Genomic DNA, 115,343 nt, shown 5'->3' on the forward strand with positions numbered 1-115,343 from the left:
GCCATGCCCATCGGGGCACCCGGGTGACCGGATTTGGCTTTTTGCACAGCGTCCATACTGAGGGCACGGATCGCATTGGCGAGTTCTTTATGTGAGGGCATAGGTAGCTCCGGCTGATTTAAAAATAAGTAACAGAGTTAAAGTCGGGCGGCCAGCATATCTTCCAGTCTTTGCTGGTCAATGGCGAACTGACGGATACCTTCAGACAGTTTATCTACCGCCATTGCATCCTGATTATGTTGCCAGCGGAATTCATCTTCAGAGAGCGGGGCCGGCTGGTGAAATGCTTCCACCGGCGGCCGCAGTTTTTGTACCACCGGTACCTGACTGTTTTTCAGCGCCTGTAATAATGCCGGAGCAATAGTCAGGCGGTCACAGCCTGCCAGTGCAAGAATTTGTTCCGTATTACGGAAGCTGGCACCCATAATGATGGTGGTGTAACGGTGCTTTTTATAATAGTCGTAAATACTGCGTACGGATTTTACTCCCGGGTCCTGGTCTGCCTGATAAGGTGACAGAGGAGTACGGCTGTGGTGCCAGTCATAAATGCGGCCGGCAAAAGGAGAGATCAGATAAACGCCGGCTTCTGCACAGGCTCTTGCCTGAGCAAATGAGAACAATAGGGTCAGATTACAATTGATACCGTTCTGTTCCAGTTCCTCTGCGGCTTTAATTCCTTCCCAGGTGGATGCCAGTTTTATCAGTATCCGCGAACGGTCAATCCCCTGATCTTCATACATCCGCAGCAGTTTTTCGGCTTTTGCTACACACATACCACGGTTAAAAGACAAACGGGCATCTACTTCAGTCGAAACTCTGCCGGGAATGTTTTTCAGAATTTCCACACCGAGATTGACGGCAACGCGATCACTGGCATTAATGATCCGTGTTTCGGTATTCCCCCCTTGCCGACGGGCGTAATCGATAGCTTCGTCGATCAGATGGCGGCAGGCAGGTAATGTGGCTGCTTTTAGTACCAGAGAGGGATTGGTGGTAGCGTCCTGCGGCTGGTAGTCACAAATTGACTGAAAATCGCCGCTGTCAGCGACTACTGTTGTAAATTGTTTTAATGCATCAAGCGGGTTCATGCAGCGTTCTCATTCTTTCTAAAGCAGTTATTCCATCGGTGACGGAACAATTGGTAACAGGAATTTAACACTGTGCCGGAATTTATCGGGGAAGAAAATACGTTTTCTCCGATAATAGCGACAGGTAACACCATGACACAGGCCAAAAAAAGGCAGGGGCGGGAGAATCATTGCTAAATATTCTCCCGTGTACAGGGATGGCAGGCTATACCCAGTCTTTTACAGGCAGGAATTTTTCATACAGCTCTGCTTCGGCAGAACCTGCAGACGGCTGGTAGTTATATTCCCAGCGTACCTGGGGGGGCATCGACATCAGAATAGACTCAGTTCTGCCCCCGGTTTGTAAACCAAACAGGGTGCCACGGTCCCAGACCAGATTAAATTCAACATAACGGCCGCGACGATAAAGCTGAAACTGCCGTTCACGTTCACCCCAGGTCAGGGCGTTACGCCGTTCGACAATCGGCAAATAGGCGTCGGTAAAACCGGTGCCTACGGCGCGGGTAAAAGCAAAACACTGGTCAAAGTCAGGGGTGTTCAGATCATCAAAGAACAGACCGCCGATACCCCGCTGTTCGTTGCGGTGACGCAGATGAAAATAGTCATCACACCATTTTTTATAACGCGGGAAGAGGTCATCTCCGAAGGGCTGACAAATATTTCTGGCCGTCTGGTGCCAGTGAACCGCATCTTCGGTGAAACCGTAGAATGGTGTCAGGTCAAAGCCACCGCCAAACCACCAGATGGGGTCAGCGTCGGGTTTCTCGGCAATAAAAAAGCGCACATTGGCATGACTGGTGGGGATATAAGGGCTATGGGGATGAATAACCAGCGATACGCCCATGGCTTCAAAACTGCGACCAGCCAGTTCCGGCCGGTGAGCCGTGGCTGAGGCTGGCATATTCTCACCGTAAACATGAGAGAAATTAACGCCAGCCTGTTCGAATATCGCGCCATCTCGCAGTACACGGGAACGTCCGCCACCGCCGGCTTCCCGTTGCCAGGCATCTTCCGCGAATCCTCCGGAGCCGTCGGCAGCTGCCAGTTTTTGACAGATTTGGTCCTGTAATGAGAGCAGGAACTCCTTGACCTTATGTTTGTCGGGAACGTTCATATCACATCATTTATTGTGGGGTTTTGCTGATTATACCTAACTTATCCGGCGATTGTGGATAGCGGATTCATTATAATAATTTACAATCCCTGCGGTAATGGCGGTGGCAATTTTATGGCGGAAAACCGCAGAACCCAGCAGTTTTTCTTCTGCCGGATTGGTAATAAACGACGTTTCGACCAGAACCGAGGGGATAGACGGCGATTTTAATACGGCAAATGCCGCCTGTTCCGTGTGCTGACTGTGTAAATGGTGTACCGGCCTGATTTTATCCAGCACATGTTTACCGAGTGTCAGACTGTTTTTGATGGTATTGGTCTGGACTAAATCGAACAGAATCTGTTGCAGGTAGTGATCTTTCTCCTGCACTTTGAGTCCGGCGACATCATCGGCAGCGTTTTCCCGTTCAGAAAGATAACGGGCCATGGCGCTGGTCGCGCCGCGATTGGATAGCGCAAATACCGAAGCCCCGTGTGCCTCCGGGCTGGTGTAACCGTCAGCATGAATTGACATAAACAGGTTGGCGCCGTGCTGGCTGGCAATTTCCACCCGCTGATACAGAGGAATAAAATGGTCACTGTCGCGGGTGAGCCGGACTTCAATATGAGGATGGTCGTTGAGTAGCTGACGAATGGTGCCGGCAATTTCCAGTACCACATGTTTTTCCATGGAGCCTTCTTCACCGACCGCCCCCGAATCAATGCCACCATGTCCGGGGTCAATCATAACGATAAATTTACCATTACTCACGGGTTTTGCCGGCTGGGCGACGGGCTTGATGGTATGTTCCCGGGCTAACACACCACGCGGGGAAAGTACCGCTAATGCCAGACCGGATAAGAGTAACTGGCGGCGATTTACCAGTCGTTTCAGCGGGGATAATTTTTTCATCAGCACTTCCATCGTCATCCGGAGAGTTAGTTTAGATCAACATTCCATTGTTATATCGTAACATTCGGAGGATTGCGACAAGGCAAATATTTCAGCCTTTTACCGGGTGTTTCAGTTCTGTTCTTTACAAAAGGCAGATTTTTCTGCTTTTGTTCACCTCTCAGGGTTGCAGATAAAGGGGAAAACGCCATAATCTGCCCATATCTCAACGACAGAGGCCTCGCGATGGAAATTCGTGGATTTCGCCAGGAAGACTTTGATGAAGTCATCACCCTCTGGGAGCGCTGTGATTTACTGCGTCCCTGGAATGATCCTGAAATGGATATAGAAAGAAAAATGCACCATGATCCGGACCTGTTTCTGGTGGCAATCGCCGGCGGACAGGTGGTGGCAACCCTGATGGGGGGGTACGACGGCCACCGTGGGTCTGTATATTATCTGGGGGTTGACCCTGATTTTCGTGGCCGCGGGTTTGCTAATGCACTGATGAACCGGCTGGAAAAGAAACTGATTGCCCGCGGCTGCCCGAAGATCAATCTGATGGTGCGTGAAGAGAACGATATCGTACTGGGTTTTTATGAAAAACTTGAATACGAAATTGTGGATTCGCTGATTTTAGGCAAACGACTGATTGAAGATCGTGAGTACTGAGCATCAGCGTAGTGATACGGTTTAGTCCGTTCTGACAGGGTGTCTGGTGTATTTTGATCGATTATTCTCCCGAAAATTATGACAATAAAGGGCAACTGCGGTTGCCATTTTTATTCTGGCTGATCCTGATATTTCAGGCACGTACCTGGATAGTGTTAGTGGTTGCCGGTGCATCCCGGCAACAGGGGGAAACCCTGCTGAATTTATTTTATCCGGATACGCAGGGGTTTTACCCTGGTCTGGCGCTGGGACTGAGTGCGGTTGCGGCATTTTTCCTGAGCGGTTACCGGCGGCGTTTTCCTGTGTTATGGAGAGGCTGGCGCTGGTTATTAGTTGCCTGCTCGCTGGTGACTTTTGGCTGGCAGTGCTCACAACTGAGTTATGTATTGTTACAACAGTCTCCGTTACCATTAATTTTACTCATATTTGATCTGCTGTCGGCCTGCTGGTTGCTGACCAGCCGCCGGCTGAAAGACTGTTTTGTTCCGGAATTCCCGGCAGAAGAATAAACTTTTTGCGGTTTTATCACTCCAATCCGGCATTAGCTTATTGCGAAAGGGACAGAAATAGCGATGAAATTACTGAAAACCACACTGCTTAGCGGAGTGATCTTACTGTCAGGCTGTGCCGGCAGCGGAAATCATGATGTCTCCGGCAATGATCCTGTCAGATGGTGGAACCCACTGAGCTACTCCTGGTCATCGGCATTACCCTGGCACTGGTTTGGTGCTTCAGCCACTGTCAGCGAACAAGGTGTTGGCGGATTAACCGGGCTGACGCCGATGACCGAAGCCGGAATCAGTGGGGCGCTGGGCAGCGACTATCAATTGCGGCAGGGGATGCGTACAGAAAACGGCGATATTGTCACTTTCTGGCAGGCGTTACGTGACGGGCAGGTGATGCTGGTTATTCAGGGGCAAAGCACAGTGTCACGTATCGATGTATCTGATCCGGCGATTACTTCGGCCAGCGGCGTGAAAACAGGCAGTAAATTTTCTGAGGTCTACACCCAGGCCTTTGGTCACTGCCAGCCGCTGGAAAACGGAGAGCAGGTCAGTTGTCAGGCACCGGACAGCCAGCATATACGGTATATTTATCAGGGTGAGTGGCACGGACCGCAGGGGATTATGCCGGCAGATGAAACACTGAAAAACTGGATCCTGACCCGCATTGTCTGGCAGCAATCGCTGTCTGGCGGAGTATAATCCCTTGCTTTGATAAAGGTTATGTTAATGAATTTCCGGTATCATAGGGATATGAACAGAGACATTGATTTTACTGACTATCGGAGATACAGACAGTGACGGACTATCAGAGTGGTATTTTGCCGGAGCATTGCCGTGCCGGCCTGTGGCTGGAGGGCGCGTTTAACGGTGATTTAGCGCAGGCAGGGATGCAAATCCGCGAGTATCTCTCGCGGCAGAAAGCCCTGCAGCAAAAATACCCCGATGCGCGGCTGGGCAGTGTTATTGCCTTTGGTGCTGCACTGTGGCGTGATTTGAACGGTGTTTCAGCCTCTGCGCCTGAGCTTAAAGATTTCCGGCCGCTGGGTAAAGGTATGGCTCCGGCAACGCAGCGCGACGTACTGATTCATATCCAGTCCCAGCGACAGGATGTGAACTTCTCTCTTGGACAGATTGCGATGGAACTGCTGGGTCCGCTGATGGATGTCAGTGAAGAAACTCAGGGGTTTCGCTGGGTTGAAGACCGTGATCTGAGTGGTTTTGTTGATGGCACCGAAAACCCGAAAGGTGAGAAGCGTCAGCAGGTTGCCATTATTGCCGACGGAGAAGATGCCGGTGGCAGTTATGTGTTTACTCAGCGCTGGGAACATAACCTCACCTCATGGCATAAACTGCCGGTCGCGAAGCAAGAAGCAATCATCGGACGTACCAAAGACAGCAACGAAGAATTACCCGCGGATACTCGTCCGGTCACTTCTCACCTTAGCCGTGTCGACCTCAAAGAGAATGGTGCCGGGCTGAAAATTCTGCGCCAGAGTCTGCCTTATGGCACCGTCAGCGGCACGCATGGGCTCTATTTTATTGCTTACTGTGCACGGTTGCACAATATTGAGCAGCAATTACTGAGCATGTTCGGCGAAAGCGATGGTAAATATGACGGGCTATTGCGTTTTTCAAAGCCGGTTAGCGGCAGTTATTTTTATGCCCCGTCATTGTCACAATTATCTGCACTATAAACCGTTCCCCCGGGGTACAGGTCGGCGGAGTCGGTCCGCTGACCTGACTATTCCCGCGATCATTGCCTGATAGTATTTATCTGACAGCCCTTATGCGTTTTTATGCTTTTAAAGCAATAATCGGTATATAAAACCGCTACAGCTTTGCCCTGAGAAATAAATACACTAATTATGCGGCTAACAGCGGCCGCGTTTGTGTTCAGGGGTAAGTTAATGAAGGTAAAGGGTAAAAAACGGGTCAGTGGGGTACTGCTGATACTGTTTACTGCCGGTGCAGCACATGCCACCACTCTGCTTAACAGTTCTTACGATGTTTCCCGTGAGTTATTCGCGGCGCTGAATCCGCTTTTTATCGCCCAATGGGATCAGGCGCATCCGGCTGACAAACTCACCATTCGTCAGTCTCACGGCGGTTCGTCGAAACAGGCACTGGCTATTCTGCAGGGGCTGAAGGCGGATGTCGTTACCTATAATCAGGTCTCTGACGTACAAATACTGCATGACCGGGGCCAGCTGATCCCGGCCAACTGGCAACGTCGTTTACCTGATAATAGTTCTCCTTTTTACTCCACCATGGCTTTTCTTGTCCGCAAAGGGAACCCGAAAAATATCCATGACTGGTCAGATCTGACCCGCAGTGGTCTTCAGTTGGTATTTCCTAATCCGAAAACCTCCGGCAATGGCCGTTATACCTGGCTTGCGGCATGGGGAGCAGCAGCAAAAGCCGATGGAAATACGCCGACGAAAACGGAGGCCTTTATGCGCCGTTTTGTGAATAATGTCGCGGTATTCGATACAGGAGGCCGTGGCTCGACCACTACCTTTGCCGAACGTGGTATCGGTGATGTCCTGATAAGTTTTGAATCGGAAGTAAATAATATTCGTCAGCAGTATCCGGCCTCGCAGTTTGAGGTTGTGGTACCGCAGACCAATATTCTGGCAGAGTTTCCGGTGGCCCGGATAGACCGAAATGTCGCCGCAGATGGTAATGCTGAGGCGGCCAGCCAGTATCTCCGGTTCCTGTACAGTCCGCAGGCACAGAAAGTCATCACCAGTTTCTACTACCGCGTCAACAACCCTCAGTTAATGGCCGAAAATAAATCCCGCTTCCCGCAGGTGTCATTGTTTCGTGTTGAAGACCTGTTTGGCAGCTGGGAGAGGGCGATGCAGACCCAGTTCGCCAGTGGCGGGGAATTCGATAAATTGCAGTCAGCAGGACATAAGTAATGAAACAAATGCGTCATAAACGGGTATTACCCGGATTTGGTTTAAGTCTGGGCACCAGCCTGTTTTTTACCTGTCTGATTCTGTTACTCCCGATGAGTGCGTTAGTGATCCAGTTGTCAAAAATGACCTGGGCTGACTACTGGCATGTAGTGACCGAACCAGAATTAGTCGCAGCCTATAAAGTGACCCTATTATCGGCCGCACTGGCATCGGCTTTTAATGCCGTATTTGGCATGCTGATGGCCTGGATTCTGACCCGTTATACTTTTCCGGGAAAAACCCTGCTGAACGGGCTGATGGATTTACCTTTTGCTCTGCCCACCGCAGTCGCCGGTCTGACCCTGGCCGGTTTATTTTCCACCACTGGCTGGTACGGGCAATGGCTGGCACAGTTCGGGATTAAAGTTTCCTATACCTGGCTGGGCATCGCGGTAGCAATGGCATTTACCAGTATACCTTTTGTGATCCGTACCGTTCAGCCGGTGCTCGAAGAGCTGGGGCCGGAATATGAAGAAGCGGCAGAAACCCTCGGTGCACGGCCCTGGCAGGCTTTTTACCGCGTTATTCTTCCCGAACTTGCGCCGTCACTGCTGGCCGGGACCGCTCTGTCGTTTACCCGCAGCCTGGGCGAATTTGGTGCAGTGATCTTTATCGCCGGCAATATTGCCTGGAAAACTGAGGTTATCTCGCTGATGATTTTTATCCGCCAGCAGGAATTCGACTTCCCGGCATCCAGCGCGATTGCTTCAGTTATTATGGCGGCATCACTGGTGCTGCTGTTTGGGATTAATGTGCTGCAAAGCCGCTATGGCCGTCGTTTAGGGGGGCACTGATGACTGAAGCTACTACGCAGCCGCTGCGGGCCAGAAAATCGTTTCACCCGGGCCGTTTACTGCTGATGACTGCCGGGATATTGCTGTCTGTGCTGGTGCTGGTGGTACCGCTGATTTCGATTTTCTGGGAAGCGCTGGGTAAAGGCATCGTTGCTTCCCTGGATAACCTGGCAGACCCGGATATGCTGCATGCAATCTGGATGACAGTGATGATCGCCTTAATCACAGTACCGGTGAATCTGGTGTTCGGTACTCTGCTGGCCTGGCTGGTCAGCCGGTTTAATTTCCCTGGCCGGCAATTATTACTGACATTATTTGATATTCCATTCGCAATTTCGCCGGTGGTGGTGGGGCTACTGTATTTGCTGTTCTGGGGAATTAATGGCCCTGCGGGATACTGGCTGGATGCGCATAATATTCAGGTCATGTTTGCCTGGCCGGGGATGGTGCTGGTGACTATTTTTATCAGCTGCCCGTTTGTGATCCGTGAACTGGTGCCGGTGATGTTAAGCCAGGGGAGCCAGGAAGATGAAGCAGCTATCCTGCTTGGTGCCAGCGGCTGGCAAATGTTCCGGCGTGTTACGTTACCTAATATCCGCTGGGCATTATTGTACGGGCTGGTACTGACTAATGCCCGTGCACTGGGTGAGTTCGGTGCGGTATCGGTAGTCTCCGGTTCGATCCGCGGCGAAACTTATACCCTGCCATTACAGGTCGAATTATTACACCAGGATTATAATACAGTCGGTGCATTTACAGCGGCAGCTCTGCTGGCCCTGATGGCGATTGTCACTTTATTTTTGAAAAGCGCACTGCAATGGCGTCTGGAGCGTCAGCATCAGCGTCAGCAACAGGACGGCAACTATGAGCATTAATATTCATCAGATTAATAAGTCTTTCGGTAAAACCCCGGTACTTAATGATATCTCTCTGGATATCGCTTCCGGAGAAATGGTGGCATTACTCGGGCCTTCCGGTTCGGGGAAAACAACCTTATTACGTATTATTGCCGGGCTTGAACACCAGAACAGCGGACAGATTTCGTTTCATAACCGTGATGTCAGCCAGTTACATGCCAGAGATCGCCATGTCGGCTTTGTTTTTCAGCACTACGCCTTATTCCGGCATATGACCGTGTTTGATAATGTGGCATTTGGTCTGACAGTACTGCCGCGGCGGGAACGTCCGTCCTCCGCGGAAATTAAAAAGAAAGTCACTCGTCTGCTGGAAATGGTGCAGTTATCGCACCTTGCAGGACGTTTTCCCGCACAGTTATCCGGCGGACAAAAACAACGGGTTGCGCTGGCCAGGGCACTGGCGGTTGATCCTCATATCCTGCTGCTGGATGAACCTTTTGGTGCGCTGGACGCTCAGGTACGTAAAGAATTACGCCGCTGGTTACGCCAGTTACACGAAGAACTGCAATTCACCAGCGTGTTCGTGACTCATGACCAGGAAGAAGCGATGGAGGTTGCAGACCGGATTGTGGTGATGAGTCAGGGAAATATAGAGCAGACCGGGACCCCGGAACAGGTCTGGCAGCAGCCTGTATCCCGTTTTGTACTTGAATTCCTCGGCGAAATTAACCGGCTGGAAGGCACCATGGCCGGTAATCAGTTACAGGTCGCAGGCCATCACTGGTCGCTGGCTGAGTTACCGGAAGTACAGGGCCAGGTTGAACTGTTTCTGCGCCCCTGGGAGACGGAGATCAGCCGTGAGTACTCAGCCAATACACCACTGGCGGTGAAGGTGGTTGAAGCCAGTCCGCGTGGTCATTTCTGGCAATTGCTGGTGCAGCCGTCGGGCTGGGAAGCCGCCGATCTGACCCTGGTCTGTGACGACGGACATACGCCGCCATCGCGCGGTGAGCGCTTATATATTGGTGTGGATCAGGCGAGAATTTATCAGGGGCACCGGTTAATACAACCTGTTGCCTTTGCAGAAACTGCCTGATACTTTCGTTACCTGGTCTGTAAAACAGCCTGGCGCTTTCACCGCGGACAGGCTGTTTTCGTTTTTATAGGCAGGGATCCCCGTGATAACTCTGGAAAGTACCATAGGTAATACCCCTTTAATCAGTTTGCAGCGGCTGGTCGCGGATAACGGCAGTCAGGTGCTGGTTAAACTGGAAGGTAATAATCCGGCCGGTTCGGTAAAAGACCGGGCGGCGTATTCGATGATACAGCAGGCGGAATGTCGTGGTGATATTGCGCCGGGCGATACTCTGATAGAGGCGACCAGTGGCAATACGGGTATCGCCTTAGCAATGATTGCGGCCATGAAAGGGTACCGGATGAAGTTACTGATGCCGGATAATATGAGCCCTGAACGCCAGGCGGCGATGAAAGCTTATGGCGCAGAACTGATACTGGTCAGCCAGCAACAGGGAGGAATAGAGGGTGCCCGTGATTTAGCCGCGGCAATGGCAGCCAGAGGTGAAGGCAAGGTACTGGATCAGTTTAATAATCCTGATAATCCTCTGGGGCATTTTATGACCACCGGGCCGGAGATTTGGCAGCAGACAGGGGGCCGGCTGACGCATTTTGTTTCCAGCATGGGGACAACGGGGACTATCAGCGGAGTGGGACGTTATCTTAAACAGCAGGATCCTGCGGTACAGGTGATAGGTCTGCAGCCTGAAGAGGGGTCGCAGATCCCGGGGATCCGCCGCTGGTCTGCAGCCTACCGGCCGGGTATTTTTCAGCCGCAATGGGTCGACAGAACCATCGATATGTCAGAAGCCCTGGCGACAGAAACCATGCGTAATCTGGCAAGGCTGGAAGGTATTTTTTGCGGTATGAGTTCCGGCGGGGCAGTGGCCGGTGCACTACAGATTGCCGCGGCCACGCCCGGTGCGAAAGTTGTCGCTATTATTTGTGATCGCGGCGATCGTTACCTCTCCACCGGGGTCTATGAATAGCAAATTATACAGCCGCAGACAGGGCATCATGTAAGGATAGTGAAAATACTGCGGTAACCCGCGCGGGATCGGGTCAGAATGGCGTTATTTTACAGAAAGAGAACGTTTATGAAGATTTTGCTGGTTGATGATGATCATGAACTGGGCAGTATGCTTAGTCAGTATCTTGAAGGTGAAGGTTTTAGCAACGCACTGGTGATGACCGGAAAAGAGGCTATCACCAGTGCGCTCTCAGGCCAGTACAGTGCGATGATCCTCGATATTATGCTGCCAGATATGAGTGGTATTGATGTATTGCGGCAGGTGCGCCATAGCAGCCGCTTACCGGTGATTATGCTGACCGCCAAAGGGGACAATATTGACCGGGTGATCGGGCTGGAGATGGGGGCAGATGATTATGTCCCTAAACCCTGCTATCCCAGAGAACTGGTTGCCCGTCTGCGTTCTGTGATGCGACGTTTTGATGAACAGCCCGCCAGGGAAGAGAAAAAAGAACAGCTTATTCACGGTGATTTGTCCCTGGACCCGGCGACCCGCGTATCCTCATGGAAAGGTCAGGCATTTGATCTTACCGCGTCGGAATTTAATCTGCTGGAACTGTTGCTGGCTGCCAGTGACCGGGTGGTATCAAAAGATGAACTTTCTGAAAAAGCCCTTGGTCGCCAGCGCGAAGCCTATGACCGCAGTGTTGATGTCCATGTCAGTAATATCCGGCAAAAGCTGAGTAAACTGACTAACGACCAACTGAATATCGAGACCGTGCGCAGCATTGGTTATCGTATCCGATGAACTATGATTATCCGGGACGCCTGTTCTGGAAAATGTTACTGGGGTTTATGCTGGTCTTTCTGGTGATCAGCCAGTTTTTATGGCTGGGATTCAGCCTGCTGGGATCAGAACCCCCGGAGCAACAGTTATTGAGACAGACATTAAGTCTGCAGCTGGATCAGGCGGCTAAACAGGTTGAACTACATGGGCCGGCGGGACTTGAGCAGGCAGAAGCCGAATGGCCGGCAGTGCTGCGCTCGGTGACACAGTTACAGCTGGCGAGTGAACGTCCTGAATCTCCCGGCGGCCCGCCTCCGGATCGCCTGACCCGGCAGGTAACGGCACCGGATAATACAGACTATGTGATTTCTATGGATATGCATGCAGACCATCCGCGAAGACGGGGCGGTACTTTGCCTGTTATCCAGCGTTTTCTGCATATACCGATGCCGGTGGTTGTGTTTGCTATCCCGATGGGATTACTGTTCAGTCTGTTACTGGCCTGGAATCTGACCCGGCCAATGCGGCAGTTACGGGAAGGGTTTCGTCATATTTCCAGCGGTGATCTGTCGGTTCGTTTATTCGGCAAAATGCAGCGCCGGCACGATGAATTTTCGGTGGTGGCACGCGATTTTGATGCCATGGTGGAACGGTTAGATGTGCTGGTAAAAGCCCGTGAAGAGTTATTACATGATATCTCCCATGAGTTGCGTACTCCGCTGGCGCGTTTACAGCTGGCAACCGCACTGGCCCGCCAGTCACCCGATAATGTATATGACTCGCTGGAACGCATTGATAACGAAGCCCGCAAGCTGGACAAAATGATCGGTGAACTGCTGACGTTTTCCCGCGCAGAACATGCCCATATGGTGCGCGAACAATATTTTGAACTGACCAGTTTACTGGATGCGGTGGTGGCTGATGCACGTTTCGAAGCTCAGGTTCCGCAGGTAGATATTCATGTCAGTTATGATGAGAATGCCGATTTTATGGTACAGGGTAACGCTGAAATGGTCCGGCGTTGTATCGAAAATGTACTGAGAAATGCCTTGCGGTTCTCTTCGGCCGGACAGTCCATTGATATTATTCTGCAGGCAGAACAGGAGTGGCTGACAATAGTTATCCGCGATCAGGGGCCAGGGGTAGAGCCGGATAAACTATCGAGTATTTTCGACCCCTTTGTGCGGGTTGCATCCGCGCAGTCAGGTAAGGGGTACGGGCTGGGGCTGGCGATTGTACGTAAAGTGATACTGGCACATCATGGGGAGGTCAGGGCCGGTAACCGGCCAGGAGGCGGTCTGGAGATCTCACTGCGGTTACCCCACTGGCATCCGCAATAAGTCAGGTCGTCGGCAGCATTTCGCTCCCGGTCTCTATTTTTTTGCGGTTGCCGGCAGACAGACTAATGTGACGCCGGCGATCACCAATAATATGCCCGTCAGGGTTTTTAACGAAAACTCATCTCCCTGCAGACCCAGCGCTAATGCCAGTGCCCAGACAACAATATAACTCAGGCTGAGCAGTGCATAAGCTTTACTGAGTGGCAGGTATTTTAAGGTCAGGTACCAGCAGCCCATTGATAAAGCATACCCGGCCAGCCCTGCGAACAGAAAACCGGTGGCGGAAAGATGTTGCAGGAAAAACAGACCGGTTTCGCTTATGCCAAGGCCGGACGGTAAACTGCTCATGGCGTATTTCATCGCCAGCTGGGCGAAACTGACCAGTAAGACACTGCACAGTGCCGGAAGATAGCCCATCAGATAGCCCCGCTAAGCAGAATTATTCCGGCTACAATCAGACCGGTGCCGCACCAGTGGCGCGGGCTGACGGGTTCATGCCATATCCAGCGGGCGGCGAGGGTGATCCAGATAAAGTTCATACTCAGCATCGGGTAGGCGATCCCTACGGGTAAGGCACGTAATACCAGCAGCCATAACAACATGGCCACGCCAAGACAGAGTATAGCCAGCCCCAGCCAAAGCAACAGATGCTGGTGGCGGGGACGGCCAGGCCGCGCAGAGGCGGCCTGTTTCTGACATAGCTGTCCCAGGCAGCTTAACAGACTGGACAGCAGCAGTAAGGCATAGGTCATTTCTTCGGACCATATTCAACATACAGCAGACGACCTTGCTGATAGCTGAAATCAGGTGCCGGTAGCTGCATTTGATCAAGGTCCTTGTTTTTCGGTAACAGGAATACCATCGATACCCCTTGCTGACGACGGGTAGCCAGCCAGTCAGGGAATTGCTGACGGGTGATCAATCGTCCTTTTCCGTCCGGATACGCCAGTCCGTAACGCATTTCTCCCGACTCATCAAACAGGTTAATATCCTGACGTTTTAACTGCCAGGCGATGCCGGAAGCGATACCGACATTTTCCGCCAGAATATAGTGACTGCGAGCCATCCGGTGACTGATTTGGTTAAGGAAGTCTTGTGGCTGTTTAGCATCACGGATACGTTCAGGAATGGTATAACCTACGGTCAGCACCAGCACTAACGGGCAGAGCACTGCCGCACACCAGCGTTTTTCGGGGCGCAGTAAGGTTATCAGCCCGATCACAGCCCAGAACAGAAACGCCAGTAATGCCAGTAGCAAACCGGTAATTTCATGGGGAGCAAATAACGGGTGTGACGGCATCAGATAGCTGACCAGTAGCGCAGTGACACCCAGCAGGCCAAATAACAGATTGATCCAGCCATTCGCCGTGGCACTGTGTTTTATCTGCTGGTAAGTGCGACAGGCAACATTTGCCAGCAGAATGGCCAGCGGGGCAAAGCAGGGCAGGATATAAGTCGGTAATTTGCCTTTTGCGATACTGAAAAACAGAAACGGCATCACTGCCCAGCCCAGCAGGTAGACTGCCCCGTGGTTTTGATGGCGTTGCTGCCAGCCGCTTTTCAGGGCTGCTGGCAGGTAACCCAGCCACGGCAGTGTGCCGGCCAGTAATACCGGAACGTAATACCAGAACGGTGCCTTATGCTGTGCATCAGATTCGGCAAAACGCTGAATATGTTCCACCCAGAAGAAATAGTGCCAGAAGTCAGGTTCACGGGCATTAATCGCCAGGGCCCAGGGCAAGGTAATCAGTGTTGCGCTGATGACTGCCAGCGGGCCGTAGATCAGAACTTCCCGCCAGCGGCGGGTGACAATAACCCACGGAATAATACTGATAACAGGAATGGCCAGCGCCAGGAAACCTTTGGTCATCACTCCCATACCGCAGGTCAGTCCTAACAGCAGATAAGCGATAGCCCTTTTTCCCGGGGTTTCGGCACTGGCTGCCAGCCAGAACGCGGCCATAGCAGCTGTCATCCACAGGGTAATCATCGGGTCCAGAACTGCATAAGTACCAATGGCGTATACCAGCATGCAACTCAGATAGATGACGGCAGAAAAGACAGTAATCCGGCGATCCTGCCAGATACGTGAGGCTATCCAACTGACCAGCAACGCGCTGACAGTAATTGAGAATACCGAACCAAATCGTACCGCAAAGTTATTGTGGCCGAACAACAACTGGCTGATATTGTTAATCCAGTAGCCGGCGATCGGTTTTTCAAAATAGCGCAGGCCAAAGAAATGCGGCACCACCCAGTTATGGTTTGCCAGCATTTCTCTGCTGATTTCCGCGTAACGGAACTCGTCCGGTTGCCAGAGAGACCGGAACTCCAGCGGCAGCAGATAGCTGAGTGCGTAAAGCACCAGCAGGGTAAATCCGTATTTTGTTGCTTTCATTGGTTTAACGCCGGGGTAGAAGAGTTTGACATCCCAGCCAGCCCTCACGGCCAGGCAGGGTACCACGGATAATTTTGCCGACAGGCAGTGAAAGTTCAGATTCAGGTAATAACTGGCTGAGCGGAACGAATTCAATCCCTTCCTCGCGGGCCATACCCAGCAACCGGATAAAATCCTCCAGCCCGATAATCCCTTCCACTTCCGCATGGATGGTATAGACCGGTGTTCCTGTGTCGTTGTGCATGGCATCAAGGATAAAACGGTTGAAGTTTTCAGCGGTGACCTGACTACCGACGACTTCATCCCAGGTGGGTAGTGTCACCGGGATCTGTACTGTACCGGGGGTGGATTCAGTGAGTTGCGGGCGGAACGGGGTGGTTCCCCTGCAGTCACTGTTATAACGAAAGCCAAACGGCTGCTTGGCTTTAACGACCCGCTGGTCAGCACGCCATCCTGCCACGGCGGAACAGGTCACAGGGATACCGGTTATCGCTTCCAGCGCTTGTTTGCCGCGCTGGATTTGTGCAGATAACCGGGGGATTTTCCAGACACCTGCCCACATCTGCCAGGCATGATGATCCCAGGCGTGTAAGCCGGTTTCATGCTGTTGTGCTGCCCTGCGGATGATATCTGCATTTCCCTGACCAATCAGCCGGCCTGGCCAGGCGGTGCCGGCCAGCAGGATATCCCAGCCATACAATGACGGGGCGCCGGAGCGCAGCATTTTCCAGAGAAATTGCGGTTTAATCAGGCGCCATAAATGGCGCCCCATATTGTCCGGGCCGACACTAAAGAAAATGCTGGATCTGACCCCGGCATTTTCCATGGCATCCAGCAGCGCGGGGACACCGTGGCGGGTTCCCCGCCAGGTATCAACATCGATGCGCAGGCCCACTTTTTTCATTGGATCTGATCCGGGGCAGTGACTGTTTTCAGGAAGAAATCCAGTGTCTGTTCGACAGTTTTTTCCATTTCGATTTCCGGGGTCCAGTCCAGTAAACGACGGGCATTACGGATATCGGGTTTACGATGTTCCACATCCTGATACCCTTTACCGTAATAGCTGCTGCTTTCAATTTCACGGAATCCGGCAAACGGCGGGAAGTTATCACGCAGTGGATGCCGTTCGAAACAGCGGTACAGCATTTCTGCCAGTTCACGGATACTTGCTTCATTTTCCGGGTTACCGATGTTGATAATCTGGCCGTCACATTTACCGTTTTTATTTTCGATAATCCGGAACAGCGCTTCAATACCATCGCTGATATCAGTAAAGCAGCGTTTCTGGGCACCGCCATCAACCAGTTTGATTGGTGACCCTTCAACCAGATTAAGAATTAACTGGGTAATCGCACGGGAGCTGCCGATACGGGCTGAGTTCAGGCTGTCCAGGCGTGGCCCCATCCAGTTAAACGGACGGAACAGGGTGAAACGCAGATCTTCTTTTTCACCATAAGCCCAGATAACCCGATCCAGTAACTGTTTAGAAACCGAATAGATCCAGCGTTGTTTATTAATTGGCCCGACCACCAGATTGGAATTATCTTCATCAAAGGTCTTATCGGTACACATACCGTAGACTTCTGAGGTGGAAGGGAAAATGATACGTTTTTTGTATTTGACGCAACCACGGATTATTTTCAGGTTTTCTTCAAAGTCCAGTTCAAATACCCGCAACGGATTACGTGTGTATTCTACCGGTGTGGCAATGGCGACCAGCGGTAAAATGACATCACATTTTTTAATGTGGTAGTCAATCCATTCCGTGTGAATAGTAATGTCGCCTTCGACAAAATGGAAACGTTCATTCGACAGGAAGCGGCCAATAGCATCAGAACCGATATCCATACCAAAGACTTCGTAGTTATCGTCCTGTAACAGGCGTTCGGTCAGATGGTTACCGATAAAGCCATTCACACCGAGGATCAAGACGCGGGTGCGCTTTTTCACCGAGGTTACCGGCTGGCTGCTGAGCAGGGCACCTTCAACCAGACCCAGGGTATTGGCCAGCTCTGAACCCTGCATATAAACGCTGTTGTCTGTCTGACCGGTGACGACCTCCAGAGCCCCCTCAGCGGTCGCAATAATCAGAGGGGACGTTGAGAGAATTTTCCCCGGAACCGCCACCGGCAGGTCCTGGTGTACTCTGGATTTCCAGACGATAAAACGTGTAGTACCCACATAACCGAACGCACCAGGCCAGGGCTCACTGACAGCCCTTACCAGGTTATGCAGTTCTGTGGCGGTTTTAGTCCAGTCGAGTTTTCCATCCGCAGGCGTTCTGCGACCTACATAGGTGGCATTTTTTTCATCCTGCGGTGTCAGGGTGTGCTGACCGGCTTCAATCAGTGGTAACTGTTCTGCCAGCAATTGTTTGGCTGTATGGGTCAGTTTTTTATGCAGACGCAGGACATCATCGTTGGGATCGATAGAGACTTTGTGCTGACCTGCAATATCACCGGCATCCGCGCGCGTCACCATCTGATGCAGGGTAACACCGGTTTCGGTTTCGCCGTTCACCAGTACCCAGTTCAGCGGAGCGCGGCCACGATAGCGTGGCAGCAATGAACCGTGCAGATTAAACGCACCCTGCTGAGGAATGGCCAGGATTTCATCGCAAATCAGGTCACGGTAATAAAAAGAAAAAATAATGTCCGGTGCGCTTTGTTTAATCCGTTCAATCCACAATGGATGGTTAATATTTTCCGGGGAGAATACCGGGATATTATGTTCAGCAGCCAGATGAGCGACGGAACCGAAAAAGTGATTTTCTCCGGGGTTATCAAGGTGAGTATAGATAGCCGCAATCTGATAACCGGCGTCAATCAGTGCCTTAACACCAACACATCCCATGTCATGGTAAGCAAAGACAATAGCTTTCATTATAATTCTTCCTCAGTATCTGTAGTTGAAGCTGTGGCGTGATTGACGACACGCTGCACGAAATAGCGCGGACGGGCACGGACATCACTGTAAATCCGGCCGATATACTCGCCGAGTAATCCCATGCCGATAAACTGTGCGCCAATAAAAATAAATAAAATCGCGAATAAGCTGAAGACCCCTTCGGCACCCCAGCGGGCGCCGAAGATTAAGCGCAGTACCACCAACAGGAAGGCGAACAGGAATCCGGAGCAGGCAATCAGTGCACCAACCACACTGAGCATACGCAGCGGGGTGGTGGTCAGGCAGGTCACCAGGTCATACATCAGGTTAATCAGCCGCATAAAGCTGTATTTTGACGTACCATGCTCCCGCTCTGCATGCAGTACCGGAATTTCAGTCGTATGACGGGCAAAGGTATTCGCCAGAATCGGAATAAAAGTACTTCTTTCCTGGCAGTGCAGCATCGCCTCGATAATCGGGCGGCGATAGGCGCGTAACATACAGCCGTAGTCACCCATAGCCTTACCGGTGGTACTCTGGATAAGACGGTTAATCATTTTTGAAGCAATTTTACGGAACGGGCTGTCCTGACGATTCTGACGAACGGTACCTACCACGTCATAGCCTTGTTCTGCAGTAGTCACCAGCCGCGGAATTTCCTCTGGCGGGTTTTGCAGGTCGGCATCCAGAGTGATAATCAGATCTCCGGTAACATAGCTGAAGCCAGCCATAATTGCCGAGTGTTGTCCGTAGTTACGGTTCAGTAATACCGCCACGATATGGCTGTCAGGCTGCTCTGCTGCATCAATAATCAGCTGTGCGGATTCATCACTGCTGCCATCATCAACCAGCAGAATTTCATAGGGTTTAGCCAATTGTTCACAGGCGGCTGAGGTCCGGGAGATCAGTACTGGCAGACTTTCCTGTTCGTTATACACAGGGATAACGACCGATACTTTTTTTACAACATAAGAATTTAGCATTTCAGCTCTCTGCAATTTCATGAATAGCGGCAATAACTCTGCTGCAATCCTCGTCTGTCATATCCGGGAACAAGGGGATAGAACAGATACGATCACTGTTCCATTCAGTGGCGGGGAGGGATAATGACGGAAAGCGTTCGCGGTAGTACTTCTGGGTATGTACTGCCCGGAAGTGTAATCCGGTACCGATATTTCTCTCTTTCAGCTGCTGCATAAACTGATCGCGGTTCAGACCGCAGCGTTGTGGATCAATACGCAGTACAAACAGATGCCAGGCGTGCTGATGTGGCCATTCAGGCAGAGCCAGTGGCTGGAAAGGCGTATCAGCCAGTTCGCGTAAATAGCGTTGTGCGATAGCTTCACGACGGGCATTGATCTGCGGTAGTTTAGTTAACTGGTTCAGGGCAATCGCCGCCTGAATATCCGTCAGGTTATATTTGAAGCCCGGGGTAATCACTTCGGCCTGAGGCTTGCGGCCGAGGGTTTCCCGGTCGAAGGCGTCGACGCCCAGTCCGTGGAACTTCAGTGTTCTTATCCGGTTAGCCAGTTCATCATCTTCTGTAACGATCAGGCCACCTTCAGCACAGGTGACGTTCTTAATCGCGTGGAAAGAAAAAATAGCGGTCTGGCGGTAGCCGACATGTCTGCCCTTGTAATAACAGCCTGCGGCATGGGCGGCATCTTCGATCACCGGGATATTATGCTGTCTGGCAATGGCATGGATTGCGTCCAGATCGACCGGAGCACCGGCAAAATGGACAGGGATAATAGCTTTGGTACGCGGGGTAATGGCAGCTTCAATGGCCTGCGGAGTTACCATCAGGGTCTGCGGGTCAACATCGACCATCACTGGCTCTGCACCCAGCAGAGAAATCATATTGGCGGTAGATACCCAGGTCAGGGACGGGGTAATCACCTCATCTCCCGGACCTATTCCTAATGCCATTAGAGTGACATGCATACCCCCGGTAGCTGAGCTTACGGCAATGGCATGACGGGCACCGGTTAACTGACAGAATTCAGCTTCCAGTGCCTGATTTTTCGGTCCGGTGGTTATCCAGCCTGATTGCAGCACTTCACGAATTGCCGTGACATCATCTTCATTCAGTGCTGGTCTGGAAAAGGGGAGAAAGTCTGTCATAAGTTTTCCTGGCATTAACTTTAGTACTCACAAAGAGGTAGTACGTATTCCATAACAAATGAATACATGTCTGATGACTGCGATTTTATCTTTGCAGGGATATATCGACCTTCAACAGACAAGCAATGGTTTAATTCAGGCTGATGAATTTACTCCTGTATGATAACGTACTTAAAAAAAAGTTCATGTAGTTGAATAGAATAATTTTATTTATTTTTCCTGCCATAAAAAATTAATCTTTTCTTAATCCTTTATCAGTAATAATAGTTAAATAAAGAGTAAATGAAACTAATATTTCCTGGTTTTTTTTAAATCAACCCTCATTTTTCTGCGGTATGTCATTGACAAAATCCGGCAGTAGTCTACGCCTGTATGCCCTTATCGCCCGCGGGGTGGTGGTAGTCAGGCAACACTCCGATAAGTAAAAATTATTATTTAAGTTCAGCTCCCCCTGTTACGGGAGGCAATATGTTTTTTACAGGTTGTTAATCGTTATCTGAGTGTTATTGTGCGGTCGCAATGCTTATCCGGAGAGGGGTTACGGACTATATTGACAGTACGGGAGTGGCGGAAAAAATCATGCCAGATTTAAATGAAAATCACGTTCTGAAATCATATGACATTATTTTATGTATAATTGTATCAATTAATTATTTATGAAGGTGAGCTGTAACTGAAAAATGAATTTCTCCTGAAGCTGACCGCCGGGAGGACAACCAGACAAAATAACCGGAGCTTTTATGTCTGTGAATAACGACTGGAAAGGGAGTGTTATTAAAAGAAAACCAGCCAGAATGAATGCATTCTGGCTGGCGGTGTACGGATGGCGTCAGCCACCAGCTATTTTTTTATACGGATTACCGGAGTCTCTCCGGCAATGACCTGACCCGTCAGTTTCTGCAGTTCTTTAATTTCGTCCATATTAGAGATAACCACCGGAGTCAGTGTCGATTTGGCTTTCTCTTCCAGTAACGGAAGATCAAACTCGATAACCACATCGCCTTTACTGACTTTTTGCCCTTCAGCAGCAATGCGTTTAAAACCTTCACCTTTCAGCTCAACCGTATCGATACCAAAGTGAACGAACAACTCGATACCGCTATCAGATTCGATGGAGAAAGCATGGTTTGTTTCAAAAATTTTACCAATGGTTCCGTCGACCGGCGCAACCATTTTGTTTCCGTCAGGCCGGATAGCAACACCATCACCGACAATCTTCTCTGCAAAAACCACGTCAGGTACATCTTCAATATTAACAATCTCGCCAGACAGAGGAGCGACGATATCGATAGTACCAGAGGTACTTTCTGCTTTGTCGCCAAATAATTTAGAAAACAATCCCATGATCTTCTCCTGAGCAGTATTTTCGGGCTTGCGTATTGCAGACTAACAGAGAGTTTTTTCTTTAATGAATTGGTCCACCAGCTTCATTAAGTCTTCTGCGGTAGGCTGTTCCAGAGCCTGTTCTGCTAACGCTTTAACGTCCCCAAAATTCGTATTGCGAATAATTTTTTTGATACGTGGAATTGAAATGGCACTCATACTGAACTCGTCCAGCCCCATTCCCAGTAATAATAGTGTAGCACGTTCATCACCTGCTAACTCGCCGCACATCCCGGTCCATTTGCCTTCAGCATGTGAAGAGTCAATAACCTGTTTGATCAGCCCCAGTACAGAAGGACTCATCGGATTATAGAGATGTGAAATTCTATCATTACCACGATCGACGGCCAGAGTATACTGGGTAAGGTCGTTAGTCCCGATACTAAAGAAATCGACTTCTTTGGCAAGATGGCGTGAAATCACGGCTGATGCAGGAGTTTCTACCATGATTCCGATTTCGATGCTTTCATCAAAACTTTTACCTTCGTCACGTAATTGACTTTTAAGTAGCTCAATTTCGTTTTTCAGGAAGCGGACTTCTTCAACAGAGATGATCATCGGGAACATGATACGCAGCTTACCGAAACTGGAGGCACGTAAAATTGCCCGCAGCTGGGCATGAAGGATCTCTTTGCGGTCCATAGCAATACGTATGGCGCGCCAGCCGAGAAACGGGTTATCTTCTTTCGGCAGATTCATATATGGCAGATCTTTATCGCCACCAATATCCATGGTCCGGACGATAACCGCCTGAGAACCCATGGCTTCAGCAACCGCTTTATAGGCTGCGAACTGTTCTTCTTCAGAAGGCAGGGAGTCGCGGTCCATAAACAAAAACTCGGTACGGTACAGACCAACGCCCTCGGCACCATTACGCTCGGCACCTGCCACATCTCTTACGGTACCGATATTTGCACAAACTTCTACCTGATGACCGTCCAGGGTTATCGCCGGCAGATCTTTCAGCTTAGCCATGTCGGCTTTTTCGCTAAGATATTGTTCCTGGATATCTTTCAGGCCGGCCAGTACTTCTGCGGTCGGGTTGATATAGACCTGGTTATTCACACCGTCCAGCACCAGAAAATCACCATTGCTGACCTGGCTGGTGACGTCACCGGTTCCGACAATTGCCGGTAATTCAAGGGAGCGGGCCATAATAGAAGTATGGGACGTTCTGCCACCGAGGTCGGTAATAAAACCAAGCACTTTTTGCAGATTTAACTGGGCAGTTTCTGAAGGGGTCAGATCTCTGGCGACCAGAATAACTTCTTCGGTAATTGCGCTTAAATCGACAATATTCAGGCCCAGAATATTCTGCAGTAACCGCTTACCAATATCACGGACATCAGCAGCACGCTCTTTCAGGTATTCATCATCAAGGTCTTCCAGAGCGATAGCCTGACTTTCGATTACCTTCTGCGCAGCCGCATCGGCTGAGTAGTGATCCTTCCTGATAAGATCAATAATTTCCTGTTCCAGCTCTTCATCTTCCAGCAGCATGATATGTCCTTCGAAGATGGCAGCCTTCTCTGCACCGAAAGTTTCACCGGCTTTGATTCTTATGGCTTCCAGCTGGGTGGCAGCCTTGCTGCGGCCCTCGAGAAAACGGGCCACTTCCGGCTCTGCCTGAGCATCAGTGATTTTGTGCTGGTTGATGACGATCTCATCTTCTTTCAGCAGCAGAGCTTTGCCAAAAGCGATACCGGGTGACGCGAGAATACCTGAAATCATAATCTTACCTTTAAGTACGATGGCCAAAAAGAATGACGGGGTGCCATTTTCCGTAACAACAACAATCTACGGAAAAATAGCGCAGACAGTTTGTCCGCGATCAATACCTATACATTGTTTGTGTTAAATCTGCACCCTTTGCGCAGAAAAGCAACGATTATTCCAGCTCAGCCATTAGTTTTACTAAATGTTCGACCGCCTGCTGTTCATCTTCACCTTCCGCCGCCAGGGTGATGACCGTTCCCTGAGTTAACCCCAGGGTTTGCAGCTTAAACAGGCTTTTGGCACTGGCAGATTTGCCATTGGAAGTGACGGTAATTTCTGACTGGAAAGCTTTAGCTTCTTTTACGAATTGTGCAGCAGGGCGGGTATGTAAACCATTAGGTGCTGTGATAGTGACTTCTTGCTGGAACATTTTATTTCCCCAACGTTATCAGAGTTTATTATAGGTATCAGCACCGGGGACGGTTCCCCCGCAGAACTGTTACCCTATACACGTATAAAAAAAATGTTACATGCGGATGGCAGGCCGGGTTTATCAGGATAACCGGACTGATGCCGTCAGCCTGCGGGCCATTATGCCGCCGTTTTTAATTATGCCCTATCAGTAATTGTGCTGGTTTTGATCCGCTTCTAACAATGACTAATTATTTTAGGCTTCTAAATAAATAGTAGCGTGATAGCAGAACCGCCGGCAGTAAATCAATCTGATGTAGGGTAAAAGTGAGATCCAGAGCACAAAAAAAGCACCGCAAGGGTGCTTTAGTCGTTATCTGAACTGAGGGTTCGCTCGGAACTCAATGTTACTGATTCAGTTCTTTTTCCGTAAACAGGTCAGCAAAAAGTGCGGTACTCAGATAGCGTTCGCCGGAAGAAGGCAGAATAACAACGATAGTTTTATCCGCAAATTCAGGTTCTTGCTGTAGCTGAACCGCCGCAGCGACAGCCGCACCGGAAGAAATCCCCGCAAGAATACCTTCCGATTCCATTAACTGGCGGGCAGTTAAGATAGCATCTTCGTTAGTAATCGTTGCCACACGGTCAACCAGCGACAGGTCGAGATTTTCCGGAATAAAGCCGGCACCGATACCCTGAATTTTATGCGGACCTGGTTTGATTTCTTCACCGGCCAGCGCCTGGGTAATGACCGGAGAGTCAGTCGGCTCGACAGCCACACTGACCAGCGATTTTTTGCCTTTGGTATTTTTCAGGTAACGGCTGACGCCTGTCAGGGTGCCGCCGGTGCCAACACCAGCAATAAAGACATCCACCTCACCATCCGTATCCTCCCAGATTTCCGGGCCGGTAGTCTGCTCATGGATTTCCGGGTTTGCCGGGTTACTGAACTGTTGCAGCAGGACATATTTTGCCGGATTGGTCGCGACAATTTCTTCTGCTTTGGCGATTGCACCTTTCATTCCCTGGGCGCCATTGGTCAGCACCAGGTTGGCACCCAGTGCTTTAAGAAGTTTGCGTCTCTCCACTGACATTGTTTCCGGCATCGTCAGTGTCAGCTTATAGCCACGGGCTGCTGCAACATAGGCCAGCGCAATACCGGTATTACCACTGGTCGGCTCAACCAGTTCGACGCCGGGTTTCAGGATACCGCGTTTCTCCGCATCCCAAATCATGTTGGCACCGATACGACATTTTACGCTAAAGCTTGGATTACGCGATTCAACCTTCGCCAGAATACGCCCGTTACCAATACGGTTAAGTCTGACCAGTGGGGTATGGCCAATGGTTAACGAATTATCTTCGTAAATCTTACTCATAGCTTGTCCTTAACTATTTGAAATGTGGAGAACACAATGAGAATACGCTTTCTGTCGGGACAGTGAAGTAAAGAAATAGTATATCGTTATGTCAGGGGGCAATAACGCCCGGCGGGTTGTGTGCTTTTCGGGAAGCGTGACTGCCACGATACTGGTCAACCCACATTGCGGTTGCACCGCAGACTGCCACCGGCATGATCACCAGGTTAACCAGTGGTATCAGGGTGAACAGGCTGACGAGGGCCCCGAATTGCAGGTGAGCCGTTCTGTCGGCGGCCAGTGTCCGGCGCATATCACTAAAAGGGACCCGGTGGTTATCAAACGGATAGTCACAGTACTGTATGGCCATCATCCAGGCACCAAACATGAACCATAACACAGGGGCCAGGGTCTGGCCGATCAGCGGAATAAAATGCACCAATAGCAGAATAAGTGCCCGTGGCAGATAATATCTGAGTTTTTGCCATTCACGCAGCATCACCCGTGGCAAATCTTTAATCAGTCCTGCCCAGCCGCTGTCAGGTATATTCTGGCCCGTAAGCCGGTTTTCCAGCTGTTCGGCGAGTAAGCCGCAAAAAGGTGCCGCAATCCAGTTTGCCAGGGTCGAAAAAAAGTATCCGAAAATCAGCAATAACGACAGGATAGCCAATGGCCAGAGTAAATAATTGAGCCACTGCAGCCAGCCGGGAACATGCCCGAGTAAACGCGGGATCCACTGTTCAAGGCGAAAAAATAACCAGCTAAAGGCTGAGCCGACGAACAGAATATTGACCAGCAGGGGAACTATCACATAGCGACGGATGCCGGGTAAGGTTGCCAGTTGCCAGCCCTGACGAAAATAGCCGATACCATTTATCGTCGTACCGGAATTCCTGTTCTGCATTACATTATTCTCCTTATTACACTCAATGCGCATCATAACCTTGTTCTGTCACCGGACAAGTAAATTTTTGTTTGAAAAAGCAGCAGTTACACGATAGATATCAGATAATTTGTCAGAAAGTACTAAGCAGACTTGCACTTGTCGGGCCTGGCAAATACATTTAAGGGTAAAGGTGCCTTTAGCAAGGCAAGGTATTGGAACAACAGAGAATACAATGATGCAGGATTTGCGTCTGATATTAATCGTTGTTGGTGCGGTTGCCATCGTTGCACTTCTCCTTCATGGTCTTTGGACCAATCGTAAGGAGCGGTCTTCCGTGTTTCGCGACCGCCCACACAAACGTTTAAAACAACGTGACAATGATGAGCTCAGTGTCGAAGAAGAACAAGGTGTTGCTGATTTTCGTGCCAGCCGCGAACATCATGAAGAAGAGCCTGTTTATCCTTCTCAGGATAAACGTTCTGAAAATACGCCTGCACCGGCCCCGGCCGCAAAAACGTCGTTACGCCATCGTCAGGAACCGGTCGCTGATCCGTTAATGGATAGCGCTCCCGGTCACGAGTCTGCGCCTGTCCGGCAGCCGTCTGAAGTATCCCATGACAATGAGATTGCTGATCAACCACTACATCAGCCGCAAGCACCTGTCTCTCAGCCGGTAACGCACAACGTTAGTCCTGAACCGGTGGCAGAGCCGTCACAGCAACCTGTGGCTGCTGAACCGGCAGCGCCTGCAGAGATAACTCCGGCTGAGGAACCCGACGCGGTCCCGGCGGCACCTGAACCCGCCCCTGAAGCAGCGAAACCTGCTGCCAAAGAGGCTGTGCTGGTATTACACGTTGCAGCGCATACCGGGGGCGAGCTAAACGGTGAAACCCTGCTGCAGGCAATTTTACAGGCCGGTTTCCAGTTTGGTGAAATGAACATTTTCCACCGCCATCTGAATCCGTCGGGCAGTGGTCCGGTATTATTCAGCCTGGCCAATATGCTGAAACCCGGTTCTTTTGATCCGGATCTGATGGGCGACTTCACCACTCCCGGTGTCTCTGTATTTATGATGGTGCCTTCGTATGGTGATGCCCATCAGAACTTTAAGCTGATGCTGCAGTCTGCACAGCGGATTGCCGATGATGTCGGTGCGGTTGTACTGGATGACGAACGCCGGATGATGACACCACAAAAACTGGAACTGTATAAATCACGGATCCGGGAAGTTACCGGGCTCAGTTAACCTTATTTACCGGTCATTATAACCCCCGCTTGTCGGGGGTTTTTTATCTTATGGGGTAGTATGAACGACATCCTGCAACAGCTAAATAAGCTACGTACACAGTTACGTCATCACGAGTATCTTTATCATGTGCTGGATGCACCTGAAATCCCTGATGCTGAATACGATAAACTGATGCAGGCGCTGAAAGCGCTCGAAGAACAACATCCGGAATTAGTCACCCGCGATTCACCGACCCAGAGGGTAGGGGCGACACCGGTGTCAGCGTTTGAACAGGTACGTCATGAAGTACCGATGCTGTCACTGGATAATGTGTTTGATGAACAGGGGTTTCTGGCGTTTAACAAACGAATTACTGACCGTTTAAAAGATCAGTCAGGGACAGATTATTGCTGTGAGCTGAAACTTGATGGGCTGGCTGTCAGCCTGTTATACGTCGGGGGGGAACTGGTGCAGGCCGCGACCCGCGGGGACGGGACTACCGGTGAGAATATTACGGAAAACGTCCGTACCATCCGGGCAATTCCACTGCGTTTACGGGGGGAGAATATACCCGCCCGGCTGGAAGTGCGTGGTGAAGTTTTTATCCGTCAGCAGGGGTTTGAACAACTGAATGAGGCAGCCCGCAAAAGCGGCGGTAAAATTTTTGCGAATCCGCGTAATGCGGCGGCAGGTTCATTGCGCCAGCTGGATCCTAAAATTACCGGCAAACGCCCCCTGACTTTTTACTGTTATGGTATCGGTATTGCTGAAGGCGGCAGCCTTGCGGACGGACACTACCAACGCTTGCAGCAGCTAAAACACTGGGGGCTGCCGGTTAATGAACTGGTCCGTGTTTGCCACAACCCGCAGGAGGTACTGGCATTTTATCAGCGTATCGCTGAACTGCGTCCGTCGCTGGGATTTGATATCGACGGCGTAGTGATCAAAGTTAATTCACTGGCATTACAGGAACAACTCGGCTTCGTGGCCAGGGCTCCGCGCTGGGCGACCGCCTTCAAATTTCCTGCTCAGGAGCAAATCACTACCGTGCGTGATGTGGAGTTTCAGGTAGGGCGCACCGGCGCAATTACCCCGGTGGCTCGTCTTGAACCAGTACAGGTTGCCGGGGTTATGGTCAGTAATGCCACCCTGCATAATGCAGATGAGATTGCCCGTCTCGGCATTCGTATTGGTGATACGGTGGTTATCCGCCGTGCCGGGGATGTTATTCCGCAGATCGTTAATGTTGTTTTGGATGAGCGTCCGTCCGACACCCGCGAAATCGTTTTCCCGCAACACTGTCCCGTCTGTGGTTCCGATGTTGAACGTACAGAAGGCGAAGCCGTCACCCGCTGCAGCGGCGGGCTGATCTGCGGAGCACAGCGCAAAGAAGCGCTCAAACATTTCGTATCGCGCAGGGCGCTGGATGTTGACGGAATGGGCGATAAGATTATCGATCAACTGGTAGAAAAGGAATATGTGCATACCCCCGCGGACCTGTTTCGTCTGAGTGCCGGTAAACTGACCGGGCTTGACCGGCTGGGACCAAAATCGGCACAGAATATTATCGATGCGTTGCAGAAAGCGAAACAGACAACCTTACCCCGTTTTCTTTATGCGTTAGGGATCCGCGAAGTCGGAGAAGCTACGGCACGCAGCCTGGCGTCGCACTTTACCGGTTTACCGGCGTTAATGGATGCCCCTTTAGAGGCGCTGACCGAGGTGGCCGATGTGGGCCCGATTGTGGCCAGTCATGTCCGTCATTTTATGGATGAAGAAAGCAACCGCGAAGTGATCCGTCAGCTGGTAGACGATATTGGTATTGAATGGCCGCAGCTGCCGTCACAGCCGCTACCGGCAGCAGATAACCCGTTCGCCGGTAAAACCGTGGTACTGACAGGGTCACTGAGTCAGATGACACGTGATGAAGCAAAAGACCGGCTGACAGCACTGGGCGCCAGGGTCAGCGGCAGTGTATCTAAAAAAACCGATTTTCTGATTGCCGGGGAAGCGGCAGGCTCCAAACTGGAAAAAGCCAATTCGCTGGGAATTACGGTATTAGATGAGCAGCAAATGATTGATTTACTGGGAGGCTGATTCTGGAAAAGCAGGATTTAATCGCACTGGCGAATACCCGAATGCCCTTCGGTAAATACCAGGGCAGGGTGCTGATTGATTTACCTGAGGAATATTTACTGTGGTTTGCCCGCAAAGAAATTTTCCCGCAGGGATATCCCGGTGAGCTCCTGCAACTGGCGCTGACGATAAAAATCGAAGGGTTGCAGGGATTAGTCGACCCGTTGCGTCAGCAGCCCTGACGCACTCTGTTTTACAGCGTGCGCCAGGGGAGAGACTAACCGGCGGTTACGCCTGTGGCCGGCGTATCGCCAAATACGGAATAGCGGGGCAGAGATATTTGCTGCTGGTTCTGCCATCCGCCGCCCAGTGCTTTATATAATGCCACCAGATCTGTCGCAGTCTCTGCCTGAACCTGCACCAGCTGTTGCTGAGTGGCGGATAGCTGGCGCTGGGCATCCAGCACATCAATATAGCTATTTATTCCTTTCGCATAACCTTCTTCAGAGAGTGAAAACGCGTGCTGCAGGGCGTCAGCGGACGCCTGCAGTGATATCAGTTGCTGTTGATCGGCACGGTAACTGACCAGCGCATTCTCTGCATCCTGTAAGGCGGTTAATACTGTCTGACGGTAGCTGAGAGCTGCTTCAGCCTGTTGCGCCCTGGTCAGTCTGACTTCTGATACCAGTTGTCCGCCCCTGAATATCGGCAGTGAGATCCCCGGACCAATACTGTAAAAATGGCTGCTCCAGTTATCGAGGTAGCCGGCATCGGTATTTCTGACACCAAGCTGGCCTGTCAGTGAGACGTCGGGGAACAGTTGCGCGATAGAAACACCAATAGCGGCTGTTCGGGCATGCAGTATTGCTTCTGCCTGACGGATATCAGGACGGCGACGGGCCAGTTCCGCAGGTACCCCGACACCGACGACCGCCGGCAGTGCCGGTAACGGATGCACAGTTTGCAGCTCGTTATCCAGTGCTCCCGGGGCTTGCCCTGATAATACCGCCAGGCCGTTCATTGCCTGGCTGATAAGTGACCGGTAACCGGGTAACTGTGCCTGCAGCGCGGTAACGCGGGCGGTCGCATTCTCAAGATTTGCGGCCGGAGCCAGTCCGTGCTCCAGCTGACTGGCTGTCAGTTGTTGTGTCTGCTGTGCAATATCAATTTGCTGCTCAATCACTTTTACCGTTGCCTGGGCTGCACGTAACTGCAGATAGGTGCGGGCGACTTCGGCTTCCAGAGACACCAGAGCATCGTTATGCTGTTCGGTTGCCGCCTGCTGCTCTGCCTGTGCCATCTCGGTCTGGCGCCGCGCTTTTCCCCACAGGTCAAGTTCCCAGCTGGCATCGAACCCTCCCTGATAAAAACTAACGCTGCCACTGGTTTTATCTAACAGGCTGGTTTGCTGGTCCGTCAGGTTGTCATAGGCATGATGTGATTTCAGTATTCCCTTTAGCCCGGCTTGCTGTCGTGCATAGCTCGCCTGAGCATCCAGGGTCGGGAGCAACGTTCCGCTGGCCTGAGTGACCTGTTCACGGGCTCCTGCAATACGCAGAACCGTTTGTTGCAGGGTCAGGTTTCCGCCGATCGCCCGGCGAATCAGGCTGTTGAGCAGCGGATCGTTAAAGTTTTTCCACCAGTCTGTCGCAGGATCAGCTGATGATGGTCTTGATTGTTGCGAGGAAGACAGCTGCTGCCATTGATCCGGCAGGTGATTGACCGGAGGACTGAAGTCAGGTCCGACACTACAGCCAGCCAGTGACAGGCTGATAAACAGCGTGCTTAGCCGGTAACGGACAGGTTGCATAGTTATTTCCTTCATGAGTGGCCTTCTGCACTGCCTTCACTTTTTACCGGAGCCAGTAACAGACAGAATGGGATCATTACCAGTCCTGCCAGACAGAACCCGGAGAATACATCGACGTAAGCCAGGAAACGTGCCTGGCTGATCATTTGTTGATATAACTGCCCTGCGGCCAGCAAACTGCTATCCCCGGCGATACTGGTAAAGTTTTTTATGGCAAAGGCCATCCGGGTAACGGCCTGATTAAACGGCTGATCGAGGAGGCTCATATGGCCGGAAAGATAGGCTGAGTGCACCTGTTGTCGTTCGGTGATCGCGGCTGTTGAAACGGAGATACCGATTGATCCGGCGATGTTACGGAACATCGTAAACAGTGCTGAGGCATCCCCATTCAGCCGCTGAGGCAGACTGATAAAAGCGATAGTCGTTAAAGGGACAAATAAGAAGCCTAAGCCGACAGACTGGATACTGCGCATAATGACCAGCGAGGTAAAATCGAGACCCGGAGTCAGGGTCAGGGCTGAATAGTAAAACGAGGCGGCCAGACAGATAAATCCGGCTATAATGATATAGCGTGTCTGAACGACAGGCATCAGCCGCAGCACCACAGGGATTGTCAGGATAATACAGATAGCCCCCGGCGTCAGCACCAGCCCCGCCAGGGTGGCGGTATAGCCGAGATCCTGCTGTGCCAGCTGCGGAATCACCACCGAACTGCCATATAAAATAAATGCCATGACTGCCATCAGCAAACCGGCTACCCGGAAGTTACGGTCACGCATCACCAGGATATCAACCACCGGTTTTCGGGCGTATATCAGCCAGTATATTGCCCCGATAATCCCTGTCGCAGCCAGTACCGCGAAGACAATAATAAACGGTGAACTGAACCAGTCTGCATCTTCCCCGCGGTCGAGGAATACCTGTAAACAGCCAAGACCTAACGTAATCAGGCTGATACCAATATAGTCAATACTGAGGGTCCCTTTGGCGGCTTTTCTTTCCCATGGCGGATCTTCCAGTAACTGGTATATGGCGAGGGTTGCGATAATGCCGATAGGAATATTAATAAAGAAAATCCAGCGCCAGCTGTAGTTATCGGTGATCCATCCCCCCAGTGTCGGGCCGATGACTGGCGCGACAATAATGGCAATCGAGGACAAGCCAAAGGCTTTTCCGCGGTCTTTCTTACTGAAATAATCCAGCAAAACCGATTGCTGGACGGGCTGCAGCCCGCCACCGAAAAATCCCTGCAAAATACGGAACAGAATCAGTTGCCAGAGTTCGGTAGCAATACCGCACAGGAATGAACACAGGGTGAACATCACAATACACAGCAGGAAATAATTTTTTCTGCCGAAATACCGGCTGAGGAAGGCGGATATAGGCAGTACAATCCCGTTTGCCACCAGATAAGACGTCAGCACCCAGGTTGATTCGTCGTAGCTGGAAGACAGTGAGCCAGCCACATGGGGCAGAGCCACGTTGACAATGGTGGTATCCAGTACTTCCATAAATACCGCCAGGGTAACGGTCAGGGCAACCATCCACGGGTTAGCGGAGGGTCGCCAGCTGGCGGGGGCACTGATGGCACTCATTGCACTCTCACCTCAGGCTCGGCTGACAATCCCAGAGGTAACGGCCGGTCGGGATCAAGGCCTTTATCAATCACAATTTTCACCGGAACCCGCTGTACTATTTTGACAAAATTACCGGTGGCATTTTCTGCCGGAAACGCAGAGAAGCGCGAACCTGTCCCCATCTGAATACTGTCCACATGGCCTTGTAACTTCAGGTCCGGCCAGGCATCGATACTGATATTGACAGCATCTCCCGGTTTCATATATTGCAGCTGTGATTCTTTAAAGTTAGCAGTGATCCAGATATCCGGAGAGACGAGGGAAAACAAGGCGGTTCCGGCCTGCACCAGACTTCCCTGTTGTATATTTCTGCGGGTCACATAACCGCTGAAGGGGGCCAACAGCCGGGTGTAAGAAAGGTTCAGGGTGGCGGTTTCCAGCCCGGCCTGTGCTTCACTGACCTGCTGCTGGCGTGCCTCGACATTGGTTTCCTGCTGGCGGATCTGTAAGGCGACCTGTGACGCAATCGCGACCTGTGCAGAAGCGTTCTGATATTCCGCCTGTGCTGAACGCCAGCGGGCTGTGGCACTATCAATATTGGTCTGGGTGGTTGCCTTAGGATCGACGCCGTGCTGACGACGATAAGCAGCTTCTGCATTCTGCAATTCAGCGCCGGCACGAGCCCGGGCGGCGAGAGCCTGCTCCCGCTGAGCCGGATACCGGACTCTGGAAAGTGTCAGTTGTGCCTCTGCCTGCTGTAACTGTGCCATAGCCAGCCCTAGCTGCGCACGGGCCTGATCGAGCTGTGCTGTTGCGTCCCGTGGGTCAATTTCGGCCAGCAGCTGACCTTTGCTGACTTTCTGATTATCCCTGACCAGTAAGCGGACAATATAGCCGGAGGTTTTAGGTGCGATGATGACCGCATTACCGTCAGTAAAGGCATCATCAGTGGTTTCTGTACCACGGTTGATCAGCCAGAACACCAGCGCAGTGGCCAGCAGAAGGATGACAATCATTGCCAGAATAATCAGTGGTTTTTTACCGGGACGTTTCCGCTGCTCGGCGGAATCTGTCTGCGTGCTTTCTGCCTGATCAGCCGCAGACCAGGGAGTATCCGCGGACGGACCGGCATTGTCGCCATGAGTTTGTTTCATTTTTTTCCTGCCATTAAAAAGGGGAACAACAATCCTGAACGCCCGGAGTAATTTTTTTATAGGGTGGTGAATAAGGGCTGGCCCAGTGAGGTAATACTCAGAGGATTACGGATATAACTATCAGAAAAATCAGCGGGAATAAATACTTTCCGCGTAACACTCTGCTACGCGGAAAGCCGGATAATGCGTAAATACGCCCCCTCAAAAGGGGCGGTGGATTATTTTCTGGCGGGTGCTGGCTGTAATGGCTGGTCAGTTTCTGCCCGTTGCTGATGGCTTTTCTTATAGCGCTGGGCAATAAATGAGCATGCCATTAATTGCACCTGATGGAACACCATTAATGGCAGTACGATAATCCCTACGGTACTGGCCGGAAATAAAATATTTGCCATCGGAACGCCATTTGCCAGGCTTTTCTTTGAACCACAGAACAGAATTGTGATTTCGTCCGGCCGACTGAAACCAAAGGCACGAGCCGCCACCACGTTGATCACCAATACCACTGACAGCAGCAGTACACTGCCTGCCACAATCCATGCCAGGGTGCTGATGCCAACCTGATGCCAGATGCCGTTAACCACGGCTTCGCTGAAGGCAGAATAGACAACCAGTAAAATGGACGTCTGGTCCGTTTTACCAATCAGACTGCGGTGCTTCTCAACCCAGCCGGCAATCCAGCGGCGTGAGAAGTGGCCCAGCAGGAAAGGCACCAGTAACTGCAGCATGATTTTACCAATTTGCTCCACACCATTGCCTGGCATACCGCTATGGACATTCATCACCAGGTTGACCAGCAGCGGAGAAATAAACACCCCCAGCAGGCTGGATGCGGAAGCACTGCATACGGCTGCCGCTACATTCCCGCCGGCCATTGACGTAAACGCGATGGAAGACTGGACGGTGGCAGGCAGTATGCACAGATAGATAAAGCCGGTATAAATTTCCGGAGCAACATCGACCGGATGCCACCAGACCAGCAGCAGCCCGAGAATCGGAAATATGACGAAGGTACTGAATAAGATCCATAAATGCAGCCGCCAGTGGCTGCTGCCGGCAATAATTTTATCCCGTGACAGCTTGGCGCCATGCATAAAAAACAGTAAGGCGATAGCTGCGGTGGTAAGCCATTCGAAAAAAGGGACGAACCCGCCTTTGGCAGGTAAAAAAGTCGCAAGCAGTACAGTGATAATCAGTTTGATCATCATCGGGTCAAGACGAAAGAAGCCCATCGGTAATTTCCGGTCTGAAATAAAAAACATTGTGCTGTATCAGAGCTTAGAAATAAAATTGATTTATTAAATCAATCTATGAATTAAATAAATGAATTATACCCTCAGACAGTTAAAAGTGTTTGCTACCGTCGCCAGTCAGGGAAGTTTCAGCCTGGCAGGACAGATTATTGGCCTTAGTCAGTCGGCGGTCAGCCACAGCATTAAACAGCTGGAGTCTGAAATAGGCGTGAAACTGCTGGACAGGACAACCCGCGAGGTACTGCTGACCCATGCCGGGCAACGGCTGGCATCACGGTTAACTGTTCAGCTGGAAGAGCTGAACAGTACCTTACTGGAACTACGCCGTTATGGCGGGCAGCGCAGTGGCACCGTGCGGCTGGCAGCGAGTCAGACGATTTCGGCACGGCTGATGCCTTTATGTCTGGCGGAAGCCCGGGAATGTTATCCGGAAATTCGTTTATTGTTGCAGGACAGTGTTCAGCAGTCGGTATTGCAGAGTGTACGTAATGCGACAGTTGATTTTGGCATTGTGATTGATCCCCGTGGCGAAGAGTTTGACTCCCAGCCAGTATTGTCTGATCCCTTTTTACTGCTCTGCCGGGACGACGATCCCCTGAATCAGATCCCTGTTGTCGGATGGCACCACCTGCAGGGACGACGGATGGTATTGCAGGATTATGCGTCAGGCAGCAGAATTTTAGTGGATCGTATTTTTCAGCAACAGCAGATCAGCCCGGAAATTGTGCAGCAGGTCGGACATCCTGTCACGCTGTATCCGATGGTTGAAGCAGGTATTGGCATCAGTATTCTGCCTGGGCTGGCTTTGCCATTACCGGCCGGCAGCCGTTTACGGGTGCGCCGGATTATGCCGGAAGTCTGCCGCACGCTGATGCTGATCCGGCGAAAAAACCGTTCTCTGAGTCCGGCCGCGGAGGCTATCTGGGCACTGGTCTGTGAGCAGGCAGAAAAGTTAAACGGAGAACGGCCGTTATTACCGGACAGCTAATCGCCGGTACAGTGAGGGATAGCGGTTTTTTCTGAAGACGGAAACAAAAAAAGCACCCGAAGGTGCTTTTTTGTCAATCTGGTGGGTGATGACGGGTTCGAACCGCCGACCCCCTCCTTGTAAGGGAGGTGCTCTACCAACTGAGCTAATCACCCAAATTTTTCCGGACACTTTCCCGGCAGGTCAGTGACTGTACGTTAAGCCAGTAATTGTCCTGTAAACGAAAAAAGCAACCGCAGGGGGCTCTTTTCTGAATTGGTGGGTCGTGCAGGATTCGAACCTGCGACCAATTGATTAAAAGTCAACTGCTCTACCAACTGAGCTAACGACCCGAGTGGTGGGTGATGACGGGTTCGAACCGCCGACCCCCTCCTTGTAAGGGAGGTGCTCTACCAACTGAGCTAATCACCCCCGCTGTGTGGAGTCGCATTATAGGGATAGTTGAATATGAGTCAACGATTTTTCTGAGTAAAATGTTTGTTCGTCTTAAAAGTAGCCATCCTGCGGTGCTTTCACACAAAATGTTTATTTTTTTGCCATAAAGTACCGATAAAGGCAGATCACCGGGCTGGCAATGATTGAGGATTCACTGCCAGGTGTTAAAATGAAATCACGGAATCCTGCATTTTTTCTGGTTTCTATCATTTGTGATCGAAAACCCGCGTCCTAAGGCAATGTTTAATGAAGATTAAAACCCGTTTTGCGCCAAGTCCTACCGGCTATCTGCATGTTGGCGGTGCCCGCACTGCTCTGTATTCATGGTTATATGCCCGCCATAATAAAGGCGAATTTGTTCTGCGTATCGAAGATACGGATCTGGAACGTTCCACTCCCGAAGCAATAGAAGCAATTATGGACGGGATGAACTGGCTGGGTCTGGACTGGGATGAAGGTCCTTATTACCAGACCAAACGTTTTGATCGTTACAACCAGGTGATTGACGAAATGCTGGTCGCCGGGACAGCTTATAAATGCTATTGCCCGAAGGAACGACTGGAAGCGTTACGTGAAGAGCAGATGGCTAACGGTGAAAAGCCCCGCTACGATGGCCGCTGCCGCGACAGTCATCAACATCACAGTGATGATGAGCCCTGTGTGGTGCGCTTCCGTAACCCACAGGAAGGCTCGGTGATCTTTGATGATCAAATCCGTGGTCCTATTGAATTCAGCAATCAGGAGCTGGATGATTTGATTATCCGTCGTACCGATGGTTCGCCGACGTATAATTTCTGTGTGGTGATTGATGACTGGGATATGGAAATTACCCATGTGATCCGTGGTGAAGACCATATTAACAACACCCCCCGTCAGATTAATATTCTGAAAGCTATCGGGGCACAGGTGCCTGTTTACGCACACGTTTCAATGATCCTCGGCGATGACGGTAAAAAACTGTCCAAGCGCCACGGTGCTGTCGGGGTAATGCAATACCGTGATGACGGCTATTTACCAGAGGCGTTACTTAACTATCTGGTGCGTATGGGCTGGGCACATGGTGATCAGGAAATTTTCTCTGTTGCAGAAATGACCGAATTTTTCCGCCTGGAAGCGGTCAGCAAGTCTGCCAGTGCATTTAATACTGAGAAGCTGCAGTGGCTGAACCATCATTATATTAATACGCTGCCGCCTGAATATGTTGCCACTCATCTGCAATGGCACATTGAGCAGCAAAATATTAACACCTCAACCGGTCCTCAACTGACTGAACTGGTTAAATTGCTGGGCGAACGCTGTAAGACTCTGAAAGAGATTGCCGAAAGCTGCCGCTATTTCTATGAAGACTTCACTGCGTTTGATGCCGATGCGGCTAAAAAACATCTGCGTCCGGTAGCACGCCAGCCACTGGCCCTGGCCGCGGAAAAACTGGCTGCTATTACTGAGTGGACAGCAGAAAATGTTCATCAGGCTATTCAGGACACGGCTGCTGAACTGGAAGTGGGTATGGGTAAGGTCGGGATGCCGCTACGGGTCGCCGTTACCGGTGCCGGGCAATCCCCGGCGCTGGATGTCACCATTACCGCGATTGGCCAGCAGCGTAGTATTGCGCGTATTCAGCAGGCGCTGGCCTTTATAAGCGAACGCGAAGCGCAGGCGTAACGTCAAAAACCTCCGGAAACCTTCGGGCTTCCGGGGGTTTTTACTCAGCAGACTCAATGCCCAGCTTCTTCAGCATTCCTTTTATCCCTTCCCGTAACAGTAAACGGCTCAGCTGATCTTTTTCGTGATGACTCATCTGATTAATGCTGCCGATTAATAATCCGGCGAGCGGATCTTTATCAGCAAAATAATGGCCGGCCGGTTCTGAAATATGACGGATAGAGCGCAGAAATGCCTCCACGCCATCATCGATATGGATTAGTCTCGCTTTCCCGCCCTGAACACCGGGTTTGGGGAGAGTGGCCCAGCCTTCACGCTTTATCCATTTATTAATTGTCTGGCGGCTGTAACCCGTTTCCAGTGCGAGCTCTTCAGGTGTCATCCATTCCTTTTTCACGGTATATCCCTTTCCTGGTTAATGTGACAATGGCAATTAACTGAGAAAGGTAACGTGAACATGTAAAAAAGAAAAGCGCTTCACTGCGGAGCTATGGGCTGTTTCACTTTTTTGCAGCTGCCTGCTGTTGCTGACTTCTTGTTCCGTCCGGATAAATTAACCACAGACTCTGGCGGCTTTTTCATCAATCAGTCACAAACAGGTAATTTGCCGTTGACAGCTATTGGCCGGTTTCATATTATGCCGTCCGTCAGGCCAGCCCTGACAACTTTTCGGCGCGGGGGTATAGCTCAGCTGGGAGAGCGCTTGCATGGCATGCAAGAGGTCAGCGGTTCGATCCCGCTTATCTCCACCACTCCGGAATTATTTTTTTCTCTTCTGCTTTTTTAGCTAAAACTCCCGTGATATCCCCTGATTGTTTAACTCTTCCTCAGTGTTGTTTGTTCTGTGTTTTCCGTTACCTCGTCCGGTACGACTGGCCCGCGCAAAGTCACTGTATTGTATTATTTTTATTATTTACTACAGTTAACAGCAGGTTATTAACAAATACTGAGATGAATCCATGAAAGTGAAGGGAATTAACACCGGTTTCTTTGTACTGCTGTTGGTACTGAGTACCCTGGCGTTCTTTATGGTCATCAGGCCATATTACTCGGCAATTTTTTGGGCCGTTCTGCTTGCCTTGCTGTTTTATCCGCTGAAAACGCGGATCAGAAAATGGCTCGGTGATAAAAACGGCTTATCAGCACTACTGACCTTACTGATTATCTGCCTGATTGTGTTTATCCCTTGTGTGATAGTGATGACGTCACTGGCGTATGAGGGTAACCAGCTGTATACCAGCCTTCAGCAGAATAATCAGGCATTTTCTTCGTCCGTAACAACCGCAATAAATCATTTGCCGGGATCGGTGCAGACATTCCTGAACCGTTATGACCTGACGAATGTTGATAAACTGCAGCAGAAAATTTCAGCGCTGGCGATGGAGGGCAGTCATACCCTGGCCAACAGTGCCCTGGTGATTGGCCAGGGGACCTTCAGTTTTACAGTAGGCTTTGTCATTATGCTGTACCTGCTGTTTTTCTTCCTCAAAGACGGTGCTTACCTGATTGGCCTGCTGTTAGATGCTCTGCCATTAAGCCGCTATATGAAACATCATCTGCTAAAAAAACTATCAGCCGTTTCAAAAGCAACAGTAAAAGGTACGGTGGTGGTTGCCCTGGTGCAGGGGGCGCTTGGTGGTCTGGCATTCTGGTTTCTCGGGGTGCAGGGCAGTGTACTCTGGGGGGCGCTGATGGCTTTCCTGTCGTTAGTCCCGGCCATCGGCTCGGCGATTATCTGGGCCCCGGTGGCTATTTACTTCCTGGCGGCCGGTCCCCTGTGGAAAGGGATATTTCTGGTGGTATTTTTCGTGGTGGTTATCGGTCTGGTGGATAATATCCTGCGGCCGTTACTGGTGGGTAAAGAGACCCGGATGCCTGATTATCTGGTACTGATTGCCACGCTGGGAGGCATGGAGCTGTTCGGGATTAATGGTTTTGTTATTGGCCCGTTAATTACCGCATTATTTATCGCCTGCTGGAATTTGTTCTCAGGACGCGATAATGCCGCAAATTCAGACCAACTGGATGCCGGATTCATTGCTGAAGGTCAGCAAGAGCAGTCACATTCCGGCCAGAAAGAAGACTGATTCTCCGGTATAACAGCGGATAAAGCCTGTGCCAGTGCACGGGCTTTTTCAATTTACCGGCAAGAATCTGTCTTTCGCCTGCAGCGTGCAACCTCTGGCGGTAATCAATGTCTTATCTGCGTAGTGAGTGAAACCGGTAATACCGGCAGATATTTTTCGGGCAGCGTAAAGCTGTATATAACAATAATAGTCATGGATGTTCACCCTGTGGCGGGCACTTTGCCGGGTAACAGGCTGATTACCCTTGTGACAGAACTCTTGCCTGGCGGTCGTCAGGCTGAATGATGATGGTGTATTAAATATAAAATGAAAATATTAGTTATTCGCAGAGACAATATCGGTGACTTAATCCTCACGACACCGCTGATCTCAGCGTTATCGCGCCATTTTGGCGGAAAAGTGGATGTGCTGGTAAATACGTACAATCAGTCGGTACTGGAGAACAACCCGCATATCGGTACGGTTCACTTGTACAGTAAATTGCATCACCGTCAGCATGGGCAGTCTGCCCTGGGGGTGATTTTACACCGGATAAAGACCTCCCTCAGTATCCGTCGTACCCGTTATGATGTGGCGATTGTCGCCAAAGAGCACTGGGATAAGCGTCCGCTGCAATGGGCAAAGTTATCCGGGGCTAAACGTATTATTGCTATCGGTGATAATACTCCGGCGATGGTGACAGACCCGGTAACGGTACCTGCGGGCCAGCAGCATATTGTCGAGTTACTCTCGGCGCTGGCTGCTCCTCTGGGGGTCTCTCAGCCTCCGCGCGGTCTGGAGCTTTATCCGCGTGATAGTGAGATTGCAGCCCTGCGCCAGCGTTTGCATCCCGGTGATGAACTGCCGGTGTACGGTATTCAGATCAGCGCGCGTAAACTCAGCCAGCGCTGGCCGGCAGAAAAATTTATCGACTTTATGCATAATATTGCCACCCGCCACCCTTGTCGTTTCCTGCTGTTCTGGTCGCCCGGTTCTGCGGATAATAAAGCCCACCCGGGAGATGATGAAAAAGCTCAGCAAATACAGCAAGCCTGCGGTGATATTGCCCTGACTGCAGTACATACTTCCGGATTACGTGAACTGATTGCCGGTATGTCATTATGTCAGCAAATTCTGACCAGTGATGGCGGGGCACTGCATGTGGCCGCCGGGGTTAATGTCCCGACGGTTGCCATGTTCGGTGACAGTGATGCCTGGTTCTGGGGCCCCTGGGGAGTGCCGGCTGAGGTCATCGAAGCACCGAATCGCGATGTTTCACAGTTGTCAGCAGAGCTGGTCGCTCAACGGTTTATGGCCTTACGCCAGCAGGTATTGTCGTCTCAGGAAGCCGCACCGGACAGTGCAGTTGCCTGACGGGGCAAAAAAACGGGACCCTCAGGGTCCCGTTAGGTGACTGCGTTATATGGCAGATTTACCAGGCCAGAATCAGGCCGGCAATTGAGGCAGACAGAATACTGACCAGGGTTGAACCATACAGTAACTTCAGACCGAAACGGGAAACTACATTTCCCTGATGCTCATTCAGGCCTTTAATAGCACCGGCAACGATGCCAATCGAAGAGAAATTAGCAAAAGAGACCAGGAATACGGACAGGATCCCTTCGGAACGCGGCGTCAGTTGCCCGACCATTTGTTTCAATTCCATCATGGCAACAAATTCGTTAGACACCAGTTTAGTGGCCATCACACTACCGACTTTCAATGCTTCATCGGCAGGTACGCCCATCAGCCAGGCAAAAGGGTAGAACAGATAGCCCAGTACCCCCTGGAAACTGATACCGAAAATAGTATTAAACAGTGCATTAACCGCCGAAATCAGGGCGATAAAACCGATCAGCATGGCTGCGACGATAATAGCCACCCGGAATCCGGCCAGAATATATTCCCCCAGCATTTCGAAGAAACTTTGCCCTTCATGAGTGTTTTGTAACTGCAAGTCCTCTTCATTTTCCACGTCATAAGGGTTAATCAGCGATAGCACGACGAAGGTACTGAACATATTCAGTATCAGTGCCGCGACCACATATTGCGGCTTCAGCATTGTCATATAAGCGCCGACAATTGACATGGAAACCGTTGACATCGCAGTGGCGGCCATTGTGTACATACGGTTACGTGACATCTTGCCGAGAATGTCTTTATAGGCAATAAAGTTTTCAGACTGCCCAAGGATCAGCGAGCTGACGGCATTAAACGATTCCAGTTTGCCCATCCCGTTGATTTTTGACAGTACAGTACCAATCACCCGAATCACCAGTGGCAGGATGCGGAAGTGTTGCAAAATACCAATCAACGCTGAGATAAACACAATCGGGCACAGCACATTAAGAAAGAAGAAAGCCAGCCCTTTATCGTTCATTCCGCCGAAGACAAAATTGGTCCCTTCCGCAGCGTATTTCAACAGGGTATCGAAGAAAGCAGCGAAGCCTCTGACCACCCCGAGGCCTGACTCAGAATGGAGGAAGAACCAGGCCAGCAGCACTTCGATCACCAGTAACTGAACAATGAAGCGTACACGAATTTTTTTCCTGTCTTTACTCACCAACAGGGCAAGTAAGGCGACCACCACCAGTGCCAGAATAAAATGGAAAATTTGGGACATACGGACTCCAATTTTGAGGAGAGTTATATTTTGCAATGTATTCTATGAAACGTGACATATAAAAACGAGAGCAAAAACCCATTATAAGTAAGAGATATCACTAATTTTCTGAAAACTGTTGCAAAGACCTCGTTTCCGGAACGTGGCGGATATTTTTTGTCCTGACAGATGTTAACCATATTTTTTAAGCAGATTACCTGCCGGTTAATAGTATGGTTGCCGGTAAAAGAGATTGCTCAAATTTTGTTAATCAGGTAACGTTATTTTCTTTTTATAGCCTTTGCTATACTTTTTAGCATAGTCTATTGAATCGATAATTATTACCGATTTAACGGCCATCCGGCTGGCGGGTAAAGTAAACCAACAGATCCTATTACGGGGAAGGCAGATGTCAGAAGGTCAGACCGCCGAAAGCAATAAAAAGCAGAGAAAAGTGAAGCTCGCGCTGATGGGCCCTGCATTCATTGCGGCGATCGGCTATATCGACCCGGGCAACTTTGCGACCAATATTCAGGCCGGTGCCAGCTATGGTTATCAGTTGCTGTGGGTTGTGGTCTGGGCAAATGTAATGGCAATGCTGATCCAGCTCCTCTCTGCAAAACTGGGGATTGCGACCGGCAAAAATCTCGCCGAGCATATCCGCGATCGTTTTCCGCGTCCAGCCGTGTGGTTTTACTGGGTGCAGGCAGAACTGATTGCGATGGCAACGGATCTGGCCGAGTTCATTGGCGCGGCTCTCGGGTTCAAATTACTGTTCGGCATCACTTTACTGCAGGGCGCGCTGATCACCGGGGTAGCGACATTCCTGATCCTGATGCTGCAAAGCCGCGGGCAGAAGCCGCTGGAATGGGTCATTGGTGGTATGTTGCTGTTCGTCGCCGTGGCCTATGTGGCAGAAATGTTTTTTTCTCAGCCGGATCCCGCCGGACTGCTCAGGGGAATGGTAGTACCGGCATTACCGGACGGGAATGCGCTCTATCTGGCAGCAGGAGTCTTGGGGGCCACAATTATGCCCCATGTTATTTATCTGCACTCGGCCCTGACGCAGCGTGATGAAGGCGGGACCATGCACCAGCGTTATTCATCAACCAAGCTGGATGTAGCTGTGGCGATGACTATTGCCGGGTTTGTCAATCTGGCAATGATGGCGACCGCCGCGGCGGTGTTCCATTTCAACGGCCACACAGGCATTACCGAACTGGATGAGGCTTATCTGACCCTGAAACCGTTACTGGGTAATGCCGCGGCCCTGGTGTTTGGTCTGAGTCTGGTGACGGCAGGATTATCGTCTACCGTGGTCGGAACACTGGCCGGGCAGGTCGTCATGCAGGGCTTTATCCATTTTACCATCCCGTTATGGGTCCGCCGCGTAGTCACTATGTTGCCATCATTTATTGTGATCATTGCCGGTATGGATCCGACCCGGGTGCTGGTTCTGAGCCAGGTATTTCTCAGTTTCGGTATTGCCCTGGCACTGATCCCGTTACTGGCATTTACCGGTAACCGTCAGCTGATGGGCCCCCTGACAAACAGTAAGAAAATCCATCTCTGCGGTATTGTGATTGTGGTACTGGTAATAGTACTTAATCTGGTCGTACTGAGCGGAGAACTACCGGGGTTGTTATAGCTTGCTGTTATTACTGAATTTTTATTCCATGATATCATGCCTGCCGCCAGGCAGGCAAAACCGTGGTATAGTATTTTTTTTGCCGGTATTGCCCTTATTTTCCGGAATCAAGGTTTGTCCGCTCCGGCGACGTATATTCAGCCTGTTACCTATGTGCATTGGCGATGCAGCAAGGTATGGTAGATTACTGTGAAAATAATCAAGTGATTGCATCGGGTTATCTGATGTATATAAGATTTGAAGAAGGCGATACAGTCTTCATCATTAATTACCCCCAAGCGGAGTAGCATAAGAATGACAAACTATGCCCTGGTCGGCGATGTTGGCGGAACAAATGCCCGTCTGGCGTTGTGTGACGTGACTAACGGCAGCATCTCGCAGGCCAAAACATTCTCTACCGATGAATACCAGAGCCTGGAAGATGTTATCCGTCACTATCTGGCAGAACAGGAAGCAGTAACCTGTGCCTGTATTGCTATCGCCTGTCCGGTTAAAGATGACTGGATTGAAATGACCAACCACAGCTGGGCATTTTCGATCAGCGAAATGAAGCAGAACCTTGGTCTGGAACATTTGGAAGTGATTAACGACTTCACCGCCGTATCGATGGCGATCCCGATGCTGGGTGAGGACGATGTTATTCAGTTCGGTGGCGATAAACCAGTGAAAGACAAGCCTATTGCTATCTATGGTGCCGGTACCGGGCTGGGTGTCAGCCATCTGGTGCATGTTAATAAACGCTGGGTCAGTTTACCGGGTGAAGGCGGACACGTTGACTTCTCCTGCGGGACCGAAGAAGAAGATATGATCATGGGTGTACTGCGTGCCGAACGCGGACGTGTTTCGGCAGAGCGTGTGCTCTCGGGCAAAGGGCTGGTCAATATCTACCGGGCAATTGTCATTTCGGATAACCGGGAACCGGAAAAACTACAGCCCCAGGATGTCACTGAACGTGCTCTTTCCGGCAGCTGTACCGACTGTCGCCGTGCATTATCACTGTTTTGTGTGATTATGGGGCGTTTTGGCGGTAACCTGGCCCTGACACTGGGCACTTTCGGCGGGGTTTATATTGCCGGCGGGATCGTTCCGCGTTTCCTGGAATTTTTTAAAGCATCCGGTTTCCGTGCTGCGTTTGAAGATAAGGGCCGTTTCCGCTCTTACGTACAGGATATTCCGGTGTACCTGATCACTCATGATCAGCCGGGTCTGCTGGGTGCGGGTGCGCATATGCGCCAGACTCTGGGCGTGGTGCTCTGATACTGCCTGATACTCCTGACCGGTACTGTCGGCAGGAGTATCATCTGCTACAAATTCATTAGCTGGCGGAATTCTTTTACTTTACTGCGGCTGACCGGTACCTGAAATTCAAGTTCGCGCAGTTTAATAATATAGGTATTATTAAACCACGGTTCGATCTCACTGATTTGGCTGAGGTTGACGCAAAATGACCGGTGGCAGCGGAAAAACTGATTTTCAGGCAATTTCTGATAAAACTCACTGATACTCATCGACATAATAAACTGCTCGCGCCGCGTGCAGACAATCGTCAGTTTCTCATGGGCTTCTGCGTAGCAGATATCATTAACATCCGTTACGATGATCCGGTCATCTTTGATCAGATTAATGGTCTGTTGCAGTCCATGATGATTCGGTGTGCTGGCGGACGGCCGCGGCAGCTGTTGCCACGATGTCAGCCTGCGTAACATACTGATAATACGTGATTCCTGATAAGGCTTGAGGATATAGTCAAACGCCTCCAGTTCAAAGGCTTCCACGGCATGATCTTTCCACGCAGTAATAAATACGATCAGCGGTTTTACCGCAAACAGGCTGATATTTTTGGCCAGCAGCATGCCGTCCAGTGACGGAATATTAATATCCAGAAAGATCACATCTGTCTGATGCTGCTGAAGATATTTCAGTACTTCCAGCCCATCGCTGAAACAGGCATCAATGGTAATGTTACTGTGCTGTTGTATCATCCAGCGGAGTTCCTGCTGTGCCAGAAACTCGTCTTCGACAATAATGGCCTTCACGTCATATCCTCCGGACTGAATTGTCGTGTATCTGCTTTACTGGCAGAGGACGGTGAGTGTTTACGGACCGTAAAACTGATCTCGGTGCCGGGAGAAAGGCGGCGGATGTGCAGGCCCTCGCCGTACAGTAGCCGGACCCGGTGGTGGACATTCAGCAGACCAATTTTGTTGCCGGGCATCTCATTTTCATCCACCCGGCGAATAACATCTTCGCTGATGCCTTCGCCCGTATCGCGTACCGTAATAATTACCGTATCATCATCGTTACCTGCCCTGACACTGATGGTGACGACACCTTTCCCCTGTGAGCGCTGGATCCCATGCACAATGGCATTCTCGACTAATGGCTGTATCAGCAGGCTGGGGATCTTACAGGCGATATCCTCATCGATATCATAAATAACACTAAGCCGGTCGCCAAAACGTGCCTGTTCGATAGCAATATAATCCATGACCTGGTACAGCTCTTTACGGATATCAATCACTTCATCATCCTTAAGTTCGAGGTTATAACGCAGATAGCGGGACAGATTGATCACCAGCTGGCGGGCAGTATCAGGATTCATGCGGATAGATGACGAAATAGCATTCAATGCATTAAACAGAAAATGGGGATTAATTTTACTCTGCAGGGCACGAAGTTCGGCCTTATTTGCCATTTCACGTAATTGTTCGGCCCGCGACACCTCCAGCTGAGTAGAGATAATTTGTGACAGACCAACGGCCATCTCTTTCAGCGAACCGGTAATACGGTGTGCCCGCCGGTAATAGATTTTTAAGGTGCCTGCAACCTGACCTTTTTCCCGCAGCGGAATGACCAGAATCGAATGAATATCGCCGGTCCGGTAAGCTTCATCGTTATTACGGATAATAATATTGCCGCTGTTAATCGCCAGCAGGGTGGTCGGACTGAGGCTGACATTACCGGTCTGAAAATATTCTTCGCCGTAGCCAACATAGGCCAGAATTTCCTGGCGGTTGGTCAGCGCCACGGCATCCGCGTTAATATCATGGCGAATAATTTCACATACCTGACGCAGTGACTGGCTGTTGATATGACGGAACAGGGGCAGGGTCTTGTTAGCAATATCCAGCGCCAGTTTTGCCTGACGTGCCGCACGGGCTTCCCGTTCACCCTCCACACTTTGTACCAGCAGTACAATCAGGCCAATACTGGAAGAGCCGAGGATCATGGGCAGAGCAATTTCACTGACGATCTCTGTGCCGAGGCTGGCAGGACGTGCCAGCAGAACAATAAGTAGCATCGTCAGAATTTCACACAACATACCGCCGAGGATCCCGGCCCACCAGCGTCCGGACTTATCGATGTACCGGTAAATCAGCCCTGACACAATACCGGACAATACTGTGGTTATCAGGCATGGCACCGCAGTGACACCCTGCATATCTGTCAGAAAACGGTGTAATCCGGCAATGATTCCGGTGGCAATACCGACCCAGGGGCCAAACAGAATCCCTCCTGACATGACCGCGATAATACGCACATTGAGCAGGGAACCGTCGACATTGAGGCCAGACCAGGTGCTGAATACGGCAAACAGGGAAAATATCAGAGTGACCGCCAGTTTTTCGGTCAGCGTATAATCATCTTTTTGGAGCAGTTCACGGAAAGGGGCGGCACGGGTCAGGAAAAACAGACAAATCAGCATTAATGCTGCACGGTCAAAAACCGCCAGTAGCTTATCAAGGTGTAAGAACATTGCGGCGGCCTCGGGGGAGCAGAGCAACAAGATATGGACCTATAATAAGAAAAATCCCTGCCCGGCACCAGCGCTTCACCGGCAACCCGCAGTCTGTTCCTGCCGTCACCTCGCGCACAATCGGTGACGATTTTCCGTGGCCGGTTACTGACGCGGTGACTGGCCAGAAAGTGCTAACGCAGCCCGCAACAGTTCCGCGGGCTGCCACGAGCCTTGCGGGAGAAATTCTGGAAAATATATAATATACAGTGACTTATAGATTAACCCTGCTGTGGTATGAAACAGCTGGTAACCGGATTACATCAAAGGTTATATTTTTGAAAATAACTTAAAATCTGGTTTTCCGGCGATGGTTATCAAACTAAAATTAGCCGTTTTCTGTCGCTGTAACTCTGATAAAGGTTCCCGCAGGGCGGAAAACTCGCCGGGAAATCCTCTGACACATAAAACAAAACAGGATACATTACGCGTGCCGGAGGATCTGACAGGTCAGTGGTCATCATGACAGGCCTGAACAAAGTCTGCCGGTATCTCCTGAATGTCCGGAATGGAGCTGCAGAATGAAAACATTATTAATGGCGGTTGATCGTCAGGCCTCAATGGCAGAAAAAATCATTAAAACGACCCTGCAAGAGGCGAGCGCCCATCAGGCGGAAGTAGTGATCATTTGTTGTGTGGCCGCCGATGATCTTTACGGCAATCAGCCGATAGAAATTGATACGGCCGAAAGCGGATCTTTATCGCTGAATGCGCTGGACAATCAAAACTCGGCAGAACAGATACTTCGTTATGCTCTGAATCCGTTTGCCGAAGCGGGTATTCCGGCCCGTGGATTAATTTGCAGTGGCGACCCTGCTGCCACGATCGTTGAACAGGCTGATCGTCTGAGTGCGTCAATGATCATTATGGGGCGTCGTCATCTCTCTTCGTTCAACCGAATACTGAAAGGGTCTGTCAGTGCAGCTGTCATTGAAAAAGCACATTGCCCGGTACTGGTTGACGTTACCAATGAGTCTTTATCCCCCCTATGACTGAAACGCTACTTCCCTCGCTGATTGCCCTGGTTATTACAGGGTTATTGCTGAGCTTGCTGGTACGCAAAAAATACCTGTCCCTGCGGGCAGGCCTGTTGCTGGTGATCTTACCGGTGCTGCTGGGAAATCTGGTCTGGTTTTATGTCTGTAAACCACAGCGTGATGCTGCACTGGCAGCACAACATTCTCTGGCGCAACTGGCAGCATTGCCCGGCTATCGGATCCTTAAACAGCAGGAACCCGCATTATGGCCGGTATTAGAACAGGCCTTCTTACATTCAGTCACCCGGGGAGAGAGTGTTCCTGAGGCTGCAGGGCAATTACGGGGGATGCTGGCAGATGTGGTTAACCAGCGTATTGGCCGCGCCAGTGATCAGGCAGTCATTGATTATATTACAGTTTCTGTTGATGAGATGCAGGCGCTGGATAAAATCTCGGCCGAAGACTGTTTTCGTTTTCTGTATCCCCAGGTGAATGGCGGGGTGAATCTGGTTCAGTTACTGTCCCCGGCACTGAATGCCCGTGATGCACAGGCGATGGAACAATTATTGCTCACCAGTGAGGGGCCGGATAAACCGCTGGACAGAAAAATGGCCAGCGATACCTTGAAACAGGTTGTCACTGCCCTGTATACCCGCTGGGGTAATCAGTTGAAACAACTTAATGAACCCGGAGACACTTCATCGGATCATCAGACTCTGTGTGCGATGACAATTGATTTGTACCAGACCATTTTAAAACTGCCGGTGGCACAGTCGGCCAACCTGTTGCGTATGATGGTTGTCAGCGCCGATTAATCGCCGATTTTGTGAACACCTCGCTTCCGCCGCAAGAATATTCCTATTTATCCGCAGGGCATCGCTATCACAGGAAAATCTGATTGGCAGGCGCTGCGGATAGTTTAGATTAATAATACTTAATTATTTACTCTGATAAGAATAGGCATGATCAAAAAGACACTGATGGCCGTGTGGTGTGGAGGCCTGATCACAGCATTACTCAGCGGATGTGCCCGCCAGTACCCGGGGGGGTATGCGCAGGTTGCGACAGATAAACCGTCACACAGTCTGCAGTTTCGTTACACACCCGGAGCCGTTGACTTGCCGGCACTGAACACTACCGTCAGAGACTATTGCCATCAGCATGGTTTTGACAAGGTTGACCCCCTCCCGGAACAAGACAGTGGCTGGCCGGGTGAAAAAACCCGCTGGTTCCAGTGCAATTATGGGATCAAAAATTAAGTCTGAACTGCTCCCCCCTGTACTGGGTGGGGGGATTATCCCGGACTCAGTGCTGTAATGCGGGGGCTGTAGCGGCGGGTGACAGTGCCGGCTGGCGGACAGTGACTGACAATATCAGGGAAGCCACCAGTAACACCATAATCAGTATAAAGGTCACCATAAAACCGCCAAACAGTGATGCCACCAGCGAGCCAAGAATACTGCCGATCCCAAACCCGAGGTAAATAACACCGTAGTTTTTTGCCAGATTATTCAGGCCGAAGAAATCGCTGACCAGTGACGGGAAGACGGTGATCGTTCCGCCGAAACTAAAGGCAATACAGGCAACAGACAGTAAAAAGGTATTTTCGTTGAGTCTGGTAAACAGCAGTAATGCCATGCCCGCCAGAGAAATCACCTGCGCCAGGGAAATAACACGGATACGCGGCAGTTTATCGGAGAGCACCCCGAGCACCAGACGCCCGGCCAGGTTAGCCACGGCAATCACAGTAACAGCATTCGCTGCGGTCAGTGCCGACAAATGGACCAGGTTCTGCCCGATATCTTTTGCAATCCCTATGACATACAGACCACTCATACAGGCGGTAAGGAACATCAGGGCCAGCATCCAGTATTGTGGCTGGCGTATTGCTTCAGCCAGGCTGAAATCGTTGGTGGTCAGCGTACCTGCTGGCTGCTCACTGCGCGGCGCATCATTCATCAGCAGTGCACCGGCAGTAATCATTAGCATGGTAATCACTCCCCAAATCATAAAGGTGTGTCCGAGGGTCTGGTGGGCCAGCAGATAACTGCAGATAAATTTAAACACCAGACTGCCCAGCCCGTAAGCACCAATCGCGCAGGCAGAGATCACCCCCCGGTGTTCAGGAAACCATTTAACACAGTTAGACAAGGTCAGCAGATAGCCTGCGCCTACGGCAACACCCACCAGAATACCGGCACTCAGATAGAGCATCCATACGGATGATACGACGGCGGTCAGGAAAAAACCGATCGCCAGTAAAATACCGGCACCCAGAGTCACCCTGCGAACGCCGAAACGTTCCTGCAGCTTCCCGGCCATCGACGAGGCCAGAGCCAGGGTCAGACTGAGTACCCCGAAAGCGAGGGCCACCTGACTGACAGAGGCTGAAAGCTTTTCTGATAATGGCTGATTGAACAGGCTCCAGGTATATACAGAACCTAAAGCAAACTGGGTAATGATCGTCCCTGCTAAAGTCAGCCAGCGGCTGGCTGCGGGGGGATGGCTATTCATTTTCATTATTATGCTCGCGGAGATTTATGGTCTGCTTACAGAATAATTAATTACCACAATTTATGTGGGATTACACCATGAAGTGCCATTTTCGGGGAATGAAATGCCTGCGGCAGGGTATGAATGGCCTGCTCAGCCATTGATACCCTTACTATATCAGGCGATGCTGGTCCGTGGTCTGGCCGGCCGGCGGACAAACATAATCAGATTAGCCAGCGTGATAAATAACAACCCGGCGACTGAATGGGGCTGCCAGACAAAACCTTCATAGCGTGCCGAAATGGCGAGGGCGACCAGCGGGAATAACAGGGTGCACCAACTGGCCTTTGCCGCCCCAATCCGCGCCAGCAGGGTGAAATACGCCCCGAAGCCAAATACCGAACCGATAATTGCCAGGTAACTGACGGCGGCCAGCCAGCGATAGTCGAATGCAGGAGCCAGCGAATACCCCGCCACGATACTGACCATCGCCATCAGCAGTGCACCATACAGCATCGCATATCCGGTTGTTGTCAGCATATCCTGCTGCTGTCGCTGGTGACGGACACTCATCATATTACCCAGAGAAAACCCGAAAGTGCCCAGAGCACAGAGACCGATGCCGGCCAGTAAATGGGGCGAGTTATGATTTTCCATTAACCGGGGCCAGAACATCACCACCATTCCGCCGAGCCCGAGGAGCAGGGCCGGAAGAAATTGCCGCGGCGGTTTTTGCCGGAAAAAAAGCCAGCTGTTGAGCGTATTATAAATAACAGCCATAGAGAAAATAACCGACTCAAGGCCACTATTAATCCACCCGGCCGCATAATAGAAGCAGATAAAGTTAATACCAAAGGTACAGCATCCCTGTACTGCACAGCAGAAATGAGTGTTAGCTGATAATTTTTTCAGGCGGCCGGTCAGCGTTAAGGCCATCAGCAGTACAGTGGCAGCCAGCAGAAACCGCCAGAAAACCGCGACCGGAACCGGAACCGCTGCGCTGTGTTGCTGGACAAAGATTCCTATCCAGGTGGTCCCCCAAATTATAACGACCGTAAAATAAAGTAATATGTTCATCTGTGTTTCTCCTTATTCCGGTCAGTATGCAGGGCAGGGGAGAGTGACAGCTTTTATTTTTCTGCGGTCAGCTTGCAGATCCCTGCGCTTTTTTTCGCGGATGCAGTAGCAGGACTGGCAGCGTATCCGGCCGCAGATTACACTGGCGGCATTAGCGGGGAGCAAGGAGATAAAATGTCGTATCAGACCTTTGATATTCTGCATCGGCATAAAGCGATGCTGCGTGAATCAGTGACACTGGACAGCGGCATTCAGCTGGCTTCGTGGTTTAATCGTAATGACCGGGTGACTAACCACAGTAACCATCATACTCTCAGCCTGTATATTGCAGATGGCTATGATACCTGGCACAAAACCCCTCATGGCTGGCGTAACGGGGGCGGGCCCGATCGTTTCTGTCTGATGCCGGCCAACAGTGAATCATCATGGGATGTCAGGGCGAGATTATCATTTGTCCATCTCTACTGTACCGAACAACATTTACTGCAACTGGCCGAAAAAATATGGGACCGTGCGCCATTACAGCTGGCACTGGACGAAAAAGTTTTTGCGGAAGATCCGCGAATTACCCATCTCTATCGGCACTTTCTGCTGAGCTGTGACTGGCAGCAACCCGCTAATCATCTGATGTTAAGCACCGCCAGCACTCTGCTGATGACAGGGCTGGTGCAGCAGTACAGCAGGGTTAACTGGCCATTACCGGTAGTCCGCGGAGGGCTTGCACCACAGGTGCTGAAAAGGGTACAGGCATTTATCGCGGATAACCTCAGTCAGCCACTGACACTGGCTGATTTGGCGGCAGAAGCCGCGCTCAGTGATTACCACTTTGCGCGCATGTTCCGTCAGACCACCGGCCAGTCTCCCCACCAGTATGTGATGCAGCAACGTATGGATAAGGCCCGGCAGTTACTCAGAAAAACACAACTCAGCTTAACTGATATTGCGTACGACTGTGGTTTCTCGTCCCTGAGTCACTTCAGTAACCGTTTTCGCGTCTGTTGTGGCGTCAGTCCCTCGGTTTACCGGCAGTCACGGTACTGACGGCTATTATCACTGTTGCTGATCATTTTCGCCGAGGAAAAAATACCACAGGGGAATCGACAGTAATCCGGTAAACACGGTGGTGTAAATCAGGATCATAAAGAACTGTGTTACACAGAGACTTGCCGGCCATTGACTGAAGGGGAGGTGATATTCTTCGATGGCACCGCCAATGATCGCTCTGATCATAATGGCTGATACGATACAGGCAACCACCACGACGCCACAGATAAAATGGCGGTTTTTTTTATTTTTAAGCATGATCACTGTACCTTATCCGGATATTATTGACGGCTGTGTATATTATTACTCACCGTTATTAATAATATATTGCTGGTCTGTTATCACAACGGGGGCATAGTGTAACCCGGTAAGCAGGGAAAACCGACACTGCGGATATATTTCCAGGCTATTAATGCTTTAATGTTATATATAACCCATCGTTAATACTTAATATATATAAAAGCAGCAGGTAATATATTAATAATATTTCACCTGCTCAGTTAACGGCAGACCGGGGGATTATTTTTTCAGCTGTTTGTGTAGCCGGGTCAGTAGCCGTTGTTTTTTCAATGGTGACAGATAGCTGGCGGGCGAACGTCCCTGAAGATGGTCAAGGGTATGTTGCAGAAATACTGCCAGATATCCCTGTGCATCCAGCTGTTTCGGGTGCCCTTCAGGGTCGCGGTAGTTGACACTGATGGCAACCGGGCGCCGTGTTTCTATGGTCTCTCCGGGCAGTGAAGGACATTGCTCTTTAAAAGCTGCTGTTTCTGCCGACAGGGCAGTAATGACCGGGTTAATTAAGACATAGTTCTGGCGGCGCGCCTGTTCATCGGTGATATCAATAACGACTATTTGTCTGGCTATCCCCAGCTGGATTGCCGCCAGAGCGGATTGCTGGTGGGTGTGCATGGCCTCGCGGATACTGGCAATATCCTGTGCCAGCTGAGCATCAAAGTGACTGACCGGCTGACAGACTTGCTGCATTTCCGGCTGGATAATCGAATAAATCAGGTTGTTCATCTGCTGTCCGTTCCTCTTCACTGGAGGCGGATAGCATAGCCCGGAGCCTGTAGCGGGAAAAGCCAGTATCGCCGGCTGATTATCACATCCGCCTTATCCCGGTGAGGCTAAACGGCTGCATAAACTGAAACCGTTGTATATCCTGATGACAGGGGCGGGGGATCAGTCGTGCCTCGCTGCGGCAGCATGAGACGGGCTACAGTGGCAACCTTTACGGGTGTTCAAAAACTGCCACAGTGCGCAACAGGCATTAAAAGAGAGGGCTGATCAGCATACTCTCTGTTATAGCCTGTCAGTCGATTAGCTAAATAGCCGTGGCTGCGCCTGTTCTGCTCAGGTGCCGGGAGATAGTGCGGGGCGGCTGTGGTGCGATACGCGACAACAGCATGCTGAGTAGTGATGGTCGGCGGTACATCTTTTATGCAATTATCCGCTACTTTTCTCAGGCTCACGGAGAATAAATTCTTATTCTCAATAGCTAAATGTTACGGAAAAGTTATATTAGTTATTAAATGTAGTGATAATTATTTTTTGTGTTTATCTTATGGTGTTAATAATGATGTTTTTTTCCCGAGGGTTATCTGTTTTTATATTACCTGTAAGTTATTATACATCGCTGGTATTAATGCTGTTGTGCGACTTCTGAATATTAGCCACAGAAAAACGGCATTAATTGCCGGGATGGACATTAAGATAAACTTATGATTTAAAACATTAAAATATCATCAGTGTTATCGATGTAAGATGCGGGAAGATAATTTTTAATCCGCGGGCAATTAAGGAATAATTTTCTTTTGGTTACAATTGATTCACTCAGCCATGAATATTATCTTTGTTGTGAATGAATATAATACACCCCGCAACAAAATATCAGTTTCCCTACATTTTTCTTGACAGGATCCGGGGCTAGAGGAATATACTGGGCTTCATTCGGACTACACAGAACCAGTTATTGTGCTCTTTTGACAATATATGCGTCTCTAAAATCTGGGTACATCTCTATATAAGCAAATTCAGATTCAACAGTAATTTGCTTGTCGCCGGGTACTGCATAGCGCTTATCCAATAAGTTTCGTCGGCAAAGGCTTCTTTGTGAGCGTTGTTGTACCCTCATGTTGGCAATGGTATGGGGGTAGTGACGAATTTTATCCTGTGTATGATTTCTGTACAGGGATATGCGCTATAGGAGTACCACGGCGTTAAGAGAAAAAGGATGGTGCGACACCTTGTTTCTACTCTTCCTGTTCTGCTCTTATCATTTTACCTGCCTGATAAGGGAAAGGGCATATAGGTGTCGCGGGCTAATACGGTCACTTAATACAAAAGAAGATAGCAATGTTAAGTAATGATCTCACATCGCTGATTACGCGTATTGACTTCGCGTTTATCTCATCAGTTCATATAATTTATCCGCCACTGACCATCGGTCTGGCCCTGCTTCTGTTCATCGCTGAAGTTATGTGGGTCAGAAAAAATGATGAGAAGTGGTATCGCATATGTCGTTTTTTTGAAAAGCTGTTCATCATCAACTTCGGTGCCGGTGTGGCTACCGGGGTTACCATGGAAATGGCTTTTGGTATCCTTTATGGCCGATTCTCCCAGGCCGCCGGACCGTTCTTTGGTCAGGTGCTGGGGTATGAAACCATCACCGCCTTTATGTATGAGGCCGGTTTTATCGGTCTGATGATTTTTGGCTGGGGCAAAATCAGTCGCAGGATGCACCTGTTTGCCACCTTCAACGTGGCCCTGTCTTCCACCTTATCGGCCATGTGGATTCTGGTCGCGAACTCGTGGATGCAAACCCCGACCGGTATCGAACTGAAGAATGGTATCTTCGTTGTCACCGACTGGGTTGCTGCACTGCTCAACCCGAATGTCAGCTCGGCTTTCCCGCACATGCTGCTGGCAAGTTTTGAGTTATCTCTGACCTTCGTTGTCGCGGTCTGTGCGTTTTACGTACTTAAACGCCGCCATATCGACATTTTCCTGAAGCCTCTGAAATATTCCCTGGTCGCGCTGGCGGTTGTCTCTGCTGCGCAGATCTATATGGGTGATGTGCTGGGTGAAAATGTGCTCGAGCATAAACCAGCCGCGCTGGCTGCGATGGAAGGGCAGTATGATGCCTACAATGCCGAAGGCCAGGTCAACAATGCCTGGAACATTATCGGCTGGCCGAACAAAGAAGGTACCGGTCTGGCGTGGTCTGTTTCTATTCCGCACGGTCTGAGCCTGATCGAAACCAAAACCTGGAATGGCCCGGTACGCGGACTGAACAGCTTCCCTAAAGATGAACAGCCACCGGTCGCATTACCGTTTTATACCTTCCGTGTCATGGCTGCAGCGGGTGGTGCTATTCTGCTGGTCAGCTTGTGGGGCCTGTGGCTGATGTCCCGTCGTCGTATGACTGCGGAAAAAGCGTCAGGCAACAAATGGTTCCTGATGATTGCCGTTGCGATGGTGGTACTGCCTTATCTGGCGATTATCGCCGGCTGGTGGACACGTGAAATTGGTCGTCAGCCGTGGATTGTTTACGGACTGATGCGTACTGAAGATGGTATGAGTGCAATGACGACTGGCCTGGCAATTTTCTGGCTGGTCGGTTTTGCAATCTTCGAATCAGCGGTTGTTGCCGGTACGATTTGGTTCCTCGCGAAAGTTGTTCGCCAGGGCCCTGATTTAACCAGCAAAATCCCGGGTGAAGGTCATGAGCACCTTGGTCACATTGATCTGCCGGAAGGCGAGCATGCTGATCATCCCGAATACATAAGACCGGTCTGATACGGAGAACACACTCATGGATATGCTTACACATACTCAGCAATTTCTGACAGTTGCCTGGTGGCTGGCGTTCGGTGTCAGCGTGCTGTTATACATTGCGCTTGACGGCGCAGATCTCGGGGCGGGTATCTTCTCGCTGTTTGTAAAAGATCATGACGAACGCGGCGCGATTATGGCGGCGATGGCCGGTACCTGGGATGCTAATGAAACCTGGCTGATCGTAGCCGGTGGTATTATGTTCGGTACCTTCCCGTTTGTTTACGGTTCAGCATTCAGCTACCTGATGGTGCCAATGGCACTGGTATTATGGGGCATTATGTCCCGTGCTGTGGCACTGGAATTCCGTCATCTGGCGTCGCCGTTCTGGCAGCGTTTCTCTGATGGCGTATTCGGTATTGCCAGTCTGACCGTGACTTTCTTTGGTGGTATGAGTGTCGGTGCCATCCTGAAAGGCTTTGCGCTGGATAATCCGGCAGTGGGTGTTCCGCATTATGCGGGCGGTGCCTTTAACTTCATCTCGGCGTTCTCTATCTGGACAGGTGTGGCTTCCTGTATTGCCATGACCTTATCCGGGGTGTTGTTTGTACGGGCCCGTTTTGAAAAAACCGAACCGCTGCGTCAGATTGCTGCCCGCTGGACTGCCGGTATCTTCTGGCTAGCGATTATCGCCGTTGTTGTCACCTGGATCTGGAGTGCAGTGGACTTCGACTGGGCACGTGCGAAATGGTTTGGTCCGCATTTCTGGATCTGGGGACTGTTCGGTCTGATTGCACTGTTCTGTATTGAGAAAGTGCGCCGTGACACCCTGAAAGATAAAGATCTGGCGGCTATCCTGTGGTTTAACGGTGCTGCGCTGATCCTTGGTTTTGGTATGCTGCTGACCATGTTCCCGTGGATTGTGCCGAATACCTGGACTGTCTGGGCAGGTGCCAGCCCGCAGGTGTCCCTGATTACCTTCACCCTGACCATGGGTGGGTTTGTACCGGTAATGCTGATGTATAACTGGTATCAGATTTGGGTATTCCGCGGCCGTATCTCTAAACTGGTTGGCTACGGACACTAAACCCATTATGTCGTCTCGCCCACCTATTAGTGGAGCGGCCGCTCGCCTGGCGGAACGCTGGCTTTCAAGCCAGCGTCGCCAGGCTGGTGCGCTCTTTTCCCTGTCGGTCACCATGGCAACACTCAGTGCTGTGATGATGATTGTCCAGTGCTGGTTGCTGGCATGGCTGATCAGCGGGGTTGTTATTGGCGGCAAAGGATTGTCCGGCCTGTTTCCGGCGATCTGGCTGCTGCCGGTCGTCATGATCCTGCGTGCAGGTCTGGATATGCTGCGTCAGGGCTTTGCTTTCGAAAGCGCTGCCCGTATCCGTCAGACATTGCGTGCAACCTTACTTGAACGTATCTCAGCACTCGGTCCCTCCTGGAGTCAGCAGCAACGTACCGGCAGCCTCGCCAGTACGCTGGGGGAAGGTGTTGAAGCTATCGAAACCTATTTTTCCGCTTTCCTGCCGCAAAAAATCATTATCGGTATCGTTCCGCTGGCAATCCTGGTGGCATTATTCCCTGCCGACTGGATTTCCGGACTGATTATGCTGGTGACCGCGCCCTTAGTGCCGCTGTTTATGATTATTGTCGGGAAAGGCGCGGAAAAAGTCAGCCTCAGACAATGGCGTAAGCTCAGCCTGATGAGTGCCCACTTTTTTGATGTAATTGCCGGCCTGACTACCCTTCGGCAGACCAACGCAGCCCGTCGTCAGGCGGCAATTATTGAAGCAATCTCGGAAAATTATCGTCAGACGACGATGAAAGTACTGCGTATTGCCTTTCTTTCTTCTCTGGTTCTGGAATTTTTTGCCACCATCAGTACCGCTATGGTGGCTGTCTATGTCGGTTTCCGTCTCTATTATGGTGAGCTGGCATTCCTGCCAGGGCTGTTTGCCTTATTACTGGCACCTGAATTCTTCCGGCCGCTGCGTGACCTGGGGGCCCATTATCATGCCCGTATGGATGCGATTGGTGCCACCGAGGGTCTGCTGGATATTCTGAATACGCAGCCTGCGGAACAGCCTGCCGCGAAAGCATTGCCAGCCAATGCGCCGCAGGAAATTCGTGTTGAAGGTCTGGGTTATCAGCACCAGCAAGGTGCCGGTATTGAAGATATCTCTTTCACCCTGCGTCGCGGAGAGACACTGGCGATTGTCGGGGCGAGTGGTGCCGGTAAAACCACCCTTGCCAGGTTACTGTTACGCTTTATCAGTCCGGCGACCGGCCAGATCCTGATTGACGGGCATAATCTGTCGGATCTGAGTCTGCAGGACTGGCAAAAACAGATCGGCTGGCTCCCCCAGCGGCCGACATTATTTGCCGGTTCTGTTGCTGACAATATTTGTCTGGCACACCCGCAGGCCAGTGAAAGTCAGTTGTTCGCTGCCGCGCAGCTGGCACAGGCAGACACCTTTATCAACGGCTTGGCCGAAGGTTATGCCACTCAGGTGGCTGACGGCGGACAAGGGCTATCCGGAGGCCAGATCCAGCGGGTCGCGATGGCGCGTGCGGTACTGACGAAACCACCGTTACTGATCCTTGATGAACCGACAGCGTCGCTGGACAGCCACACGGCGCAACAGATGATGGCGTCACTGGTTGACAGCTTACCGGACTCAGCACGGCTGGTGATCACCCATGATACTTCCGTTGCGACGCTGGCAGACTATGTGCTGGTCATGGAACAGGGCAGGGTGATTGAATCAGGTAAACCTGCAGAGCTGTTACAGGCTGGCGGTGTTCTTGCCGGGCTGGAACGTTTGCAGAAAGGAGCGACAGAATGAATGACTTACGTCATCTGTTAAAACTGGCGCGGCCGTGGCGGTGGCGGATGGCAGGCGGAATACTACTGTCGGTAGTGGTTATCCTGTCTAATGTGACGCTGTTGTCACTGTCCGGCTGGTTTATTGCCTCAATGGCGCTGGCCGGGGTCGGAAAAATGACCCTTGAGTTCTTCACGCCTGCGGCTGCCATCCGTGGTTTAGCCGTACTGAGAACCTTTGCCCGTTATCTGGAACGTCTTGTCACCCATGATGCGACCCTGCGGCTGTTATCTGTGTTGCGGGTCTGGTTCTATAAACGTCTTGAACCTCTGGCCCCGGCCCGGTTACAGGAATTCCGTGACGGTGACCTGCTGACGCGGCTGAGAGCTGACATTGATAGCCTGGATAACTTTTACTTGCGTATTCTGGCGCCGGCAATTGCTGCCCTGATCTCATCGCTGGCTATCCTGTGCGTGCTGTTCTGGTTTTCGCCGGCAATTGCAGGCATTGATGCCATGATGCTGTTAGTCGCCGGGGTGGTTGTGCCGGTAATCGTGGCCTGCTGCACCCGCAACAGCGGTCACAGGGTGGCGACATTACGCGCTTCCTTGCAGGTGGCATCAACGGATCTGATCCGCGGTTTGGGAGAGTTACAGGTCGCGGGGGCAGTCAGCCGTCAGACCCGTCATCTGTCACAGTTATCACAGCAGCTTATTTCTGCGCAACGTCACCAGGCGTGGATCAGTGCGGCGGGCAGTGCCCTGTCGGCACTGGCCGGCCAGGCGGGGATGTTCTGCGCCTTTGTGCTGCTGATCACTGCCGGGCAAGGGAGTATGCTGGCCGGAAATGACATTGTGATGCTGGTATTCGCCGTGCTGGCCAGTACCGAAGCAGTCGCAGCGTTACCGGCGGCGTTTGCGGCATTGGGGGTTACCCTTGAAGCGGCGCGGCGTATTTTCTCTCTGGCAGATCTGAGCCCGGCGATCACCTTACCGGCAGTCAGTCAGACACCGCAGCGTTTCGATCTGGACTTCTCTGCTGTGACGATGCGTTACGCCGCCGGTAAACCAGCGGTGCTGGACTCTCTGAGTTTTCAGGTACCGGAAGGACATTGTCTGGCGTTACTGGGGCCCAGCGGGGCAGGTAAGACCACCATACTGAACCTGATTCAGGGGTTCTGGGATTGTGAAGCCGGTACGGTTTCCATCGGCGGTTATCCGGTCAGGGAGCTTTCTGACCCTGTGCTGCGTCAGGTGATTTCGGTGGTAGGGCAAAAAACCTATCTGTTTAATGCATCTGTGCGTGACAATCTGCGGATGGTGGCACCCGATGCAGATGATGAGAGGTTATGGCAGGTTCTGGCCAGAGTGTCACTGGATGATGAAGTCCGTGCATTCCCGCACGGTCTGGATACCCTGGTGGGTGAACTCGGAGCACGTTTATCCGGTGGTCAGGCCCGCAGGATCGCTATCGCCCGCGCATTCCTCTCTGAAGCTCCGGTCATCTTATTAGATGAACCGACTGAAGGTCTGGATGCCACCAACACAGATCTGGTGCTGCGCTCTCTGAAAGCGCTGGTGAAAGGTAAAACAACCTTACTGGTCACCCACCAGATCCAGCCGCTTATCCTGGCGGATAGCCGTCTGGTACTGGAAGGTCACTAACCCTGAACATCAGCCCGGCGGTTAGTACCGCGGGCTGACTTTTTATCCAATGGCCCGCTTCGATCCCTGTATCTGACTCACTGCCCTGACTTATTTCAGCTCCCTGCTCAGGGTGGCCGAATCATAATAATCCCCCTGCCAGATTATTTTTCCCTGTTTTAGCCGGATAAAAGAGACTCCGGTAAAACGTACTTCCTTACCCGTTGCCGGGCTTCCTGACCAGTTCCCCGTATTATGTCCGGAAAAGACCCATTCAAAGGCAATCGCAGAGTTATTCTCTACAGGCTGGCCGGTCATTTGCCATTTCAGATCCGGGACTCCCTGCATAAAGGGAGCAATCACCTGTTGCTCTGCGGCAGAACGGCCGGTGACTGGTTTGCCCACTGACGCATCGAAATACACTCCCTGCGGAGCAAAATAACTGGCTGCCTGATGTGCATGGTGCTGATTCCAGGCCGCCATATACGCTTTGACGATCTGCTGCGGGCTCCCGGCGGCCGAACAGGTCTGCAGGGTGGTCAGGGTAAAAATAATGCAGATCACTTTTTTCATTACCGGTATTATCCTCAGGAAATATCACTCATCACATGTTTGATACGGGTATATTCTTCAAGAGAGTAGGCGGACAGATCTTTGCCGTAACCTGATTTCTTAAACCCGCCGTGGGGCATTTCGGCACAAAGAGGAATATGGTTGTTAATCCATACGGTACCGAAATCAAGATCATTACTGATCTGGTGGGCGCGGCGATGATCCTTTGTCCAGACACTGGCTGCCAGACCAAAGTCCACATCATTCGCCATCGATAATGCCTCATCCGCAGTGCCGAAAGACTGAATAGTCATCACTGGCCCGAACACTTCATGCTGAATAGCCTCATCCTGCTGATGCAGCCCGGAAATCAGGGTGGGTTCGAAATAAAAGCCGTCACTGTCGGCCGCTTTGCCACCGGCCTCAATTGTTGCATGGGCGGGCAGGCGTTCAATAAAGCCTTTCACCTGTTCCAGCTGCTGCTTACTGTTGAGTGCGCCATAAAATGCGCCGGTGTCATCGGGTAAACCGTAACGCAGCTGACTGATTTCGCTCAGTACTGCCTCAAGAAACTGCGGATAAATACTGTGCTGGACGATAAGACGGGTGGCAGCGGTACAGTCCTGGCCGGCATTAAAAAAACCAGCGGCACACAGGGTACTGGCGGCTTTGGGAATATCAGCATCGGCAAAGACAATCGCCGGTGCTTTTCCCCCCAGTTCGAGGTGGGCACGGGTCAGGTTTGCGGCCGCAGAGGCAGCAACCTGTAATCCGGCACGCACTGAACCGGTGATCGACACCAGCGAGGCCTGTGGCGAAGATACCACCAGCGCCCCGGTGGCGGCTTTGCCCAGTACGACATTGATACAGCCTTCAGGAAAGAAAGGCGCCGCAATTTCGGCCAGTAACAGCGTGCTGAGCGGGGTGGTGTCGCCGGGCTTCAGTACCAGAGTATTACCGGCGGCTAAGGCCGGGGCAATCTTCCAGATCGCCATCATAAACGGGTAATTCCAGGGAGTGACCTGTCCGACCACTCCCAGAGGTTCACGGCGGATCACTGAATTAAAACCACTGATATATTCTGCGGAGGCTTTACCTTCCTGGCAGCGGGCAGCCCCGGCAAAAAAACGGACCGTATCACAGGAGGCCACAATCTCTTCCTGGCGGATAAAGTGTTTAAGTTGTCCGGTTTCCTGGCTCTGCAGTTCAATTATCTGATCTGCATGCTGCGCTATAGCATCAGCCAGCAGCAGTAATGCTTTTTGTCGTGCGGCCGGTGTGGTCTTCTTCCAGAGACGGAACGCCTGTTGCGCGGCATGGTAAGCGGCATCGACCTCCTGAGGACCGGCTTCCGGACACAGGGCATATGCCTGTCCGTTGACCGGACTGATTAATTCGAAATAGTGGTCACTGTTTTCCGGCAGAAAAACATTATTAATAAAGTGAGATAATTTACGCACGGAGAATATCCTTTAACATAATATTTATTATGTTTTATCACCGGTCTGTGGAAAATTACAGGGTCAGTGCCATATGATTTTTATATGGCTGCCGGGTATCAGCAGCATCAGAATATGGCAGAATGACACAGGGCTGCCATATTCTGTATTGTTCAGCATCTGGCCAGAAAACCCCGTTTTCTCTGGCTCCGGCGCGGGAGTTACGTATATTTGTGGCGGGTTTTGTGGTATCAATATTCCCCCTTTTCTTTTAAGCAATAACACAAGAAATCACGAGGTCTATGATTACTCATGCTGTGATTTTCTCGCCTATTGGTCAATCCAGCCGTTCTGATCAGATTATTCAGCGACTGGCGAATGCCATTATTTCCGGCTTACTGGCAGCCAATGAGCAACTGCCTAATGAGGCAGATTTAGCACGGATGATGGGGGTCTCCCATATCACCATTCGTGAGGCGCTGAATACATTGCGGGCTAAAGGACTGATTTATACCGCCCGCGGACGTAACGGTGGCAGTTTTGTTGCTGAATCGATTGCCAAAGATCGGTCTGCGTTCGATGCGCTGCAAAATATCAGCACTGAGTATCTGTCAGATCTCGGTGAATGGCATTGTGCGATCTTTGTCCACGCCACACGGCTGGCAACGTCGCGGATGACAGACCGTGACGTCCATGGATTATCGCAGTTCATTGATACTCTTGAGCAATCAGCGACACCGGAACTTCGTTGTCAGTCAGATATGCGTTGTCTGCTGACCATTGCCGCTAACTCTCAGTCGGCGCGGATTGCCAACCAGGAACTGATGATCCAGGCGGAATGGGCGGCACTGGTGACCCCGTTATATCAGTCCGATGACTTTCACCGTACCGTCGTCCTGAGTTACCGGCAGTTGCTGGCCGCATTCCGTAATAACGAAGCATTACAGGCAATGGAGGTTGCCGGACAACTGATTAATCAGTTTATTTCCAGACTGATCGAGTTGAAATTCAGTATTCATACAACATAGTGAACAATATGCTCAGTGATGATGAATGTAAAAAACAACTGGCAGAGAAAACCGGCCATCTGCTGCAGGCGGTCACCGCATCTGCACAACAGCTTTCACGATTACTGGCCGAACGGCTGACCCGTATGACAGCCGGTGAATCTTTGCCGCAGACATTACCGGACAATCGGTTACGAAAAACCCTGTTCCCGGCGATAGAACAGGTTCTGACTGAGAGCGATTATTGCTTTGGTGCCGGTTTCGCCAGCCATCAGTATTCGGCTGAGAATCATCAGCCTTACTGGTTCCTTGAATGGTGGTTTAAAAGCCCGGGCAGTCACCGGACGTCTTGCCTGGAACTGGATCAGGCCACCCAGCAACGGCTGGATTTCAGTACGTTTGACTGGTTTAAGCAGCCGCAACAGCAAACCGTCAATCTTCACGGCCCGTATGTGGATTATATCTGCACCTCGGCGTATACCATGACCGCTTCTTCACCGGTAATCACTGGCGGCAGGCTGGCAGGTGTGGCGGTGGTGGACATGCTGGTGAGCGTTATTGAAGCCGAGTTACTGACACTGATCCGTCAGTGCCGGAAAAAACCGGTCATTATTAATCGCCACGGGCGGGTGATGGTGTCCAGTCATCCGGGTTACCGGACCGGTTCGCTGGTGGAGTATCAGCATCACAGAGATATTATTCACGGTGACTTTTTCCGGATTTTCTTCCCGGAAGCGTAGTGCCTGTCTGCCTGTCACCGGAATGACAGGCGGGGCAGGATCAGAATGAAATCATTTTACCCGGTGTTAATTTCGCCGAGATCCCCAGCAGTGTCTTGGCCAGCGGAATGGCGACCGGTGCCAGCTGACGACCAAGCAGTAACGAGGTGTGCTTAATCGAGGTCAGCATCCGGAAGTCATCATTCCTGCCGGTAATATCATCGGTAATCGCTTTGCCGATTCTCACCGTCTGGGCCACCCCATGACCGCTCCAGCCATGGACTGAATATATCTGGCTGTTTAGCCCGGATTTCCGGCAATCTGTTGCACCGTTGAGGGTTAAATCGGTGGTGCCGCTCCAGGCAAAATCCAGTTCAATATCTTCGCGCTGAGGAAACACGGTACGCAGGCGTGAAGTCAGATAATCAACTGTGCGGTTATTATCCCAGCGCATACCGGTGCCTTGCCCGCCGAACAATAAACGCTGGTTCCGTACCGGGCGATAATAATCGATCTGTAACTGAGTATCATAGACCGGCTTACCGGTTGGCAGCAGTGTCTGGTGACCACCGTCAATTGGTGAAGTGACCCCCACATAGGTATAAAAGGGTAATGTGGTTGCGTTATTTTGGTTAAGCAGTGCGTGGGTGGCGTCATGGACGGCGATCACCACCCCCCGGGTAGCGGTAATCACGCCGGATGCGGTATGTACCCGCGTACCGGCCGGTGTTTCTTCAATCTTTATTACTTCACTGTGTTCATGCACACAGCCACCGTTATGCATAAACCCGTAAATCAGGCCACGGTTCAGTGCCAGAGAATGAATCTGTCCGCCGCATTCATCCAGCACCCCGCCGTAGTAAATATCTGAGTGGATATGTTCCTGAAGCTGATAATTACCTAACACCGTCACCTGACTGTCGCCAAGAAATTTCCTGGCATCCGCAGCCTGTACCAGGGCATTCATATGGCCGGGATGCACGGCTGCCGTCAGATGCCCGTATTGACGGTCGAGCTGTAACTGATAACGGCTGGCGATATCATCGATCAGTGACATTGCTTCGGCAGAGGTAAAACGCCACAGACGGCGGGCTTCATCTTCAGGCAAATGCTCCAGCATTGACTCAGCCTCCCAGCGTGCCAGCCCCGGGGTCAGTTGCCCGCCGTTACGGCCGGAAGCGCCGGAACCGACAGTGTTTTTCTCCAGCAGTACCGTATCGATACCTGCCTCTGCCAGATGAAGAGCGGTCGACGCGCCCAGCAGGCCTCCGCCAATCACTACGAGTTCACACTGCTTGTCGGTTTCCAGTGGCGGAAATGACATCCAGGGGGCGAGCGTAGACTCGTAGTAATTCGCGGCAATCCCGGGGTCAAATTTGAGGGTATCTTCCTGTTGTCTTACCCAGTTCCAGTCCCCGTTAATACTGATATCACTGGCAGGGAGCGTTTTGGCATCATTAATTAACTGTGGCTTGCTAAACTGATTTTTTATATCCATTTTTTATTTCCGGCAGATTAATAAAATCACAGGTAAACACACTGTGCATAACTGGCCCCGTTTATTCGGAGGCCATCACTGATGATTTACTGACACTGTTATAAATAACCCAGACTAAGCCTGCTGCGGCCCATACGGATCCCAGTACAAAGGCATCATGATCCAGGCTGACCCACATAAAGGCGACGCTGGCTAACCCGCAACAGGGTGAAATAAGGTGATTAAAAATATCCCTGAATGAAGCGACTCTTTTTTCCTGACAGGCAAATTTTGCGATAACGCAAATATTTACTGAACTGAAGGCGACTAATGCGCCGAAGCTGATTAACGACACCGCAGTATCCAGACCAAAAAATATCGAACTTAAGGAAATGATCCCTGTCAGCAGGACACAATACAGAGGTGTGTTAGTCTTCGGGTGAATATATCCAAATACCGGAGACGTCAGGCGGTTTTCCTTACCCATAATATTCAGCAACCTTGCTGAACTGGCATGGGAGGCGAGTGCTGAGGCAAAGGTATTACACAGGATAGCCACCAGAAATATGGACTGGAATAACCGGCCACCGACATACAGTACAATTTCCGGTAATGCCTCGGTCGGATTTTTAAATGCGGAGTTGTCCGGGTAGTAAAGCTGAATAAACCAGGCAGCGACGAAGAAAATAACCCCGCCACTTAAGGCCGTATAAAAAATGGCTTTCGGGATAATCCCAGAGGGATTCTCTGTTTCTCCGGACAGGGTGGTGACAGCGTCAAAACCAAGGTAAGAAAAACAAAGAATAGCGGCTCCGCTAATCAGAGGCATAATACTGTGATGCTGGTTAAGCAAGGGGGCGAGGGTCATTACCCGCTGAATACCGTGACTGCTACTCAGGTCATGGACCACCATATAAATAAATACCACCATCAGTAAGACAGGCAGCCCGACGAATAAAAAGTTTGCATTGGCGAGGATTTTAATATTACAGCAATTAAAAAAGGTCACCAGGCTGGTGAATATCAGAATAGAAACCCATACCGGTACAGCCGGTAGCAGGGACTGCAGATAGATACCGGCTAATAATGAGTTAATCATTGGTAACAGGATATAATCCAGCAGTGACGACCAGCCAACCATAAACCCCGTATGAGCGCCGAATATACTGCGGGTATAAGTGTAGGCAGAACCGGATGACGGGTATTCTTTGACCAGTCGTCCGTAACTCTGGGCTGTAAATAATACCGCAACCAGTGCAAGCAGATAAGTCAGCGGTACTCTGCCGTAGGTCACTCCGGAGACAATCCCGAAGGTATCAAATACCGTCATCGGTGTCATATAGGCGATACCGATAATAACGACCTGCCACAGGGACAGGTTTCTTTTTGAAGTTGTATTGGATTGCATAATTATACCTTTCAGGGTTGGCGGGGACAGGTATCCTGCTGCGGCATACGCGGACAGCGATAAAAAATAAAATAACGACAATCTGCAGCGGGCCAATTTTTCGCCCGCAGCAGGTTAATCAGTCAGTGGTAATATCCGGCTGATAATGGGTACCCTGTTCTGTGTTGTGGTCTGGTCGTGCGAGCAACAAATATAAAGCACCGGACAGAAAGACCACCGCCAGTCCGGTGACCACAATCCACTGATCAGCAAGATTGCTGCCGGGACCGGGCTGACAGAGCAGGTAAATACCGGCCAGGCCATAGGCAAGGGCCAGAATATTCACCGGCAACCCGTAACGGCCTAAAGTCCAGCTGCCGGCCGGTTTCCGGCCCTGCAGCCGTTTGCGCAGGGCTGCAAGCACCACCATCTGGAAAGAGATATAAATCCCTGCCACGGCAAACGCGGTGATCCTGGCAAGATTATCGGGCTGGTAATATACCCAGACACACATCAGCAGGGGTAACACGCAGCTGACGATCATAGCGTTGTCAGGAACATTATTTGCTGAGATTTTCGCCATCCAGCGGCTGGCGGGTAGCATATTGTCGCGTGAAAAGGAGAACAACAGTCTGCTCAGAGCTGCCTGCAGTGACAGAATGCATGACAACATAGCAATAACGGCGACCCCGACAAAAATCTTCTCTCCCTGCGGACCGAGGGCATTATTCAGTATTTCAGCGATCGGGTTGGCAATTTTTCCCGACACAATCCCTTGCAGGTCCGGATAAGAGAGCAGATACCCGGCCACGGAAATAATCGCTGAAATAGCACCAAACAAAATACTGAGCATCATCGCAACCGGAATTTTCCTGCCGGGATTCTGCACTTCTTCAGCGACATTACCGCAGGCTTCAAAACCAAAAAACATAAATAGCCCCAGCAGTGATGCTGACATAAATGCATGGCTGTAACCGGCAGGCCCGGTAACAACGCCCATAGCATCGAAAATCACCGACAAAGGCTGGGTTCTGTGGAAAATTAACAGGTAGATGCCGAGTGCAATCACGCTGACAATTTCGCACCAGAAGCCGATACGTGCCACCCGGGCCAGATTTCTGGTACCGGAAAGGTTCACTGCCATCATCATTAATAGCAGCACTACCGAGGTTAATAACAGGTGAAATGCTGACGGAGTATAACTGAACAACGTTGCAACAAAGGTTGCACTGTATTCGGCAATCGAGGTGATAGTCACCACCAGAGCCCACAGATAGATCCACGCAGCGATCCACGCATACTTTTTCCCCCACAGGATACGTGACCAGGGATACAGCCCGCCGGTAATCGGGTACTGTGAAGCAACTTCGCCGAAGACCATAGCAACCAGCATTTGCCCTGCGGCGGCGATCAGTATCCACCAGATTGCCGGTGGTCCGGCAAGGGTCATGGCCAGAGCAAATAATGAATAAACGGCGGTGAGTGGCGATAAATAGGTAAATCCTAAAGAGAAGTTAGACATCAGGCCGATTGACCTGGTAAACCTTTGTTCGTCCGGTGGAGATGACAGGCTGAGGTCTTCAGTGGGGGAATTGCGCATTTACGCCTCCGGTATCTGGCTCTTGATTAAGAATTTTAAATTTATAAAACATAATATTTTTTATGTATATATAACCGGGAGGCTTATTATTTTAATTTATTGATTTTTATTGATAAATCATACATACCTCTTTCTTATGACCCCGGTGAATGCGGCGTTCAGCGGCGATTTATCCGGCAAAAAAGACCAGACACTCCGGGCAAAGGGACAGATAAAGAGGCGTTAACCGGCAGGCGGAACATGGAAGGGAAGATGATTGTCTGAGGCAGTGGCCAGGTCACAGCAGTGCCCGGCCTGATAAGCAATATCGTATAAATACAACGGCAACCCGGCCGCAAAGAGCGGGGGGTTACCCCGGGTTGATCAGCGGCTGATCACCGGTGTCAGTAACGGCTGTCCGCTAAAATATGCGCTGATATTATCGGCGACCAGTGTTGCCATCGCTGCCCTGGTTTCATGGGTCCCGCTGGCAATATGGGGTGTGACCACCACATCAGGCCGGTTAAGCAGTGCCGCAGGAACCTGAGGTTCATGGGCAAACACATCCAGCCCCGCACCGCTGATCTCCCCGCGGGTAATGGCTTCCACCACCGCATCTTCATCTGTCACACTGCCACGGGAGATATTGATCAGAATCCCTGTCGGGCCAAGCGCTGTCAGCACCTGCCGGTTAATCAGGCCACGGGTCTCTGGATTCGCACTGACACAGACCACCAGAATATCGCTGTTCTCAGCCAGAGTGATCAGACTGTCGTAGCGGGTCACCTCCGGATCGGTGACCGGACTGTTATTGAAACAGGCAATCGGCATCGCAAACCCTTTAGCACGCCGGGCAACGGCTTTACCGATCCGCCCGTAGCCGACAATACCCAGCCGTTTACCGGTCACCTTACTGGCCAGCGGAAAAGAGCCTGAGGCCCAGCGTCCCTGTTCGACAAATTTTTCCGCGGCGGTGATCTGTCGCGATACACTGAGTATTAAAGCCATACCCAGATCAGCCACATCATCGGTTAAAATATCCGGCGTATTCGTGACAGTGATACCTTTCTCCGTTGCCGTATGGATATCAATACCATCGTAGCCGACCCCGAAAACGGCAATCAGCTTTGCCTGCGGGAACTGGCTGATAAACTCAGCATTTACCACTGATTCCCCGCTGGCAACAATTACCCGGACTTCTGCAGCGAGCCTGCGGATCTCGTCAGCGGATAAACGGGAATATTCATATAACTGATAATCAGATTTCAGTTTTTCTTTCAGGGTCTGTGGCACTTTGTCGGCTAATACCAGGGATGAAGACATCGTTTTTATCCTGTATTAATGGAGTGAGAACCGCCAGCAGACAGGCGTGACTGTTGGCTGGTGGTCCAGTAAAACTAATACATAATCGGTGTGCTGTATAGTCTGCCGGCACCACAGACAACGCTCCTGTAAAGTGAGCACCACCCTGCGGCTTGTCGCCGGATATTACCGTGCCCGGCTTTTTAACCCGGCATCGGTCAGGACGGTTGTTTTCAACGTGACCCGAAAATATTGTTATCCGCTGAAAAGTTATATTTAAATTTAATATAACTAAGGGATTTTTTGATGTTTCCATTATTCACCTTCAGGCGCTAATAATTATTCCATAGTGTCATTATCAGTAAACGGAATAATAAATGCCTTATCAATTGAGTGTACTGGATAAATGCCTGGTGCCGGATAATGAAACCGCTACCGGCGCACTGAATAATGTGGCGGAACTTGCCCGCTTAGCCGAAAACTGGGGCTACCATCGTTTCTGGCTGGCGGAACACCATAATACATCGTCACTGGCCAGCCCTTCGCCGGAGATCGTGATTGCCTGGATACTGTCCCGTACCCGGAAAATAAGGGTCGGCTCCGGCGGGGTGATGCTGCAGCATTACAGTCCTTATAAAGTGGCAGAAAATTTTAATCTGTTGTCGGCGCTGGCCCCCGGACGGGTTGACCTGGGGGTGGGTAAAGCGCCCGGCGGGCTTCCCCTTGCCACCGGTGCGTTGCAGGAAGGCCGTGACAGTGCAAACGCCGCGGACTTCAGTACCCGCCTGAAACAACTGGACGACTATTTACAGACCCGCGAGGCGGCAGACCCGGAGAATGCCTTACTGGCCACCCCAATCCCTGCGGTCAGTGCCCGGCGATTTTTACTGGGTGCCAGTACCGCCAGCGCCAGCCTGGCAGCAGAGCTGGGCTGGGATTTCGTCTTTGCCGCCCATCTTAACGGTGACCGGCAACTGTTAAATACCTTTACCCGCTACTGGCAGAAGCACAGTCAGCGCCCGGTGAGGGTCGCCATTCAGGCGATTGTCAGTGAAGATCCTGACGTCGCCATGCGTCAGGCGGCAGAGCAGCAGTTATGGCAGGCTGAACTGGTCAATGGCCAGCGTGTCACGCTGGCCAGCCAGGCACAGGCCGAGCGGTTTATTCGCCAGAGCGGGAGTGAAGCTAAGTCGGTTACCCGCCGGCAGGCGGCAATTTTTGCCGGTTCAGCACAGTCGGTGATTGGGCAGCTTGACGCGCTACACCGTGACACCGGGATCAGTGAGTTTATTATTGATATTCCGGTCAGTGACCCGGCGGTGCGCAGAGAGACCTTATATTTACTGGCGCAGGCAAAAGGCAATATTCAGCCTCAGAAAGTGCCGGCAGAAAATATCATCCGGACGGCCTGATAACGGTCAGATTATATAATTATCCGCCGGGTATACAGGGGGGAATTCATCTGTCCTGTATTTAAATAGCAGTATCACTCAGAAAATAAAATATTACTTTTATAAGGGATCGCTATGTCTGTAAAACGTCAGTTAAGACTGGGAACTATTCTGCACGGAGCATCAGGTAATATGTCGGCGTGGCGGCATCCGTCGGCCACCGCTGATGCCAGCATTAATATTGATTTCGCCACAGAAACTGCCAGAAAAGCAGAGCAAGGGAAACTGGATTTTCTGTTTGTGGCTGACGGCTTATATATCAACGAAAAATCAATTCCGCATTTTCTTAATCGTTTTGAACCCCTGACATTATTATCCGCACTGGCCGGGGCAACCCGTCATCTGGGGCTGGTCGGGACGGTATCGACCTCCTACAGCGACCCTTTCACCGTCGCCAGACAGTTCGCCAGTCTGGATCATCTGAGCGGTGGCAGAGCCGGCTGGAATGTGGTGACTTCTCCGCTGGAGGGGTCGGCAAAAAATTTCTCCCGTCAGCAGCACCCTGAGCATGGTTTACGTTACCGGATTGCCAGTGAATATCTGGACGTGGTGAAAGGGCTGTGGGACTCATGGGAAGAAGGGGCGTTTATTCGTGATAAACAGAGCGGAGTGTTCTTCGATAAAGAAAAACTGCATACCTTAAACCACCACGGCGAGTTTTTTGACGTTGCCGGGCCGCTCAATATTGGCCGTACCCCGCAGGGCAGGCCGGTGGTCTTCCAGGCCGGTGCCTCCCGTGACGGTAAAGCGCTGGCGGCCAGACACGCGGATGCTATTTTTACCCATCAGAAAACCCCCGATGAAGCCAGAGCATTTTATCGTGATGTCAAATCACAGCTGGCGGAATATCAGCGCAGCCCTGACCAGCTGCATATTTTCCAGGGAGTCTCTGTCATTATCGGTGATGATGCTGACGATGCTGAACGTCAGTACCAGCAAACGGCGGCACTGGTTTCCATTGAGGACGCGCTGAATTATCTGGGCCGTTATTTCGAACATCATGATTTTAGTCAGTATCCGCTGGATGCTCCTTTCCCTGAACTCGGCGAACTGGGCGGTAACAGTTTCCGCAGTACCACCGACGAAATTAAACAGAATGCCCGTGAACGGGGTTTAACCTTACGCCAGGCGGCGCTGGAAGCAGCAACACCCCGGCCAGTATTCTCCGGGACGGCAGAGCAGGTGGCCGACGGACTGCAGTTCTGGTTCGAAAGTGGTGCGGCTGACGGCTTTATTATTAATGGCGGAACCCCGGAAGTGTTCGCGCGGTTTGTGGATGAAGTCATCCCGCTATTACAGCAGCGCGGCCTGTTCCGCAGGGATTATCCGGGATCCACCCTGCGTGATTCATTCGCGCTTCACCCGCCGGTAAACCAGTTTCAGTCAGCCCCGCAGGTACAGGAAGCCCTATGACAATGTTCAATAACAGATTACGCCGGTTTATCGTGCTGGCCGGACTGGCAGCTGCTTACAGCAGTGCCGCCGATGTCAGGATCAACAATACCAATGTCAGCCTGGCAGCCAATGCCCGCCCGGTGGATACGGTGAAAAATCCGACAGCTATCAGCCAGATACCGAAAAACTTTCACTTTGTTCACCCCGGGGAATTTACCGTCGCCGTCAGCGGGATGACCGAACCGCCGTTAGCAGTGATGGCTGATGACAATAAAACCCTGATTGGCAGCGAACCGGACATTGCCAGGCTGATTGCCGACAGCCTGGGGCTGAAACTGAATATTGTCCAGACGTCCTGGGATGACTGGCCTCTCGGTGTCAGCAGTGGCCGGTATGATGCAGCAATTTCCAATATCACGGTGACCAGAGATCGTAAACAAAAATTCGACTTTGCCACTTACCGTAAGGATCTGCTGGCCTTTTATGTCAAAGATAACTCTCCGCTGAAATCAATCACCAAAGCTGCGGATATTGCCGGGCTGAAAATTATTGTCGGCTCAGGCACTAACCAGGAAGCTATTTTACTGGCGTGGGATAAAGAAAACCGCAGCCACGGGCTGGCCCCTTTTACTCCGGTATATATGCCTTCCGGTTCTGCAGAGAGCCTGGCGTTACTCTCCGGACGGGCTGATGCCTATTTCGGGCCCCATGTACTGGGTGCATGGAAATCGCAGGTTACCGGGCAGACACGGTTTGCCGGTGCCGTTGATGGCGGCTGGCCTAAAGCGGCGCATATCGCGGTCACCATGAAAAAAGGTAACGGACTGGACCGGGCGGTACAGACTGCCCTGAATGGCGTGATTAACAATGGCGATTATCAGAAAGTATTAAATCGCTGGGGAGAAGGGCTGGAGGCTTTGCCATCGTCTGAAATTAATCCCCCCGGGCTGGGTGACTAGGAGGCAATGATGACAGCGACCGGCTTTCGGATTGTTTCTCCTGATGCACAAGAGTTACAGCCGATTCTTAAAGGGTTATTTGCTGAATACGGACAGCGTTATGGTGACTATTTCCGCGGGCATCATCAAGAAGAACCGACGGATTATTATCTGGCCCCGCGCGGACTGTTTCTGGTACTGGAGCAGGACGGTGAAATTATCGGGACCGGGGCATATAAATATTTAGACGATCATACGGCCGAAATAAAACGTATCTGGACGCGGGCATCATTACGCGGACAGGGGATTGCACAGCGTATGGTCACCCGACTGGAACAGCATGCGAGACAGGCCGGTTACCGTGCTTTGTATCTGACCACCGGGTTTCGTCAGCCGGAAGCGGTCGCGCTTTATCTGTCGCTGAATTACCAGCCGGGCTTTGATGTCCGGCGGGATTTTGAAGAATACAGCCGGCCGCCGTATGACGGACGGCTGAGGTTTACAAAATCGCTGGTTACCCCGCTGGCCGCGGTGGTACCCCATTACGGAGCTAACAGCCATGTCTGAGTCACCTGTGTCGAAAAAAGTCGTACCGGTCCGTTATCCATGGCGTATTGCCGGCACCCTGGTGTCGGTACTGATTTTTGCCGGAATTATTCAGTCGGTCGCGTTTAATCCCCGTTGGGAATGGGGGGTATTTGCGAAATGGTTTTTTAATCCGGTGATCCTGCAAGGCCTGGGACGTACCTTACTGATGACCCTGGTCAGTGCATTACTGAGTGTGGTGATCGGCGGTGCTCTGGCACTGGCCCGGCTGTCGTCATCCCCGTTACTGAAAGCGCTGGCCTGGGGCTATATCTGGCTGTTTCGTTCTCTGCCGCTGATTGTGGTGCTGATTATTTTGTATAACTTTTCTTATCTGTACGACACCCTGTCGCTGGGTATTCCCTTCACTCCCTTTAACTGGGGACATTTTCAGACGGTGAATGTGCTCGGGCAGTTTCAGACGGCAGTGATCGGGCTGACACTGGTACAGAGTGCGTATACGGCTGAGATTATCCGCGGCGGGTTCCAGTCGGTTGACTTTGGTCAGTATGAGGCGTCGGCAGCTCTCGGGTTACCCGCATGGCGCAGAACCTGGCGGATTATTCTGCCACAGGCATTGCGGGCCATCTTACCGACAGGCTTTAACGAGATTATTGGTCTGGTGAAAGGCACCTCAGTGGTTTATGTACTGGCAATGCCGGAACTTTTTTACACGATTCAGATGATTTATAACCGTAACCAGGAAGTGATTCCGTTACTGATGGTCGGAGCCAGCTGGTATCTGGTGATCACCAGTGTACTGGCCGTGCTCCAGTTGCTGGCAGAGAAAATGCTGGCCCGCAGTGAGCGTAAAGCTGTCTCTGCTGCCGTCCCCCGTCGTTCGCGTATCTGGTCGCGGGTCGCTACCCAGCGCCGTGGTCTGTCAGAGGAGGTCTCCTGATGTCAGTGAATACCGATAAAAAAGGAAAGATTTCTGTCAGCGGCGTCAGTAAATCGTATGGTCAGTTCCGGGCGCTGGATCACATTGATCTGGAAATTCCGCCGGGATCCGTCACGGTGATCATCGGACCTTCCGGTTCAGGTAAGTCAACCTTGCTGCGTACCCTCAATCGGCTGGAAAAACCGGACGAGGGCTTTGTCCGGCTGGATGATGACTATATTGGCTATCGTGAGAAAAGCGGTAAATTGTATGAATTACCGGAAAAAGCATTGCTTAAACAGCGTCTTAATGTCGGCTATGTGTTTCAGAATTTTAATCTGTTCCCCCATATGACCGTGCTGGACAATATTATTGAAGCGCCGGTAGTACATAAAAAGCTGTCACGCAGTCAGGCCAGACAAAGGGCGGAAGCGTTGCTGACGATGGTCGGCCTGCAACAGAAAGCGGATGCCTGGTCACGTCATCTGTCCGGGGGACAGCAGCAGCGGGTGGCGATAGCCAGGGCACTGGCACTGCAGCCAAGGGTATTATTATTTGATGAACCGACCTCAGCCCTCGACCCCGAGCTGGTGGGGGAAGTGCTGGACGTTATTGCCAGGCTGGCAAACTCCGGGACGACGCTGGTGATTGTCACCCATGAGATCGGTTTTGCCCGCCAGATAGCTGACCAGGTGGTGTTTATGGTTGATGGAAAAATCGTCGAGCAGGGCAGCAGTGAACAGGTGCTGAACAATCCCCGTCATACGCGGACGCGTAATTTTTTAGCCAGTGTTCTGTAAGGAGAAATCCATGGGGTATCAGCCGGTTATTTGCTCACTGATCATCGGGATGGCTGTCAGCAGCGGGGCCCGCGGGGCAGCATTACCCGATCTGCAACAGAATCAGACCCCGATACACACCCCGCTTAACCGGGCGGCGGTCGCACTGATACCGCCCGGCTATCATTTTGCCAGACCGGGGGAACTGACGGTGGCGATTTCTGCACAGAATTCCCCGCCACTGGCCCTGCTGGCGGATGATAATCAGACACGGATCGGCAGTGATCCTGATATCGCCAGGCTGCTGGCTGATAGTCTGGGGCTGAAACTGAATCTGGTCCCCGTCAGCTGGGAAAACTGGCCGCTGGGTATCAGCAGTGGCCGCTATGATGTGGCGCTGGTCAATATTGCGGTCACTGAACAGCGTAAACAAAAATATGATTTTGCCAGTTACCGGACTGATTCTCTGGCGTTCAGTGTCCGGAAAAACAGCCCGATCACCCGTATCAGTAAGGCAAAAGATATTGCCGGATTAAAGGTAGTTGTCGGTTCAGGCACTAACCAGGAACGGATTTTACTGGACTGGAATCAGCAGAATATTAACCGGCACTTACCTTCGGCAACCCCTGTCTATCTGACAGATGATGCGGCGGATAATCTGGCATTACTTTCCGGGCGGGTGGATGTTATTTTCGGGCCACAGGCAGCCGCAACCTATAAAGCCGCGCTGACCGGTCAGACGCGGGTTGCAGGCACGGGGCCGGTACAGGCCGTGGTGGCAGCCACCACCCAAAAAGGGAATAAACTGGTGTTTGCGGTGCAGGAAGCCCTGAATGGTGCTCTGCGTAACGGCACCTATCAGCAGGTAATGAACCGCTGGGGGTTACAGGATGAAGAGATTACTCATTCGCAGGTGAACCCGCCGGGCATCACTTATTAAGCAGGCAGGGGAAAGATATGCGGGGCTCTGCTGATACAGAGCCCCGCAAAATACGGCTGATATAACAGCGGTCTGTATTACTTATTATGGTTTTTTCTGTGAAAAGCCAGACGTTCTTCAAAGAACTCTTTCAGCTCACCTTCCAGCCCGTGTATTTTTTTCTTCAGCTGATTCAGAAGAAATTCATCACTGTTCATATTTTCAATCTGCATCATCGCCAGTTCATCGACATAGCGTTTTTGCTCCGAAGTCAGTTTGGTCATCAGTCTGCGTCTCTGTTACTCGTATTGTGGACGGAAATTTCCGTAAATGATGCTGCTCCAGTGGTCTTCTGCAGCAGCACAGGTCTGTAAATCACAGTGCGTTACCGCCGGGATTATTTTTCCTGCGGCGCATGTTCCAGTTCCTTTGCCAGGAAAAAGTTCAGGAAGGTACGTATGACGGCAATGATCCCCAGTTTAATCAGACTGTCCAGATCAGGGTCGACCGTTGTGGCGAGGATATCTGCAGCTAACTGGAACTCCAGCGCCATCGCCAGCCAGTTACCAAAGCAGTAACGGGCAGCAGCCCCCCCTCTGCCGCGGCACAGTACCCGCAGTGTGCGCAGTAATCCGATAACCACACAAATGACCGAAATCGTTTCCAGTGCTAACTGGAAAAAATGCACACAACTGACCAGTCCTTCACGCCAGTAAGTTAAATCCCACATCCCGGACCCCGAATTGATTGTTATACCCTGCGTTTAATACTTCCCTGTCAGCGCGCTGCTGACGACACGCGTTATTTTTCTGTGCGGAATAGTGCCGCAATCTGAAACAGGGCAAAAGAGCTGAACAGCATTTCCAGGCCGACAACGACGGTGACCAGCATAAAGGACATTTGCGGGCCGGCGGTCAGCAGGATCACGGCAATAATAATATCGAGAATACCGACAATAATTTGCAGCCAGCCAGCGTTATGACCCCGCAGACGGAACCCGGCAGACAGACGAATAATCCCGCCAACCGCGAACAGTACTGCCAGGATAACAGACATGGCCATAATGCCTGCCACCGGACTGCGGATAAAAACATATCCCATAATCAGATAGGCAATCCCCAGCAGGATCCCGCCGAGCATTGGCCCGAAATTATGGCTGCGGTTGGCGATCATCCCGATAATCAGGCCGACGCCACTGAGCAGAAACATCACGCCGGCAAGGGTGCTTAAGGCGACCCCGGAAGCAAAAGGATTGACCAGACAGAAAATCCCCCCGGCCAGTAACAGGCAGCCGGTGATCAGCAATAATACCCGCTGTTTTTTAACAACATCCTCATTCAGACTCAGCAACTGTTTACGGTCGATATTTAACATGCATCACTCCTTTCAGACATAATCAGACTTCTCCGGTTTACGCTTAACTATAGACTAATCAGCCAGAGACGATGGTCTGAGTGATTTTTTTACGCCCGCGGCGGGCTGCGTCATAATCAATAACATTATCTGTCGCCAGTCACCTTTCAAATCAGCCAGATATACACCTATACTCAGTAACGTCGGCCTGTCTGTATACAGGGTGCCGGGCCGTACTGACCAGTTTATGTCCTGGCCGTTATATTGTCTGAATAGCTGATAAGTGCCCTCAGGTTAACGGCCTCAGAGCGGAGGAAGTGTGTATGGAGATTAAAATCAGTATTGCCGGGACGGATATTGCAACGCTGTCCGGACAACAATATGAAGCCTTTACTTCAGAACTGCGTGTCCGGGTACATGAAGTTTATCCCCAGAGTCAGTTACTGATCCTCAGAGAGGGTGATGAAACCCGGTGTATCGCTGATGGTTTTCATCAAAATGAACATGTCAGTGTGGTGGTTAATGAGCTATTGCAGGATGTCCTGCTGCACGGTTACTGGCGTAAACCCGGCTAGTCTGTCTCTGGTCTGTCTGCCGGGTCACCGGCAGTCGGGTTAAAGGCCGGGATCTGCCTGCGATACACCCGTCATTTCACCGCGACTGTGCTTCGCATGTCGCCGGTAAATCTGCAGTCAGAGGATTTTCCTCTGACGAATTATCTGTAAATACTCTTATATTTTAATAATCCGGGGCAGTGTGATATTCATAACCTCATAATTATTAATAAATAAGTAAGGGTATATTTATGCAAGGACAATATTCATATCTTAATAAAATCCGGCTGTCGATGGTACTTGCCGGACTCTGCGTTTCACCATTGGTGATGGCGGCGACTGTGCCCGCCGGGACATCGCTGGCGACCACCCAGAACCTGGTGCGCGGTAATGGTGCCGAGCCTGCAACCCTCGACCCGGACAAAGTGGAAGATAACAGTTCGATGGCTATCATCAATGACTTGTTTGAAGGGCTGGTCAGAGTGGATGATAAGGGGATCGTCACTCCGGCACTGGCCGACTCATGGCATACCAGTGATCATAAAACCTGGATTTTTCATATCCGGCCCGGCGCCCGCTGGTCTGATGGTTCGCCGATTAGTGCACAGGATTTTGTCTACAGCTGGCGCCGGTTGTCGGCACCTCAGACCGCATCTCCCTATGCCTCGTTCACTGCGAATGCCCATATCCTTAATGCGCAGGCCGTCATTGACGGAAAAATGCCGCCTGACCAACTGGGAGTGTCTGCCCCCGACAGTTCAACCCTGAAAGTGGTCCTCGATCAGCCGGTATCTTATTTCCTGCAATTTGTTGCTCATCCGTCACTCTTCCCTGTCAGTGAAAAAGACGTGGAAAAATACGGTGATACCTGGACGCAGCCCGGCCATATGGTCAGCAGCAGTGCCTATCAGCTCACGGACTGGGTGGTTAATGAAAAGGTGACCCTGAAGCGTAACCCGCGTTACTGGGATAATGCACATACTGTCATTAATCAGGTGACGTTTTTGCCGGTCAGTGACAGCAGCGCAGAACTGAACCGTTATCTGGCCGGTGAGATCAATATTACCTCGACAATCCCGGCGATTGATTTCAGCCGGATGAAAAAAGAAAAACCGCAAGAGGTGTTTGCTGCACCGGAACTGAGCGTGTTCTATTTTGATATTAACAGTGGCCGGGCACCGTTTAATGATGCCAGGGTCAGACAGGCCCTTAACCTGGCCCTGAATAAAGATATTATCAGTGAAAAAGTGCTGGGAATGGGGCAGAAAGCGGCCTGGACGGTGGCACCGTTGTCTATGGGCGGGGTCAGTATCACCCCCCCGGCATGGGCAGGCTGGACCCCGGGCCAGAGAATTGCCAAAGCCCGTGAGTTACTGAAAGAAGCCGGATATAGTGCCTCCCGTCCGCTCCGTTTCTCTGTGCTGTATAATAACAATGCAGATAATCAGCGTATTGCCATTGCCGCTGCCTCTATGTGGAAAAGCGCCCTCGGGGTCAGTGTGACGCTACAAAACCAGGAATGGAAATCGATGCTGGATACCATGCATCAGGGACAGTTCCAGCTAGTACGCTATACCTGGGGGGCGGATTACAATGAGTACTCCACGTTTCTGAATACCTTCCGTAGCGGTGACAGCAATAACACCGGTAATTACAGTAACAAAGCTTTTGATCATGAAATTGCTGCCGCACAGCTGGCGCAAACCCCGGCAGAGACCGCTACCGATTACCAGAAAGCGATGGAGATTGCCGCCAATGACGCGCCGGCGATCCCCGTTTTTTATGGTGCTCAGGATTATATGGTTAACCGCCGGGTCGGGGGATTTGCGCCTTCATTACTCGGTTTTTATTACACCAAAGATTTATATCTTAAGCAGTAAGTGTGCTGACCGGTGCCGGTCCTTGCGCTCAGAGGGCAGACCTGGTGCCGGTTATACGGAGACGCGGATGTTTCAGTATATCCGTATGTTGTGACATGATTTTTCCTCAGAAGGACTTCGAATGACAACGCCGGCGTTAGAAACATCGCGTCTGTATCTGCGTCCGCTGCAGGCCGCTGATGCCGTACAGATCCAGTCGGTTTTCCCCCAATGGGAGATTGTCCGCTATCTGGCGGCACGATTTCCCTGGCCATACCCGCAGAACGGGGCGGCAGATTTTGTGAATACTGTCGCGTTGCCTGAAATGGCACGTGGCCATGGCTGGTTCTGGTCGATCCGGCGCAAAGAGGATCCGCAGGTGCTGATTGGGGTGATCAGCCTTTCGCTGACCCCGGATAATAACCGTGGCTTCTGGCTGGATCCCGGCTGGCAACGGCAGGGATATATGACAGAGGCTTGTCAGGCAGTGACGGATTTCTGGTTCTTTACCCTTGGACAGGAGGTGCTCAGGGCCCCGAAAGCCAGTCTGAACAGGGCATCAAGGCAGCTCTCCCTGAACAGCGGTATGCGGCTGATCGCTACCGGCACGGAACATTATCTGGCCGGAGAACTGGCGTCTGAACTGTGGGAAATTACCCGTGAAGAATGGATTGCCTTCACGGCACAGTCGTCGCCGGAACAGGGCGGGCCGGCCGGATAACCGTTTGCTGAGGGTGGAGGGATGGTAAGCAAACGCCGGGGAACCCGGCGTTTGGCTGGCCTGATATCAGAGAATTTCGGCCTTCAGGCAGGCTACCGTATGTGTTTCTGGTCCGCGGATATCCGGACGGTTTGCCCGGCAATGATCATCAGCCAGCGGGCAGCGGGTCGAGAAGACACAGCCGGCGGGCGGATGAATCGGTGAGGGCAGTTCACCCTCCAGTAACTGAATGGTTTTATTACGCTCCAGTGCCGGGTCCGGCAACGGGACTGCGGTCATCAGTGCGCGGGTATAAGGGTGCGCCGGGACGCGGTACAGCTGCTGATATTCGCCGGTTTCTACCGCATGGCCCAGATACATTACCATCACCTTATCGGAAATATGTTTTACCACCGCCAGGTCATGGGCAATAAAGATCAGAGCCAGACCCATTTCACGCTGTAACTTACGTAACAGGTTCACCACCTGCGCCTGGACAGAAACATCCAGCGCCGACACTGGTTCATCACAAATCACCAGTTTCGGTTCCAGGATCAGTGCCCTGGCGATGCCGATCCTCTGGCACTGTCCGCCGGAAAATTCGTGGGGATAACGGTTGATCATATTCGGCAGCAGACCGACTTTTTCCATCATGGCCTGAACACGCTGTCTGATTTCGGCACGGGAGGGACGCGGTCGCTGACTGCGCAGGGGCTCAGCAATAATATCGCCAACGGTCATCCGCGGATCAAGGGAGGCGAGGGGATCCTGAAAGATCATCTGAATATCATTACGGGCAGCCTGCCAGTCAGCAGCCCCTTTTCCGGCAAGCTCTTTACCCATCCAGCAGATACTGCCTTCGGTGGCTTTAACCAGCCCGATAATAGCCCGCGCCAGGGTAGACTTACCGCAACCGGACTCTCCGACGACTCCGAGGGTTTCCCCCTGATGCAGACGGAAACTGACCCCGTCGACGGCTTTCAGGTGCTGAGGTGGCTGCCAGAACCACTGTTTTTGCTGTTTAATATCAAACCAGACTTTCAGATGGTTAACTTCAAGCAACACCGGTCTCTGTGGCTGATGTTCTGTGATCATTGTAATTCCTCCGGCGTTCTGTGGCAGGCGCGGATCCTTCCCCCGGCACCGGACAGGGGCTGCGGTGAGGTGTCACACTGAGCAATCGCATACTGGCAGCGTGGCCGGAAGGGGCATCCGCCAGGTAAATTAAGCAGATTCGGCGGGTTACCGGGAATGGTACGCAGCTCTCCGTCATCCCGGTCAAGACGCGGAACGGCCTGTAACAGACCGCGGGTATAAGGGTGTTGTGGTTCGGCAAACAGGGCATCGGTGCTGGCATATTCCATCGTCCGCCCGCCGTACATAACCAGTACTTTATCGCAGCCGCCGGCCACGACTCCGAGGTCGTGGGTAATCAGGATAATAGAGGCAGAAAATTCGCGTTTCAGCTCGTTGAGCAGAGTCATGATCTGTGCCTGAACCGTAACATCAAGCGCGGTGGTCGGCTCATCAGCAATCAGTAAACGTGGCTGACATAACAGTGCCATCGCAATCATCACCCGCTGACGCATGCCCCCGGAAAATTCGTGAGGGTACATTTTCATCCGCTGACGGGCCGCCGGAATTTTTACGGCATCCAGCATTCTGACACAGGCCTCAAAGGCATCATGACGGCTCATACCTTTATGCAGCCGCAGCACCTCAGTCAGCTGGTCACCGGCTTTCATATAAGGGTTCAGTGAGGTCATCGGGTCCTGGAATATCATCCCAATCTGTCCGGCTCGCAGTTTATTCAGCTGTTTTTCCGGCATATTCACTAACTGCTGACCGTTAAATAAGGCGGATCCGCTGACTTTACCATTACGTGCCAGCAATCCCATTAAAGCGAATGCGGTCTGGGATTTTCCTGAACCAGACTCTCCGACAATGCCTAAGGTTTCGCCCTCATTCAGCGCAAAGTTAAGGTTGTTCACTGCCGTCACCTCACCGTCATGGGTGGTAAAAGTGACCCGCAGATCATTAACGGTCAGCAAGGCGGGGGTGGCATTACCGGCAGTGCTTAGGTGTTCAATTGTCATTCCCTGGCTCCTTAGCGATCTTTCGGGTCGAGGGCATCCCGTAAGCCATCGCCGATAAAGTTAAAACAAAACAGTGTGATAACCAGAAAACTGGCAGGAAACATCAGTAACCACGGAGAGACTTCCATCGAGTTTGTACCGTCACTTAACAGCGCTCCCCAGCTGCTTAACGGCTCCTGGGTACCCAGCCCGAGGAAGCTGAGAAACGATTCAAACAGGATCATCCCCGGGACCAGCAGTGAGGCATAGACCACCACCACACCCAGCACATTGGGGATGATATGGCGGGTGACTATACCGCCGGTGGATACCCCTGCGACCCGCGCGGCTTCGATAAACTCTTTGCCTTTCAGGGCCAGGGTCTGACCACGAACAATACGCGCCATATCCAGCCAGGACACCATGCCGATAGCGACGAAGATCAGCAAAATATTGCGGCCGAAGAAAGTGACCAGCAGGATCACGAAGAACATAAACGGAAAAGAGTTCAGGATTTCCAGCAGACGCATCATAAAAGTATCGGTTTTACCGCCGACATACCCGGCAACTGAACCGTAGAGGGTACCGACGACGACGGCAATCGCTGCTGATGCTATCCCGACCATCAGAGAGATACGTCCGCCGATGGCGACACGTACCAGCAGGTCACGTCCTGAGGAGTCGGTGCCGAACCAGTGGCCCGATGCCAGATCCGGTGCCGCAGACATCATATTCCAGTCCGTATCATCATAGGCAAACGGAGACAGCATCGGGGCGAAGATCACAAACAGAATGATCACTGATAACAGTAACAGACTGATTAATGCTGCACGGTTATGGAGAAAGCGTCGCCCCGCATCCTGCCACAGGCTGCGGCCGGCAATCACGTTATCGCCGGTAATGTTTTCACTGAATTGCTTATTCTTTTTAAATAAAATCATTATAGAGTCCCGCCATCAGTAACGAATTTTCGGGTCGATGACTGCATATAAAATATCGACGATAGCGTTAAATACGATGGTTAATACTCCCACCAGAATTGTCAGGCTCAGCACCAGTGAGTAATCCCGGTTCAGTGCACCATTGACGAACAACTGACCGATGCCCGGTAAACCAAAGATGGATTCGATAACCATGGAGCCGGTGATAATGCCGACAAAGGCAGGCCCCATATAGGAGACAACCGGTAACATTGCCGGGCGCAGGGCATGGCGAAAAACGATCCGGCTAAGGGGCATCCCTTTAGCCCGCGCAGTGCGGATGTAATCTGAATGCATAACTTCAATCATGGAACTGCGCATAATACGGGCAATACTCGAGATATATGCCAGTGCCAGGGCAATCATCGGCAGTAACACATACTGCCACTGACCCCCGTTCCAGCCACCGCCCGGTAACCACTTCAGGGAAATCGCAAAAATCAGTACCAGTAAAGGAGCGACCACAAAGGACGGGATAACCACCCCGGTCATGGCCAGCCCCATCACTGCGTAGTCAATGAAACTGTTCTGCCGCAGTGCGGCAATAATTCCGGTCGCGATACCGAAGATCAGTGCGAAGCAGAACGCGGCCAGCCCCAGTGAGGCAGAAACAGGGAAAGCCTGGCCGATCAGATAATTGACGCTGAAATCCTGGTATTTAAAGGAAGGGCCGAAGTTACTGTGGGCCAGTTGGATCAGATAATCGAGATACTGTTTACCGATAGGGTCATTCAGATGATAACGGGCCTCGATATTCGCCATCACTTGCGGGGGCAGGTTCCGTTCACCGGTAAACGGACTGCCGGGCGCCAGTCGCATCATAAAAAAGGAGATGGTAATCAGTATTAACAGGGTCGGGATAGCCTCAGCTATACGCCGTAAAATGAATTTCAACATTGCGTTACCTTAATTGCTCACCGCTGTTGTCGGGAAAACCGGCCAGTGCACAGGCACAGGCCGGGGCCGATAAATTAATGTTTGATGATATACAGGTTTTTATCGTAGATATGATCGAGAGGATCTTTACCGGTGTAGCCGCCAATGTAAGGTTTCACCAGCCGGGTGTTGGCGTAATAAAAGACCGGCACAATCCCCGAATCTTTGTCCAGAATCTGCTCTGCCTGCTGGTAATCTCCGGCACGCTGATGACTGTCTGTTGCATTGGCGGCATTTTTCAGTGCCTGATCAAAAGCAGCATCAGAGTAGAACGCGGTGTTGTTGCTGTCGCCGGTTTGCATCGTGTTCAGGAAAGCACTGGGTTCGTTATAGTCGCCGCACCAGCCGGCACGGGCCATCTGGTAGGTCCCCTGATGACGGGAGTCGAGATAGGTTTTCCATTCCTGGTTTTCCAGTACCACGTTCACACCCAGATTTTTTTTCCAAAGGGAGGCGGCGGCAATCGCCAGTTTTTTATGCAGATCCGAGGTGTTATACAGCAGGGTAAAGGTCAGGGGATGCCCCGGGCCATAACCGGCTTCCTGCAGCAGTTTTTTTGCGGCGTCGTTGCGCTGCGCCTGCGTTTCTTTATACCAGGCTGGCTGGATGACATCGATACCCTGAGTCGCCGGGTCGGTCAGGCTGTAAGCCGGGGTCTGCCCCTGGGCCAGTACTTTATTCACGATAATGTCACGATCCAGCCCCAGTTTTATGGCGGTACGGACACGGGCATCATTAAACGGCGCTTTTTTATTATTCAGCTCGTAGAAATAGGTGCAGAGATAGGGATCAACATGCAGATCCTGCGGGTTATCTTTTTTTAGCTTGCGGAACAGTTCGATAGGCAGGTTGTTAAACGTCATATCACTGCCATCGGCAGAGTAAAAACGGTTAACGTCATTGACCTCTGAATCGATCGGCAGGAACGTCACTTTATTAATTACCGTTGCTGCGTTATCCCAGTATTCCGGGTTCCGCACAACCACAATACGTTCGTTAACAATATGGTCCTGAAGGGTATAAGCGCCGTTACCCACCCAGTGTTGTGGCTGGGTCCATTGATCCCCATATTTTTCCACTACCGGCGGATAAACCGGTGACAGTGCGGGGTAGACCAGTAACTGGTCGAAAAAAGGCACGGATTTTGTCAGAGTGACCTGCAGGGTATGGTCGTCCAGTGCTTTTACTCCTAACTGGTCCGGGCTTTTTTTACCGGCCACAATATCATCGACATTTACCACATGGCCGTATTGCAGATAACTGGCATAAGGAGACGCGGTTTTAGGATCCACCAGTCTGCGCCAGCTATAGACAAAATCCTGAGCGGTGACGGGCTCTCCGTTTGACCAGCGGGCATTCTTTCTCAGATGAAAGGTCCAGATCTTACCGTCTTTGTTTTCCCAGCTTTCTGCGACTGCCGGGACAACCTTGCCTTGCGGGTTGACGATTGCCAGACCTTCCAGCAGGTCATAGCTGACATAAGACTCAGGAGAACCTTCAATCTTATGGGGGTCCAGTGACTGAACCTCTCCCCCGTTACCGCGGACAATTTCCTGTTTTGCAGCCAGTGTCACCCCTTGCGGGACATCAGCGGCCTGTGCCCGGATTAATGCCAGCTGACTCATGGCAACAATAATCCCCGCGGCGAGTATTTTTTTATCGGGAGAAAATTTCATTTTACGAAGCTCCATCATTGCGGATTGTGTTTGCTATGGGAAAACCGCAGACCGGCCCTTAGTCTGTTTCCGGGCCTGTTATTTTCCTGGTTACCCTGCCTGTATTTTTTATTTAAAATTAAGTCTGTTGCACCGGTACAGGAACTTTTTATTTTCTGCCATCTCCTGTTTATGATTCATAAAATGAAACATAATCCGTGCTCTGACTGAATTATCATAATAAAAAACTATCTTATGCATTATCTATGCCAGAAGTTATTGTGATAACCGGAAGTTAATTCGTTTTGAGGTCTGTTACCCGGCAAGTAAAGCTGTCATAAACCGCGGTTTAACAGATGATGATCAGAAATTAAACTTATATTGTCAGGCGGGTTATTAATAAACGGAATGCAATGCACCATAAAGGCACAAGCTCACCATAATGGTGACCTGTTTTGGTGACTTCCGGGACGGGGCGCGAATTAAGTCAGATCACCAGCCAGTGTGCCACGCTGAACGGTGACCCCGTAGCTGTCTGCATCACGAGAAACTCTGAAGGCGGCTAACCCAATGGTTAAATGCCTGCCGGTTAACAACTGCTTTTTCTCTGTCTCCATACTTAACATTTAATATCACACTGTTTTTCATGGTATCACTGATAACCGATAAAGCCTCCGTCGAGAATATATAGTAACCGTGAGTGATAATTTCCGTTTTTTCCGTTACAGTCTGTGTTGTTATTTATTCTCGCCGCCGTTTTTTTGATGTAATGATTTAAAAAGCAACAAGTTAAACAACAAAGATAATGTGATCTTTATTATTGTAAAGTATTTGCATCAGCAGAACCATAAACTATATTTAAATATAATTATCAGGAAAGGTAATTACTAATCATCCTGCCTCTGTCTCCGGATAACTCTGTAATTATTTTATGAGGGTATTATTGTGGCTGAAATTAAACAGATTGGTTTAATAGCCTGCATTGGTATTGTTGCGGGAAATATGATGGGCAGTGGGATTGCGTTATTACCTGCTAATCTGGCATCTGTTGGTGCTGTATCTATTTTTGGCTGGGGGATCGCACTGCTTGGTGCAATGTCCCTTGCTTATGTTTATGCCCGGCTGGCAACAAAAGACCCGCAAGAGGGCGGACCTATTGCTTATGCCGGAGAAGTCAGTAAAGATCTCGGTTTCCAGACCGGAGTACTTTATTACCATGCAAACTGGATTGGCAACCTTGCCATTTCAATTACTGCGGTTTCGTATCTGTCTACTTTTTTCCCGCAACTGAATAAACCTGTTCCGGCGGGTATCGCCTCACTGGTGATTATCTGGGTATTTACTTTTATAAATATGCTCGGCGGTTCATGGATAAGTAAGCTTACAACGCTCGGTGTCACGCTTATTTTAATCCCGGTAGTCGGGACCGCAATATTCGGATGGCACTGGTTCAGTATAGATATTTACAAGGCAAACTGGAATGTCTCGTCCCATACAGACTATCAGGCAGTACTGAATAGCACATTATTATGCCTGTGGGCGTTTATCGGCGTGGAGTCTGCTTCTGTCAGTGCCGGCCTGGTGAAAAATCCTAAACGTAATATTCCGGTGGCGACGATTGCAGGTACCTTGCTGGCCGGGATTGTGTATGTGGCCGCGACTCAGGTTATCGCGGGAATGTATCCTGCATCGCTAATGGCGGCTTCCGGCGCACCTTTTTCAGTAACGGCGTCAACCATGGCTGGTAACTGGGCCGGGCCGGTTGTTTCTGCTTTTACCGCAATAGCCTGTCTTACTTCTCTGGGTTCCTGGATGATGCTGGTCGGTCAGGCCGGGGCCCGGGCAGCACATGACGGTAATTTCCCCGCAATTTATGGCCAAATGAACCGCCAGGGGGTCCCTGCAAAAGGATTGTTACTTGCTGCACTACAAATGACAGTTCTGCTGGTGGTTGTCACTGTCATGAATATGCATGGTGGTAAAACATCCTCGGTATTCGGTGACTTAATCAGCATTGCTGTATTACTCACAATGCTGCCTTACTTTTATTCTTGTATCGATCTGATCCGGATGGATGGTATTAATATTAAGAATCTGCTCAGTTTTATTACCGCCTTGTTGGGGAGCCTGTTCTGCTTTATCGCCATGTTAGGATCTGACTCTTTTATACTGGCAGGTACATTTATTACCAGCCTGATTATATTTATGTTCTACGCTGAAAAAATCAGTAAGAATAAATCCGTCTGATATTCTTTTTGAAGAGAGATACGAAATAAATTATATAGCCATTTTAAATGACTCTGATGAGTCTTATAAAAGTAAAGTAATGCTTTCTATCGCAGATGAGTTAAATAGCATTGGGTTTAATACGGATATTTATGATGATGAGCAGGATATGATTTCATCCATTGAAAATAATGCCAGGCTCTGCGGTGTTATCTTTGACTGGGACCGGCATGATTTGGCACTTTGCCAGAAAATCAGTCAGATAAATTCCCGGGTACCCAATTTTGTTTTCGTCAGTAAGAATCATGGATTTGAAATAAAGCTCAGTCAGTTAACTATCAACCTGCGTTTCCACGAATACCTTATCGCGCATATTCCTGATATTGTCATCAAAATGCAGCAAGCCATTGACGAGTACCGGGAGACTATTCTTCCGCCATTTACCAAAGCCCTGTTCAGCTATGTCGGAAAAGAAAAGTATACTTTCTGTACGCCAGGGCATATGGGCGGAACGGCCTTCGAAAGAAGTCCTGCCGGCGCATTATTTTATGATTTTTATGGTGAGAATACCATGCGTTCAGATATTTCTGTCTCTATGGACGAACTGGGCTCATTGCTCGATCACTCCGGACCGCATCGCGAGGCAGAAAATTATATTGCATCAGTATTTAATGCTGATCGCAGTTATATTATTACAAACGGCACTTCAACGGCGAATAAAGTGGTAGGTATGTATTCCTGTCATGCCGGAGGGACCGTACTTGTTGATCGTAATTGCCATAAATCGATAACACATCTGATGATGATGAGTGATATTACACCTGTTTATCTTAAACCAACGCGTAATGCTTATGGTATTCTTGGCGGGATCCCAAAATCTGAATTCAGTCATGAGCATATCGAAGCACTGCTTAAAGCACAAGGCATCGGGCAGTGGCCTTGCCATGCAATCATTACCAACTCAACCTATGATGGCCTTTTTTATAATACGCAGTTTATTAAACAAACACTCCCGGTGAAGTCCATCCATTTTGATTCAGCCTGGGTGCCTTATACACAGTTTCATCCTGTTTATCAGAATAAATCAGGCATGGGGGGCGAACCGGTCAGTGGTAAGCTGATTTTTGAAACACAATCCACACATAAATTACTTGCTGCCTTTTCTCAGGCTTCAATGATCCATGTGAAAGGGGACTTTAATGAAAGTACTTTTAACGAAGCCTATATGATGCATACCTCAACATCGCCCCTCTACAGCATTGTGGCTTCCTGCGAAATATCCGCAGCGATGATGAAAGGTGCCGCGGGCGTAAGACTGATGGAAAAAACGATTGATCTTGCCATCTCGTTCCGGAAAGAAATCGTCCGGTTAGGTAATGAATCAGAAGACTGGTTTTTTGATGTATGGCAGCCCGATAACATCGATGAAGTCTGTTGCTGGCCGTTGAATTCGGTTAATAACTGGCATGGTTTTAAAAATATCGATGACGATCATATGTCCCTTGACCCGATAAAAATTACATTATTAACTCCGGGTCTGGACAGGCACGGTAATCTCGCTGATGTGGGAATACCGGCATCCGTAGTGGCCGGCTTTCTGAGTGAATATGGAATAATTGTTGAGAAAACGGGTCCTTACTCGTTACTTTTTTTATTCAGTCTCGGTGTTGATAAAACAAAATCATTAACGCTGCTCAAGGCTCTGAGCGAATTTAAATATTTTTATGATAAAAATGCGCTGGTGCATGAGGTATTACCTGAATTATTTTCGAAGGATCTTGTTTTTTATAAAAATATGCGAATACAGGCACTGGCTCATGGTATTCATAAACTGATAGTGAAACACAGATTGCCAGAACTTATGTACGAGGCATTTGAAACATTACCGCAGATGGCGATGACACCTCATCGTGCATTTCAACAGGAAATCCTTGGCAACACCTGCGAATGTCTGCTGTCAGAAATGACAGATAAAATAAGTGCCAATATGATCCTGCCGTATCCCCCCGGGGTCCCGCTGATTATGCCCGGAGAAAAGCTTACCGGGCAGAACCGTCCGGTACTGAGTTTTCTGGAGATGCTGTGTGAAATAGGATCTCATTATCCCGGCTTTGAAACAGATATTCACGGTGTGTATCGGAATGACCAGGGAGAGTATATGGTGAAAGTGCTGACTCAGCCTTAAGCATGATTTAATCACCCCGTAGTAACTGCTCGATATCGAGGCCGTATTTTATGATTTCTCATAAAATACGGCCATAGCATTTGTCTTCAGGCGAAGCATTATATTAATGACCGCAGCGTCGGTGCTGATTAATTCCTTTGCCAGAGTACAACGCGATATAACAGAATACATTTTACCGGGAACAGTCGTTCCATGGATGATATAGGTAATTAATCTGATGCCGGTTCGCTGATCAGCGAACTGATACTTTCCGCGGAGGGCTGGTTATTAAAAAAATCATCAGGGTAGTAGCCATAATTTTTAACCCCCAGACGTTGCAGTAATTTAATCCAGTCCGTCATCGTTTGATCCGTTACGGGTCTATCCGGTGACGTATTCCAGTCGACAGACTGTAATTCAATAATTGTGCGTTCAAGGGCATTCTCCCTGCCGGCAATTTTCCTGACAAGGCTGGTTAACCATGCCTGACTGTCTGCAAGTGATACTCCCTCCATCAGTGGCATTGCCATAGGAACGACCCAGTCATAGTTCTCCAAAAAGTCATCCGGGTTTTGCGCGAACCAGGTTTCACTGTCCGGTTCGATGACGGGTAAAGCATAGAGATTACGCGCTGATTTTACGTTATCACCACGGATTGCACGCACATGCGCCATCAGTGTATTGGTGAGCTTAATCAGTGCCTGGCTTTTTAACCGCGTCCAGGTTTGCATGGTCGCGGCATTTTCACGGATAATTTTTATTGACGGTGATAAGCCTGCATTCTGACAGGCTTGTATGGCCTCCGGGCAGGCATCTTCGAAATCAGTCAGAAATGCATCATCGTGGAATAAAATACCGTCAAATAGATTACCAGAGGCAAGGTCCTGATAGATTTGTACAATTTTACTCTCCGCTTCGGCGCTAAAAGGCGAAAGACGCAAATACTGATTCTTATCAGTGAAGGTGTTATCTTTTTTCAGATTATAGGTTAATACTTTCGGTATATCTTCCAGCTGGAAAGCGAGAACCGGCATCCAGGCATAGACATTTACCCCCGCCCGCTGACGTAACCCGTTGCACACCTGACTGAACAGGTCTGCACGTACAGGTAACAGGCTATTCGGGAAATATAATGATTTAATATTTCCGTTACCCTCAGGATCGGCAAAAGCCTGCAGGAAAACAGTATTAACCTTCAGGTTAATAACGCGCTGAATTAATAATTCAGTATTAATTTCCTGCTGTTTTTGATTATCATCAAACACATAATCAAGATCAACATGGACCATATGCAGGTTTGTATCATCGTTAATCATTGTATTGGTCATAACCTCTCCGGGAATTATCAGGCTGAATTAAATTCATTTCAGACTCTGGTTAAATTAATAAATAATGAAAATAAAAAGCCAGCTGGCAGAGCAATATACTGTCAGTCGTCAGAGACGTCTCTTGTAAGGGCAGCCACAGAACAAAAATAATAAAAATTTTAATAAATAAAAAATTCTCATACGTGATGGCAAGGGATGATCTATTTCATTAGTTATTACAAGGTTATTGAAGGTGACTAATGAGAATCTTTACTGTTTATATTCAGAATACTGAAAACGGATTCCATAACAGCCGTGAAGCATAAAACTTGTCGCTGGCCTCCCGCAGACCATGATTGACGGTAGTTGCCGTTTATATCACGAGGAAAATAATTACTTCATACAGAGAAGCAGGTAACAAATCCTCTGGAATGATAAATAATTCTTGATATAATATTTATCATTATTATTTTTTGTTATAAAAAATTTTTTATTATATGCAAATCTTTACGTTAAAACCGAAACTGTTGCTGGTTTCTTGTCTGTTGTCATGCCCGCTGAGCGGTTATGCGCAAACGCAATATGACTCTTTAATTATTCAGGCCCGGGCCGGGAATTATCAGCCAGTACTTAACTGGCTGGCGAAAGAAAATAATCAACGCCGGCTTACGCTCAATGAACGTGCCGATTGGTTACAGGTAGCAAGCTGGGCCGGAGAAGATAAGCTTGTGGTACAACTGTGGCAACAGCCGCAAACGCAGTCGCTGCCAGCGACTGCGAAAATTGCGGTTGCCCGGGCTTACCGTAATCTTCATCAATGGCCACAATCCCTGTCGCTGCTTGAAAGCCTCGGAGCGGGTTCATCGTCAGCCAATGCTGATTTACGTGAGCTATACATAATGACGTTAGCGGATGCCAAAAGAAATGATCAGGCATTAACCCGCGCATTGAAATTTTGTAATGATAAAAAAGATGCCCGCAGCTATTTAACCCTGAGCTATGTTTATCGGGCGATAGGACAGCCGGATAATGCATGGCAGGCAGCGACCAAAGCGTATAGCCTGGATCCGTCAGATAAAGAGATTCGCAGCACCTATATTTCAACATTAGCTGAACAGCGTATTGTCAGTGGTCAGTGGTACGTTTATCAGGCAGCACCGGGGACGATCAGTGAGCAACAGGCGGTTGCGCTTCAGCAGGGTGCCGAGCTGGTGCGTGACAGCCTGGTCAGTGGCCGCAGTGAAGCTGAACGGTTTCTGGTTGCTGATAAAGCGCTGTCGTTCTATCAGCAAAATATTGCTCGCTGGCAGCAACAACCCGGTAATCAGCCGGTGATACGCAGAGCCCGTATTGACCGTATCGGGGCTTATGTTGCTCGCAGTGATATGGCGCAGGCGATTGCTGAGTATGAATCGCTCCGCCAACACGGCGATGTGCCGGCATATGCAGAGAACTGGGCAGGCACCGCTTATCTTTATCAGCGTCAGCCGGAAAAAGCGCTGAGTCTTTGGCGCAATACTCTGGATATGAATAACAGTGATGACGTTAATAGTTATTTTGTCGCACTGACCGAAGCAGAAAAACTCAGTGAAGCACAGCAGTTTGCAGAACAGCTGAGTAAAAAAACGCCTTATCAGATCCCTGTGTATGGGCTGCCGACACGCGCCAATAATGAAGAGTGGTCAGATGTGCAGAGTATGCTGGTCACGGTGTTACGCAATAATAATAATCTGCCTGAAGCACAAAAACATGCCGAAGCATTATCGGAAACCGCTCCGGGTAACCAGTCTTTAGCTGTGGATGTTGCGGACTTATATAATCAGAGAAACTGGCCACGTAAAGCAGAATACCGGCTAAAACGGGCAGAGAGTATCGAGCCGTCCAGTATTAACCTCGAAACAGAACAGGGACAGGTCGCTCTTGGGTTACAGGAATGGCACCAGGCCAGCCTGCTGGCTGATGATGTAATTAAACGTGCGCCTGAAAATAAATCCGCTCAGCAACTGAACGATGACCGGAATATCCGCAATAAAGCTGAGTTAAGTATTGAGGGCGATAAAGGCATTAAATCAGACAGCCCGGTGACCGGCTCCCATGACTTTAATTTGATGGCTGTTTTATATACGCCACCGATTGCCGAAAACTGGCGGGTTTATACGGGGGCGGGTTATGCCAATAGCCGCTTTGAAGAAGGCACCGGGATAGATCGTTCACAGCTGGCCGGGGTCGAATTCACCAATCGTAATAACTGGCTGCAGTTTGATGTCAGTCATCATAATTACGGTCATGGCAGTAAGGCGGGAGTACGGCTGTCAGACTGGCATGATTTTAATGATGACTGGCGTGTCGGTGCTCTGTTCGAGCGTCTGGGCAGCAGTACCCCCCTGCGAGCTATGAAAAATGGCATCTCGGGGAATACGGCCGCCGGTTACGTGCGCTGGCAGCAAAATGAGCGGCGGCAGGTACGGCTGGATATTTCCGGGACACATTTTTCTGACGGTAATAACCGGCAGAATTACAGTGTGTCTGCACAGCAGCGGTTATACAGCCAGGCATACTGGTGGCTGGACTTCACCCCTTCTGTCAGCGCGGGTTATAACAGTAAGCCGGGGGGGGCGTACTACAGTCCTGCGCGGGACCTGACCCTGTTACCGGCATTAAGCCTGGAGAATATTCTCTATCGCCACTATGACACGCAATGGAGTCACAGTTTTTCCGTGGGCGTCGGGCGTTACTGGGAAAAAAATTATCCGGCCCGCCTGATGACAACGATTAGCTACGGGCAGCGATTACAACTCGCGAAAGTCTTCGAAATTGGTGCCTCCGTTAACTGGAGTAAACAACCTTATGACGGCGACAGAGAAAAAGATTTGTCACTGTCATTTGATATGGATTATAGGTTTTAAAACTATGTTATTACGTATATTAAGCCGGCTGCTATTTAGCCTGGTTGCTCTGAGCTATTGCAGCTAGAGTTATGCTGATCAGTCGTCGTCGTTTATTTCTCCGGTACAGCGTGTTCAGCTTCAGTCAGGAAAGCCCTGGCCACATAATAAATATCTGGTACTGGCTTATCATGATGTCTCTGATGGCGCTGCTGATCAGCGATTTCTGGCAGTACGTTTTAGTGCGTTAAATGACCAGTTTGCATGGCTTAAAAATAACGGGTATCACGTCATCAGTATTAATGATGTGCAGGCTGCGCAAAGCGGGCATAAAGATCTGCCGGCGAATGCCGTTATGCTGACATTTGATGACGGTTACAGCAGTTTTTATAAACGGGTATTCCCATTACTTAAAGCCTATCACTGGCCTGCAATTTTAGCGCCTGTCGGTGAATGGGTGAGCACCCCTGCCAGCCAGCCGGTTAATTTCGGGGGATTAATTACCCCGCGGGAACATTTTCTGAACTGGTCTGAAATTAAGGAAATGTCGGACTCGGGATTGGTGGAAATTGCCGCCCATACCTATGCAGAGCATAAAGGTATTACTGCTAATCCGCAGGGTAACTCTGAACCCTATGCCGCCAGTCGTATTTACGATAAAAAAACCGGGCGTTATGAAACAACTGCTGAATTTAATCAGCGGGTCAGTATTGATATCGCAAAAATTACCGAACGTATTAAAACTACCACCGGTAAATCACCCCGCGTCTGGGTATGGCCTTATGGTGCCGCGAATGGTGAAACCATCGCGAATGCTAAAAAAATGGGATACCGCTATTTTATGTCATTAGACAACGGATTAGCGGATGTTAAAAATAATGACAATATTCCCCGGATGCTGATAGCAGGGAACCCTGGTTTGCAGGCCTTCTCACAGTCAGTATCCAGTGTCAGAGAAGCCATTACTCAGCATATTGTCCATGTCGATCTGGATGATGTGTATGACGCGGACAAAAAGCAGCAGGATCATAATATTGACGTGCTGGTTCAGCGTATTGCTGATTTGGGTGTGGACACTGTCTTTCTGCAGGCATTCGCTGACCCGGATGGTGATGGTAATATTAAATCACTCTATTTTCCCAACCGCTGGTTACCGACCCGTGCTGATTTGTTCAACCATGTTGCGTGGCAGCTAAATACCCGCGCCCATGCCAGAGTATTTGCCTGGATGCCGGTACTGGCTTTTCAGATTAAAAATACGCCGCAGGTATTAACTTACGATCCGAAAACGAACAAGGCTGTACCGGACCCTCACCAGTATCTGCGTCTGTCGCCTTTCAGTGCTGACGCCCGGCTAAAAATAACGCAGATTTATGAGGACCTTGCTGCTCATGCGACCTTTGACGGTATTTTATTCCATGACGATGCTTTTCTGACTGACTATGAAGATGCGGGGCCGGATGCCCTGCAAGCCTATAAAAAGGCGGGGTTACCGGATTCTGTCAGGGAGATTCGCAGCAATCCGGAGTTAATGCATCGCTGGACACGCTTAAAAAGCCGGACTCTGATTGACTTTACTAACTCTCTTATGCAGAGCGTCAGAGCGATACGCGGGCCTCAGGTGAAATCAGCGCGTAACATCTATGCGTTACCTATCCTCCAGCCAGACAGCGAAGACTGGTTTGCCCAGAACCTTGATGATTTCCTGTCCAATTATAACTGGACTGTCCCGATGGCGATGCCACTGATGGAAGGGGTCACCCCGGATAACAGCCAGGCATGGCTCAGAAAGCTGGTTGATACCATCAGTTCCAGGCCGGGAGCGCTGTCCCGCACCATTATTGAGTTGCAGGCAACGGACTGGAGCAAAAAACCGGCGCAGCCGGTACCCGATGCAGAGCTGGTGGGCTGGATAAAACTGCTGCAGGCCTCAGGGGTACAGAATTATGGATATTATCCGGATAACTTTTTAGAAAATCAGCCGGCCTTAAAGAATATTCGTCCAGTAATTGCTAACAAATGGTTTCCTTTACCATGACTGACAGATTAATCGCTTTAATAATTCTTTGTGTTGTTTTAAGTATCCCGCTCGGTTTTGTGCTGGTATTTACCGGCCAGGTTGCGCTGAACTTTGTCTTTTACTGGCCACTTTTTATGGCCGGGATATGGATTGCCGGGGGGGTCTATTTCTGGTTCAACAAAGAGCGCTTCTGGCGTCAGGACAGTGAGATCACACTGCCCGGTAATCCGTTAATTTCTATTTTAATTCCCTGCTATAACGAAGGCCCGAATGCCCGGGAAACGATACAGGCGGCATTAAACCAGAACTATACCAATATTGAGGTTATCGCTGTTAATGACGGGTCAAAGGATGATACCGGCGAAATACTGAACCAGCTGGCCAGTGAACATAACAATCTGCGGGTTATTCATCTGGCTAAAAATCAGGGGAAAGCCGTTGCGTTAAAAGCCGGGGCCGCTGCAGCGAACAGTGAACTATTAGTCTGTATTGATGGTGATGCCATCCTCGACCGTAATACGGCTGCCTATCTGGCAGCCCCGTTGCTTAACTTTCCCGGGGTAGGGGCGGTGACCGGAAATCCGAGGATCCGGACCCGTTCCACGCTGATTGGTCGTTTACAGGTAGGTGAGTTTTCCTCAATTATCGGTCTGATAAAACGCGCACAGCGGGTTTATGGTCATGTATTCACGGTCTCCGGTGTGATTGCTGCATTTCGTCGAACGGCATTAGCCGATGTGGGTTACTGGAGCGACGATATGATAACGGAAGATATTGATATCAGCTGGAAGCTGCAGTTGAAAAACTGGAGTATCTTTTACGAGCCCAGAGCATTGTGCTGGATCCTGATGCCGGAAACTCTGAAAGGCTTATGGCAGCAACGCCTGCGCTGGGCTAAGGGAGGCGCTGAAGTTTTTCTGAAGAATTGCATCAGTATCTGGCGCTGGCAGCACCGCAGAATGTGGACCCTGTTACTGGAGTTTGCTCTGTCGACAATCTGGACCTATATGTACCTCCTGAGTATCATTTTATTTGTACTCGGACGCTTTACAGAGATGCCAAAAAATCTGTATGTCGATTCGCTGATGCCGCCCGGTTTTACGGGTCTGTTATTAGCGGTAGTGTGTATTATCCAGTTTTCTGTCAGCCTGCTGATCGAGAGACGCTACGAATCTGATATTTTTAAATCATTGTTCTGGGTTATCTGGTACCCGATTGCCTATTGGCTGCTGAGTTTCTTAACCACCCTGGTGAGTTTCCCCAACGTTATGCTCAGCCGCAAGGGAAAAAGAGCCAGATGGGAAAGCCCGGATCGCGGTATTGCTCAGAAGCACCTGAAGTAATTACCTCAATACATATTGAATAAATTTGTTGGTTGAAAATGAAAGATAACTTGATAGTAACTCAGCAGGATCCTGTCAGTATGGCGTTTGATGTGTTTTTAACCATTATCGCCTGGGTCGGTTTCCTGTACCTGATAGGTTCCGGTATTTATGACAATATCACCGATAAGAACTTAAGTTTTATCAAAGGCACATGGTCTGAAACCACCGTGACACTATGTTTATACTTTTCTCTGATGGTGATATTCGCAATATTGCTTTATGGCTGGGCGAAATATAATTACTTCAGATACCGGGGGAAAACCTCACCACGAAAATCTGACCTCACCAGTCATGAGTTATGGGGGACTTTTAATATGCAGGATGATATCGGTGCCGAACTCCAGCGGAAAAAAGTAACTGTTGTTCACCATGATTCAGAAGGGCAGATTTATTCCGTAACGGAATAATCAATCCCGCAGGGTGATGTGGCCAGCGCTTCCCTTATCCGCGTTAGCAGAGGGAAGCGCTGGCAATGGTGTTTTTCTGTACCTGAAGCTCAGCCGTATCTTTGTCCCCCCGCGGCTGCCAGAAAAGATATCCGCCCTGAGTGAGCAGGGGGAAAAATCAGTGAAAGAAGTCAAAGCAAGGAATCCGCAGCAATTATCATTATGTTGCGGTCAGCACAAACTACTGGTTGTTGAAACAAACATCACCTCAACTTTAAACAGTGTATACGCTTCATTACGTTATGCTCTCTACCATTGCTGGCTGCAGTTGTTAAATAACGGAGGCGCTGTGAGGAAAAGAGTCTGGTATGGCTGGTTGTTTATAGCAGTATCCTTCGGCGGTTATGCTGAAGGAATTCGACATATAAACACAAAACCTGCCTGCGGGGTGGTATCTCATTCCCGTCTGACTGATACATCAGAAAGGCCTGATGAGCATGTCAGCGAGAAAATTCCTGAACGGATTACAAAACGCTAAGCTGTAAAACAGCTATCCATTATGCCCCGGGTCTGCGGGACTGTTTTATTAACAGAACGCACAGTGATGCAGAGATAGCGGGGCAGAGTTCCGCCGGACCCGTTTCCGCCCGGCCCTGGTTTACAGGGTGCATCATCCCTGAGACTTACCGCATAAGTTTCCGGTGAAAGGGCAGGTAATACTTGTAAAAACCTGAGTGTTTACGGTAGGATATGTCCCGTCGTACTCTGCTGATCCGGTGCAGAGTGAAGGTCTCCTTAGTTAAATGGATATAACGAGCCCCTCCTAAGGGCTAGTTGCAGGTTCGATTCCTGCAGGGGACACCATATCGATATCCAACCAAATCCACCTCAGTCTACAAAACCCCGTCAAGCCCTGATTATTAAAGGATTTTCGTTATCCTGATGTCCAGTTACATCTATTGAAATCCAGTGCATGTATGGGGCATAATCCGGGGCACTTCAGGTTCGATGTAAAATATGCCCCCAAAATGAACAGAAACGTCCGCGACAAACTCTCAGCACAAACCTGTAAAACAGCCAAACCCAAAGAGAAAAGTTACAAACTCTCTGACGGTGGCGGCTTGTACCTTGAAGTATCCCCGACAGGTTCCAAATACTGGCGTATGAAGTCTCGGCTCCTATAAAAATAACGTAATAAAAGATATTCGAAAATTAGTCAATAATGGTAGCGGCAGGATGCAATCAACAGAGAATCATCGCTTACAGCGTAAACAAATCGATGTTCTGACGTTATCCTGCGCGACCAAAACCCAGCAAGATGGTGCTTTAGTGGCTCTGGTTTACCCTTCCCCTCAAACGGAGTTCTACTGGCATCCTTGATCAGTTCATTGATCTTTTTGACTGTTTTTTTATCTGTATCTTGCCAGTAAAGGTAATCTTCCCACGCCTCTTCAGACCACGTCAGCTTCACTCAATGATGCCTCTTTCTACACCATTGCCGCTTTTCAGGCTGTCGACTGAATCCATTAGCCGACGGGCATTTTTTGGGGATCGCAGTAAATAAGCAGTTTCTTCGAGTGAATTGTATTCCTCAAGTGACATCAAAACACACGACTCACCGTTCTGCCGGGTAATCAAAACAGGGGCTCTGTCTTCGACGGTCTTAACCATTGTGGCAGAAAGATTCTGCCGCGCTTCACTGTAGCTAATAGCTCTCATGTCATATGCTCCTATTGGTGGTGCAATTGTACAACTCAATGTACAATTAAACCAATAAGTAGTAAACCGGTATTTACCATAACGCCCTATTGCGCGCACAATGACCGAAGCCTCTGTGTCAGCTTATCAGTCTCGTTAAGCTAAATTTCAACAGGACTACCATGATTGAGAAAAGTAGCGAGGGAAAAGCCGCTCAGTGCACAAACATGTCAGAGCTCAGAACTGAAATTGATCGTATCGACCGTGAGATGAACTCATTAGTGGACACGCGATTAAGTGAGTAAACTCTCAGACAGAGGTGACTCACATGACTAAATCAGTAACCGTAAGTAAGCAACCACGTAAACAGCATTATCCTGAATTTCACCGCGAAACCCTTAAACTTGCAGAGCGCATCGGCGTTGCTGCCGCTGCCCGTGAACTTAGTTTTTATGAGTCTCAGCTTTATGTCTGGCGCAGCAAAATATAGCAGCAGAAAACCTCTTCCGAACGGGAGAATGAACTGGCTGCCGAAAATGCCCGCCTGAAGCGCCAGCCGGCGGAGCGGGACGAAGAGATGCGTGCAGTGGTATTTAATTATATTGAATGTGATTATAATTGCTGGTGTCGCTACAGTGCCCGTGGTGGCCTCAGCCCGGAACAATTTGAAAACGAAAACCTCGCTTAGGGCTGTATCCACATTACGTGGGTAGGATCACAGACGGTTGATAACAGGAGACCATTATTTTGCCTGATAATGTGGACGAAAAACGAACGCCGGTACCGCCATTTACTCTCGAATCCGCAATTCAGAAAGTACGTCTTGCTGAAGATGGATGGAATAGTCGTGATGCTGAAAAGGTGTCTTTAGCATATTCATTGAATACTAAATGGCGAAACCGGACAGAGTTCGTAAGTAATCGTGAAGAAGCCAGGCGTTTCCTTTCCGGAAAATGGAATAAAGAACTGGAATACCGACTTATTAAGGAATTATGGGCATTTAATGAGTATCGTATTTCCGTACGATATGCCTACGAATGGCACGATGATTCGGGTAACTGGTTTCGCTCTTATGGTAATGAAAATTGGGAATTTGATAATAATGGTTTAATGACTAACCGCTATGCATGTATCAACGATATGCCAATAAAAGAGTCAGAGAGAAAATTTCACTGGCCTCTTGGCAGGCGTCCTGATGATCATCCTGAGCTATCAGAGCTAGGACTATAACCGTATCGTGCAGATAACCATTTAACATAAAGCGATCTATTACCTGGTTCCGGATGGGACGTCCATCATGCTGATCTACAACGTTTTTGGACGATAACCGAAGGTTAAACCTGAGGGCGCTGGCTGGCCGATCGCTTTCTATAAGGTGTCAGATAATGAGCCAGATTGAAGCGTTAAAAGCGAAATACCCGGAAGCACAAACATGGTCAATAGGAGACAGTGCTGAGCTTGCCGACCAACTAGCCGGGCTCGTTAAGAATGGAATAAAAACAGCTTCTTGCGGCTCGTTCGCCTCATATAAAAAAGAAATATCTCCTCCTGGAATTGGCAGTTGTAATATTATTCTCAATGGTCAGGATCAGCCTGTCTGTGTGATTCGAATAACATCTCTATCCCTGGTTCGTTTTTCTGACGTCACTGAAGAGTTTGCCAGGAAAGAAGGCGAAGGAGATTTGAGCCTTGAGTACTGGAGATCTGAACATAAACGATTTTTTACCGAAATGGGGTGTTACTCAGAAGATATGGAACTTGTAGCAGAAGAGTTTGAACTGGTTGAAGTTCTATAAGCCGGAAGCGATCATTTAACATACGTTTTTGAAGCCGTCGGCTCAGGTGCCCGGCTGAAACAGAGACCATCCTGCCTGAGGGCTTACAATGCCCCTCAGGCTATAGCTCCCGGCAGCTTATCAGTGTAATTATTCTTAATGTTTTATTGTGGCGTAATTCACATAACTGCATCCGGAAACCATTGGCAGTGATAACTGTCACACTTTTATTGTGCGTGACTTTGTAATCTTTCCTCTCTGAAGCTAAATCAATTCAGCCGGAAGGGTGGAAAAATGAAAAAAAGTGTCCTGGCATTGATGGTTATTGGTGGTATCTGTGGACAGGCATCGGCGCAGAGTTGGCTGCTGACAGATACAGAAAGTAATACAGAAAAAGGCGACTGGCAGATAACCAGCCAGCAGCTGAAACTGGCGGGTACTGATTTCAGCATTCAGCAAAAAGTTCTGCATGGCGGTAAACAGGAAGGGTCAAAGGTACTGACCATTACCAGTTCGCCCGGGCTGACCATTGCTTTAAGCCCGGGCCGGGGAATGGATCTGCTTTATGCGAAAGGTGATGGTATCCGTTTGGGCTGGGACTCCCCCGTCGGGGAGGTTGTGAACCCGGCCTATATTAACCTGGAAAGTCGTAACGGATTAGGCTGGCTGGAAGGATTTAATGAGATGATGGTACGTTGTGGCTATGAATGGACAGGCCACCCGGTTACTCAGGACGGTATGCTCTATACCCTGCACGGTAAGGCCGGCAATACCCCGGCGTCGAAGGTGGAAGTTATTGTTGATGACAAAGCCCCCCATGAAATCCGGATCCGTGGCCTGCTGAAAGAGCATACCTTTAAAAAGGCCAGACTGGATACCCAGACCGAGCTGCGTTATATTCCGGGATCAGACCATTTTACGATTCATGATGTGCTGACCAATAATGCGGATTATCCTCATGATTATGAAATTATTTATCACAGTAATTTCGGCCAGCCGATTCTGGAGAAAAATGCCCGCTTTATTGCGCCGCTGAAATCGGTCTCACCGTTTAACGATTATGCGAAAAAAGGTATGGCAGACTGGGATCAGTACGCTGCTCCGACCCGCGACTTTGATGAAATGGTATTTAATCTGGTCCCCAAAGCCGATGATAATGGAAAAACACTGGCGGCGCTGATCAATAGTAAAGGCGATAAAGGGGTTTCTATTGAATTTGATACTCGCCAGCTTCCGCTGCTGACCATGTGGAAAAATACTGACACCCTGAAACAGGGCTACGTGACCGGTATTGAGCCCGGAACAAATTATGCCTATCCGGTGACTATTGAGAAACAGCAGGGCCGGGTAAAACAGCTGGCTGCTGGTGAAAGTACTGATTTTACATTGACTTATTCATTACTGAAAGATGCGAAGGCAGTACAGCAGACCGAAAAACGGGTTAAGCAGATTCAGGGAAATGATAAGATCATTGTCAGCGATACTCCTATTGCTCAGGAATAAAGGCAGTTATATCACCGGATATTATTCCGGAAGTAACCGGCATAAAATCTGCATTACGGTTTTATACTGACAGAGTATGAATAAACAGCGGGCAGTATGCCGCCCGCTGTCATTATTATCAGCCGCCAGGCCGGGGAATTAGCCGGCTGAAAGTATCACGACTGGCACTGTAATAATGCTACTAGCAGGATTCCGGCGATATATGTGCGGCGTGGATTTTTATAACAGGCTGCAATCCGGGGGGTCTTTTCCAGCAGGAGATCTGTATTCTGCGGGTGAGGGATACTTACAGGAATCGCAGAGGAGAAGAAATAATAACTTAAATAGCACCAGTAGCTTAACGCTATCGTTGCCGGAAAGGTATCCCCGATATTGGTTATCGGGAATAATTGATTATCATATTCATGGTCATTCACCGGCAGGAAGTAAAGACACGGTGCGTATTACTATGAAGTCACTTTCAGCTGATAACTGTTATGTCTTCTTACATCTCTGATATTATCCAGGATCTCATCCAGATTATCTTTTACATTCAGATACAGGCCACTTAGCTGCTTATAATGACCACTGCATAACTTTTCAATATGCGGAATGCTGTCTTCAGCACTGACTGTATTTCCGAGATCTTTTTCTTTAAGGATCCAGTCTAATGCACTTTTGACCGCACAGTACTCTTCCGGAGGATTTTCAGTCAGCGCCATTGCCATGCCTGTAGAGTGAATAAGCCCGGGGTGAAAGGCATAATGAGAAATGTTATCTTTTTTTGACTCTATAGCAAGATTCTCTGTCAGTTTCATAATAGCTGCTTTTGAAACGGAATAGGCAGAGCAGTTCGGCCAGCGGTGAGCTCCTGCATTGCTGGCCATATTGATAATAATACCGCTCTTTTGGGGAACCATATACTGCATTGCTGCATGTGTACAACTGACAGCACCGGTCAGATTAACTTTTATAGTATCAAACCATTCAGAGAGGTCATTGGTATTAAATTTCCCGACAGGCCCCCAAATACCGGCGTTATTTATTAAAATATCAATCCGTCCAAAGCTTTCTATTATCTCTGAAAAGAAAGGGATAATTTGTGATTCTATTGAAACATCAAGGCTACGGTAGTGGAATTTTGAGTTTAACCGGTGGATTATACTGTCTGGCGGGGTTTTACTGCGTCCGGTAACTATTATTATATTTTCCGGGTCTTTTGCCAGGTGTGAAGCATAAACCATACCAACACCTTTGGCTCCGCCGGTAATAACGATATATTTACTTTCATTCATTTTTAGCCCTCGCTGATGTGCAGGTCAGAAATCCACGCTATCACAGTGGTGATTAAATAGTATAGTTATTTATGTGTTTATTTGTTTTATTATATTTGACCTTATATTTAACAGAGACTTACCTACGATAAAAAAACTATCACATAAAAATAATTTACATATTCTTTTTGATACTAAAAGCGTTATATGACAGTTGTTTTTTCCGTAGATATCTTTTTTTCGAAAAATTTCTGCAGGTTAGCCCGGCTAGCCGTCAGGGGCAGCGGAACTGTTGTCTGTGACGGGCCTGATTTACCCGCTCAGTAATAATCATATCAGTCTGCTGAGATCTCTGAGTGTTGTCGCTCTCCCGGTCACCGGCTTCTGTATCCTGTACAGAGATCTTTATGCACGTATAGCTGTTTCGGCACACAGAAATCCACGGGCTGAAAGGGATTTCACAGGACGGTTTGTGATGAATAAAGCAGCAGCTCCGGTTGTTATTGTGATGTTGTTTTTATGGGTTTGGTGTGAGGTTTAGTTGTGAATCACAGTACGCTGACTGATGCGATTTGTACCAGGGCATCAGCAGTGAAGAAAGCACAAACCCGCACAGTGATTGGTGTTGCATCTGATAACATGACCGCCATTGATAAACTCGTCCTGCGGATAAATACCGGCAGTAAACAGAGTGCTTATCTGTGGGTAAGTCAAAATAATCGTAACAAAGCTTTAGCATTGTTCGTTTTTCAGGCGAAAAATTACCGGTTAGAGGCATTTTAAGTAACCGGTTCCATTTTCGGCATTCGGCAGGGGATTTCCTTATGCTATAGTGCGGCCCTCGTAACGTTATAGTGAATATATTTTGCATGCTGGAAGCCCAACAACTTACCTGTATCCGTGATGAACGGGTGCTTTTTAATCAGCTTTCATTTACGGTCCGGCCCGGTGATATTGTGCATATCGAAGGACCTAATGGTGCAGGTAAAACGTCCCTGTTACGTCTTCTGGCCGGATTGAGCCGGCCTGAGTCGGGCACTATTCTGTGGAACCAGTCACCGGTTACCAGGCAGCGTGATATCTGGCATCAGCAGATGTTGTATCTCGGGCATTTACCCGGCGTTAAGGGAGTATTATCCCCGCTGGAAAATTTGCGTTTTTTTCATGCCGATCAAAGTGATGCTGAAATATATCGTGCACTGGATGAAGTGGAACTGACCGGGTATGAAGATGCGGTGGTGGCCCAGTTATCTGCCGGACAGCAGCGCAGGGTAGCACTGGCCAGACTATGGCTTACCCGCGCCAGGTTATGGATCCTGGATGAGCCCCTGACGGCGATTGATAAAGTCGGGGTAGAAAAAATAATGTCACAATTTGCATTACACGCCAGCCGGGGAGGATCGGTTATTCTGACAACACATCAGGATCTGCCGGATCAGCAAAACAGAGTACGAACAATACGTCTGTCAGCGGAAGGAACAGAAGCATGCTGGTAAGTGTTATTCGTCGTGAGCTGAAAATAGCTTTCCGTAGTGGTTCAGAAATTATTAATCCGCTGTGGTTTTTCCTGATAGTGGTTACGTTATTTCCGCTCGGTATTGGTCCTGAATCACAATTGCTGGCCAGGGTTGCCCCGGGGGTTGTCTGGGTGGCGGCATTACTTTCTTCTTTACTGGCCCTCGAGCGGTTATTTCGTGATGACTTTAGCGACGGCTCTCTGGAGCAACTGTTGTTATTACCGGCTCCCTTACCCCTGACTGTATTGGGTAAAGTGATTGCCCACTGGCTGGTCACCGGCGTGCCGTTGATTATTCTATCTCCGCTGGCGTCATTATTGTTATCTCTCAATTTCCGGGGATGGTGCGGACTGGCGCTGACCCTGTTACTCGGTACCCCGGTACTGAGTTTTCTGGGGGCTATCGGCGTGGGCCTGACCGTCGGACTGCGGCGGGGCGGGGTACTGCTCAGTTTGCTGGTACTGCCGCTGGCGGTACCGGTACTGATTTTTTCAAGTGCAGCCATTGATGCTGCCAGCCAGGGATTACCCATCAGTGGTTACCTGGCAATATTAGGTGCGATGCTGGCAGCCAGTATTACTCTGGCGCCTTTTGCCACAGCCGCAGCGGTGCGAATCAGCCTGCAATAAGCTGCGTGTTGTGCTGCTTTTAGTAAATATTAGTGAGCAATACAAAATGTGGAAATGGTTACACCAACTGGCCAGGCCAGAGAGACTTTATAACGTTTGCGGTAAATTTATCCCGTGGGTAAGCCTGGCAGCATTAGTCACATTGCTGACAGGCTGGATTTGGGGGTTCGGTTTTGCCCCCCCTGATTACCAGCAGGGCGACAGTTACCGTATTATGTATATTCATGTGCCGGCAGCCATGTGGTCAATGGGCGTCTATGCATCAATGGCGATTGCGGCTTTTATCGGGCTGGTCTGGCAAATGAAAATGTCAGACCTGGTTGCGGCGGCGATGGCTCCGGTGGGGGCGGTATTTACTTTTATCGCTCTGATTACCGGGTCTGCATGGGGTAAACCCATGTGGGGCACCTGGTGGGTGTGGGATGCGCGTCTGACATCGGAACTGGTGTTACTGTTTATCTATATGGGGGTCATTACCCTCTATAATGCTTTCGACGATCGCCGGGTTGCCGGACGTGCTGCCGGCATCTTAATTCTGGTTGGTGTGGTAAACCTGCCGATTATTCATTATTCGGTACAGTGGTGGAATACCCTGCACCAGGCGTCTTCCGGACTGCTTCAGCAGGATATCGCCCCGCCGATGCGTAGCCCGTTACGCTGGTCAATTCTCGGTTACCTGCTGGTTTTCATCTCTCTTACCCTGATGCGTTTACGTAACCTTATTCTGTTTACTGAACGAAACCGTCCCTGGGTTTCTGCCATTGCTAATAAGGGGCGTAAATGATGACTCCGGCATTTTCTTCGTGGACAAGTTTTTTCCAGATGGGAGGCTATGCCTTTTACGTCTGGTTATCTGTTGGTTTTACCTTACTGGCCTTCGGATGCCTGATCATCCATACCCTGCTACAACGAAAACAATTATTAAAACAAATAAGACAGCGTGAATCCCGTGAACGCCGGATCAGCGCCGCAAAACAGAAAAAAACCGCCGCTAACAAGGCAGGAGATCACTTGTGAACATTCGTCGTCGTCGCCGCTTACAGGTTGTGGTGGCAATACTGGCCGGCCTCGGGCTGGCGACCGGTTTGGTTATGTATGCCCTGCGTTCAAACATTGATTTGTTCTACACCCCCAGTGAAGTTCTTCACGGGCGTGGTCCGCAGCATCTGGAAAAACCCCATGTCGGGCAGCATTTACGTATTGGCGGCATGGTGATGCCGGGCAGCGTAAAACGTGACCCTGACAGTCTCGCGGTGGAATTCAAGCTCTATGATGCTAACGGTGTAGTGGATGTCAGCTATGTCGGCATTCTTCCTGATCTGTTCCGTGAAGGGCAGGGGATTGTCGCCCAGGGGGTACTGGAAGACGGCAACCTGATTAAAGCACAGCAAGTGCTGGCCAAGCATGATGAAAAATATACTCCCCCGGAAATTGAGGATGCGATGAAACAGAACCATAAAGGGCCTGCCGATCGCTACCAGAACGGACAAGGTGAGCAACCATGATCCCTGAAATAGGCAGTTTTCTGTTATGTCTGGCGCTGGGCCTGGCATTGTTATTAAGTATTTACCCGTTATGGGGTGCGGCAAGGCTGGATAACCGGCTGATGGGACTGGCCAGACCTCTGAGTTATGGGTTATTTGCCTGTATTGCCGGTGCGTTTCTGATTCTGGTACATGCTTTTATTGTTAATGACTTTACTGTGGCTTATGTCGCTGAAAACTCGAACAGTATGCTGCCGGTCTGGTACCGGATTGCGGCCACCTGGGGGGCGCATGAAGGCTCGTTGCTGTTGTGGCTGCTGATGCTCAGCGGCTGGACACTGGCAGTCGCGTTGCTGAGCCGCAGTATGCCTCAGGACGCGATTGCCAGGGTTCTGGCGGTTATGGGGATGATTAACCTCGGGTTTTTGCTGTTTATTACGCTGACATCTAACCCGTTTATCCGTACTCTGCCTGACTTTCCGGTCGATGGCAGTGATCTTAACCCGATGTTGCAGGATATCGGACTGATTTTCCATCCGCCGCTGTTATATATGGGGTATGTCGGGTTCTCGGTGGCTTTTGCTTTTGCGATTGCCTCACTGATGACCGGACGCCTGGATACCGCATGGGCACGCTGGTCGCGTCCGTGGACCACGGCAGCCTGGGTGTTTCTGACTATCGGTATCGTTTTAGGCTCTGCCTGGGCGTATTACGAACTCGGCTGGGGAGGCTGGTGGTTCTGGGATCCGGTCGAGAACGCGTCGCTGATGCCGTGGCTGGCGGGCACCGCATTGATCCATTCACTGGCAGTTACCGAAAAGCGAGGTTCTTTCAAATCCTGGACCGTCCTGCTGGCCATCACGGCGTTTTCACTGAGTCTGCTGGGCACCTTCCTGGTCCGTTCCGGGGTGCTGGTCTCGGTGCACTCCTTCGCGTCGGATCCGTCCCGCGGGATCTTTATTCTTATCTTTCTGGTGATTGTTATCGGCAGTTCATTACTGTTGTACGCATTGCGTGGCGGTAAAGTACGCAGCCGGGTACAAAATGACGGCTGGTCACGTGAATCATTCCTGCTGGGCAACAACGTTTTGCTGATTGCTGCGATGCTGGTGGTATTACTGGGCACTTTATTACCCCTGGTACATAAAGAGCTGGGGCTGGGCAGTATTTCGATTGGCGCGCCGTTCTTTAATACCATGTTTACCTGGATTATGGCGCCGTTTGCTCTGATGCTGGGTATCGGACCGCTGGTTCGCTGGCGTCGTGATGAGCCGCAAAAGCTGTATAAGCGGCTGATTATTGCGGCGGTGGTTACGCTGATAGCGTCAATTGTTCTGCCATTGCTGCTGCAGGATCGTATTGAAGCGATGACCGTGGTCGGTTTGCTGATGTCTGTATGGGTTATTCTGCTGACCCTGATGGAATTGCATGAGCGTGCAACTCATCGCCATAGCTTCTGGCGTGGCCTGACCCATCTTTCCCGCAGTCACTGGGGGATGGTGCTGGGACATCTGGGTGTCGCGGTGACAGTGATCGGGATTGCTTTCAGTACCCAGTACAGTGTTGAACGGGATGTGCGGATGAAAGCCGGAGATACGGTCGATATTCATAATTACCATTTTCTGTTCCGCGATGTTCAGCGCCTGACAGGCCCGAACTATACAGGCGGGGTGGCGATTATTGATGTCACCCGTAACGGTAAACAGGAAGCGGTGTTACATGCCGAAAAACGTTTCTACACCGCAGCCCGTACCATGATGACAGAAGCGGCGATCAGTGGTGGTTTCAGCCGTGACCTGTATGCTGCGCTGGGCGAAGAAATTGGCCAGGGTTCCTGGGCGGTGCGTATCTATTACAAACCTTTTGTGCGCTGGATTTGGTTCGGCGGCGTCTTTATGGCGGTTGGCGGTATTCTGTGTCTGCTGGATCCGCGATATCGCTCCCGTAAAAAAGCGCAGTCACAGCAGGAGCCCCAGTCATGAACAAGAAAATCCTGTTTATTCCGTTAGTGTTATTTTTACTGCTGGCGGCAGCCTTACTCTGGCAACTGAACCGTAATGCTGAGGGGGATGACCCGACCTTGCTGGAGTCTGCGCTGGTCGGTAAACCGGTGCCGGTATTTAAACTCGAGTCATTGCAGACGCCGGGGAAATATTACAACCAGAGTGCACTGGTGGATGGAAAACCGGTACTGCTGAATGTATGGGCGACATGGTGCCCTACCTGCCGTGCGGAACATGAGTACCTGAATACTCTGGCCGAGAAAGGAGTCAGGGTAGTGGGGCTGAATTATAAAGATAATCGGGTCAAAGCAGTTAACTGGCTGAATACTCTGGGCAATCCTTATGCGCTGAGTCTGTATGACGGTAACGGTATGCTGGGGCTGGACTTAGGTGTCTATGGTGCACCTGAAACTTTCCTGATTGATGGTAAAGGCATTATCCGTTACCGCCATGCAGGTGATATGAATGCCCGTGTCTGGCAGCAGCAGGTTGAACCGCTGTGGAATAAATACAGTAAGTTAGCGGGGAACTGAGCGGATGAAAAAACTGATTTTGTTTGTGGCTGCCATGCTGACCAGCTTTAGTCTGTGGGCGGCTATTGATACTTATCACTTTACGTCACTGGCACAGGAAGAGCAGTACCGTGATTTGACTCAGTCTCTGCGCTGTCCTAAATGCCAGAATAACAGTATTGCTGATTCCGGGGCGATGATTGCTGCCGATATGCGGCAGAAAGTGTATGAGCTGATGCAGCAAGGTCAGAGCCGGCAGCAGATTATTAATTATATGGTGGGCCGCTACGGTAATTTTGTGACCTATGAGCCGCCGGTAACCCCCTCGACCCTTATTTTATGGGTCGGGCCGGCTTTATTTGTGATTGCAGGTGCTGCGTTGATTATTTTACGCAGCAGAAGAAAAAAAATAAGCAGCCAGCTGGATATCAGCGAACAGCAAAGACTGGCTGCGTTACTGGATAATGACGGGAAACCGCTATGAGTGCCCTTTGGTTAAGCATCTGTATTTTATTGCTGGCGGCGTGTGCATTAATCCTGACCAGTGGCTGGCGTTCGGGGAAGGACACCAGTAATCAGCGTGATCAGCTGAATAAAACCTTTTATCGCCAGCGGCTGAACGAACTTGATGACGATGAACAGCAAGGCGTGGTGGCCGGGAAGCAGGAAATGATTGCTGAGTTACAGCAAACATTACTCACTGATATTCCGGAACAGCAACCCGCTCAGCAGGTCCGGACCAGTGGCCGCTGGGTATTGTGGCCCGGGCTGGTGGTGTTAGTGCTGGTGACCCTCGGCATGTATCTGAAAACCGGTGGCTTGTTGCAGGTGATGCAGTGGACGCAAATCCGTGATGAGTATCCGGCATTACGCCAGCGCCTGATGGATCCGCAGGGGAAAAACCTGAATATGCAGGAACTGGCGGATTTTGAAGTCGGCCTGAGAACCTCCCTGCTATCGGATCCGGACAATATTAATGACTGGGCGATGCTTGGCCGGTTAGGCATGGTGCTGAATAATGTGCCTCTTTCCAGCCAGGCGTTCCAGCGGGCACTGAAGCTATCGCCGGACAACAGTGATCTGAAACTGGATTATGCTGAAGTGCTGGTACGCTCGCCGGATCCACAGGATAACCGGCAGGCAGAAGTTATGCTGGGGGATATGCTGCGCACTGCGCCGCAGAATCTGCGTATCCTGAGCCTGCTGGCGGCGGTGAGTTTTACCGAACAAAATTACGATAAAGCCATCAGCTATTGGCAAAAAATGCTAACCCTGTTACCGGCCGATTCGAAGGAAGCAGACGCGGTACGTAAAGGAATAGAGCAGGCCAGGACCAATGCGGGGCAGCAAACCAGCAGCCTGACATTGCAGGTTGCTATTACCCCGCAGGCGGAAAAAATGTTAACACCGGACGGAATATTGTATATTTCCGTGACTGATGGTGTTTCTCCGGTGCCGGTGGCGGTAAAACGTCTGCCATTGAGCCATTTCCCGCTGACTCTGACCCTCGATGACAGCAATGCCATGATGCCGGAACGTTTGTTATCAGCACAGCATACTCTTCAGGTCAGGGTGCGAATCTCCCGTAACGGAAGCGCAAACCCTCAGCCGGGTGACTGGTACGGGCAAACCGGAAAAATCCACTATACTGGTAAACAGACAGTGGCTGTTGATATCAACCAGCAGCAGCCCTGAATTAAGAAATCGTTTATTGCACAGGGAGCTCAGCATGCATTACCGCCTG

106 protein-coding genes, 5 tRNA genes and 3 pseudogenes (1 of these 114 running past the window's edge) are annotated in these 115,343 nt (G+C 50.3%); 65 read left to right on the forward strand and 49 right to left on the reverse strand.

The window, feature by feature from the left end:
* Positions 1 to 137 precede the first annotated feature (137 nt).
* The 3 genes from tal to amiA form a co-directional block, all read right to left on the reverse strand.
* Entirely contained in the window at positions 138 to 1,088 is a 951-nt protein-coding gene (gene tal, locus JK216_RS01680; RefSeq protein WP_212708447.1) for a transaldolase, read from the reverse strand.
* Positions 1,089 to 1,293: 205 nt separating this feature from the next.
* A complete protein-coding gene (hemF, locus tag JK216_RS01685) occupies positions 1,294 to 2,202 on the reverse strand; it encodes an oxygen-dependent coproporphyrinogen oxidase (protein WP_212708448.1) in 909 nt (302 codons plus the stop codon).
* A 36-nt stretch (positions 2,203 to 2,238) separates the two neighbouring features.
* A complete protein-coding gene (gene amiA / locus JK216_RS01690) occupies positions 2,239 to 3,093 on the reverse strand; it encodes an N-acetylmuramoyl-L-alanine amidase AmiA (RefSeq protein ID WP_212710548.1) in 855 nt (284 codons plus the stop codon).
* Positions 3,094 to 3,318: 225 nt separating this feature from the next.
* Here amiA and JK216_RS01695 point away from each other — a divergent pair, with 225 nt between their 5' ends.
* The 11 genes from JK216_RS01695 (at position 3,319) to JK216_RS01745 (ending at position 13,032) form a co-directional block, all read left to right on the forward strand.
* Positions 3,319 to 3,744, forward strand: a complete 426-nt coding sequence (locus JK216_RS01695; protein ID WP_212708450.1) for a GNAT family acetyltransferase — start codon at positions 3,319 to 3,321, stop codon at positions 3,742 to 3,744.
* Between the two features lie 50 nt (positions 3,745 to 3,794).
* On the forward strand, positions 3,795 to 4,253 hold the full coding sequence (locus tag JK216_RS01700) for a DUF2919 domain-containing protein (RefSeq protein ID WP_212708512.1): 459 nt from the start codon (positions 3,795 to 3,797) through the stop codon (positions 4,251 to 4,253).
* A gap of 63 nt (positions 4,254 to 4,316) precedes the next feature.
* Positions 4,317 to 4,949 carry an RpoE-regulated lipoprotein gene (locus JK216_RS01705; RefSeq protein WP_212711154.1) on the forward strand — a complete coding sequence of 211 codons (633 nt, stop codon included), beginning with the start codon at positions 4,317 to 4,319 and terminating at the stop codon, positions 4,947 to 4,949.
* Positions 4,950 to 5,044: 95 nt separating this feature from the next.
* Positions 5,045 to 5,944, forward strand: coding sequence for a Dyp-type peroxidase (locus JK216_RS01710; protein ID WP_212708452.1), 900 nt, complete (start codon positions 5,045 to 5,047; stop codon positions 5,942 to 5,944).
* 213 nt (positions 5,945 to 6,157) lie between these two features.
* The gene (gene cysP / locus JK216_RS01715) at positions 6,158 to 7,171 is read left to right on the forward strand and encodes a thiosulfate ABC transporter substrate-binding protein CysP (protein WP_212708453.1); all 1,014 of its coding nucleotides are present in this window, start codon (positions 6,158 to 6,160) and stop codon (positions 7,169 to 7,171) included.
* On the forward strand, positions 7,171 to 8,004 hold the full coding sequence (gene cysT, locus JK216_RS01720; RefSeq protein WP_212708454.1) for a sulfate/thiosulfate ABC transporter permease CysT: 834 nt from the start codon (positions 7,171 to 7,173) through the stop codon (positions 8,002 to 8,004). Before cysP ends, cysT begins: the two co-directional genes overlap by 1 nt.
* Positions 8,004 to 8,879 (forward strand): sulfate/thiosulfate ABC transporter permease CysW, encoded by an 876-nt coding sequence (gene cysW, locus JK216_RS01725; protein ID WP_212711155.1) that lies wholly within the window; start codon positions 8,004 to 8,006, stop codon positions 8,877 to 8,879. Before cysT ends, cysW begins: the two co-directional genes overlap by 1 nt.
* Entirely contained in the window at positions 8,869 to 9,957 is a 1,089-nt protein-coding gene (gene cysA, locus JK216_RS01730) for a sulfate/thiosulfate ABC transporter ATP-binding protein CysA (RefSeq protein ID WP_212708456.1), read from the forward strand. The genes cysW and cysA overlap by 11 nt, the downstream gene beginning before the upstream one ends.
* An 82-nt stretch (positions 9,958 to 10,039) precedes the next feature.
* A complete protein-coding gene (gene cysM, locus JK216_RS01735; protein WP_212711156.1) occupies positions 10,040 to 10,924 on the forward strand; it encodes a cysteine synthase CysM in 885 nt (294 codons plus the stop codon).
* A gap of 108 nt (positions 10,925 to 11,032) precedes the next feature.
* Positions 11,033 to 11,713 (forward strand): response regulator transcription factor, encoded by a 681-nt coding sequence (locus JK216_RS01740; RefSeq protein ID WP_212708458.1) that lies wholly within the window; start codon positions 11,033 to 11,035, stop codon positions 11,711 to 11,713.
* Positions 11,710 to 13,032: an ATP-binding protein gene (locus tag JK216_RS01745; RefSeq protein WP_212708459.1), complete on the forward strand. Its 1,323-nt coding sequence runs from the start codon at positions 11,710 to 11,712 to the stop codon at positions 13,030 to 13,032. Before JK216_RS01740 ends, JK216_RS01745 begins: the two co-directional genes overlap by 4 nt.
* A 33-nt stretch (positions 13,033 to 13,065) precedes the next feature.
* On the opposite strand, the gene arnF is transcribed toward JK216_RS01745, so the two are convergent.
* The 12 genes from arnF to cysZ all read right to left on the reverse strand — a co-directional run bounded on the left by arnF (position 13,066) and on the right by cysZ (position 26,212).
* Positions 13,066 to 13,449, reverse strand: coding sequence for a 4-amino-4-deoxy-L-arabinose-phosphoundecaprenol flippase subunit ArnF (gene arnF, locus JK216_RS01750; RefSeq protein WP_212708460.1), 384 nt, complete (start codon positions 13,447 to 13,449; stop codon positions 13,066 to 13,068).
* Positions 13,449 to 13,784, reverse strand: a complete 336-nt coding sequence (gene arnE / locus JK216_RS01755) for a 4-amino-4-deoxy-L-arabinose-phosphoundecaprenol flippase subunit ArnE (protein ID WP_212708461.1) — start codon at positions 13,782 to 13,784, stop codon at positions 13,449 to 13,451. The genes arnF and arnE overlap by 1 nt, the downstream gene beginning before the upstream one ends.
* Positions 13,781 to 15,430, reverse strand: coding sequence for a lipid IV(A) 4-amino-4-deoxy-L-arabinosyltransferase (gene arnT, locus JK216_RS01760; RefSeq protein WP_212708462.1), 1,650 nt, complete (start codon positions 15,428 to 15,430; stop codon positions 13,781 to 13,783). Before arnT ends, arnE begins: the two co-directional genes overlap by 4 nt.
* 4 nt (positions 15,431 to 15,434) lie before the next feature.
* Positions 15,435 to 16,334, reverse strand: coding sequence for a 4-deoxy-4-formamido-L-arabinose-phosphoundecaprenol deformylase (gene arnD / locus JK216_RS01765; protein ID WP_212708463.1), 900 nt, complete (start codon positions 16,332 to 16,334; stop codon positions 15,435 to 15,437).
* Entirely contained in the window at positions 16,331 to 18,313 is a 1,983-nt protein-coding gene (gene arnA / locus JK216_RS01770) for a bifunctional UDP-4-amino-4-deoxy-L-arabinose formyltransferase/UDP-glucuronic acid oxidase ArnA (RefSeq protein ID WP_212711157.1), read from the reverse strand. Before arnA ends, arnD begins: the two co-directional genes overlap by 4 nt.
* Positions 18,313 to 19,299, reverse strand: a complete 987-nt coding sequence (arnC, locus tag JK216_RS01775; RefSeq protein ID WP_212708465.1) for an undecaprenyl-phosphate 4-deoxy-4-formamido-L-arabinose transferase — start codon at positions 19,297 to 19,299, stop codon at positions 18,313 to 18,315. The genes arnA and arnC overlap by 1 nt, the downstream gene beginning before the upstream one ends.
* Position 19,300: 1 nt before the next feature.
* Positions 19,301 to 20,440 (reverse strand): UDP-4-amino-4-deoxy-L-arabinose aminotransferase, encoded by a 1,140-nt coding sequence (gene arnB, locus JK216_RS01780; RefSeq protein ID WP_212708466.1) that lies wholly within the window; start codon positions 20,438 to 20,440, stop codon positions 19,301 to 19,303.
* 840 nt (positions 20,441 to 21,280) lie between these two features.
* Entirely contained in the window at positions 21,281 to 21,784 is a 504-nt protein-coding gene (crr, locus tag JK216_RS01785) for a PTS glucose transporter subunit IIA (RefSeq protein WP_212708467.1), read from the reverse strand.
* A 42-nt stretch (positions 21,785 to 21,826) separates the two neighbouring features.
* The gene (gene ptsI / locus JK216_RS01790; protein WP_212708468.1) at positions 21,827 to 23,554 is read right to left on the reverse strand and encodes a phosphoenolpyruvate-protein phosphotransferase PtsI; all 1,728 of its coding nucleotides are present in this window, start codon (positions 23,552 to 23,554) and stop codon (positions 21,827 to 21,829) included.
* A 157-nt stretch (positions 23,555 to 23,711) separates the two neighbouring features.
* Positions 23,712 to 23,969, reverse strand: a complete 258-nt coding sequence (gene ptsH / locus JK216_RS01795; RefSeq protein ID WP_038022729.1) for a phosphocarrier protein Hpr — start codon at positions 23,967 to 23,969, stop codon at positions 23,712 to 23,714.
* 388 nt (positions 23,970 to 24,357) lie between these two features.
* The gene (cysK, locus tag JK216_RS01800) at positions 24,358 to 25,329 is read right to left on the reverse strand and encodes a cysteine synthase A (RefSeq protein WP_212708469.1); all 972 of its coding nucleotides are present in this window, start codon (positions 25,327 to 25,329) and stop codon (positions 24,358 to 24,360) included.
* A 91-nt stretch (positions 25,330 to 25,420) separates the two neighbouring features.
* Complete coding sequence (cysZ, locus tag JK216_RS01805) at positions 25,421 to 26,212, reverse strand: sulfate transporter CysZ (protein WP_212711158.1); 792 nt, start codon at positions 26,210 to 26,212, stop codon at positions 25,421 to 25,423.
* A gap of 214 nt (positions 26,213 to 26,426) precedes the next feature.
* Between cysZ and zipA the strand changes: the two genes are divergently transcribed.
* From zipA to JK216_RS01820, 3 genes are read left to right on the forward strand one after another with little or no spacing between them, the layout of a single operon-like run.
* On the forward strand, positions 26,427 to 27,440 hold the full coding sequence (gene zipA / locus JK216_RS01810; RefSeq protein WP_212711159.1) for a cell division protein ZipA: 1,014 nt from the start codon (positions 26,427 to 26,429) through the stop codon (positions 27,438 to 27,440).
* Between the two features lie 60 nt (positions 27,441 to 27,500).
* On the forward strand, positions 27,501 to 29,519 hold the full coding sequence (ligA, locus tag JK216_RS01815; protein ID WP_212711160.1) for an NAD-dependent DNA ligase LigA: 2,019 nt from the start codon (positions 27,501 to 27,503) through the stop codon (positions 29,517 to 29,519).
* Positions 29,520 to 29,521: 2 nt separating this feature from the next.
* The gene (locus JK216_RS01820; RefSeq protein WP_212708513.1) at positions 29,522 to 29,740 is read left to right on the forward strand and encodes a DUF3820 family protein; all 219 of its coding nucleotides are present in this window, start codon (positions 29,522 to 29,524) and stop codon (positions 29,738 to 29,740) included.
* 35 nt (positions 29,741 to 29,775) lie between these two features.
* On the opposite strand, the gene JK216_RS01825 is transcribed toward JK216_RS01820, so the two are convergent.
* The 4 genes from JK216_RS01825 to JK216_RS01840 form a co-directional block, all read right to left on the reverse strand.
* Positions 29,776 to 31,323 (reverse strand): efflux transporter outer membrane subunit, encoded by a 1,548-nt coding sequence (locus JK216_RS01825; protein WP_212711161.1) that lies wholly within the window; start codon positions 31,321 to 31,323, stop codon positions 29,776 to 29,778.
* A complete protein-coding gene (locus tag JK216_RS01830; RefSeq protein WP_212711228.1) occupies positions 31,320 to 32,894 on the reverse strand; it encodes a DHA2 family efflux MFS transporter permease subunit in 1,575 nt (524 codons plus the stop codon). Before JK216_RS01830 ends, JK216_RS01825 begins: the two co-directional genes overlap by 4 nt.
* A 5-nt stretch (positions 32,895 to 32,899) precedes the next feature.
* The gene (locus tag JK216_RS01835; protein WP_212711162.1) at positions 32,900 to 34,039 is read right to left on the reverse strand and encodes an HlyD family secretion protein; all 1,140 of its coding nucleotides are present in this window, start codon (positions 34,037 to 34,039) and stop codon (positions 32,900 to 32,902) included.
* 218 nt (positions 34,040 to 34,257) lie between these two features.
* The gene (locus JK216_RS01840; protein WP_212708475.1) at positions 34,258 to 35,268 is read right to left on the reverse strand and encodes a bile acid:sodium symporter family protein; all 1,011 of its coding nucleotides are present in this window, start codon (positions 35,266 to 35,268) and stop codon (positions 34,258 to 34,260) included.
* 91 nt (positions 35,269 to 35,359) lie between these two features.
* On the opposite strand from JK216_RS01840, the gene JK216_RS01845 reads away from it, so the two are divergent.
* Complete coding sequence (locus JK216_RS01845) at positions 35,360 to 36,277, forward strand: LysR family transcriptional regulator (RefSeq protein ID WP_212708476.1); 918 nt, start codon at positions 35,360 to 35,362, stop codon at positions 36,275 to 36,277.
* Positions 36,278 to 36,356: 79 nt separating this feature from the next.
* On the opposite strand, the gene JK216_RS01850 is transcribed toward JK216_RS01845, so the two are convergent.
* The 3 genes from JK216_RS01850 to JK216_RS01860 all read right to left on the reverse strand — a co-directional run bounded on the left by JK216_RS01850 (position 36,357) and on the right by JK216_RS01860 (position 36,688).
* Positions 36,357 to 36,432: transfer RNA gene (locus JK216_RS01850), tRNA-Val, on the reverse strand.
* Between the two features lie 101 nt (positions 36,433 to 36,533).
* Positions 36,534 to 36,609 (reverse strand) — tRNA-Lys (locus JK216_RS01855).
* Positions 36,610 to 36,612: 3 nt separating this feature from the next.
* Positions 36,613 to 36,688: transfer RNA gene (locus JK216_RS01860), tRNA-Val, on the reverse strand.
* Positions 36,689 to 36,958: 270 nt separating this feature from the next.
* Here JK216_RS01860 and gltX point away from each other — a divergent pair.
* Positions 36,959 to 38,374, forward strand: a complete 1,416-nt coding sequence (gltX, locus tag JK216_RS01865; RefSeq protein WP_212708477.1) for a glutamate--tRNA ligase — start codon at positions 36,959 to 36,961, stop codon at positions 38,372 to 38,374.
* Between the two features lie 40 nt (positions 38,375 to 38,414).
* Here gltX and JK216_RS01870 read toward each other — a convergent pair whose 3' ends face one another.
* On the reverse strand, positions 38,415 to 38,771 hold the full coding sequence (locus JK216_RS01870) for a YfeC-like transcriptional regulator (RefSeq protein WP_212708478.1): 357 nt from the start codon (positions 38,769 to 38,771) through the stop codon (positions 38,415 to 38,417).
* A gap of 279 nt (positions 38,772 to 39,050) precedes the next feature.
* Between JK216_RS01870 and JK216_RS01875 the strand changes: the two genes are divergently transcribed.
* The 3 genes from JK216_RS01875 to JK216_RS01885 all read left to right on the forward strand — a co-directional run bounded on the left by JK216_RS01875 (position 39,051) and on the right by JK216_RS01885 (position 41,814).
* A tRNA-Ala gene (locus tag JK216_RS01875) sits at positions 39,051 to 39,126 on the forward strand.
* A gap of 207 nt (positions 39,127 to 39,333) precedes the next feature.
* Positions 39,334 to 40,461 carry an AI-2E family transporter gene (locus JK216_RS01880; RefSeq protein WP_212708479.1) on the forward strand — a complete coding sequence of 376 codons (1,128 nt, stop codon included), beginning with the start codon at positions 39,334 to 39,336 and terminating at the stop codon, positions 40,459 to 40,461.
* A gap of 306 nt (positions 40,462 to 40,767) precedes the next feature.
* Positions 40,768 to 41,814, forward strand: coding sequence for a glycosyltransferase family 9 protein (locus tag JK216_RS01885; RefSeq protein WP_212711163.1), 1,047 nt, complete (start codon positions 40,768 to 40,770; stop codon positions 41,812 to 41,814).
* A gap of 58 nt (positions 41,815 to 41,872) precedes the next feature.
* Here the strand turns inward: JK216_RS01885 and JK216_RS01890 are convergent, their stop codons facing one another.
* A complete protein-coding gene (locus JK216_RS01890) occupies positions 41,873 to 43,063 on the reverse strand; it encodes a NupC/NupG family nucleoside CNT transporter (protein ID WP_212708481.1) in 1,191 nt (396 codons plus the stop codon).
* Positions 43,064 to 43,451: 388 nt separating this feature from the next.
* Between JK216_RS01890 and JK216_RS01895 the strand changes: the two genes are divergently transcribed.
* Positions 43,452 to 44,690, forward strand: a complete 1,239-nt coding sequence (locus tag JK216_RS01895; protein ID WP_212711164.1) for an Nramp family divalent metal transporter — start codon at positions 43,452 to 43,454, stop codon at positions 44,688 to 44,690.
* A gap of 294 nt (positions 44,691 to 44,984) precedes the next feature.
* Positions 44,985 to 45,947 (forward strand): glucokinase, encoded by a 963-nt coding sequence (gene glk / locus JK216_RS01900; protein ID WP_212710541.1) that lies wholly within the window; start codon positions 44,985 to 44,987, stop codon positions 45,945 to 45,947.
* Between the two features lie 47 nt (positions 45,948 to 45,994).
* Here the strand turns inward: glk and JK216_RS01905 are convergent, their stop codons facing one another.
* Together JK216_RS01905 and JK216_RS01910 are read right to left on the reverse strand one after the other, a co-directional pair.
* On the reverse strand, positions 45,995 to 46,726 hold the full coding sequence (locus tag JK216_RS01905; RefSeq protein WP_212708484.1) for a LytTR family DNA-binding domain-containing protein: 732 nt from the start codon (positions 46,724 to 46,726) through the stop codon (positions 45,995 to 45,997).
* Positions 46,723 to 48,447, reverse strand: coding sequence for a sensor histidine kinase (locus JK216_RS01910; RefSeq protein ID WP_212710540.1), 1,725 nt, complete (start codon positions 48,445 to 48,447; stop codon positions 46,723 to 46,725). The genes JK216_RS01905 and JK216_RS01910 overlap by 4 nt, the downstream gene beginning before the upstream one ends.
* A gap of 560 nt (positions 48,448 to 49,007) precedes the next feature.
* Between JK216_RS01910 and JK216_RS01915 the strand changes: the two genes are divergently transcribed.
* The 3 genes from JK216_RS01915 (at position 49,008) to JK216_RS01925 (ending at position 50,722) form a co-directional block, all read left to right on the forward strand.
* Complete coding sequence (locus tag JK216_RS01915) at positions 49,008 to 49,478, forward strand: universal stress protein (RefSeq protein ID WP_212708486.1); 471 nt, start codon at positions 49,008 to 49,010, stop codon at positions 49,476 to 49,478.
* The gene (locus JK216_RS01920) at positions 49,475 to 50,278 is read left to right on the forward strand and encodes a hypothetical protein (RefSeq protein WP_212708487.1); all 804 of its coding nucleotides are present in this window, start codon (positions 49,475 to 49,477) and stop codon (positions 50,276 to 50,278) included. The genes JK216_RS01915 and JK216_RS01920 overlap by 4 nt, the downstream gene beginning before the upstream one ends.
* Positions 50,279 to 50,425: 147 nt before the next feature.
* Positions 50,426 to 50,722, forward strand: coding sequence for a hypothetical protein (locus JK216_RS01925; RefSeq protein WP_249212968.1), 297 nt, complete (start codon positions 50,426 to 50,428; stop codon positions 50,720 to 50,722).
* Between the two features lie 46 nt (positions 50,723 to 50,768).
* On the opposite strand, the gene JK216_RS01930 is transcribed toward JK216_RS01925, so the two are convergent.
* Positions 50,769 to 51,977 (reverse strand): OFA family MFS transporter, encoded by a 1,209-nt coding sequence (locus tag JK216_RS01930; RefSeq protein WP_212708516.1) that lies wholly within the window; start codon positions 51,975 to 51,977, stop codon positions 50,769 to 50,771.
* 156 nt (positions 51,978 to 52,133) lie between these two features.
* Entirely contained in the window at positions 52,134 to 53,033 is a 900-nt protein-coding gene (locus JK216_RS01935) for a DMT family transporter (RefSeq protein WP_212708488.1), read from the reverse strand.
* Between the two features lie 174 nt (positions 53,034 to 53,207).
* Between JK216_RS01935 and JK216_RS01940 the strand changes: the two genes are divergently transcribed.
* On the forward strand, positions 53,208 to 54,074 hold the full coding sequence (locus JK216_RS01940) for an AraC family transcriptional regulator (RefSeq protein WP_212708489.1): 867 nt from the start codon (positions 53,208 to 53,210) through the stop codon (positions 54,072 to 54,074).
* 9 nt (positions 54,075 to 54,083) lie between these two features.
* Here JK216_RS01940 and JK216_RS01945 read toward each other — a convergent pair whose 3' ends face one another.
* Together JK216_RS01945 and def are read right to left on the reverse strand one after the other, a co-directional pair.
* Entirely contained in the window at positions 54,084 to 54,335 is a 252-nt protein-coding gene (locus JK216_RS01945) for a DUF2534 family protein (protein WP_212708490.1), read from the reverse strand.
* A gap of 261 nt (positions 54,336 to 54,596) precedes the next feature.
* Positions 54,597 to 55,100: a peptide deformylase gene (gene def, locus JK216_RS01950; protein WP_212708491.1), complete on the reverse strand. Its 504-nt coding sequence runs from the start codon at positions 55,098 to 55,100 to the stop codon at positions 54,597 to 54,599.
* 1,335 nt (positions 55,101 to 56,435) lie between these two features.
* Between def and JK216_RS01955 the strand changes: the two genes are divergently transcribed.
* From JK216_RS01955 to cydC, 4 genes are read left to right on the forward strand one after another with little or no spacing between them, the layout of a single operon-like run.
* Complete coding sequence (locus JK216_RS01955) at positions 56,436 to 57,878, forward strand: cytochrome ubiquinol oxidase subunit I (protein WP_212708492.1); 1,443 nt, start codon at positions 56,436 to 56,438, stop codon at positions 57,876 to 57,878.
* Positions 57,879 to 57,894: 16 nt separating this feature from the next.
* Complete coding sequence (locus JK216_RS01960) at positions 57,895 to 58,941, forward strand: cytochrome d ubiquinol oxidase subunit II (protein WP_212708493.1); 1,047 nt, start codon at positions 57,895 to 57,897, stop codon at positions 58,939 to 58,941.
* Positions 58,942 to 58,948: 7 nt separating this feature from the next.
* The gene (cydD, locus tag JK216_RS01965; protein ID WP_212711165.1) at positions 58,949 to 60,709 is read left to right on the forward strand and encodes a thiol reductant ABC exporter subunit CydD; all 1,761 of its coding nucleotides are present in this window, start codon (positions 58,949 to 58,951) and stop codon (positions 60,707 to 60,709) included.
* Positions 60,706 to 62,352, forward strand: coding sequence for a thiol reductant ABC exporter subunit CydC (gene cydC / locus JK216_RS01970; protein WP_212708495.1), 1,647 nt, complete (start codon positions 60,706 to 60,708; stop codon positions 62,350 to 62,352). Before cydD ends, cydC begins: the two co-directional genes overlap by 4 nt.
* Before the next feature lie 90 nt (positions 62,353 to 62,442).
* On the opposite strand, the gene JK216_RS01975 is transcribed toward cydC, so the two are convergent.
* Both JK216_RS01975 and JK216_RS01980 read right to left on the reverse strand, forming a co-directional pair.
* Positions 62,443 to 62,904, reverse strand: coding sequence for an ester cyclase (locus JK216_RS01975; protein WP_212711166.1), 462 nt, complete (start codon positions 62,902 to 62,904; stop codon positions 62,443 to 62,445).
* 14 nt (positions 62,905 to 62,918) lie between these two features.
* Positions 62,919 to 64,343 (reverse strand): gamma-aminobutyraldehyde dehydrogenase, encoded by a 1,425-nt coding sequence (locus JK216_RS01980; RefSeq protein ID WP_212711167.1) that lies wholly within the window; start codon positions 64,341 to 64,343, stop codon positions 62,919 to 62,921.
* Between the two features lie 281 nt (positions 64,344 to 64,624).
* Between JK216_RS01980 and JK216_RS01985 the strand changes: the two genes are divergently transcribed.
* On the forward strand, positions 64,625 to 65,350 hold the full coding sequence (locus JK216_RS01985; protein ID WP_212708498.1) for a GntR family transcriptional regulator: 726 nt from the start codon (positions 64,625 to 64,627) through the stop codon (positions 65,348 to 65,350).
* The gene (locus JK216_RS01990; RefSeq protein ID WP_212711168.1) at positions 65,350 to 66,069 is read left to right on the forward strand and encodes a cache domain-containing protein; all 720 of its coding nucleotides are present in this window, start codon (positions 65,350 to 65,352) and stop codon (positions 66,067 to 66,069) included. The genes JK216_RS01985 and JK216_RS01990 overlap by 1 nt, the downstream gene beginning before the upstream one ends.
* Positions 66,070 to 66,109: 40 nt before the next feature.
* Here JK216_RS01990 and JK216_RS01995 read toward each other — a convergent pair whose 3' ends face one another.
* The 5 genes from JK216_RS01995 to JK216_RS02015 all read right to left on the reverse strand — a co-directional run bounded on the left by JK216_RS01995 (position 66,110) and on the right by JK216_RS02015 (position 72,109).
* A complete protein-coding gene (locus JK216_RS01995) occupies positions 66,110 to 67,546 on the reverse strand; it encodes an FAD-binding oxidoreductase (protein WP_212711169.1) in 1,437 nt (478 codons plus the stop codon).
* A 61-nt stretch (positions 67,547 to 67,607) separates the two neighbouring features.
* Positions 67,608 to 68,933 (reverse strand): APC family permease, encoded by a 1,326-nt coding sequence (locus JK216_RS02000; protein ID WP_212708501.1) that lies wholly within the window; start codon positions 68,931 to 68,933, stop codon positions 67,608 to 67,610.
* A 118-nt stretch (positions 68,934 to 69,051) separates the two neighbouring features.
* Positions 69,052 to 70,512 carry an APC family permease gene (locus JK216_RS02005; RefSeq protein WP_212708502.1) on the reverse strand — a complete coding sequence of 487 codons (1,461 nt, stop codon included), beginning with the start codon at positions 70,510 to 70,512 and terminating at the stop codon, positions 69,052 to 69,054.
* Between the two features lie 363 nt (positions 70,513 to 70,875).
* A complete protein-coding gene (locus JK216_RS02010; RefSeq protein WP_212711170.1) occupies positions 70,876 to 71,814 on the reverse strand; it encodes a 2-hydroxyacid dehydrogenase in 939 nt (312 codons plus the stop codon).
* Positions 71,750 to 72,109, reverse strand: a complete 360-nt coding sequence (locus JK216_RS02015) for a hypothetical protein (RefSeq protein WP_212710539.1) — start codon at positions 72,107 to 72,109, stop codon at positions 71,750 to 71,752. The genes JK216_RS02010 and JK216_RS02015 overlap by 65 nt, the downstream gene beginning before the upstream one ends.
* 61 nt (positions 72,110 to 72,170) lie before the next feature.
* On the opposite strand from JK216_RS02015, the gene JK216_RS02020 reads away from it, so the two are divergent.
* From JK216_RS02020 to JK216_RS02050, 7 genes are all read left to right on the forward strand, one after another.
* Entirely contained in the window at positions 72,171 to 73,205 is a 1,035-nt protein-coding gene (locus JK216_RS02020) for an MsnO8 family LLM class oxidoreductase (protein ID WP_212710538.1), read from the forward strand.
* Positions 73,206 to 73,319: 114 nt separating this feature from the next.
* Positions 73,320 to 74,657: an LLM class flavin-dependent oxidoreductase gene (locus JK216_RS17190; RefSeq protein WP_212708506.1), complete on the forward strand. Its 1,338-nt coding sequence runs from the start codon at positions 73,320 to 73,322 to the stop codon at positions 74,655 to 74,657.
* A gap of 2 nt (positions 74,658 to 74,659) precedes the next feature.
* Positions 74,660 to 75,598: an ABC transporter substrate-binding protein gene (locus JK216_RS17195; protein ID WP_212708517.1), complete on the forward strand. Its 939-nt coding sequence runs from the start codon at positions 74,660 to 74,662 to the stop codon at positions 75,596 to 75,598.
* Positions 75,599 to 75,607: 9 nt separating this feature from the next.
* Entirely contained in the window at positions 75,608 to 76,144 is a 537-nt protein-coding gene (locus JK216_RS02035; RefSeq protein WP_212711230.1) for a GNAT family N-acetyltransferase, read from the forward strand.
* Positions 76,137 to 77,063: an amino acid ABC transporter permease gene (locus JK216_RS02040; RefSeq protein ID WP_212708507.1), complete on the forward strand. Its 927-nt coding sequence runs from the start codon at positions 76,137 to 76,139 to the stop codon at positions 77,061 to 77,063. The genes JK216_RS02035 and JK216_RS02040 overlap by 8 nt, the downstream gene beginning before the upstream one ends.
* Positions 77,063 to 77,842, forward strand: a complete 780-nt coding sequence (locus JK216_RS02045; RefSeq protein WP_212711171.1) for an amino acid ABC transporter ATP-binding protein — start codon at positions 77,063 to 77,065, stop codon at positions 77,840 to 77,842. Before JK216_RS02040 ends, JK216_RS02045 begins: the two co-directional genes overlap by 1 nt.
* Positions 77,843 to 77,891: 49 nt before the next feature.
* Complete coding sequence (locus JK216_RS02050) at positions 77,892 to 78,761, forward strand: ABC transporter substrate-binding protein (RefSeq protein WP_249212979.1); 870 nt, start codon at positions 77,892 to 77,894, stop codon at positions 78,759 to 78,761.
* A 77-nt stretch (positions 78,762 to 78,838) separates the two neighbouring features.
* On the opposite strand, the gene JK216_RS02055 is transcribed toward JK216_RS02050, so the two are convergent.
* From JK216_RS02055 to JK216_RS02065, 3 genes are all read right to left on the reverse strand, one after another.
* A complete protein-coding gene (locus JK216_RS02055) occupies positions 78,839 to 79,024 on the reverse strand; it encodes a hypothetical protein (protein WP_212708510.1) in 186 nt (61 codons plus the stop codon).
* Between the two features lie 113 nt (positions 79,025 to 79,137).
* On the reverse strand, positions 79,138 to 79,470 hold the full coding sequence (locus JK216_RS02060; protein WP_212708511.1) for a DUF1622 domain-containing protein: 333 nt from the start codon (positions 79,468 to 79,470) through the stop codon (positions 79,138 to 79,140).
* 71 nt (positions 79,471 to 79,541) lie between these two features.
* Positions 79,542 to 80,114, reverse strand: a complete 573-nt coding sequence (locus tag JK216_RS02065) for an HdeD family acid-resistance protein (RefSeq protein WP_212710536.1) — start codon at positions 80,112 to 80,114, stop codon at positions 79,542 to 79,544.
* 302 nt (positions 80,115 to 80,416) lie between these two features.
* On the opposite strand from JK216_RS02065, the gene JK216_RS02070 reads away from it, so the two are divergent.
* The 3 genes from JK216_RS02070 (at position 80,417) to JK216_RS02080 (ending at position 83,227) form a co-directional block, all read left to right on the forward strand.
* The gene (locus JK216_RS02070) at positions 80,417 to 80,668 is read left to right on the forward strand and encodes a DinI-like family protein (RefSeq protein WP_212710535.1); all 252 of its coding nucleotides are present in this window, start codon (positions 80,417 to 80,419) and stop codon (positions 80,666 to 80,668) included.
* A gap of 230 nt (positions 80,669 to 80,898) precedes the next feature.
* Complete coding sequence (locus JK216_RS02075) at positions 80,899 to 82,527, forward strand: ABC transporter substrate-binding protein (RefSeq protein WP_212709592.1); 1,629 nt, start codon at positions 80,899 to 80,901, stop codon at positions 82,525 to 82,527.
* A 121-nt stretch (positions 82,528 to 82,648) separates the two neighbouring features.
* Positions 82,649 to 83,227 (forward strand): GNAT family N-acetyltransferase, encoded by a 579-nt coding sequence (locus tag JK216_RS02080; protein ID WP_212709591.1) that lies wholly within the window; start codon positions 82,649 to 82,651, stop codon positions 83,225 to 83,227.
* A gap of 66 nt (positions 83,228 to 83,293) precedes the next feature.
* On the opposite strand, the gene oppF is transcribed toward JK216_RS02080, so the two are convergent.
* The 5 genes from oppF to JK216_RS02105 form a co-directional block, all read right to left on the reverse strand.
* The gene (gene oppF / locus JK216_RS02085) at positions 83,294 to 84,301 is read right to left on the reverse strand and encodes a murein tripeptide/oligopeptide ABC transporter ATP binding protein OppF (protein ID WP_212709590.1); all 1,008 of its coding nucleotides are present in this window, start codon (positions 84,299 to 84,301) and stop codon (positions 83,294 to 83,296) included.
* A complete protein-coding gene (gene oppD, locus JK216_RS02090) occupies positions 84,298 to 85,302 on the reverse strand; it encodes an oligopeptide ABC transporter ATP-binding protein OppD (RefSeq protein ID WP_212710533.1) in 1,005 nt (334 codons plus the stop codon). Before oppD ends, oppF begins: the two co-directional genes overlap by 4 nt.
* Before the next feature lie 11 nt (positions 85,303 to 85,313).
* Positions 85,314 to 86,222 (reverse strand): oligopeptide ABC transporter permease OppC, encoded by a 909-nt coding sequence (gene oppC / locus JK216_RS02095; protein ID WP_212711173.1) that lies wholly within the window; start codon positions 86,220 to 86,222, stop codon positions 85,314 to 85,316.
* A 15-nt stretch (positions 86,223 to 86,237) separates the two neighbouring features.
* Positions 86,238 to 87,158, reverse strand: a complete 921-nt coding sequence (oppB, locus tag JK216_RS02100) for an oligopeptide ABC transporter permease OppB (RefSeq protein WP_212711174.1) — start codon at positions 87,156 to 87,158, stop codon at positions 86,238 to 86,240.
* A 74-nt stretch (positions 87,159 to 87,232) separates the two neighbouring features.
* Complete coding sequence (locus JK216_RS02105; protein WP_212710532.1) at positions 87,233 to 88,873, reverse strand: ABC transporter substrate-binding protein; 1,641 nt, start codon at positions 88,871 to 88,873, stop codon at positions 87,233 to 87,235.
* 924 nt (positions 88,874 to 89,797) lie between these two features.
* Here JK216_RS02105 and cadB point away from each other — a divergent pair.
* The gene (cadB, locus tag JK216_RS02110) at positions 89,798 to 91,099 is read left to right on the forward strand and encodes a cadaverine/lysine antiporter (RefSeq protein ID WP_212709556.1); all 1,302 of its coding nucleotides are present in this window, start codon (positions 89,798 to 89,800) and stop codon (positions 91,097 to 91,099) included.
* Positions 91,100 to 91,124: 25 nt separating this feature from the next.
* Positions 91,125 to 93,263 (forward strand): lysine decarboxylase, encoded by a 2,139-nt coding sequence (cadA, locus tag JK216_RS02115; RefSeq protein ID WP_212711231.1) that lies wholly within the window; start codon positions 91,125 to 91,127, stop codon positions 93,261 to 93,263.
* A gap of 209 nt (positions 93,264 to 93,472) precedes the next feature.
* Here the strand turns inward: cadA and pgaB (JK216_RS02120) are convergent, their stop codons facing one another.
* Positions 93,473 to 94,570 (reverse strand): poly-beta-1,6-N-acetyl-D-glucosamine N-deacetylase PgaB, encoded by a 1,098-nt coding sequence (gene pgaB / locus JK216_RS02120; protein WP_212711175.1) that lies wholly within the window; start codon positions 94,568 to 94,570, stop codon positions 93,473 to 93,475.
* 476 nt (positions 94,571 to 95,046) lie between these two features.
* On the opposite strand from pgaB (JK216_RS02120), the gene pgaA reads away from it, so the two are divergent.
* The 7 genes and pseudogenes from pgaA to JK216_RS17000 all read left to right on the forward strand — a co-directional run.
* Positions 95,047 to 97,455: a poly-beta-1,6 N-acetyl-D-glucosamine export porin PgaA gene (gene pgaA, locus JK216_RS02125; protein WP_212711176.1), complete on the forward strand. Its 2,409-nt coding sequence runs from the start codon at positions 95,047 to 95,049 to the stop codon at positions 97,453 to 97,455.
* An 88-nt stretch (positions 97,456 to 97,543) separates the two neighbouring features.
* A pseudogene (pgaB, locus tag JK216_RS02130) lies at positions 97,544 to 99,472 on the forward strand (poly-beta-1,6-N-acetyl-D-glucosamine N-deacetylase PgaB); the annotation flags it as partial.
* Positions 99,469 to 100,797 (forward strand): poly-beta-1,6-N-acetyl-D-glucosamine synthase, encoded by a 1,329-nt coding sequence (pgaC, locus tag JK216_RS02135; RefSeq protein ID WP_212711177.1) that lies wholly within the window; start codon positions 99,469 to 99,471, stop codon positions 100,795 to 100,797. The pseudogene pgaB (JK216_RS02130) and the gene pgaC, both read left to right, overlap by 4 nt.
* A 38-nt stretch (positions 100,798 to 100,835) precedes the next feature.
* Positions 100,836 to 101,246, forward strand: coding sequence for a poly-beta-1,6-N-acetyl-D-glucosamine biosynthesis protein PgaD (pgaD, locus tag JK216_RS02140; RefSeq protein ID WP_212711178.1), 411 nt, complete (start codon positions 100,836 to 100,838; stop codon positions 101,244 to 101,246).
* 160 nt (positions 101,247 to 101,406) lie between these two features.
* Positions 101,407 to 101,763, forward strand: a complete 357-nt coding sequence (locus JK216_RS02145) for a hypothetical protein (RefSeq protein WP_212711179.1) — start codon at positions 101,407 to 101,409, stop codon at positions 101,761 to 101,763.
* A gap of 251 nt (positions 101,764 to 102,014) precedes the next feature.
* A tRNA-Arg gene (locus JK216_RS02150) sits at positions 102,015 to 102,089 on the forward strand.
* Between the two features lie 164 nt (positions 102,090 to 102,253).
* Positions 102,254 to 102,400, forward strand: a pseudogene (locus JK216_RS17000) (Arm DNA-binding domain-containing protein); the annotation flags it as partial.
* A 41-nt stretch (positions 102,401 to 102,441) separates the two neighbouring features.
* Here JK216_RS17000 and JK216_RS02155 read toward each other — a convergent pair.
* Positions 102,442 to 102,696, reverse strand: a complete 255-nt coding sequence (locus JK216_RS02155) for a Txe/YoeB family addiction module toxin (RefSeq protein ID WP_212709548.1) — start codon at positions 102,694 to 102,696, stop codon at positions 102,442 to 102,444.
* Entirely contained in the window at positions 102,693 to 102,944 is a 252-nt protein-coding gene (gene yefM, locus JK216_RS02160; RefSeq protein WP_212709547.1) for a YoeB-YefM toxin-antitoxin system antitoxin YefM, read from the reverse strand. Before yefM ends, JK216_RS02155 begins: the two co-directional genes overlap by 4 nt.
* A 307-nt stretch (positions 102,945 to 103,251) precedes the next feature.
* On the opposite strand from yefM, the pseudogene JK216_RS02165 reads away from it, so the two are divergent.
* The 4 genes and pseudogenes from JK216_RS02165 to JK216_RS02185 all read left to right on the forward strand — a co-directional run.
* Positions 103,252 to 103,503, forward strand: a pseudogene (locus JK216_RS02165) (transposase); the annotation flags it as partial.
* A gap of 179 nt (positions 103,504 to 103,682) precedes the next feature.
* A complete protein-coding gene (locus JK216_RS02175) occupies positions 103,683 to 104,153 on the forward strand; it encodes a nuclear transport factor 2 family protein (protein ID WP_212709557.1) in 471 nt (156 codons plus the stop codon).
* A gap of 155 nt (positions 104,154 to 104,308) precedes the next feature.
* Entirely contained in the window at positions 104,309 to 104,719 is a 411-nt protein-coding gene (locus JK216_RS02180; RefSeq protein ID WP_212709546.1) for an ASCH domain-containing protein, read from the forward strand.
* Between the two features lie 273 nt (positions 104,720 to 104,992).
* Positions 104,993 to 106,201 (forward strand): aldose 1-epimerase family protein, encoded by a 1,209-nt coding sequence (locus JK216_RS02185; RefSeq protein ID WP_212709974.1) that lies wholly within the window; start codon positions 104,993 to 104,995, stop codon positions 106,199 to 106,201.
* Positions 106,202 to 106,647: 446 nt separating this feature from the next.
* Here the strand turns inward: JK216_RS02185 and JK216_RS02190 are convergent, their stop codons facing one another.
* Entirely contained in the window at positions 106,648 to 107,475 is an 828-nt protein-coding gene (locus JK216_RS02190; RefSeq protein WP_212709973.1) for an SDR family oxidoreductase, read from the reverse strand.
* Between the two features lie 522 nt (positions 107,476 to 107,997).
* Here JK216_RS02190 and JK216_RS02195 point away from each other — a divergent pair.
* From JK216_RS02195 to mlaA, 11 genes are all read left to right on the forward strand, one after another.
* Positions 107,998 to 108,237, forward strand: coding sequence for a hypothetical protein (locus JK216_RS02195; RefSeq protein ID WP_212707269.1), 240 nt, complete (start codon positions 107,998 to 108,000; stop codon positions 108,235 to 108,237).
* Positions 108,238 to 108,323: 86 nt separating this feature from the next.
* Positions 108,324 to 108,950, forward strand: a complete 627-nt coding sequence (gene ccmA / locus JK216_RS02200) for a cytochrome c biogenesis heme-transporting ATPase CcmA (protein WP_212711180.1) — start codon at positions 108,324 to 108,326, stop codon at positions 108,948 to 108,950.
* Positions 108,941 to 109,600 (forward strand): heme exporter protein CcmB, encoded by a 660-nt coding sequence (ccmB, locus tag JK216_RS02205; RefSeq protein ID WP_212707267.1) that lies wholly within the window; start codon positions 108,941 to 108,943, stop codon positions 109,598 to 109,600. Before ccmA ends, ccmB begins: the two co-directional genes overlap by 10 nt.
* Positions 109,601 to 109,646: 46 nt before the next feature.
* A complete protein-coding gene (locus tag JK216_RS02210; protein WP_212707266.1) occupies positions 109,647 to 110,384 on the forward strand; it encodes a heme ABC transporter permease in 738 nt (245 codons plus the stop codon).
* Positions 110,384 to 110,617, forward strand: a complete 234-nt coding sequence (ccmD, locus tag JK216_RS02215; RefSeq protein WP_212707282.1) for a heme exporter protein CcmD — start codon at positions 110,384 to 110,386, stop codon at positions 110,615 to 110,617. The genes JK216_RS02210 and ccmD overlap by 1 nt, the downstream gene beginning before the upstream one ends.
* Positions 110,614 to 111,105, forward strand: a complete 492-nt coding sequence (gene ccmE, locus JK216_RS02220; RefSeq protein ID WP_212707265.1) for a cytochrome c maturation protein CcmE — start codon at positions 110,614 to 110,616, stop codon at positions 111,103 to 111,105. Before ccmD ends, ccmE begins: the two co-directional genes overlap by 4 nt.
* Positions 111,102 to 113,066 (forward strand): heme lyase CcmF/NrfE family subunit, encoded by a 1,965-nt coding sequence (locus JK216_RS02225; protein WP_212707264.1) that lies wholly within the window; start codon positions 111,102 to 111,104, stop codon positions 113,064 to 113,066. Before ccmE ends, JK216_RS02225 begins: the two co-directional genes overlap by 4 nt.
* Positions 113,063 to 113,620 (forward strand): DsbE family thiol:disulfide interchange protein, encoded by a 558-nt coding sequence (locus JK216_RS02230; RefSeq protein WP_212709972.1) that lies wholly within the window; start codon positions 113,063 to 113,065, stop codon positions 113,618 to 113,620. The genes JK216_RS02225 and JK216_RS02230 overlap by 4 nt, the downstream gene beginning before the upstream one ends.
* A gap of 4 nt (positions 113,621 to 113,624) precedes the next feature.
* A complete protein-coding gene (locus JK216_RS02235) occupies positions 113,625 to 114,083 on the forward strand; it encodes a cytochrome c-type biogenesis protein (RefSeq protein ID WP_212709971.1) in 459 nt (152 codons plus the stop codon).
* Positions 114,080 to 115,294, forward strand: coding sequence for a c-type cytochrome biogenesis protein CcmI (gene ccmI, locus JK216_RS02240; RefSeq protein ID WP_212711181.1), 1,215 nt, complete (start codon positions 114,080 to 114,082; stop codon positions 115,292 to 115,294). The genes JK216_RS02235 and ccmI overlap by 4 nt, the downstream gene beginning before the upstream one ends.
* 34 nt (positions 115,295 to 115,328) lie before the next feature.
* On the forward strand, positions 115,329 to 115,343 hold the 5' portion of the coding sequence (gene mlaA, locus JK216_RS02245) for a phospholipid-binding lipoprotein MlaA (protein WP_212707260.1). Its footprint extends 843 nt past the window's final position; the window shows 15 of its 858 coding nt (coding positions 1–15); the start codon lies at positions 115,329 to 115,331; its stop codon lies beyond the right edge, outside the window.

Origin of the sequence: Tatumella sp. JGM94 (assembly GCF_018257595.1) — a bacterium.
Taxonomy (GTDB): Bacteria; Pseudomonadota; Gammaproteobacteria; order Enterobacterales; family Enterobacteriaceae; genus Tatumella; species Tatumella punctata.

Bases quoted from the DNA above. Each gene is read 5' to 3' on its own strand.
- JK216_RS01945 (WP_212708490.1), bottom strand. From the start codon at position 54,335: ATGCTTAAAAATAAAAAAAACCGCCATTTTATCTGTGGCGTCGTGGTG.
- JK216_RS01705 (WP_212711154.1), top strand. From the start codon at position 4,317: ATGAAATTACTGAAAACCACACTGCTTAGCGGAGTGATCTTACTGTCA.
- arnE (WP_212708461.1), bottom strand. From the start codon at position 13,784: ATGACCTATGCCTTACTGCTGCTGTCCAGTCTGTTAAGCTGCCTGGGA.
- JK216_RS01935 (WP_212708488.1), bottom strand. From the start codon at position 53,033: ATGAACATATTACTTTATTTTACGGTCGTTATAATTTGGGGGACCACC.
- def (WP_212708491.1), bottom strand. From the start codon at position 55,100: ATGAACAACCTGATTTATTCGATTATCCAGCCGGAAATGCAGCAAGTC.
- JK216_RS02180 (WP_212709546.1), top strand. From the start codon at position 104,309: ATGAGCCAGATTGAAGCGTTAAAAGCGAAATACCCGGAAGCACAAACA.
- JK216_RS01740 (WP_212708458.1), top strand. From the start codon at position 11,033: ATGAAGATTTTGCTGGTTGATGATGATCATGAACTGGGCAGTATGCTT.
- arnD (WP_212708463.1), bottom strand. From the start codon at position 16,334: ATGAAAAAAGTGGGCCTGCGCATCGATGTTGATACCTGGCGGGGAACC.
- cysK (WP_212708469.1), bottom strand. From the start codon at position 25,329: ATGAGTAAGATTTACGAAGATAATTCGTTAACCATTGGCCATACCCCA.
- ccmD (WP_212707282.1), top strand. From the start codon at position 110,384: ATGACTCCGGCATTTTCTTCGTGGACAAGTTTTTTCCAGATGGGAGGC.
- arnT (WP_212708462.1), bottom strand. From the start codon at position 15,430: ATGAAAGCAACAAAATACGGATTTACCCTGCTGGTGCTTTACGCACTC.
- JK216_RS01895 (WP_212711164.1), top strand. From the start codon at position 43,452: ATGTCAGAAGGTCAGACCGCCGAAAGCAATAAAAAGCAGAGAAAAGTG.
- ccmB (WP_212707267.1), top strand. From the start codon at position 108,941: ATGCTGGTAAGTGTTATTCGTCGTGAGCTGAAAATAGCTTTCCGTAGT.
- JK216_RS02230 (WP_212709972.1), top strand. From the start codon at position 113,063: ATGAACAAGAAAATCCTGTTTATTCCGTTAGTGTTATTTTTACTGCTG.
- cysT (WP_212708454.1), top strand. From the start codon at position 7,171: ATGAAACAAATGCGTCATAAACGGGTATTACCCGGATTTGGTTTAAGT.
- JK216_RS01960 (WP_212708493.1), top strand. From the start codon at position 57,895: ATGGATATGCTTACACATACTCAGCAATTTCTGACAGTTGCCTGGTGG.
- JK216_RS02065 (WP_212710536.1), bottom strand. From the start codon at position 80,114: ATGTTAAATATCGACCGTAAACAGTTGCTGAGTCTGAATGAGGATGTT.
- JK216_RS02105 (WP_212710532.1), bottom strand. From the start codon at position 88,873: ATGAAATTTTCTCCCGATAAAAAAATACTCGCCGCGGGGATTATTGTT.
- gltX (WP_212708477.1), top strand. From the start codon at position 36,959: ATGAAGATTAAAACCCGTTTTGCGCCAAGTCCTACCGGCTATCTGCAT.
- JK216_RS01985 (WP_212708498.1), top strand. From the start codon at position 64,625: ATGATTACTCATGCTGTGATTTTCTCGCCTATTGGTCAATCCAGCCGT.
- JK216_RS02190 (WP_212709973.1), bottom strand. From the start codon at position 107,475: ATGAATGAAAGTAAATATATCGTTATTACCGGCGGAGCCAAAGGTGTT.
- JK216_RS02070 (WP_212710535.1), top strand. From the start codon at position 80,417: ATGGAGATTAAAATCAGTATTGCCGGGACGGATATTGCAACGCTGTCC.
- JK216_RS17195 (WP_212708517.1), top strand. From the start codon at position 74,660: ATGTTCAATAACAGATTACGCCGGTTTATCGTGCTGGCCGGACTGGCA.
- JK216_RS01930 (WP_212708516.1), bottom strand. From the start codon at position 51,977: ATGAATAGCCATCCCCCCGCAGCCAGCCGCTGGCTGACTTTAGCAGGG.
- pgaA (WP_212711176.1), top strand. From the start codon at position 95,047: ATGCAAATCTTTACGTTAAAACCGAAACTGTTGCTGGTTTCTTGTCTG.
- cysW (WP_212711155.1), top strand. From the start codon at position 8,004: ATGACTGAAGCTACTACGCAGCCGCTGCGGGCCAGAAAATCGTTTCAC.
- JK216_RS02075 (WP_212709592.1), top strand. From the start codon at position 80,899: ATGCAAGGACAATATTCATATCTTAATAAAATCCGGCTGTCGATGGTA.
- JK216_RS01835 (WP_212711162.1), bottom strand. From the start codon at position 34,039: ATGAAACAAACTCATGGCGACAATGCCGGTCCGTCCGCGGATACTCCC.
- arnC (WP_212708465.1), bottom strand. From the start codon at position 19,299: ATGCTAAATTCTTATGTTGTAAAAAAAGTATCGGTCGTTATCCCTGTG.
- ligA (WP_212711160.1), top strand. From the start codon at position 27,501: ATGAACGACATCCTGCAACAGCTAAATAAGCTACGTACACAGTTACGT.
- JK216_RS02045 (WP_212711171.1), top strand. From the start codon at position 77,063: ATGTCAGTGAATACCGATAAAAAAGGAAAGATTTCTGTCAGCGGCGTC.
- JK216_RS01880 (WP_212708479.1), top strand. From the start codon at position 39,334: ATGAAAGTGAAGGGAATTAACACCGGTTTCTTTGTACTGCTGTTGGTA.
- yefM (WP_212709547.1), bottom strand. From the start codon at position 102,944: ATGAGAGCTATTAGCTACAGTGAAGCGCGGCAGAATCTTTCTGCCACA.
- ptsI (WP_212708468.1), bottom strand. From the start codon at position 23,554: ATGATTTCAGGTATTCTCGCGTCACCCGGTATCGCTTTTGGCAAAGCT.
- JK216_RS01840 (WP_212708475.1), bottom strand. From the start codon at position 35,268: ATGGGCTTCTTTCGTCTTGACCCGATGATGATCAAACTGATTATCACT.
- pgaD (WP_212711178.1), top strand. From the start codon at position 100,836: ATGAAAGATAACTTGATAGTAACTCAGCAGGATCCTGTCAGTATGGCG.
- hemF (WP_212708448.1), bottom strand. From the start codon at position 2,202: ATGAACGTTCCCGACAAACATAAGGTCAAGGAGTTCCTGCTCTCATTA.
- JK216_RS01825 (WP_212711161.1), bottom strand. From the start codon at position 31,323: ATGAAGGAAATAACTATGCAACCTGTCCGTTACCGGCTAAGCACGCTG.
- JK216_RS01695 (WP_212708450.1), top strand. From the start codon at position 3,319: ATGGAAATTCGTGGATTTCGCCAGGAAGACTTTGATGAAGTCATCACC.
- JK216_RS02185 (WP_212709974.1), top strand. From the start codon at position 104,993: ATGAAAAAAAGTGTCCTGGCATTGATGGTTATTGGTGGTATCTGTGGA.
- JK216_RS01915 (WP_212708486.1), top strand. From the start codon at position 49,008: ATGAAAACATTATTAATGGCGGTTGATCGTCAGGCCTCAATGGCAGAA.
- JK216_RS02005 (WP_212708502.1), bottom strand. From the start codon at position 70,512: ATGCGCAATTCCCCCACTGAAGACCTCAGCCTGTCATCTCCACCGGAC.
- pgaB (WP_212711175.1), bottom strand. From the start codon at position 94,570: ATGACCAATACAATGATTAACGATGATACAAACCTGCATATGGTCCAT.
- cydD (WP_212711165.1), top strand. From the start codon at position 58,949: ATGTCGTCTCGCCCACCTATTAGTGGAGCGGCCGCTCGCCTGGCGGAA.
- crr (WP_212708467.1), bottom strand. From the start codon at position 21,784: ATGGGATTGTTTTCTAAATTATTTGGCGACAAAGCAGAAAGTACCTCT.
- JK216_RS01910 (WP_212710540.1), bottom strand. From the start codon at position 48,447: ATGTTCTTACACCTTGATAAGCTACTGGCGGTTTTTGACCGTGCAGCA.
- JK216_RS02080 (WP_212709591.1), top strand. From the start codon at position 82,649: ATGACAACGCCGGCGTTAGAAACATCGCGTCTGTATCTGCGTCCGCTG.
- glk (WP_212710541.1), top strand. From the start codon at position 44,985: ATGACAAACTATGCCCTGGTCGGCGATGTTGGCGGAACAAATGCCCGT.
- JK216_RS02015 (WP_212710539.1), bottom strand. From the start codon at position 72,109: ATGGAAACATCAAAAAATCCCTTAGTTATATTAAATTTAAATATAACT.
- amiA (WP_212710548.1), bottom strand. From the start codon at position 3,093: ATGAAAAAATTATCCCCGCTGAAACGACTGGTAAATCGCCGCCAGTTA.
- ptsH (WP_038022729.1), bottom strand. From the start codon at position 23,969: ATGTTCCAGCAAGAAGTCACTATCACAGCACCTAATGGTTTACATACC.
- pgaC (WP_212711177.1), top strand. From the start codon at position 99,469: ATGACTGACAGATTAATCGCTTTAATAATTCTTTGTGTTGTTTTAAGT.
- JK216_RS02000 (WP_212708501.1), bottom strand. From the start codon at position 68,933: ATGCAATCCAATACAACTTCAAAAAGAAACCTGTCCCTGTGGCAGGTC.
- cydC (WP_212708495.1), top strand. From the start codon at position 60,706: ATGAATGACTTACGTCATCTGTTAAAACTGGCGCGGCCGTGGCGGTGG.
- cysZ (WP_212711158.1), bottom strand. From the start codon at position 26,212: ATGCAGAACAGGAATTCCGGTACGACGATAAATGGTATCGGCTATTTT.
- tal (WP_212708447.1), bottom strand. From the start codon at position 1,088: ATGAACCCGCTTGATGCATTAAAACAATTTACAACAGTAGTCGCTGAC.
- JK216_RS02035 (WP_212711230.1), top strand. From the start codon at position 75,608: ATGACAGCGACCGGCTTTCGGATTGTTTCTCCTGATGCACAAGAGTTA.
- JK216_RS01885 (WP_212711163.1), top strand. From the start codon at position 40,768: ATGAAAATATTAGTTATTCGCAGAGACAATATCGGTGACTTAATCCTC.
- JK216_RS02060 (WP_212708511.1), bottom strand. From the start codon at position 79,470: ATGTGGGATTTAACTTACTGGCGTGAAGGACTGGTCAGTTGTGTGCAT.
- arnB (WP_212708466.1), bottom strand. From the start codon at position 20,440: ATGACAGACTTTCTCCCCTTTTCCAGACCAGCACTGAATGAAGATGAT.
- cysP (WP_212708453.1), top strand. From the start codon at position 6,158: ATGAAGGTAAAGGGTAAAAAACGGGTCAGTGGGGTACTGCTGATACTG.
- JK216_RS01920 (WP_212708487.1), top strand. From the start codon at position 49,475: ATGACTGAAACGCTACTTCCCTCGCTGATTGCCCTGGTTATTACAGGG.
- JK216_RS02055 (WP_212708510.1), bottom strand. From the start codon at position 79,024: ATGACCAAACTGACTTCGGAGCAAAAACGCTATGTCGATGAACTGGCG.
- JK216_RS01975 (WP_212711166.1), bottom strand. From the start codon at position 62,904: ATGAAAAAAGTGATCTGCATTATTTTTACCCTGACCACCCTGCAGACC.
- JK216_RS02050 (WP_249212979.1), top strand. From the start codon at position 77,892: ATGGCTGTCAGCAGCGGGGCCCGCGGGGCAGCATTACCCGATCTGCAA.
- JK216_RS02040 (WP_212708507.1), top strand. From the start codon at position 76,137: ATGTCTGAGTCACCTGTGTCGAAAAAAGTCGTACCGGTCCGTTATCCA.
- JK216_RS01925 (WP_249212968.1), top strand. From the start codon at position 50,426: ATGATCAAAAAGACACTGATGGCCGTGTGGTGTGGAGGCCTGATCACA.
- ccmA (WP_212711180.1), top strand. From the start codon at position 108,324: ATGCTGGAAGCCCAACAACTTACCTGTATCCGTGATGAACGGGTGCTT.
- JK216_RS02210 (WP_212707266.1), top strand. From the start codon at position 109,647: ATGTGGAAATGGTTACACCAACTGGCCAGGCCAGAGAGACTTTATAAC.
- cysA (WP_212708456.1), top strand. From the start codon at position 8,869: ATGAGCATTAATATTCATCAGATTAATAAGTCTTTCGGTAAAACCCCG.
- ccmI (WP_212711181.1), top strand. From the start codon at position 114,080: ATGAGTGCCCTTTGGTTAAGCATCTGTATTTTATTGCTGGCGGCGTGT.
- JK216_RS02235 (WP_212709971.1), top strand. From the start codon at position 113,625: ATGAAAAAACTGATTTTGTTTGTGGCTGCCATGCTGACCAGCTTTAGT.
- JK216_RS02020 (WP_212710538.1), top strand. From the start codon at position 72,171: ATGCCTTATCAATTGAGTGTACTGGATAAATGCCTGGTGCCGGATAAT.
- zipA (WP_212711159.1), top strand. From the start codon at position 26,427: ATGATGCAGGATTTGCGTCTGATATTAATCGTTGTTGGTGCGGTTGCC.
- arnA (WP_212711157.1), bottom strand. From the start codon at position 18,313: ATGAAAGCTATTGTCTTTGCTTACCATGACATGGGATGTGTTGGTGTT.
- oppB (WP_212711174.1), bottom strand. From the start codon at position 87,158: ATGTTGAAATTCATTTTACGGCGTATAGCTGAGGCTATCCCGACCCTG.
- JK216_RS01845 (WP_212708476.1), top strand. From the start codon at position 35,360: ATGAATTATACCCTCAGACAGTTAAAAGTGTTTGCTACCGTCGCCAGT.
- JK216_RS01995 (WP_212711169.1), bottom strand. From the start codon at position 67,546: ATGGATATAAAAAATCAGTTTAGCAAGCCACAGTTAATTAATGATGCC.
- JK216_RS01745 (WP_212708459.1), top strand. From the start codon at position 11,710: ATGAACTATGATTATCCGGGACGCCTGTTCTGGAAAATGTTACTGGGG.
- oppF (WP_212709590.1), bottom strand. From the start codon at position 84,301: ATGATCACAGAACATCAGCCACAGAGACCGGTGTTGCTTGAAGTTAAC.
- JK216_RS01940 (WP_212708489.1), top strand. From the start codon at position 53,208: ATGTCGTATCAGACCTTTGATATTCTGCATCGGCATAAAGCGATGCTG.
- JK216_RS02010 (WP_212711170.1), bottom strand. From the start codon at position 71,814: ATGTCTTCATCCCTGGTATTAGCCGACAAAGTGCCACAGACCCTGAAA.
- arnF (WP_212708460.1), bottom strand. From the start codon at position 13,449: ATGGGCTATCTTCCGGCACTGTGCAGTGTCTTACTGGTCAGTTTCGCC.
- oppC (WP_212711173.1), bottom strand. From the start codon at position 86,222: ATGATTTTATTTAAAAAGAATAAGCAATTCAGTGAAAACATTACCGGC.
- JK216_RS02225 (WP_212707264.1), top strand. From the start codon at position 111,102: ATGATCCCTGAAATAGGCAGTTTTCTGTTATGTCTGGCGCTGGGCCTG.
- JK216_RS01955 (WP_212708492.1), top strand. From the start codon at position 56,436: ATGTTAAGTAATGATCTCACATCGCTGATTACGCGTATTGACTTCGCG.
- JK216_RS17190 (WP_212708506.1), top strand. From the start codon at position 73,320: ATGTCTGTAAAACGTCAGTTAAGACTGGGAACTATTCTGCACGGAGCA.
- JK216_RS01890 (WP_212708481.1), bottom strand. From the start codon at position 43,063: ATGTCCCAAATTTTCCATTTTATTCTGGCACTGGTGGTGGTCGCCTTA.
- oppD (WP_212710533.1), bottom strand. From the start codon at position 85,302: ATGACAATTGAACACCTAAGCACTGCCGGTAATGCCACCCCCGCCTTG.